A 115,343-nucleotide genomic window follows, 5' to 3' on the forward strand; every position below is an offset into this window, starting at 1 on the left:
GCCGGCCTTCAGGCAAAGCATCCCTGCTCGATCGGCTGGGCGGGCAACATCATCTCGCTCGCCACGCCCGGCTCCGTGCATGAGGCTTTGACCCGAGCGGTTATCGGCGCCTTTCCGCCGGCGCCGACTGAGCCGAAAGCCAAGAAGGCAAACCCTCGCAAGGCGGCGGCGTAGACTGGCGGAAATGGTTCGGCATCTGGGTGAGGTGGGGTTTCGAACCCGATGCATTCTGGAAGCAGACGCCAGCCAGCTTCGCCGCCGCCGTGCAGGGGCGAGTGGAAGCGGCGGAAGAGGCGATTGAGGAATCCTACTTCAATGCCTGGGCGACCGAGCGGTTTGCCCGCGAGAAGAAGCTAAAGGCCTTCCAGCACTACGCGGCCGACCTGAAGCCGAAGCGACCGAAAACTCCCAAGGAACTGCTGACCATGTTCAAGGGGTTCGGGGACAAGGTGCGGATCAAGCGGGCGGCGTCAGCGCCTTCGAAAAGCTGACGCTCGCGCCCAGTTCGCTCTTGTCGATCAGGGGACCGGTGAACTTCGAATAGTCGTCGCCGATCGCAGGCCGCACCGCTTCGGGCTGCACATCGGTTATGCCCGCGCTGACGCTCAGTTCGTAAGGCGCCTTGGGCCCGGCAAAGAGGCGTAGCGGTTCGAACGCGAACCGGCCGTTACGCACTAGCCCGTGTGATTGGGCCATGTTCGGCGCGCCCTTTGATCGGAGCGTCACCATCAACTCAACGCCATCGGGCAGATTGGTTGTGCCGGTGACGATGACCTGGTCGCCGCGGTAGCGTTCCGCCGTTTCCAAGGCGAGAACCTGCGGACCCTCGACGCTCTGGCTCGCGGCCGGCGCTGGCGCCGCCGTCGGCTGGTCGCCGCCCTTGCCGCACTGGCTGACGGTAGCAGCGACAAGCGCAATCACGATCAGCGTTCCGCAGCCGGTCAGCGGCCAGCGGAAGCCGAAGCGGCGACCGCAATTCGGGCAGACCTTCGCTTCGTCTGGGATCTGCTGCGCGCAGCTCGGGCACTTCTTCATGGCCGGCGAATCTAAGAGGCGCCGAGCAAGATCGCAATGAGGTGCGCATGGCAACCAGTGGCGGTTTGATCGGGGCGCTGCGCGTCACGCTGGGGCTCGACAGCGCCAATTTCGAGGCGGGGACGAAGCGCGCGCGGCAGGAAGCCGCCGCCGCATCGAAGGACATTCAGGCGAAGCTGGCGGGCATCTCTGCCGGTCTGAAGGGATTGGCGACTGGCGCGGTGGCCGCCGCGTTCATCGGGGCTTCGCAGCGCGCTCTTGATTACGCGTCATCGCTCGGCGAGGTTGCAGCGCAGCTCGGCGTCTCGACCAAGGAACTGCAAGAGTTTCGCTATGCCGCCACGCAAACCGGCGTCGAGCAGGATCAGATGGACAAGGGGCTGCAGAAGCTCACGAAGACCATCGGTGAAGCGCACGCCGGCACGAAGGCTGCGGCGCAGGTATTCCGCGACCTCAACGTCAGTATCTATGACGGACAAGGCAACGTCGTCTCGGCTGGCGTTGTTATCGTTCGTTTGGCTGACGCCCTATCTGCGATCAAGGATCCAGCCACCCGCGCAAAGCGCGAGGTCGAGCTTTTCAGCAAGGTGGGCCAGGAACTCGAGCCGCTCCTGAAGGAGGGCAGCGGCGCCATCGAAGAGATGGCGCAGCGTGCGCAGAAGCTGGGCCTAGTTCTCAGCGATGATCTCATCGGCAACGCCGACGAGGCGGCCGACAAGCTGTCGGAGATGAAGCAGGTCCTCGAACTGCGGTTCGCCGCGATCGTGGCCGAGAATACCGATGGCATCATGAAGCTAGCCGACGCAATCGGGTGGGCGACGGAGAAGGCGCTCGTGTTCTTCTCGACGATGAAGGGCGTCGAGCGGATCAAGCGGGATGAGGGCTTCTGGCGGGGGTTTACGTCCGGGCCTGCCGAGCAGGCGGAAGCGGCGGACCCCGTGCGCTACGTGTCAATGCGAACGCGGGCAGCGACACAGGCGACCGAGCGGCGGCGAGCGGCCGAACTGCGCGATCCGAGCAAGAAGGGTTGGGCCTATCGCCAAGCGCGCCGTGATGAGCTGGAGGCCGGCCGCTTGCTTGAGGCTGCGCGGAAAGACCCGGACTTTCAGGCCCGTCTCGCCGCATCGCAGGCGGGGCCGACCGCCCCGTCGGTGGGGGAGCTTCCCGAGGTCAAGGACGACAAAAAGAAGAAGGGCAGTTCGGGCCCGACCGATGCCGATCGCGCCCGCAACCGCGCTGAAGAACTGGATGCGCTCAACGATGAATATCTGGGGCTTCAGATCCAGTTGGCGAACAACGCCGATGAGCGGGCCCGGCTGGAGCATATCCGCTTGGCGAACGGTCGCGAGGCCTACAACGCCGAGATCGACGAGAAGGTAAAGAAGAAGGAACTGTCCCCGCTCGCCGCAGAGGAATTGAAGCTGCGGAACGAGCAGGTCGACGATCTTCGGGCGGGCGTCACCAATCGCGAATACGATGAGGCGATGGACCGGCAGTCACTGGCCGCGAAGCAGGCCAGCCTCCAGAACGAAAACGACATCCTGCGGTCACAGGCATCTCTCGCGGACACGGCCAAAGAGCGCCGGGCGATCGAACTGAAGCTGCTCGAAAATCAATATGAGATGGAGCGCGTCCAGCTTGAGGCCATCAAGAACTCCGTGTCGGCTAGCGACGCCGAGAAGGCGCTCGCGCAGCAGCGGCTGGATATGCTGGGGCAGCTCAAGGCGAACGATGTCGAGCGCGTGACCCGCGACACCGCCGGCCCCGGCGAATCCTATCTGGATGAGCTGACCAAGTCCGCCGCGGAGGCGAACGAGGAACTGGAAGAGATTGGCGTCGGCGGTCTGAAGACCCTCAACGACGGGCTGGCGGATGCGATCATCGGCGCCGGCTCGGTGACGAAGGCCTTCAAGAACATGTCGAACCAGATCATCGGCGAGCTTGCCCGCATTGCGGTCCAACAGGCGATCATCAAGCCGCTGGCTCAAGCGCTGTTCGGTTCGGGCGAATCGTCTGGCGGAGGCGGGGGCATCTTCGGCTCGTTGCTGAGCGCGGGCAGTTCGCTCGCCGGCCTGTTCGGTGGAGCCCCGACGGCCAACCAAACCGGTATCGTGTTCCAAGGGTACAAGCCCGGCTATGGCCCTGGCACCTTCGGCGGCGGGCCGAACCCCGATGGCTCGATCAGCCTGACCTCCCTGCCGCGTTTTGCGAAGGGCGGCGCGGGCGTGATCAGCGGGCTTTCGGGCATCGATCGTAACATCCTGTCGCTGAACGGATCGCCGATCGCGCGCGTGGGCAAGGGTGAACTGCTGTCGGTGGCGCCAGCGAACGACGGCGGCGGCCGGATCGCCCAAGTCGTGCCATCGCCCTATTTCGACGTGATCGTCGATCGCCGTGCGACCAGTGTTGCTGCGCCCATTGGCCTGCGAGCGGCGACCGCAGGTTCGCAGGGCGCGCAGATCGCGGCGGCGCGCAAGCAGTCGAGGGTTCTTCCGTGATCGATCTCCCGACGGACATCGGCGGCGTTCAGGCGACACCGCGCCTGCTGGATTTCGGCGGCTTTCTAGAGCCTTCGCTCGGCGGCGAGGTCCAGCGCCTCAACCGTCTTGGGAGCCGGTTCGCGCTGTCGGTGACGCTGCCGCCGCTCGAAAGCGACCGCGAGGGGCGCATCTGGGTCTCGCGCCTTCTGCGGGGCAAGACGGAGGGCGCGCGCTGGGAATACCCGCTGCTCGATTTCGACCCGGGCAACCCCGGTTCGTTCGTCGTCAACGGCGCCGGCCAAGCCGGCAAGCAGTTGGCGGTTCGTGGCGGCACGTCGCGCTATGCCTTCAAGGAAGGGCAGCCGCTTTCGATCTTCATCGGCGGGCGCCACTACCTCCATTTCGTCGACAGCCAGGTCATCGCCACCGCGAGCGGCACCGCCACGATCATGATTACGCCAATGCTGCGCGTCCCGCCGGCGGATGGCGATGCGCTGCATGTCGCCCGGCCGATGATCGAAGGTCTCCTTATGGGGGACGAGACCCAGTGGCAGATCTCGGCCGACCGGCTCCTTGCCATTGCATTCGAAATTCATGAGCGCCGCTGATGTTCGCCAGTCCCTTTCTTACGATCACCGGACTGATGGAGATCGCGCTCCCCGGCGGACGCTTCATCCGGCTGTGCGACGGCGGGTTCGTTTACTGGGGGCCGACGCTCTACGAATCCCTCGATCCCGATTTCGGCGCCATCGAGGCGGCGGAAACGTTCGAGGAAAAGGTCGGCGATGAGGCGCCGGGCGGGAAGGTAACCTTTCTTCCGACCTCTACCGCTGCCGCGGTCGATCTATCTCGACCGGAGTATCAGGGCGCCCGCATGCGCTTTTGGCTGGCCGAGGTCGATCCGAACAGCGGGCAGATTGTTGGGACGCCAGAACAGACGGCAGACCTTGCGATCGACACCACCACGCTGAAGCTGTCGAAGGGCGAACGAAAGCTCGATGTCGAGTTCGTCTCGTCGGCCGAGCGCCTGTTCCTGATCTACAAGGGCAACGCGTTGAACGACCGGTTTCATCAAGCGTGCTATCCGGGCGAGCTGGGCATGGCGAACGCAACGGGCGTTCCGCGATCGACGGCGTGGGGCGTGGAGTCGCCCGAATGAAGGGCGACTTGCTGCGGCGGCAGGAGGCCACCCAGGCAACGCTCGATCGCTTCAAATCGAAGGCAATGGTCTGGGGGCGCACCGACTGCATTGCGATCGGCCGCTGGCACTTGGTGCAACTGGGCTACGTGCCGCCGCCGTTGCCGCGCTACCGTTCGCTTCTTGGTGCGCGCCGAGCCGCGGCGAAAGTGGGCGGCATCGAGGCGCTGCTCGATAGCCTCCTTGAGCGCATCCCGCCCGCATCGATGTTGCTTGGCGATCTGGCGCTGATGGAAGGTGACGGCATGGACGCGCTGACGATCTGTGTCGGCGCCAAGGTTTGGGGCTGGCATCAAGACAGCGATCGGCCGGCCGCGATGACCCCGCTCGCTCTCAAAGGCGCTTGGCGGGTCTAGCCGATCAGACGCAGAGCTGGAGGTCGTCGCTGACCTTCTTGAAGCGGGCGCCCTTCGCCGCATAGGCGGTGAGGGCGCGTTCAGATCCGCGATCCTCGATGTCTGCCGCATACATCGTCAGGACGTTGAAATCCTGCATCGTGAGGGTGACCGAAGTCCCGTTCGGCCGCGGCGTGCTGGCCACCGCTCCATTCTGCTTTGACCACTGGTCAGCAACGCAGGCGGCAATCTCGTTCACGGCCTTGGTCGACGACAGCGAGGCAATCGGCGCCCGAGCGCGCAGATCGCTGGCAGTGACGGCGCAGCCAGAAAGCATGACGGCGAGCAGGCAGATGGACCGATGCATGTTTGCTCCGAGAAAGGTCGGTTGATCGTATGTCGAAGACGCTGCGGACGGTAGCCCTGATCGCTGGCGCTGTCGCCTTGGTGGCGACGGGCGTCGGTGCGGCCGGTGGTGGTGCGGCGTTCGCCAGCACCTTCGGCGCCACAACCGCCACGGTTGCCTCGGTCGCGTCCGCCGTGGCAACGGCCGCCTCTCTCGGCGCAACGCTGCTGGCGAAAAAGCCCGGCGTACTCGGCAGCGTGAACAACATCACGATCAGCGCCAATGGTCCGATCCCCTACAGCATGGGCCGCAGCTATGTTGCCGGTTCGCAGATGTATGATGTCGGCTACGGCCAAAAATCGAACGGTGTGAAGAACCCCTATCGCGCGCTGGTGCTGATCTGGTCTGCAACGACTGCGCACGCGCTTGAAGACTTCCTCGTCGATTGGCAGCCGGTCGCCTTCGCCGGTACCGCGGCGATCGGCTATTACAGCGATTTCCTGTTCCTCTCGAAACAGATCGGCCTCCGACCGGAGCCGGCGGCGCTTGCGGGCCGATACACGCCGATCCCGGATTGGGGCCCGCAGCACAAGCTGTCGGGCTATGCCGCCGGCCTCATCAACATGCGCTTCGACAAGAAGGGCAAGCGGTGGGCGTCAGGCGTCCCGCCGATGGGCATGGTCGGCCGCTGGTCGAAAAGCTACGACCCGCGCAAGGACGGCACCTTTCCCGGAGGTAGCGGCGCGCATCGCTGGGCAGACGAAGAGACGTTCGAATATGACCCGAGCGTCGGTCTCAACGCGCTGGCCTATGCACGCGGGCGCTTCGCGCTGAACGGTGTTCAGGTCGTGGGCTGCGGCTTTCCTCAAGATAGCATCGATTGGCCGAGCTGGCTGGCGTGGATCAATGTCTGCCAGGCGAACGGCTGGGAGGCGTCGGGCACTGTCTACGACGGGCCCGGCCTGTCGCGTTGGGAAAACCTCAAGCGCATCTGCCAGGCGGGCGCGGCTTTGCCCTGCTTCTCGGGCGGGAAACTCGCGGTGCGCTTTCAGGCGCCCAAGGTCGCGCTTGATACCATCACGGCCGACGACTTGGCGGACGGCGAACTGGTCGCCCCAGCGATGCCGACCTACCGCGGCCGGATCAACTCAATCGTTCCCCTCTATCGCAGCGAACAAAACAAGTGGGAGTTCGTCCAATCGACCGCCGTCACCGATGCCGGATATGTCGCGCTCGATGGCGAACCAAAGGAGGAAGAGCTCAAGCTGGAGCTGGTCGCCGACAAGGATCAGGCGGCCCAGATCGGCGCCTACGAACTGGTCAACCGCCGCGAGATCAGCGGCATCACGCTGCCCTGCAAGCCGCGCCTATGGGAGTATCGGCTCGGCGAATGCCTTCATCTCGACATTCCCGAGCTCGGGCTCGACCTGCTCGGGACCATCGTCGCGGTTTCGAAGGACATCGGTTCAGCGATCACCACGCTGACCTTCGACACGGAGACCAACGCCAAACACGCCTTCGCGCTGGGTCAGACCGGCACCGCGCCGCCGCCGCCGACGCTGACGCCGCATGGCGACAGCGACGACGTGATCTGGAACAACGACGGCAACGAAGTCGACAATCCCGTCCCGGCCGAATGGACGGTCACGACCAAACTCGCATTCGACAGCACCGGCACGCTCCGGGCCTCGATCGCGTTCGACGGCGAGCCGGGTGATCAGAACGTCGCGGCAGTGACATTCGACTATCGGGCAGTCGGAGCGACCGCCTGGACGACATCGGCAACGGTGGCCGCACAATCACCAACGCGGCATGAGATCCTCGGGCTCGATCCCGATGCCGCCTATGAGATCGGCATCCGCTATCGCGGTAGCGGGGCGGGCGCAGACGAAAGCTCGCGGCTAGTGCTTGGCCCCTACACCTTCAACAGCGCTTCGCTTGCACCGGCGCCAGCGACGCTGCTGACCGCCACCGGCGGCACCGGTTCCGCCGCGATCGGCTGGCGCAACCCGGTCTCGTCGAACTTCGGCCACTGCCGGCTATATCGCGGCACGACGACGGTCTTTGCTGACGCCACCGAGATCGCTGGCCCATTGGTGGGCGGGCTCGGCCAAGTCATGGCGGTGACCGACACGGTCGCAGCCGGCTCCTATCGATATTGGGTTCGAGCGTTCAGCGATGCCGGCGTACCGGCCGCGGCAACCGGTCCCGCCAGCGCAACGGTGGCATGATGAGCGTGCGTCTGAACGTCGTCGGCGGTGCCCTGATCAACGGCGCCCGGATCGAGCCGTATATGGCTCAGAAGGGCGACAGCGTTAAGGGCGACATTGGGCCATCCGGTTGGACGCCAGTGCTCGCGGGCGAGGCGGATGGCACGCGCACGCTGATCAAGGTGGTAGATTGGCTCGGCGGCCAAGGCGTGAAGCCACAGGTCGGGATGTATATCGGACCCGCCAACAGCGGCGGCTATGTCCAAGCCAAAGCGGACGCGTTCAACTTCAACGCCGCGAAGCGCGTCTTTGTCCTTGCGGCGGCCACGAACGCGCAGGGAGCGGCAAACTTCCTCTTCAACGCCGCGGCGGGCATCAATCCGTCCTTCACGCTACCCCCGATCGTCAAGGCGCTGCCGGCGACGACATCGGTTCTGTCCGGCCCGACGCGGACGGCGATCACGGCGGTCACCGCGACAGGCTGCACGGCCAACGTTCAGCAGCAGGCGATCCTCACGGGCGTCCTGTCTGCACTGGCTGGCGCCACGGCCAACATCCTCGTCATCGAAGCCTGAACCTTCACCATCGGAGAATGACATGGCGGCAATCGTCGAGCCGCTCGGAGCGGCGCGCAATCGTCCGTTCGGGGCGACCCTGTTGACTGACTATCTGGGCGACCCTCTGCCGATCACCGGCGCGACCGCGATCATGGAGGTTCGTCTTTATCCCGGCGCCGCCGGCGCGGCGCTCGCGTCTGACGCCGATGTCACGATGGTCGATGTCGGACAGATCGGCACGATGGTGGATCCCGCTGACGGCGTGTCGAAACCGCTGCGCCGGCTCAGGTTGGAGCCATCCATCCCGATGGAAGCTATCCGCGATCTGCCTGGACAGAATGCGCCAGAGGCGGGCGATCCGCAGTCCTTTTCCTACGAAGTTCTCATCGAATACGCCGACGGCCTCCGCGATCCGCTGTGGCTCGGCGAGTTCATTGTCGAAGCGGGGGTCGTTGCACCATGAACCAGATCAAGCGTGGCATCGTCGGCGGTTTGCGTGGGCCTGGTCTCACCGATGCGGACCAGATCAATCTTGATGCGAAGGTTGAGGAAGCGGCCGGCTATGCCGAGCAGGCGGGGGAGCAACTCGGGCTTGTCAACACGGCTCGCGCAAATGCGCTGACCCAGATCGGCACCTCGCGCGACATGGCGGTCACGGACCTGAACGCCATCGTTGCCGGCGCCAGCACCGAACTGGACACGAAGGTCAATTCCGCCAGCTCGTCGGTGGCCCTCGCCGCTGCGCAAGCCGAGGCGGCGCGTCAGGCGGCGGCCGAGATCAAGCCGGCCGGCGGCTCGATCCGCTTCCCTTATGACAACAATAGCCAGTTTCCGCTCCAGGAGTCGCGGCCGAACCTGTCGAACACGGGCGTTCGCGGGCTGCTGACGCAGAGCTTCGGCAGCCGGACCACGCCGATCCTGCGCTATGGCGTCGACTGCTGCCATTATCGGGCGCTGGAGAAGGACGATCGCGTCTACCCTGCAGTCGAGATGTTGCTCGAAGGCGCGACCACGCTCACGCAGGGTACGGGTCAGGGCTGGTCGCTCGTCTATTTCACTGCGGGCTATGGTAGCAGCGATGCGACCCGCCGGCAGGCGCGGCGCTTCCGCTTCTACGCCAACGCGGGCGCAGGCGGCGGCGGCTCCATCACGGTCTGGAGCCGGCTGGTTCCGATGTCGTGGCGGCGTATCGGTGTCGCAGTGCACCGCGCAAGTGGCGTTTTCCGCATCGATGTCCACAGCCTCGATACAGACGAGATCCTGACCGGCACCGGCACTGACAATGCGGCATTCGCTGCCGAGTTGAGCGCCACCAACAATGCGCTGCTGATCAGCGCGATGGGGCCGAGCGGCAGTGTCCCGAGCAAGTTCGCGATCGGCGGCACTATCTTCAACGACGTGACCAGCGCCACGCTGTCTCAGCCGTTGACGCAGTCGTTCTCTATGATGGCGCACGGCCTGTCCTTCTATGCCGAGGAAGCCGTGACGAATGCCGATCTGCTGGCGATCCACCGCGGCGCGCATCCGACGACCGTGATCACGCCGTCGACCATCAAATGGCTGCGGCGCTTCACCAGCGACCCGACATCCTTCGTCCGCGATCCGCTCTGCGTCGGCGACACCTCGGCGCCGTGCGAAGGTGTTGGTCGGTGGGCTGCCGGCTCCGACCTGTTCCGCAAGGGAACGGGCACGGCGACGGTCGCGCCGGCCCCCCGCAACCGGTACGTCTATGGGCTGCGGCCCGGTCAGCAGGCGTTCCGCATCAAGCTGTCGGGGCGTTGCTGGCCGACCGAAGACAGCACCGTCAGCGTTCGCTTCCGCGACGCCTCGGGTGTCGTGGTGCGCGACTGGACGGCGGTTGCGACGGTGCAGGTGGCGGGTAGCTGGACCGGCTATTCGTCCAAGGTGAACGGCACCGGCGGCACGACCGGCACCTATGCCCTGATCATCACCGGCAACGGCACCGGCGCCGCGGGGCGATTCGTCGTCAATAGCGGCGGGGTGACGGCGATCTATGTCGACAATCCCGGCAGCGGCTACACGTCGATCAATCTCGACTTCTCCAATGCGCCCGGCCTGACCGGCGCAAGCGCGGTTGCCACGTTGGCGCCGGCGGACACGTCGAACTGGTCGGGTGCGCTGGACTGCCCGAAGCACAGTGACTGGCTGTTCCGCGAGGTCCGCCTGGTCGGCAAGTCGGGGGCGACCAGCGTTACCTATAGTGACTGCTCGCAGTTCGCGGTCGGCTATAAGTGGGCGCTGATCGGTCAGTCGCAGGTATCTAACGGCCTCAGCGCGGCGACGCTGGAAGTCCAGTATAAGGGCGTGCCGGCGAACTTCGTTCGCAATGGTGCGAATGCCTGGACGGCAAACATCCCGCCGTTTCCCGAGGTCGAGCCGCTCGGCCTTCGGATCGGCGCCGATCAATACAAGTCGCTGGCGCTTGAACTGAACCGCTGGGTTGACGCGCCTTTCGAGGTGGTCGTCGCGGCGCAGGGCGGCACCGGGCCCGCCGACCTGATGGAGAACCAATACATCCTGCAGAACGCCTCTGGGATGTGGGACCAGATGGTCGACCTGATCGAACTCGGCGGCAAGGAGGATTACTCCGGCGTCCTGATGGGCTGGCATACCGACCTGACCGACGAGGGCGGGCGGTTCGGCCAGACTATGCTGGAAGGCTTCTGGCTGGGGCGCGGGCCTTATGCCTACGGGCCGGCCGATCACTTCTTCGGCCGCGCGACTTTCGCCGGCACGACGATGACAGTGGCCTCCGCGCGTCGCGGCACGCTCACGGTCGGCACGACCATCCGCATCATGTACGATGTCGTCGGCTCAAAGCAGACCGCGATCGACACGAAGATCACCGCGCTCGGCACAGGCGCGGGCGGGGTCGGTACCTACACGCTGTCTGCTGCGGTGCCGGGCGGCGATCCCGCGACCGAGGTGGGCATCATCGGTCTGCACGAGCAGGCTGGCACCGATGCGATCGTGATGGGCTACATTACCGCCGGCAACACTGACTATCTGCATATCACCTCGATCGTGTCGGGAACGCCCGGTCTGGGCGATCGTCCGCTCGTTACTGGCGGATCAACGCAGACCGACGGCACGACCTTCCTGAAACAGGTGAATACGTCCGGCATTCCGGCCGGCGTCATCGCCTCCTATATCGTCTCGGACGCGAGCGTCGCGATCGGCTCGTCTGCAACCCCTGTGCAGTTCAGGCTCGTGAAGGGCACGGCGCGGCCCATCCTCTCGATCATGGATGCATTCGGGAAGGGGACGCCGATCTTCTACATGCCGCCCACGCGCCACAACATCCCGACTGTGGTCAGCACCGCGTTCGACTATGATGCCACCTCGACCATGCCCTACATCGAGGGCGTGCGGCAGGGCGGCGTCGGAGCCGCTCGCGACAGCGGCACGCTCTGGGCAAAGAGCCGCGGCTATCCGGTCGGCGTCCACTCGCTCGATTACACGCAGCCAGACGCCTACCACCCTGACAATACCGCCACGGGCAAGGTCCGCGTGGGTCGGCATTTCGCTCTCAGCCTCGCGAAGGGGCAGGGTCTGGCGCAGATCGGCCAGCCGGCAGTCATCGGCACGTCGGGCCGCTTCACCGATGGCACGCGGACCAGGTTCCGCTTTCAGATCGATTGCCCCAATTTCGGCCGGCTGCGGTCGGGCGACGGCCTCGGCAATGTCACGCCGTGCGTCGAGCTCTCGCGTGACAATGGCGCCACTTGGTCGCGCAGCAAACACACCGCGGCGGTGAACCCGACGACTGGCGGCACGCTGCCGGGCGACATGGTCGAGGTGACGATCTCGGATGCGCTCTATCGGGTCGCCGGCCTGCGCTTCCGCGTCCTCGCAGGCGGACCCTTTGCATGGGGCGTCGACAACTCGCCGAACACCGTTAGCACACCCGAGGCGGAAGCGAACGACGCTGCGATCAACAAGATGCTCTATGAAGAGATCGACGTGATCACGGACCTTCCCGGCCTGTGCGTTGCTCCTTCGCAAAGCGTCTACACGGTGGCCGACGCGTGACGACTCCCGCGCTGATCGCGCCAGCGGTGTCGTCCTATCCACCCAGCTTCGCCGGGGATCCGGTGACGTTCGGCTGGGCGCTGTTCAGCCTGATCACGATCACAAGCCTCAGCACCGCGATCATCCTCGAGGTGATTCGCCGGTGGTGGGGCAGCGGCGTGACGATCAACGAGCCGCTTGGGATTGTAATGGCCGGGCTGGTCAGCCTGCTCGCGACCATCTGGCTGGGCGCGATCGGCGATGTGGCGTTCTTGCTTGCGTGGGGCGAGGTCGCCCCCGACACCATGGCGCGGATCCTCGACTTTGATAGGATGTGCGACGCATCGACCTCGCCCGCGTTCGGCGTGTTCTGTTTCCTGCTGATTCGCGGCCAGTATCTGGTTCACTTCCAGCTCACGTCCCCGACTGCGCTGCAGGGCGACCTTTGGCCAACATGGCCGATGGTCCGCCGGCAGATGCTTTCGATCGCCGTGCTGCTGTTCATCGCGGTGGGGGTGACGCTGAGCAAATGAACAAGGCCGATCCCGTGATTGTGGCCGCGCCGGCGATCGGCCCCGCAGTCGTCACCCTCTTTGGCGAACAGATCCCGTTGATGGCGCTGTCGCTATCTCTCGCCGGCCTGGTGCTCGCCCGCATGGTCGCGCCGCAGCCGCGCGTAGCGACCACCCGCGCACGCGGCGTCGCGCTGACCGTGCTGCTGTGCGTGATCGACTTCGCGGCGGTGATCACGCTTCAACCTGGTGCCGGCATGGCGGTGGCGGCCGGCGTGGGGCTTGGCTTCTCCGGCATGCTCGCGGTGCAGTTCTTCGGCGATCGGATCCGCGACATCCTGCAGGCGGCGTTCGGCCGCGCGAGTTCTAAGGAATAGACCTAAAAAGTTGGCGGCTGAGGCAAGGCCCCAGCCGCCAAGTGAAAGTGGCGCAAGCCACTTCGGGTCGCCCTGTCGGAATAAACGACAATCAGGCGCCCGAATATGATCTCGATCACACTGCCGACACAGTCGAGCAACTTCGTCTGCCGCTGACCGATAGCGGGCGGCTCCTATGCCGCCTCGCGCCGCTGCTGCCCTAACCAATGGAGCGCTTGATGACGACGCCTGCCTACATGGACCCGAAGAAAATCCACTCGCTGACGATCCACTGCGCCGCGACGCCCGAGGGCCGCGACGTGAAGGCCGCGACCATTTCCCAATGGGATATCGCGAAGTTTGGCCAGGTCAGCTACCACATCGTCGTCGAGCTTGATGGCAGCGCGGTGCGCACGCTGGCCGACGATCGCCGCGGCGCGCACGTCGGCGGCAAGAACACCGGCAACATCGGTATCTGCTACGTCGGCGGCGTCGACGCCCAGAACAAGAAGCCGAAGGACACGCGCACCGAAGCGCAGAAAGCGACGTTGCGCCGCCTCGTCGCCGAATATCGCCAGCGCTACCCCGGTATCGTGCTGCGTGGTCATCGCGACTGGCCGGGCGTGGCGAAGGCCTGCCCCAGCTTCGACGTGGCGAGCGCGCTGTGATCGCCTTCCTCATGCGGCTGGGGCTTTCGCAGCGCCTGGCGGGCGTCGCTGTCTGGATCATCGCCGTGGCGCTGCTGCTCCTCGCCATTTGGTGGCTGCGCACCAGCGCCTACAGCGCGGGCGTCAGCGATACGGACGCCAAGTGGAAGGCGGCCAGCGAAGAGGTCGAGAAGCAGGCCGAGGTCGCCACCGCGGTGGCGGACAGCGCCGCCGAGGTGCGCGTGGTCGAACACGTCCAGCAGGTCGAGAAGGAAAAGGAGAAGATCGATGAAGCGGTTCGCGAAGGCAGCAGCCCTCTCGATGTGCTTTTCGGCGGCAACGGCATGTAGCGGCCGACCGGCATTCCAGCCGGTCAAGCCGCCGGCCGAGCGCCTGGTCTGCGAGACGCGCGGCGTGCGGCCGGCCCTGCCACCCGAATATGCAATTGACTGGTCGACGGTGACTACGGTCGAGCAGGCTCGGGCCGAGCATCAGCGCTACGTCGCCTCGATCCGCACGCGCGAGGGCGTGGTCGCGGGCTACGTGCTGAAGGTTGAGGATAAGCTGTTCATTTGCGCCAACAATGCGCAGTGGCTGCGCGAGTTCTTTGGAGCATTGCCGGATTGAAAGTGCCCAGCAGGCGCTGTTTAGATGAACCGTTCCTCGCATCGGGTGCACACAAGATAATCTCCCGGCCCGAGTTTTATCTCGCCGGTAACCCCTATGCGCACTGCATCGCCCGTGCGGTCGTTCACCTCAAACACGACCGAGCCACGAGCCCCGCAATCGTGAACCCGTTCAACGGGCAAAGTGCGCGTATCAGACTTCATTCGCAGCCAACCCCATCGCCGTCGCGATCAAGATGCGAGCCATAGCCTGGGTCGCCCCGTCGTACCGGCGCCGCGCCCGCGGCACGCGCTGCCGAGCAATTCGCAAACGCGCGCCCGCCGCTGGACCTTGCGCCGCTGCTGGCACCGAGCAGCGTCTGCGGCCGTGCCGATGCCCCACCGCCGCGATGACAGTGATAGCCGCCGTTCTTCCTGTCGTTGTGGCAGCCCTCGGCGTTGAGCCCGCCACCATGGGCCAGAGCCGGCGCGGCAATCGCCGCAGCCACGATGAACATCACGAATCGCATATGATCCCCCCCCGTATTCCCCACGCCGATCAGTATCCGCGAGGATAGGAGTGTCGACTCCTGATCAGTCCGTTTTGGCGGAGATCGGCGCGGCGTCGGGCTCCGGCTTCGGCTCCGCCGCCTTTTTTCATTTCGCTTCCGTGATGGCGGTCACGCGCGATCCCCGCTTGCGCAAGTAGGTCGCCGGCAGCCGCCTTCTTTGAGCAGAGGCGGTTAGGCTCGGCGGTGTTCCCACGGCGCCGCCGAGCCGCCCCCGGGCAGCGCTTGCAGTTAGCGCAGCGTTAATCTCCGATCCAATACAAGCATACCCATCCGGCGCCGGTTCTGGTCGGGCGTCGGATCGTGCTCAAGTGACTGGCGGCGGAGGTCCCCACACTCCGCCGCCGTTTTGGGCGGACGGTGGGGAATGCGGCAGGCTGCTGACACCACGCTCCACATATGGCAGATGCTCCACATCCGCCATGCGGACCCCCTGCATGGTCGGCTAGCCCCGGCGCGATGAACCCCAAGAACGCCGCGCCGGGGCGCTCCACCTAAAAGCTTGGATCCGAGCATAGCCGTTTCAGCCGATTTTCGGCGGAGGATTGGCGGAATTGCGCCGCTTTCCATCGGATCCGAAGAGGCGGCTGGGCGCAGGCTCGGCCGCCTTTTTGCTTTTCGGCTCCAGCGATGTAGCATATCTGCGAACGCCACGAGGCACGGATGGATCAGGGCTACACCTTTCGCATCAGCGACAGCTACACGCCTAGCACGATCCCTATGGATCGGCTGGCGCAGTACATCAGCGCGCTCGCCAGACTATTAGGCGAGAGCGGCAGCGTGCATCTGGGTCCGATTACAGAAGGCTCGGTGAAGGTTCGGGCGATGATCGACGAGCCGGCGCAGCCGAAGGTGCAAGAGCGCGTGCGAGGCGTTCGGATCGGTGCGCCCGCAGTTGATGCGCTGAAGGCCTACAACGACCTCGACGAAATGCTTCGCGAAGACAACGCATCCGGCACTCTTGCCGACGGCGACGACGAGGTGCCGCACAGCGCTATAATTATCGAGTTTCCGGGAAAGAACCGCCCCAAACCGGTTACTTATGGCCCTTTTAAACAGCGTGGGTCACTGGACGGCGTCGTCTATCGTATAGGCGGTGCGGACGATACGAAGCATGTTGCGATCAAAGACGGCGATCGAGATTATTCAAGGCTAGAAGCAGATGAAGCAACTGCGGTTCGGTTGAGCCGCCACCTGTTTCGGGAAACGGTTCGATTGCATGGTGAGGGCACGTGGCTGCGTCATGGCAATGGCACCTGGGAACTCAAAAAGTTTAAGATCCGCGATTTCGATGTTCTGAGCGACGAGCCTTTGGACGATGTGATTGCGAGATTGCGAGCGGTGGGCGGTTTTCCGGGGGAAGACATCGTTCAGCGGCTGCTTGAGGACCGCGCGGAAGGGGACGCGCATTGAAAGTTGCCATCGATGCGAGCGTCCTCGTCTATCTCTTAGATGAGGACGCGCCACCTCCCCGCGCGGAGGAAGGGCGGCAGCTGGTCGCTAGGTGCGCTGACCGAATGCGGTTCTTCATCGCTAGCCTTCAGCGGTCGCGGTCCACTATCATCGTGCCGACCCCGGCCCTCACTGAGATCTTAGCGCGAGCCACCGCCGATCGCTCGTCCGAGTGGCTGCGCATCATCGAAACCACGAAGTACATCCGCGTCAGTCCCTTCGATGAGCTCGCGGCCATCGAGTGCGCTCTTCTTGCACAGGCGCGAATCGTCGGCGTTTCGAAGGCACAGAAGGAGACGCGTCGGAAGGCGAAATTTGATGAGCAAATTCTCGCGATCAGCATCGTTGAGCGGGCCGACCTTCTACTGACGGATGACGGTGGCCTGCGGTCGCTGGCGAGCCAATACCTTGAGGTGAAAGGCATTGGCGACTTGGATCTTCCGCCGGTTGATCCGCAAACGAATTTCTTCGCCGATATCGAACGCAAGATCGACCTCGACGCACCCGATGACCTTTGACATGCCGCCGCAATAATCGATGCCGACCCCGGAAGACATCCGAGGAACGCTTGTGCAGATGATCGTCGGCGCGGCCGGCGGCGACGAAGCGGCTTGGCGCGCCGCGATCGGTGAGGTCGAAGCGCTGCCGTTGGTGTTCCACCCGACATGCAACTGGCGCGTCAATCCTCGCGGTACGAAGCGGGAGCGCGAGGTGATCGAGGCGGCGGTGAAGCTGCTGCGCGAGGCGCATCCCTACGTGAACTGACGCAGCCTAGACCGCTGGCGCGTCCCTGATCGCCCGCACTTTCATCGCAATGGCCCGCCAGGTCGCGACGCCGGGCGCATCCTCGATCAAGGCCAGCAGCCCCACGCGCTCGGCAATGAACTGGTCGCAGTCGCAGCGCTGAACCATCCGGCTGGCGACGGCGAGGATCTCCCAATCGGTGAGAGGCGTCGGCGGCAGCGGGTCTAGAGGATCCAGCATGCCGCCCTGCTATGACCGGCTTCCTGCAGTTTCCACATTATAATGTGCAACTTACGTCAAGCGCTCCGGAACCGGCTCCAGGCGCTGCTCTGCTCGATTGACATCGTGTTCGGTGATCTCGCGCTCGGTCGGCACCCGCCACCCGTCGGTGTCCCGGATCAGACGGGTGCCGCATCGGACGCAGCCAGTCCAGTAGTCCTGCCCATCATGACGCGCGCCGCCTCGGTCGGCCTTGTGGCCGAACAGCTTACATCTCAATGCCATGCTGCGATTCCCATCTCGACCAGAGGTCGACCTACGGCCCGCGCAAGCGATGTCACGTTAAAAATCTGCAACTTAGCTTGCGGGTAGGCGGCGCTTTTCATTACGCCGCCATCCCCTGACCTTCGCCGTCGTCGACCCGGCGGGGCTGCTGGAAATTTACATTGTCTGCGCTGATGCGCCAGATGATTCGAGCGCTTCGGCGATCGGGCGCCCGAAGTAGCGTTGCAGCGCAGCCAACTCGTCGGCCGGTAGCCGGTTCAGCGTGCCGCGGCGAGCGCGATCGGCGAGGTATCCATCCGGCCGCCCGAGCATGCGCGAGAGGCTGGCATAGGTCTCGCCTTCCGTCTCGATCAGTTCGGCGAGCGGCAGCGGGGCGATCAGTGCAGCCCGGCGGGCTCGTCCTCCAGCTTCTCGATATGCATCAGGCAGTCGGCGATCGAGATCCACAGCGCGACGTTCTCGTGCTGTCCCGCCTCCGAAGCTGCCTTGGCCATTGCGACGACGTGACACGCCGTCCGTTCGCCGTTCAGTTCGAGAAGCCCAGCCGCCATCTGCCAGATTTCCTCGCGGGAATAGCCGCTCTGCGCGACCATGTGGGGGTGCAACCCGTCCATCCAGATCCTCGTGCATCGTCAGTAACAGAGCCATTCGATCTCGGCGGCATCTAGCGCCTCGAACATGTCAGCTTCGGCGCCAACCTCGGACAGGCGCTTGCGCACCGCCTCGGGGTCGCCTGCCTTCGGGAACGACCGATCAGCCTTCGCTGCCTTGCCGAGCACGCCGATCCAATCGTCGCGTCTCTCCTGACGCAGCAACCAGGCGCCGAACGGGGTCGACGGCATGGGCCGGGCGGGCGCGTTCATTGGAGGTGCAGCGACCGTATCAGGCGACAGGATTTCACCTGTCTCCGGATCGAATGGCACGGCTTCAACGAGGCCTGACGGAATGCCGTAGACCATCATCTGCAACTGCTCGCGCTCGACTTTCTGGGCTCTCATGGTCGTTCACCTATTGCCGACTCGATGATTGGCTACATACCATGTTCCGTATTTGTTCTCCAATGGGTCGAGTCGAAAGCATGGGATGGAACGATTTTAGCCTGCCAGCCTGTGGCGAGTTCTATGACAACGAAGACGGCTCCAGTCGGCAGGAAGAGCTTCGCTCGCTGGAGCCGGGTGACGTGCTGGCGCTGGTGCGCGAGCCTGAGAACGCGCACGACCGTATGGCTGTGGCTATTTTCACTGCGCGCGGCATCCGGGTCGGATATCTGCGGCGGGATCGAGCGGTATGGATTGGCAGCAAGATCGACCGCGGCTTTCCGGTCAACGCGATCGTTCAGCGAGTGAAGGGCATCGACCTGGCCGGTGCGACGCTCGGCCTCGTCATGCGCGTGAACATGGAGGGTGACCTGCCGGAGCTACCGGAGGGGCGCGCGGACGTGGTATGGGAAGACGCCGCATAGGGAGCCTCACGAGCGCGCCGGCAGGGTACATTTTTACTCCATGGTATGATCCATGGTATGTCGAGGAAGATGCCGGAAAATTCCGTTATTTTTCAGCGTGGGTGGCATGATTATTCGGCGGGCTCCCGCTCCGCCACGGACCATTCCACACGGGTCCACAAGAGACCGCTGGTCTCGACTTTTTTCTCCTGAATACCGACACTTAGCAGACCGGTTCGGCCTCGGCCGTCCGTGCCCGTCCATGCCCATCCAACGAATCGGAGGGGCGAAAACGAGGTACGCGCGGTCGAAAAACGAGGTATTTTTGGAGACCGAACCATGCTTACCGATGCCAGGGTGCGCACGGCCAAGCCGCGCCCCAAAGCCTATAAACTCGCAGACGCCAACCGCCTCTTCCTGATGGTCACCCCCAGCGGCGGCAAACTCTGGCGCTGGAATTACGAGTATGACGGCAAAAGCAAGACGATGGCCTTCGGCGCCTACCCCCTCGTCTCGCTCGCTGATGCACGTACGAAGCGAGACGAGGCCTACGCGATTCTGTGTGAAGGCCATGATCCTGTCGTCGTGAAGAAGCTGAAGAAAGAAGCAAATCTCGAGGCCGGGCGTCAGACCCTCGAGCGGGTGGCTCGAGAGTGGTATGAAAACGCCAAGGCTCAATGGGCGACGATCCACGCCCACGACGTCATCCGCAGCCTGGAGCGCGATGTCTTTCCGGCGATCGGTGCCCTGCCGATTGCGCAACTCACGCCGCCCCTGATCCTCGGCGTGCTGCGAGAGATCGAGGCACGCGGCGCCATCGAGACCGCAAAGCGCGTGCGGCAGCGCATCTCGGCCGTGTTCGTCTATGCGATCGCCCAGGGGGTCGCGACGAGCGACCCTGCCGAAAAGCTTGGCGCCGTGCTCAAGCCGCTGCGCAAGGGCCGGCAGCCGGCGATCACTGAGATCGCACCGCTGCGTAAAATGATCCTGGCGGCCGAGGAGGACAATGCGCGGCCGATCACACGGCTTGGCCTCAGGATGCTCGCGCTCACGGCCGTAAGGCCGAGCGAGCTTCGCGGTGCGGAGTGGGCCGAGTTCGAGGACCTGGATGGCAAGCTGCCACTCTGGCGCATCCCGTCGGCTCGGATGAAGGGAGACCTCGAACGGAAGGAGGAGGCGGGTGGCGACCACCTCGTGCCTCTCACGCCGCAGGCTATCGCTGTACTGAGGGCAATCTGGCCGCTGACCGGTGGCGGACCGCTGGTCTTCCCCAGCAACCGCCATGCGCACCGGCCCATCAGTGAAAATGCGATCGGCTATCTGCTGAACCGGGCCGGCTATCACGGGCATCACGTGCCGCACGGTTTCCGGGCGGCCTTCTCCACGATCATGAATGAATGGGCGGAGCGGCACGGCGATCCTCATGATCGCAAGGTGATCGACCTGATGCTCGCGCATGTCCCAAAAGATAAGGTTGAGGGCGCCTACAACCGGGCTGCATATATGCCGCGTCGACGGGAACTCGCGATAATCTGGGCCGATATGCTCAGCGAAGGCCTGCCCGATCCCGTGGCTTTGGTCGATCGGCCCGTCAAGGATATCGGCGTGCGCTCACGCCGGCGCTTGCCGACGCCTGTCGAACCAGACTTCCGTTTTCCGCTTCAGCGGCGTGCAGCCCGATCGTCATCGCTGGACAATTGGTAACGTATATGTTACCGGGGAGAGCGTAGGTTGATCGTTCAGGACTATATTCGCGAGGACGGCTCAAGCCCGTTCCGATCATGGTTCGACGATCTCGATTCCCAGGCTTCGGCCAAGGTGGCGACCGCCATCGTACGGCTGGAGCTGGGCAATTTGTCGAACGTCAAATGGATCGGCGGCGGGCTCGGGGAATATCGCATCGATTGGGGGCCGGGCTATCGGCTCTATCTCGCCCGCGACGGGGATGAGCTTATCATCCTGTTCGTGGGCGGGACCAAGAAACGGCAACAGTCCGACATCGAACGAGCGGGCGTACACTGCTGGGCGAGTACAAGGCCCGCAGGGCGGCGGCGAGCAAAGACAGGAAGTGACGAAATGGCGCTGACCCGTGATTTCAAGGAAACGGTGAAGGAGCGCGCCGCGCGCGATCCCGCCTTCGCCAAGGCCATGCTCGATGAGGCAGCCACCGCCTTTCTCAATGGGGAACCGCACGTGGCAAGGCTGATCCTCCGCGATCTCGTCAATGCTTCCGTCGGCTTCGAGGAACTGGCGACCGAGACCAACCGCCCGAGCAAGAGCCTGCACCGGATGCTGTCGGAGAAGGGCAACCCGAGCATGGACAATCTCGCTGCAATCTTCGGCGCGGTACGCAAGCGACTGGGTGTCGCTTTCGAAGCGCACGCTGTCGAAGCGGCATAACGGCCGCAGGGAACCTAGGCGGGTGGTAGGCCTCCGGCCATTCAGCACAAAAACCTGATAGCCGCGCGACGCGAAAACCGGACACCCGCCGATCGGCCTACTTCATATCCTGCAGGCATTTTGGCCGAACTTTCCCGGGGCTTGCTTCTCTTCGATGCTGCATTAGTCTGATCTCGCACCGCTTTTTGGCGGTGCCGAGGCGTGAGAGCCTCGCATGGGATGATTTACCCGCCTTCGTGCGGCCGGGTGGCCGACGCGCATGTCCAAGCCGTTCGCGGCCAAAGGCGTCGGCGCGTGTTCTCATGCGCGTTCTCAACACCCGGCTTCCGGCCGGCATCGCCTCGGATGACGAGGCGAGCCAGGCATGGAAGATGGACTGATCAGATTTCGTCGCGAACGCGGCCCTGTCGGCATCGGGCGAGGGCAGGCTCGATGCGCCTGATCACCGACGCCCTGAAATCCTTGTCCCCTCCGCGGGTTGCCGAGGGCGATCCCCTTCCACCCGACGATCGTGTCGCCGTGGGATCGGTCCTGGCGCTCGAAGACCTGTATCGAACGCAGGGGCCGGGCTTGCGTCGCTACTTCGCGCGACGCGCCCACGGCCAGGATGTCGATGACCTGATGCAGGAGAGCTTTGCCAGGCTCGCCGACGCGGCAAACGCGCCTGACAGGGCGATTGGGCAACCGGAAGCCTATTTGAACCGGATTGCCACGAACCTGCTCCGCAACCGCGCGCGATCGGCCCTGCAGCGCTCGCTTGCCCAGCATGTCCCGGTCGATGAGGAATCTCTGGCCGGGCCTGACCTGACCGCGGCCATCGAGGCCCGCGACATCTTGGATCGGCTCCAGAACGCGCTGTTACGACTTAAGCCGAAGACACGCGACATCTTCCTTGCCCATCGCGTCGACGGTCACAGCTATAACGAGATCGCCAAGCAAACCGGATTGAGCATAAAAGGCGTCGAGTGGCATATGACAAAGGCAATCGCCCATCTCGACCGCATGCTGAGGTCCCGTTGACCCCCGACACCGGCAGGGAATCCGGCACGGATGAGGCCGTGCGTGAGGAAGCGATTGCCTGGCTCGGCCGCCTGCGCGCGCCTGACGGCACCGAACAGCACGCCACGTTCGAGGATTGGTACGCGGCCGATCCGCGCCATGCCGACATATACGACGAGGTTCTCGCCAATTGGGAGCGCATGGCCCTGGCAGGCCGAACACCGATCGGTGAAGCATCGAGACGGCAGACCACGACATCCCGTGCTCCACGCTGGCCGAGGATGACCGTTGCCGCAGCGGCCGCGATAGTCCTGGTCGTGCTTTCAGGTGTTGGACTGCATCGCTTCGGCATGATCGGAACCAGCCAGCCGGCCCTGACCGAAGTCGCAAGCCGGACGGGCGAGATTCGGACGGTCACGCTACCGGATGGGTCTCGCGTCACGCTCGATACCGACACGCTGCTCGAAATCGCCTACACGACCGGCGAGCGCCGGCTGACGCTCGAGCGGGGCCGTGCCCGGTTTGATGTGGCCCATGACCCGGCGCGTCCGTTTATCGTCATGGCCGGAAGCGGGACGGTCATCGCCCATGGCACGCTCTTCGACGTCGAACGGCGGGGGCCGCGCGTCCTGGTGTCGCTGCTGCGGGGGTCGGTTGAGGTCACGGGTTTATCAGCCGGTACGAACGGGCCAACCAGCAAAGGGCGTTTCCTCCAGCCTGGCCAGCGGCTGGCGATCGAGGGCCAGGCCGCGCCAGGTTCGCCCGCGGCGCTCAGCGCCACCGATACCCGCTGGACGTCGGGGATGCTCTCGTTCGACGACACGCCCTTTGCCGAAGTCGCGGCGGCTGCCAATCGCTACAATAGCGTAAAGATCGTTCTTGCCGATCCCGCGCTTGGCGCGCTGCGGTTCAGCGGCACCTTCACCGCGCGCGATCCCCTCGGCCTGGCCCGAATGGCGGCCGCCATGTTCGATCTCTCCCTGTCTCGCGACGATGAGGGCAACATTCTGCTCGGGCGGCCGTCGGCGCCCTCAAAATAATCCCAGGGTAAACCAGCGCTGCGTTGTCGAGGTCCCCAAGCGATGCCGTGTCCGTGCGTCGCAGGGGGAACTTGCAATGGGAATATTGCGTGACGCGTTGGTTGCCGCCTCGATCTCGACAAGCATGGCGGCTCTTGTTCTAGGAACAGCCCCCGCCGTGGCCGGTCAGGTCGAGCGGAACACCTATCACCTCCCGGCGCAGCCGCTCGCGGCGTCGCTGCGCGCGGTCGCCATCGCGTCCGGGCGCAGCATCGCGGCGCCCGCGGACCTTGTGCGCGACAAGCGCGCGCCGCCGCTGGATGGCGACTTCTCGGCGGAGGAGGCCGTCGCGGCGCTTCTTGCCGGGTCGGGGCTCCGCCAGCGCGCGATCGGAAGCAGCCTGGTCATCGAGCGGATGCCCGTCGCGCAGGCAGCTGCTTCCGGGCCGACCGATGCCGACATCGTCGTGACCGGCAGCCGGATTCGTGGGGCCCCGGTCGCATCGCCGGTCATCCGACTGGATCAGGAGACGATGCGCGACGCCGGGCAGACAAGCCTCGCCGACGTCGCGCGCAGCATCCCGCAGAGCTTTGGCGGTGGCCAGAATCCCGGGGTCGGCGCCAATGTCGGCAGCGCCAACGGAATCAATGTCGGCGGGGCGGCGACGATCAACCTGCGCGGACTGGGCAGCGACGCCACGCTTACCCTGCTCAATGGCCACCGTCTCGCCTATAACGGGTCGCGACAGGGCATCGACGTGTCGGCCATCCCGCTGGGCGCGGTCGATCGGCTGGAGATCGTCGCCGACGGCGCCTCGGCGCTCTACGGTTCGGACGCCGTCGCGGGCGTCGCCAACATCATCCTGCGTCGCGACTATGACGGAGTGCGGGTCGAGGCCGAAGGCGGCCTGGCGACCGAGGGCGGCTATTCGCGCCAGCGCTATGGCCTGACGGCGGGCACGCGCTGGCAATCGGGCGGGATCATCGCTTCCTACGAGTTTGCCCGCAGCACCGACCTGTTGTCCGACGAACGAAGCTTTGCGCGCACGCGGCCCGGGGTGATCATCTTTCCGCCGCTCGAGCGGCACGCGATCGTGCTGTCCGGCCATCAGGCGCTGACCGATACGCTGACCTTCGAGGCCGACCTCCTGTTCAACCGGCGCAAGACGGAGATCGGTTTTCCCGACAATCCGGCAGGCGACCTCTCGGTCAGCCGTACCGAACAACCCTCGACGAGCCGATCCTTCGCGGTGGCCCCCGCGCTCAAGCTCGACTTGGCCGGGAGCTGGCGGATCGCGCTGTCGGGCGTCTATGGCAACGAGCGCGTCTTTTCCCGCGCGAACAACTTCGTCGGTCAGGCGCTGATCCGGTCGACCCCACTCTGCTACTGCAACGACGGCAAGTCGGCCGAGCTGGCGGCCGATGGCAACCTGTTCGCGTTGCCAGGCGGAATGGCGCGGATCGCAATCGGTGCCGGCTATCGCACCAACGCGCTCAATGCCGACCGCGGCCCGGGGAACGTCGCCAATGTCCGCCGGTCGCAGGACAGTTATTACGGCTATGGCGAGCTCAGCCTTCCCCTCGTTTCGCCCGACATGGAAATCCCCGCGATCGAGCGACTCAACCTCAGCGCCGCGCTGCGCTATGAACGCTATCCCGGCGTCGACGATGTCGCGACGCCCAAGATCGGGCTCATCTATGCCCCGGCCTCATGGATCGATCTGAAGGCGAGCTGGGGCCGGTCGTTCCGCGCGCCGACCCTGCTCCAGCAATATCAGGTGCCCGCCGTCATCCTCTATCCGGTCCGCACGCTGGGCGGTTCGGGCTATGCGGCGGGCGCGACCGCGCTCATCATATCGGGTGGAAATCCCGCGCTCCAGCCGGAGCGGGCGAGCACCTGGAGCGCCTCGATCGATCTCCATCCGGCCGCGCTGGAGGGCGCCCGCCTGCAACTCGGTTATTTCCGCATCCGCTATTCCGACCGGATCGTCACCCCGATCTCGCCGACCGCCCAGTCGCTGAGCAACCCGGCCTATGCGGGACTCGTCACGCTCGATCCCGGATCGGCGGCGGCCGCCGCCGTCATCGCCAGTTCGCCCCAATTCATCAATTCCTTGGGGACCGCAGTCAATCCGGCGACGGTGGTTGCGATCGTCGACAACCGCAACCGCAACGCCGGGCGCCAGTCGATCCACGGCGTCGACATCCTCGCCGACTACCGCTTCCGGCTGGGCGACGGCGAACTGACCGCGATGCTCAACGCAAGCTATCTCCACATCGACCAGCAGCTCGGCGCGGGGCAGCCCGTCCTCGCGCGGAGCGGGCTGCTGTTCACCCCGCCCGACTGGCGCGGGCGCGCCGGTCTGACCTGGACCGGAGGACCGCTGACGCTCAACGGGACGGTAAGCTATATCGACGGCGTCGACGACAGCCGGACCGCCTCGACCGTGCGGGTCCATGGCATGACCACCCTCGATCTCACGGCCCGCTACCGGTTCGAGCGTGCCAGCGGCCCGCTGCGGGGCGTCGAACTTACCTTGTCTGCGCTGAACGCCTTCGACGACCGGCCTGCCGCGATCGCCAGCAACTCCTACATCGACAGCACCTATGACTCGACCAATTATTCGCCGCTCGGTCGCGTCATCAGCTTCGGAATCGCCAAGTCATGGTAAGGCGCATCCCATCCTTCGCGCGCCGAACGCGCGTGCCGTGCCGCATTGCGTTCGTGCTGTTGCCGCTGGCGGCGGCTGCCTCGCCGGCGGTGGCAGCGCCCTGCAGCGATCTTCTCCCATCCGTCGCGAAACCGGTCGCGAAGCCGCGCCCGATCACCGCCGACGATCTGCTACGGCTGCGCGACATCGGACAGCCCGATGGTTCGATGGTCCGCCAACCGACTCCACTCTCGGTGTCGCCGGACGGCAAGCAGGCTGCCTTCATCCTGACGCGCGCCGATCCGGCGACCAACAGCTATTGTCGCGGCGTCGTGGTCGTGCGGCTCGATGGTCCGGCCGAGCCGAAGCTGCTCGACACGGGCGGCGAACTGATCGTTGCCCAGACCGCCGGGCGCGGCTCCATGATCCCCGTGGGCATCGCGGCGCCCGTGGTGCCACGCTGGTCCCCCGATGGCCGCTGGATTGCCTATCTGCGCCGGGACCGGGCACGAACGCGCTTGTGGCGGGTGGCCGCCGCCGGCGGCACGGCCGCGCCGGTCGGACCCGACGCCGTCGATATCGACGCCTTCGCCTGGTCGGCCGATGGACGCCGGCTCCTCATCGCCAGGCGGCCAGCGGTGCGGGCGGTCGAGGCGGGGGTGGATGCCGAAGCACTCGGCGGCTGGCTCTACGATGCCCGGATATTGCCCAACATGGGCGCCCGGCCGCTGCTGCCCGCGGGCCTCGCCGTCGAGACGGATGCCATCGACCTGCAGGATGGAACGATCCGGCCGGCGGACGCTTGGGACAGGGACCAACTGGATGCGGGGCGCGCGGACGATCCGCTTCTCGCGGCGCAGGCGACCGGCGGACGCCGCGCCTGGACCAAACGCGAGGGCGAGGCGCCGATGAGCCCGCTTCGCCTCTTCGCCGACAACGGCCGCGATGGACCGGTCGCCTGCACAGCCGCGGCATGTGACGGGGGCCTGCTCGGACTGTGGTGGGATGCATCAGGCGAAGAACTGCGCTTCCTGCGGCGAGAGGGCTGGGCGAAGGAAACCATGGCGTTCTATCGCTGGAGGCCTGGCAAGGGCATGCCGCGGCCGATCCTTCGTACCGGAGACGTCCTGATCGGCTGCGTTCCGGCTGGCGCCGACCTGCTCTGCCTGCGCGAGAACGCGCTGACGCCGCGCCATCTGGTTCGCATCGACCTTGCGACGGGCCAATCCCGACTGGTCTATGATCCCAATCCCGAGTTTGCCGGCATTACGCTTGGCACGGTCGAGCGTCTGCGCTGGCGTAACGATCGCGGCCTTGAGGCCTGGGGCGACCTGGTCCTTCCCGCCAACCACCGGCCCGGCGAGCAGCTGCCGCTCATCGTGGTGCAATATCATAGCGATGGATTCCTGCGCGGCGGAACCGGGGACGAATATCCGATTCAGCTCTTCGCGGCGCACGGCTTCGCTGTGCTCAGCGTCGAACGGGCCGCATTCGTTGCCGAGAGCGTGGCCGGCGTGAAGACATGGGACGATTTCAACGCGGCAAACATGAAGGACTGGGCGGAGCGCCGCAGCCTGCTGTCATCCCTGCTTACCGGCGTCGGCATGGCGATCGCCCGGGGCGACGTCGATCCGAAACGGATCGGCATCACCGGTCTCAGCGACGGTGCCTCGACCGCCCGCTTCGCGCTCATCAACAGCCGAATCTTCGCCGCGGCGGCGATCAGCAGCTGCTGCATGGATCCGAAGACGGTGATGACCCAGGCCGGCATCGCCTTCGCCGATATGCAGCGAAGGATGGGCGCGCCGCCGGCGACGGGCGACGCCAGCACCTATTGGCGTCCCTATTCGCTGGCGCTGAACGCAGACCACATCGATACACCGCTGCTTATGCAGCTCGCCGACGAGGAATATCTGCTCGGCCTGGAGACGTTCACCGCGCTGCGCGAGAAGGACAAGCCCGTCGAGATGCACATCTTCCCCGGCGAGCATCACATGAAATGGCAGCCAGCGCATCGTCGTGCGATCTACGAGCGAAATCTCGACTGGTTTGCCTTCTGGCTGCAGTGGCACGAGGATCCGGATCCGGCCAAGGCAGCGCAATATCGGCGATGGGAAGCGATGCGCGCGAAGCGCGTCGCCCGCGCAGCGCCCTGACCCGAACGGAGATTGCATCATGCTGCGCTTCGACTCGCCCAGCTCCGCGCCCACGCTTCGACGTCCGCGAGCCGCAGCAGGCGTCCGAAGTCGGCGGGCGCCATCGGCCCGGCCGCGTCCCACGCCCGCTCGACGGCGGCGGCATCGATGATGCCCTGCCGGGCGAGCAGGCCGCCGAGCAGCATTTCGCGCAACGCCGCGCCGTGCCGTTCGCAGATTTCGCCGAGGAACCCGTCGGGCGAACCCTTCGAGCGGCGGCCGGCGATCTTCTCGGGCAGGACCGCCGCGAAGGCCCGACGCGCGACGGCGCGGTTGCGCCCGTCCGCGAACCAGCACCAGCTCGGCACGCGCAGACAGGTCTCCACCAGCGGCTGCCCGAGCAGCGGTGCAACCGTCGGAAGATCGGCCTGAGGATCGGTGCCCTGGAGAAAACTGTCCGCATAGGCGAGCAGCTTGATGTGCGCTGCCTTGCCGGGGAGCGCTCCTCGCGGCGCCACCAGCCAGGCATGCGGTGCTGCGGACCCCGCCGCAGCGCGCGCAGTTCCGCTGAGAAACAGATGGTCGGGCGCGGTCGGGCTGCTGCGGCGCCAGGACCAGGTCCTGCCGACTGCCGCCCGGATCACCGCGAACAGGCTCGCCGGCGCGAGGCGGCTGATTTCGGCTGCAGTGGCGAGGAAGGCGCGACCGGGACCGCCAGTCAGCAATCGGTCCGCGGCCGGCGCCGCTGACTGCAACGCGCAGAATATGTTGTCGCCGCCGCCGCCGGTGAAGATCGCGTCGGCGCCAGCGGCCACCGCGGCCTCTCGCGCGAGCCGCGTCGATTCCTGCTCGAACATCCGCCCGGCGGGACGGGGCAAGCGTGCCGAAGGCGAGCGTGCCGGGTCGATCCGCGCCACGTCGCGCAGCGCCTCGTGGAGCGGCAGGCCAACGGCGCGTGCCATCAACCGGCCATAGTCGCGCTCATCCCCGACGGCATCGCGCGTCACCAGCGTCAGAAGGCTGAGCGGCCGCTTCCGTTCTGCGAGACAGGTGGCGACGATCGAGGAATCGAGGCCGCCGGAGAGCATGAGCAGGACATGCTCGAACTGGGACGCGCGCGCTGCCACGCAGGCGCGCACGCTGCGCCGGACCATCTCCCCGGCCTCGCCTTCGGTCAGAGCGGTCGAACGCGCAACGAAGTCCCAGGGGGACCACAGCCGGTCGATGTGGATACCAACCGCATCGGCACGAAGGCGCTCGCCGCCCTGGACGGCGCTGACACCATCAAGGCACGTCTCGGCGGTGCGCAGGTCACGCCAGGCGAGCTCGCGCGCGACGGCTTCCCAACACAGGGAGGGGCGAAGCACGCCCGCGTCGATCATCAGCCCGACATCCGACGCGACGACCGTCGCATCGCCCAGTGTCATGCGATAGCATGGCAGCTCGCCGAACGGTGCGCGCACGACATCAACGCTGCCCCCCTCGCCGGCGAGGAGCGCGACATAGCCGCCCCAATAGGTCTCGATGAGATGCCGCCCGCGCGTGCCCTTGATCCTGCGCTGCTCTTCGTCAGGCAGCCGGTCGACGCGGGCCGGATAGCGACGGTCGAACAGCGTGCCCAGAATGACGCCATGCTCGAGCTTGACAGCCGGGCCACCGCTGAACGCGACGACAAGCCGTCCATAATCGCAGACCCGCATCGGGCCGCGCAGCGCTGCGAGGCGAGCCACGATCCGGTCCCTCAGTTCGAGGCGTTCTCCCGCCTCGCCGATCAGAGCCAGGTATCGGATCGCCATCAGAGGACCAGGATCGGCGTGTAGCTTCGTACCTGGTCGACCCGGTCGCTAACCAGCCGCGGCCCCTGCTGGACCCAGCAATGCGCGGCAAAGGGCCGAAGCCGGACGCCGATCACGAGCTCGGCACCGACGCCGAGCGATGCCAGCCGGCGCATGATTGCGATTGAGCGGGCGAGGCACTGGTCGTGCGACCGCATCAAGCGGGCGCTCAGGTCGAACGCGGCCGCGACTTCCGGCAGGCGATCGAATGCGCCGGTGACGGCGGGCTCCTGTTCCCCGGGGGCCCTGACCCAATCTAGGGCGGAGGCAAGCCCGGTCCAGCGCAAGGCGAATCGCGCGCGCGCCAGCCCGCAGCACGCGCCAAGCAGCGAATGCATGGCAACACTAGGACGGTCGAGATCGAGCAGGCTCTCGCTCGCGGCGGCAGGCGCGGGACAGGCGCGTGGCGCGAACGGTGCGCGATCGACCAGGATTCCGCGCTCGAGCAGGCGTGCTGTCGGCGGATCATCTTTGTCGACGGGAAGTTCGGCCATCGCACGGCGGAATGCCCTCTCCGCCGACGCGCCGAGGCCGAAATAGCGATCGGCGCGGATATCGAGGAAGATCAGGCGGTCGCCCACTTCACAGAAGCTGACGCCGGAACGAAGACCTGTCGTCATGGTGGGTGCCCCTGGCGACGAGCGGCGCGCGGCGCACTGCCGCGCGCCGACCCAGTCAGTCGTCGGTGAGGCCCGTCTGGTCCTGGCCGAGGAATTCATCGGCGGGCTGGCCGCCGGGACCCATCGTCTCGACGCTGGCGGTGCCGAGTTCGATCACGTCGTCGTTGCGTTCCATGATGCACTCCTTCTGTCATGCTGCGAGATGCAGCCCTGGCAGTTTATGGAGTGGGGCTGGCTATCCGAACTTTATACGGATTCTATATCGAGATTGTTTGACAACCGGCGCGGTCATGGCCGTCACGCAGCCCGGTACACCGCGCGGACGATGTCCGCTGCCGCGCGGCGGCGCCGGCGATGATAGCTCGTGCTGAGCCGGCGAAGCGTGTCGCGCTCCCGCCTTGCGGCGGCGGATGCTATCGCTGCCAGCTCTTCCTGGACGCCACCGAGCACATGCGGCTCGACGGAGCGGGCCGCATGGAGGCGCGCATTGAGGCGATCGACGGCGCGTTGATGCTCGCCATTCGCCGATCGTCGGGCGATCGCCAGGAAAATCTCGCCAGCGCGATCGGCAATCGATCTGGCCTCCGGCGTGGCCGGCAACAGGATGGTCGTGTCGGCCCGTGACCAGGCGTGAACGGAGAGCGTAAGCAGCTCCGCAGACCAGTCGTAGAGATCCTTCAGCGCCGGTTCGTCGAGGGCGGGAATGTGGAAGCCGCCGCCGGTACGCGTCTCGACCAGCCCTTCGCCGGTCAGCAGGTGGAGCGCGTCGCGGACCGGCGTCACGCTGGACGACAGCGGCGCCGCCAGCACCGCCGGATCGAGCCGGTCGCCCGGCCGGAATTCGCGACCCATGATGCGGCGCTTCAGTGCCTCATGGACACGCTCGGCGGTCGGACCCGAGTTCATCGCACCGCTCGCCGGTCGTCGACATGGGCGTCGACCAATGCCTGCTGGTCCGGACGCAGCGCATCGACCGCACCCAGCGGCTCGCCGGCATGGTCCCCGAGCAGGACGGATGGGCACTGGCCTTCATAATTGCCGAGATTGGGGCGGTGCTGGCGATAGCCGACCAGCGCCGCCAGTTCCGGCGGGAAGGTTCGTGCGACCGCTGGCGGATAGGCGAGCCATTGGTTTTCGTAGGGCTTGAGCCAGCCGAGCGAGTAGCCGACCACCAGTCCGCGCCTTACTGTGCCGGTGACGTTCGCGCCCGCGCCGTGCAGGGTCGAGCCGAGCAGGACGAGCGCCGCGCCGGGTGCCATCTCTGCGGCGAACGACACCTCTTCGCATTCGGCTTCGAGCGCCTTCGCGCCATGGCTGCGCGGCCAGACCAGGGTCGCGCCGTTGTCCGCGGTAAAATGGTTCAGCGGCCACATCACGTTGACCAGATATTCGATCTCACCCACCGGCCCGCGCCACATGTCCTGGTCGCGATGGGGCAATTGAGCCGGAGCGCCGGGATGCACGGCGATCGCCTGGGTCGTGTTGAGCTGGAAGCTGTCGCACCAGGGCGACAGCACCGTCTCGACGACGCCGAGGATCAGGTGATGCTGGACCAGGGCCGCGGCGTGGGGCGAACGCACGAGCAGACGTCCGAACCGCTTGGTCGTCGTGCCGTAGAAACCGCCCTGGCCGAACGGGGTGCGCGCGAAAACGCCGGCGAGGTCGTCATCGAGCGCGTTGATCGTCCCGGCCGGCAATGCGTCGGGGATGATGCAATAGCCCTGCGCCGTTAGATCGGCAGCGTGGCGAGCGATTGTGCCGGAAAGGTCGATCGTGTCGATCATGCTCAATCTCTCCGCGCGTCAGGCCGCTATGCGTCGGTCGACGCGCGGCGCGGCAGCCGTGGCCCGCCCGGACTCGAGCAGGCCCGGTGTTTCCGGCGTGATTTCGATGCGGAGCGCCGCCAGCATCGTGCCGTCGATGATGCGCGGCAGCCCGAGCGGCATGCAGCACCAGCCAAAGGCGAGGATCTGCTGGAACCAGCCCATCTCGGCGATAGCGCTATACGCGGTGATACCCGCCGCCAGCGCATGGTCGACCAGCGCGGACACCAGCGTGTCGCGCACCTGGCGCCGCTCGCGGGCGTTCAGCCGGCGGTCGAGGCAGAAGCGCGTGATCTCGAACGTGCCAGCATCGCGGGGCGGAGCCTCCTCGCACAGCCCCGAATAGAAACTGTCGAGGATGTGCGGCCGCGTCGTCGGCAGCAGTCGCGCCGATCCGAGATGGGTGCCATCCGGCTCGGCGAGGATGAGGTAGGTGGCGTGGACATCGTCGAACTGGTCGACCTCATAGCGGCCGTCGAGGACGGGGACGTCCCATTTGAGCAGATCGACGAAGACGGATTTGCGCGCGGCGAACATCGAACGCAGGACGGCGTCCGATTCCGGGTGCGCGGTGGATTGGACAACATGCAGCATGGGTCTCGCTCCTTGACCGTGATCGGCCAAGGATCGCCCTGCCGCGGGTCAGCCCGCTATTCCGGAAAAGGGTGATATCGGCGGCGAAAGATATCGGAGAAGGTCAGCGTTCCGTCGAAGAGCGTCAGGATTACCAGATATGTCCGCTTGCTCACGCCGTAGCGCTCGCAGGCCTGCTTGATATGGCGGGCGACCGTCTCCTCGCCGATGCCCAGGATGTGGCTGATCTCCCAGTCGCTCTTCCCGCGCGCGACCCAGAGCACGCAGTCGCGCTGGCGGTCGGTCAGGATCGGGCGCGGCGGCGTCTGCAGGCCTGCGCGCATCGCCCAGAGCCGCCGCGCGCCTTCGAACGCGAACATCCCCGCCAGTTGCGCCAGCGGCAGCATCTCGTACGGCATCGGCCGGCCCGCCTCGTTCGCGAACGAGCAGGAGCCGCGCGCCTCGCCCGGCACATGCGCCGGCACCGTGAAGCCGTCGCCGATGCCCTGGTTGCGACCCAGCGCCAGCACGCGGTGGTCTTCGCGGGTCATCGGGATCATCTCGGACATCCGCGACCAGGGAAAGCCGACGCTGGTCATATGGCTCGCGCGGTGGACCGGATCGGACACGCCGAGCGCATTGCGGTCATAATAATCGGCCCAGTGCGCCGGATAATTGTGGAGGCGGATGGCGGTGCCGCTCGCCGCGACGATGTCGACATGATGCGTCAGCGCGAAATATTGGAAGCCGAGCTGGTCCGTCACCGCCGCCATCGCGGCGGTGAGATCACCCGCATTCGCGGCGGCCTCGACGAGCCGCATGAACTGCGTCGCCATGCTGTGCATGCGCATAGGGCAAAGCCGCGACCCCGGGCGGTGTCTCAAGCCACCGGCAATCCCTGGGCCGCCCTTTCCCGGTCCCTTGGGCCGCGCGGCGGTTTCTCAAGCCGTCACCCGGCGAGCCATGTCATGAAACTGACATATCATGTTGCGTTGCAACACGAAACTTGCCTGTCGGCGAACCGCTGCAATCGCGCGCCGGGGCGTTTCGTGGAGCGTTCCGGCGAAGATGCGCGCGCTGCGGCAAGCCGGAGACGGAACTGCGGGTGAACAGGCACGGATCCCGCTGCCCGGCGTTCGACTGGCGCGACCCGGCGCCCTATGGTGCCTTGCGTGGCATCGATCGAGCGGGGCTGATGTGGGAATGGCTGCGCCGCGATCCCGGCTATGTCGGCTGGTACACGCGGGCCAGCACCGCCACGCGCGGGGCCTGCGCTGCCCTGCCCTGGGGGCTGCACTTTCGCGGAGCATCCCGACCTCCCGGCCCCGGAGGCGCGGCTCATCTGGCATGCCGATTTCGATCCCGGGACGCTTGGCGTTATTGCCATACCGGCCGACCCGGCCGACCCTGACAGTATTCGCATCGATCGAATCGCGCCCTGGCTCACCATCGCAGTCGACGATTGGGGGCGCGAGCATGCGGTACTGTCGGATGGCTGGCATCATGTCCGGCTGGACATCGAGGAAGGCCGGTTGGAGGGACAGGAAGCGGTTCTGCTCCAGTATCGGCTGCACGGGCTTGCTTCGGCGGAGGCGCGACTGCTGCCCCTGCGCCGGTTCCTCAACCTGTGCCGGCATCGGCGGTTCGCGCGATCGCTCTTTCCCCGTGATCCCCGCATCGACCGCGGGATCGCAATGCTGCGCGTCCATGACGCGACTGGCCAGGGCGCGAGCCAGCGTGAGATCGCTGCGATCCTGTTCGGGGACCAGCGGGTGGCGCGCGATTGGGTCGGGGAATCGGATTCGCTGCGTTCGAGGGTCCGCCGGCTGGTGCGCGAGGCTGGGGCGATGGCGCGCGGCGGCTATCGTCAGTTGATGCGCCGGGGCCGTTAAGCGCCAGGTATGAACTTGCTGACGGCGAATCGGCGCGAATGATCGCCGTGGCACGACCTCAACCTGTCGGCGTCGGACAAGGATTTTACCCGCTCGGAATGATCGCCGGCAATGTGGGTGAAAGTTTTTGTCATCGCCATGATGCATGGCTGGAAACCAGTGACTATTCGGCTAGTCTGGGTCATTCCGCATTCACGCGCGCGCGTCAGGAGCGATCTTGGTGAGACGCTGTATTCAAGCGGTCGGAATTTACTGCCTTATGGGCATCGGGGAGCGTCATGGGCCGGGGGAAGTCTTGAACAGCGAACAAGCGCTTAAACTGATGGAGTCACTTGCGGCCGAGGGAAAGATTGTACGAGTCAGTTCGGCGGATCGGACAACCAAGGCTATCATCTTCCGTACTCTCGCGGGGAGACACTTCGCAATTGAGGTCAACGACGTAAAGTCGCGCGGCTACGCCGAGCAAACCAAGATCGTGTTTGAGGCCGCTCCGTCCGGGTCGGTCCTGAACTGGCAGAATGCCGAAAGCATCATCGGTGTCACTACGAGTGATCGCCAGTTCAAGAACTCTGCCTACACGCTGAAGGGCGCCAATCTCGAACCAGGCAAGCAAATGTCGGCCTTCGTCGCCGACGAGGCGACGCTTGCCCAGTTGATCGAATGGTACTCCTCTGCCGAATCCTCCCGGCAGAACGTCCGTGAACTCAGGCGCGCGGCCGTCGAGGCGGCGATGGACCTGTACGACAAACTGGGAGCCGAAGGCTTCGCCAATGAATATCCGCAATTCCAGGAATCACGGCAATATTGGGTGCGGCCATCCCGCCCAAGGGCGTTCCCGCGCTATCCGAGCAAGCCTATCGCCGCGATTGCGGCTGGCGTTCATTCGCTGGGGGGTGGCTGGTCAAAGCGCGAAACGGCGGGCTCGCTTCTCCACAATACCGGTTACATCATCGTGGATGCGGATGGTGCGCCCGAACCCGTGCCTTCGGATCAATACCCGCATCTCATTAACGGCGCAGAACGAATCCGCGCCTGCGCGCTAACGAACTACATTGCGCCCGCGCGTGATCGCGGTGACGCCGAGGTTACGATCATTGCCGGGAAGCTGCACGACGAAATCGGCATGGCCCGGGCATGGGCAAATGTTTGCCAGGCGCTGCGGGGTTCCAAGTTCCAGGAATATGCCGCGGTCGCTGCACCCCGGCAAAGCGGTCCGGACGCCAGCACCACGACAGCCTTCACGTATCATCTCGATCAGCGAGCAACGAACATGCCCCAGCCTTCGCAGTCAGCCACGAACCAGATTCTTTACGGCCCGCCGGGCACCGGCAAGACGTTTGAAACGGCTGCCGAGGCGGTTCGCCTATGCCTGGGCCTCGCTGATACCGATCCACTATTTGCGGAAGACCGGCGTAGCGACCTGATGACGGAATACCGGCGGCTCGCCGATGCGGGGCGAATCGAGTTCATCACCTTCCACCAGTCTTATTCCTATGAGGACTTTGTCGAAGGACTGCGCCCGACGACCGACACCGCCGACATGCTCATGGAACAGCAAGATCCGGCAAGCCCCGCGCCGGCGTCCGCCGGCTTCAGGTTGCGCAGTGAAGACGGGATTTTCAAGCGCATCTGCGAGCGCGCCCGACTGGACCGGGGCGACAATCAGGGTGGCGGAAGGCTGGAGCGGCAGCGGCCCGTCTTCAAGATTGCGTTGGGCCGCAGGGGCATCGAAGAGGATCGGATAGCCCAGGGGCTGAACGACAACCTCATTCACCTGGGCTGGGGCGGAGACATTGACTGGTCCGACGAGCGTTTCGACAGCTTCGAGGAAATCCGCCGCGAATGGAACGAGAAGAAGGATGCCGAGGCGTCCGGCAAGGATCCCAATATCGAGATGACCTACTCTTTTAGGTCCTCGATGCAGCTTGGCGACTATGTCGTCCTGTCCGATGGAAGGGACACCTTCCGCGCATTCGGGCGGGTCGTCGGGGAGTATTATTACGACGCGGCCGCGCCATATCATCCCCACCGCCGGAAGGTTGCATGGATCTGGCGGAGTCCCGAAGGCGCCGACCGCGATGTCTTTTACGCCAGCTATTTCCGGCGCCATTCGGTGTATCAGCTTCGTCCCGCGACGATCGACTGGGATGGTCTTGAATCCGTCGTCTTGGGCGCGGATACGTCGCGACCGGCCTCGGATGCCAGGCCGCATGTCCTCGTGATCGACGAGATCAATCGCGCGAACATCTCCAAGGTCTTTGGTGAACTGATCACGTTGCTCGAACCGGACAAGCGGCTGGGCGCGCTCAACGCCCTCAAGGTAAGACTACCCTATTCCGGCGCGATTTTCGGCGTACCGGCCAATCTGCACATCGTCGGCACCATGAACACGGCCGATCGGTCAATCGCGCTCCTCGATACCGCACTCAGGCGCCGGTTCGAATTTCGCGAGCTGATGCCACGGGCGGAACTCCTCGGGACGGTGGGCGGCATCGACCTCGCCGCGCTGCTTTCGACGATCAATGCCCGGATCGAGTATCTGTTCGATCGCGAACACCAGATCGGGCACGCCTACTTCATCGGCTGCGCGTCGCGCGAGGACGTCGAGAATGTGATGCGCCATAAGGTGATCCCGCTCCTCGCCGAATATTTCTACGAGGACTGGGGCAAGGTGGCAGCGGTCCTTGGTGATGCCGACGAGAGCGAAGGCGATCACCACGGTGGCTTCCTCGATCGCAGGAAGCTGGCGGCTCCCCGCGGCATGGGCAGCGAAGGCGATGCGTCGGCCCGGTTCCGCTGGACGGTGCGGGACGAGTTCGTTTTTTCAGGTCTTCTTCGGGGATGATCCGCCGAACGATCCTCGAATGGGAGACGATCGACTATGGCGAGGACGCCGACAATCTCCAGACAATTCCGGTACGCGCGGCCGATCGCATCGCCGCCATAGCCGCAGCATCGCCCCTGTCGGGGCGGGGCGGTGGCGGCGTGATCGAGCACGGTCGCAAGGCGCTGCGCGCCAGGGGCGTGGTAGGCGTTATTGCCGCTGACGGATGCGCGCTGGAGATCTTGCCCAAGATCGACTTTCCGGGCGAACCGGCGGAAAACGCGACCGGCAACATCCGGCGACGCCTCGTCCACATGCTGGCCGTGGCGCTCGACATCAAGATCGACGCCGGCCAGGTAACGGCGCTGGACTGGCAGCGGGAGACCCTGCTCGAAATATTGATCCGGCTGTTCTCCGAAAAACTTGTCGACGCCGTTCGGCAAGGAATGCCACGACGCTATGTGGGGCATGAGACAGACTTGGCCGCCCTGCGCGGACGCCTGGATGTAACGCGGCAATTCACGGTCCTCGCCGCCAATCCGTCGCGCCTCGCATGCCGTTATGATGCGCTGTCGCCGGACATTGCGCTCAACCGGATCATGAAGGCGGTCGTGACGCGGCTTGCCCGGATTGCGCGGTCGACCGACAATCAGCGCAGGCTGCGTGAACTGGCGTTCGTCTATGCCGACATTACCGACATCCCGGTCCCGGCGTTGCGCTGGGACGATGTCGTGCTAGACCGCACCAATGCGCGCTGGCGGGAGTTGCTGAACCTGGCGAGATTGCTCCTTGGAGAGCGATTCCAGACGACGTCCTCCGGGGGAAGTAGCGGATTTTCGCTATTGTTCGAGATGAACACGCTGTTCGAGGAATATGTCGCGCGAACGATTGCCCGGGCGCTGGCCGGCCAGCAGCTTCGGGTCGTAAGCCAGGGCGGGAGGCTCTATTGTCTCGAAACCACCGCTGGCGGCCTGTTCCAGACCAAGCCCGACATCCTGATCAAGGATGGTACCAGCGTCATCCAGGTCATCGACACGAAATGGAAGCGGATATCCCCGCGGATCGACGACAAGAAGCAGGGCGTCGCCCAGGCCGATGTCTATCAGATGATGGCCTACGGGCGACTCTACGATTGCTCGCGACTGACCCTCCTATACCCGCATCATCTTGGACTCGCCGGCGTGGAAGGCGTGCAAGCTTCTCATCGTGTGAGGGGTAGTGACCATTGGCTGGAAACCGCCACTGTGGACGTTGCGGTGGCTGATGGGATCGGGGCAAGGTTGCGCAGCTTCGTTGGCCCTGTCGTACAGCCGGCACTCGCCGTGATCTGAGACGCGTGCCGTGTGGCGGCAGGGCAGGCGCCTCGCGCCGGTGAAGCGGCGCGACCGCGCTCTACGGCTCGAAGCCAGGCTTCTCGCCTCCGAGCCCCGTGGCCGGGTCTCGGCCTGGCGGTAACGATCGGCTGGCGCGGTCAGCGGTGCTGACCTGATGGCGCGGGGCTGAGGACGCACACTGCCGGACTGCTGCGCAGCCGGGCACGGTGCGGCGACCGATGGCGGCCCCGCAGGCACTCCGGCCTCTCGATCGGGCGGTGCGCCCGGTTTCGCGAGACCGGTCGACAAGTGCCGCCCTGACCTCGCGAAGCCCGGCCCTGCACCGCTCATCCGCCCGCGCCGGCCGGGGAGCCATCCCTTTGCTGGCGGCGGCTTCGCCGCCGGAAAGTGCTGCGGTCGCCGCTCGCGCGGCGGCGCTGTCTGTGGCCTCTCCCGGTGGCGCGGGAGTGGGCGGCGCTCCCTGCTAGGCCCGCTCGCGCCCCCGGCAAGCCGGGCTGCGCCCGGCTCCTTCACCTTCGTTGCGGCCCTTCGGGTGCCGGGGGCGCTTGGCGCGGGCCTTTCCGGTCGCATCTTGCCGCCCACCCCCGCTTCCGGGGGAGGCCATGGTGGTTTTGGGGCGGTGCAGGAGGTGAACGATGCCTGTCTCCCCGAACGTCCGCGCGCGCGGCAAGCGTGGCAAGCACAAGGCGGCCAGTGCCGCTTGCCGGCCCGCAGCCGCCCGGACCAGTCCCGAGCCGAGCCGCGCGAACCTTTATGACGAGGTGACGGCGCGGATCATCACCGAACTTGAGGCGGGGCGCGTGCCGTGGGTGCAGCCTTGGGGGCGTCCCGGCGGAACCGCGCCCGGACTGCCGCGCAACGCGCTGACCGCGCGCCATTACTCCGGCGTCAATGTGCTGATCCTGTGGGGCGCGGTCATCGAGCATGGCTATCCCTCGCAGGGCTGGCTGACCTTCAAACAGGCGCTTGAGGCGGGTGGCTGCGTGCGTAAGGGCGAGCGCGGTACCGCCGTCGTCTACGCCGACCGCTTCACCCCTGAGGCCGAGAAGGCGCGCGCCATCGAAACCGGCGGCGACGCAAAGACCATTCCCTTCCTCAAGCGTTTTACCGTGTTCAACGTCGCGCAGTGTGAGGGATTGCGCCCCGGACTTGCGTCTGAACCCGTGCCGCTGCCCGAACGCCAGATCGTGCCGATTGCCGAGGAAGTGATCGCGGCGAGCGGCATCGAGTTCCGCGTCGGCGGCAACCGCGCCTTTTATGTGCCCGCGCAGGACTATGTGCAGGTGCCCCCGCAGCCGGCCTTTTTCGAGCAGATCAATTATTACCGGACCTGCCTGCACGAACTTTGTCACGGCACCGGCCACAAGTCGCGGCTGAACCGGAACCTCGTCAACAGCTTCGGATCGAAGGATTATGCCCGCGAGGAATTGATTGCCGAAATGGGTTCGGCCTTTCTCTGCGCGGCCCTTGGCATCGTCCCGACCGTCCGCCACGCCGATTATCTCGGCAACTGGCTGGAGGTGCTGCGCGAGGATAACCGCGCGATCTTCCGCGCGGCGAGCGCCGCCAGCAAAGCCGCCGAGTGGCTGCTGGCGCGGCATGCCGAAGCCCGAGCCGAGTCTGCCCGAGACGACACCAGCGATCGGAGGGCGACGACGCCCAAGGTTCCGGCGATGCGCAGCATCGACGGAATGGCGGAGGAGGGGGCATGATCCTGCTCACCCCCGAGCTCCACGCGGCACTGCGCGTGAACGCCGACCGCTCCGCCGCAAGCGATCATGATCCCGTGCCGGTGGTCAAATTCTTCTCGCCCATGGGCGCGGCGACGTGGCTCGCGACCGAGCTTTACGTCGACGGCGACACGCTGTTCGGATTGGCGGACCTTGGGTTCGGCTGTCCCGAGCTTGGCTGTTTCAGCCTGTCCGAACTGGCGAGCATGCGGCTGCCCTTCGGCTTGCGAATAGAGCGCGATATCGGCTTTTCGACCACCGTCAGCCTGTCAGTCTGGGCCGACACCGCGCGCCGGGCCGGTTCGATCAGCCAAGCCCAATCCATCATCTGGCGCATCGAGTCCGCGCCGGTCCCCGAGCTTCCGACCGATCCCGAAGGCGGGAACGGCGGATGACGCGCGGCGCGTAACGCCGCTTCGTAAGCCGGTCCGCCCACCCGGAAAGATCGACGGACCGGCACTCACAAGGAGAAGACCCATGAAACTCGATTTTATCCCGCTCGACAAGCTGGTCGTGAGCAAGGCCAACATGCGTTACGGCAAAAAGGCCCCGGACGTGTCCGATATCCTGCCGACCGTCCGCAGCCGTGGCGTCATCCAGCCGGTCATCGTTCGCCCGAACTGCGCGCCCGATGGCTATGAGATCGTCGCCGGAAGCCGCCGCTTCCACGCCGCGAAGATCGTCGCCGCGGAACGGCGCGCGGCGGGCGACACGACACCCGAGCCCCAAGACTCCATGCTTCCGTGCGCGATCCTCGATGAGGGCGACGATGCCGCCGCCATCGAGGCGTCGATGATCGAGAACATGGCGCGGCTCGACCCCGACGAAGTGGCGCAATGGGAGAATTTTACCCGCCTCGTCCGCGAGGGCCGCAAGGTTGAGGACATCGCCGCGACCTTTGGATTGCCCGACCTCACCGTCAAGCGGGTGCTGGCGCTCGGCAATCTGCTCCCCGCGATCCGCGACCTTTACCGCAAGGAACGGATCGACGCGGCGACCGTGCGTCATCTGACGATGGCGTCCAAGAGCCAGCAAAAGGCATGGCTGGTGCTGGCCGACGACGAAAATGCCTATCTGCCGACCGGCCATCAGTTGAAATCATGGCTGTTCGGCGGGCAGTCGATCCCGGTGAAACATGCGCTGTTCGACGTGGAGGCGAGCGGGCTTGCGACCATCGCCGACCTGTTCGGCGAGGACCGTTATGTCGCCGATGCCGATGCCTTCTGGACGGCGCAGAATGCCGCAATCGAGGCGCGCCGCGCGGCCTATGTCGAACAGGGCTGGGCCGACGCGATCATCGTGCCGCCGTCCGATCATTTCTCGACATGGGAATATGAGAAGGCGGGCAAGCGCAAGGGCGGGCGCGTCTATATCGACGTGCGCGCCACCGGCGAGGTGATCGTCCATGAAGGCTATGTCTCCGGCAAGGAAGCCCGCCGGATCGCCAAGGCCGAGGGGTCGGAGAACGGGACCGGCCAGAAGGTGGCGCGGCCCGAGGTGACATCGACCATGCAGACCTATGTCGATCTGCATCGCCATGCCGCCGTCCGCGCCGCGCTGACCGGCCATCCGGCCATCGCGCTACGCTTGATGGTGGCCCATGCCATCGGCGGTTCGCACCTCTGGCGCGTCACGCCCGAGCCGCAATCCACCCGCAACGACGCCGTGCGGGACAGCCTCGACAACAGCCAAGCCGAAGCGGATTTCGACGAGCGCCGGCGCGCGGTGCTGGCGGTTCTCGGCTTCTCTGCCGAGGAACCGGCCGTGACCGGGGGTAATGGCGACGACTATGGCGTCGTCGGCATCTTCCATCGGCTGCTCGACCTTCCCGATGCGGTCGTTATGGAGGTGATCGCCATCGTCATGGGCGAAACGCTGGCGTCAGGCAGCGCCGCCGTCGAGGCGGTGGGCATGGAGATCGGCGTCGATATGGCTCGCTGCTGGCAGGTCGACGACGCCTTTTTCTCGGCTGTCCGCGACCGGGAAGTGCTGACCCGGATCGTCGCCGAGGTGGCGGGCGAAACCGTCGCCAGCGCCAATGCTGGCGAGAAGACCAAGACCCTGAAACGCATCGTCCGCGACCATCTCGACGGCACCAACGGACGCGACCGGCGCGAGAATTGGGTCCCGCGCTGGATGGCGTTCCCGCCCTCCGCCTATACGGCACGCGGCGGCGTCGGCACGGTTGCGGCCCATGCCAAGGCGCAGGCCGCGCGCCAAATCGAGCGGCTCCGCCCAAGCGACGACGAGCCGGACCCGAGCGCGCCGGGCGGAGCCGCTCGAGGCTCCGGCGATGCGATTGCATCGCCGGAAAGCGGCGGAGGGGCTGTCATGGCCCTGCCGGACGACGAGGCCGACCGCCTTGCTGCTTGATCGATGAAAGCCGGGCGGCATCATGCCGCCCGGCCGATGTGCGCCCGAACCTTCAAATCCGACCGCGCGCCCTCGCCCTGACGGGCTCGGGCGCGCGGTATTGTTTGTGGTTGCCACCATGCACGCTCCGGCCCACGGAAGGCAAAAAGGAAGCTGCGATGACGGTACTTGATGATGTCGAACGGTTTGTTTCGCGGCTCTCGCCCGAGCCGGTCTGCGACGACTGCATCACCCAAAAACTGGGGCTGTCCGTCCGCCAGCATGCCAATCACAAGACGCGCGAGCTTGCCGGATCGAACGGTTTCGAGCGGCGCAAGGATCCCTGCAGCCTGTGCGGCGTCACCAAGCTGGTGATTCGCCGACACTGATCCATCCGTCCGCCGAACGCAACGCCGGGCGCGAGCGCACCAATCCGGCTTGCGCTGCGAGCGTGGCCACCAGCGCGCCGCACCGGTTGCCGCCAGGACGGAAGCGACATCGCGACCGGCCAGCCTCGCCCGCGAGACCGTGCGGTTATGGCTGCGCCCGGCCCGAATGACGGTGACGGTCCGGCCATCGAACAGCGTCCGGGCACGCGCGGTCGCGGACCGTCCCAGTGTGATCTCGGTCCTGCATCTCGCCTGTCCCGCATGTGTTTCCGGCACGTCGATCCCGGCGATGCGAGCGCCAAGCCGCTCTCCAGGCGGAAGGTATCCCCATCGACAACATCGCCGACGCACCCCTGACCCGGCGGCGCTGCGGCAATCAGCAGGGTGCGGCGCAGCCGGTCAGCAGGCAGAGGGCGATCATCAACATGTCGCTGGCCTCTATCGCCTTTCGCACCCGGACCCGATCCCTGCCCGTCGTCACCTGCCACGCCGACGGCGACTTTGGCGGTGTCGGCGTGTGTGCTTTGGGTCGCCGATCCGATAGCGGGGTGGTGCGTCCGCGCTGTCCTTGCCTGATCCCTCGCGCGGGATGCACCGGCGGCATGGTCGTGGTCGTTGCTGCCGTGTCCCGCACCGTTTCCGGCTCCTCGGGCGCATGACCTGGGACGGCCGCAGTCCCGCGAAACCATCGCCGTGCGGCTTATTTCCCCGCCCGCGCCCACCCCACGCGGCATGCCGCGTGGGGACCCCGAGCTTGCGGGCTCCTCGCGGTCGCTGCGCTTCAAATAAGCCCTCCGGCTCCGGTCCTCCGCTCTCGCTCCGGCCTGCCGGTTCGCAGGCCCGCTGTGACCGTCCCTCCGGTCCGCCCATCGCCCGGAAACGGTTCGGGGCGACTTTTCAGGAGACGAACAATGCCAGCAATCGGATATGTCACCCGCGACGGAAACGGCTTCAAGGGCCAGCTCAAGACGCTCTCGATCCGCACCGACATCGAGATCATTCCCAACACCGGCAAGTCCGGCGACACCCAGCCCGATTACCGTGTGTCGGCGGCCGGCGTCGAGGTCGGGGCCGGATGGATCCGGCGCGGCGAAATGAGCGGCAAGGACTATGTGTCGCTATCGCTCGCCGCGCCCGAATTCGGCCCGCGCCGGCTCTACGCCAATCTCGGCCGCGCCGCCGGGCAGGACGACGACCACGCCTTCGCGATCATCTGGAACCCGGCCGATTGAGCGGACCGCCCCGCGCCCGCCAAGGGCGCGGGGCATGAAGCGGTGCGCCGGATTTGCCATAGCTCGCGAGGGACTCTGCAGGCGGGGGCGTCTGCACCGTCCGCTTTCCGTCGCACGGACGAAAGCCCGTGCCACCCGGTTCAACCCACACCGCTTCATTCGAGATCATGCCTCAGGAGCCCGGCCGACTGAACCCGGCGCCCCGCGTCCCGCAAGGGCGCGGGGCATCGCCACCGGCCCGAAACGAGGGGGGTCGGAATCGCATGGTTCGATTTGCGACCCTGCCGAAGACGGCCGGATCGATCCAATCCGCGCTCATCAGCCGGCGCAAGATGCACCGGCGCGGATGGACCCGGAATCATGGACGACACCGCCGAACGCGCGCAGGCCGCGCGCGAGACCTGCCCCTTCCTCACCGCCAAGCAGGCGGCCTTTCATCTCGGCCTCGCCTACTCGACGCTGAAGCGCCTGCGCCAAGCGGGAAGGGGGCCGAAATGCCGCCTGCATGGCCGCACCTGGCGCTATCATATCGACGATATCGAAGCGTGGTCGGCAGCCCGCGCGCGGGGAGGCGACCGTGGTTGAGCGCCGCGACCTGCCGCTTTTCGCCTGGGGCAACGCGCTGCGCGCCGCCCGCGCACGCCGCACAAGACTGCGCCGCCGCGCCGCGCTGCTGGGCGCCGGCATCGCCTGCCTCGGCCTCACGATCGCGCTGCCACCTCTGCCCCGGCTGGTCTGGAACGCCAGTGCCAGCGCGCCGATCGGCCTCTATGCCGTGTCGCCCGGCGCGGCGCTCGAACGCGGCGACATGGTGATCGCCTGGCCGCCGGTCGAGGCACGGCACCTGGCCGCGCGCCGTCGCTATCTGCCAAGCAACGTGCCGCTGGTGAAGCGCGTCGCCGGTATTGCCGGAGACACGATCTGCGCGGCGGATCGCATGGTGACGGTGAACGGCCGACCGGTTGCGGTGCGCCGCGCCGTCGATGCGGCGGGCCGTCCGCTGCCAGCCTGGCAGGGATGCGTCCGGCTCGGACCGGGCATGGTCTTCCTGCTCATGGCCGAGACCCCGGACTCGTTCGACGGCCGCTATTTCGGGCCGACGCTGGCGCAGCATGTCATCGGCAAGGCGACCCCGCTGTGGCTGCGCTGAGGGTTTTCGCGGTTACCGTCGCGCTGCTTGCGGCAACACCCGCCGCCGCCGATCCACGCAGAACCGATCCGGTATCCCGCTGGCACGCCGAGATCGCCGAGGCGTCCGCCCGGTTCGGCGTACCGGGCGCCTGGATCGAGCGAGTAATGCGCGCCGAAAGCGGTGGTCATACCATGCTTGACGGGCGACCGATCACCAGCCGAGCAGGCGCGATGGGCCTGATGCAATTGATGCCGGCGACCTGGGCGGCGATGCGCGCGGCGCACGGGCTAGGCGGCAATCCGCATGATCCGCACGACAATATTCTCGCAGGCACGGCCTATCTGCGCGCGATGTATGACCGCTTCGGCTATCCCGGATTGTTCGCCGCCTATAATGCCGGCCCCGGCCGTTATGCCGCCCATCTCGCATCAGGCCGCGCGCTGCCGACCGAGACGCGCGCCTATCTCGCGCAGGTGTCGGGCACGCCTTCGGGTCCATTGCAATCCCTTCCCCAGCGGTCGCCACCAGCATTGTTCGTCGCGCTTCGGACCAGCAACGTATCCGCCGATCCATCGCCATCGCGCGCGCCGGATGAACCGCCCGATGCCCTGTTCGCGGTTCGCGCCCCCCGCTGATCCAGCATATCCGGTAGCCGCAAACGGGACCGGCTGAGAGGGCAGGGCGCGACGGCACAGGTTGGAGGGGCTCGTCTCGGCAAGGCCCAGCATGACGGGCGCCGAAGCGGCTGTGCAAGGCCGGCGGTCCCTCCAATTTTGCCGCGAACCGGAGCCTGCTCACGCAGGCGAGTCTGTTTGTTTTCAGCGCAACAAAATCGGTTCCTCCGCCGCCGCTGCGCGGCGCTTCCGGCTTCGCCTCCAGCGGCCCTGACAGCCGCTCCGCCACCCGTCTTCGGAGGTCTGTCCTCAATGAGGAGGATTTCAAGCGAAGGAGGCGATCATGACCATGTTTCAGTCCATCGGTGCGGCGTCGGACCGCGTGGTGGCGACGCTCGTGGCGGGGCTCGAAATCGAGTTCGGACGGGGCGCTGGCGAGGCGCTGGCGCAGCGGTTCCTGGAGGCCGAGGAGAGTGATTTCCTCTGGGATGCGAGGGCGTCGGAGCGTTGGCTCGGGGCGTATCAAGCACGAGACGAAGAGGATTTCGAACTCGATCGGGTGGCGATTATCGGGCGGCTGGATGGTCGCTGGTTCGTCGCGGTGAGCATCGTCGATGGCGATGGCAACCCGCATGGATTGATGGGGCGGCGCAGCTTCAGGAGCGAACGCCAGGCACGCGAAGCGTTTGCGGCGACGCATTGATCGGGGCACCGGAAACGCCGGGACAGGGTGCCGGACAGGCATCGTGTCCCGGCTTCTTTTTGCCTCGGCTCGGGCGAAATGGACGGGCAACAGGATAGCGGAAATAGGCGGCAGGAGCGGTTCAGACGGGAGGGCGGCGTAAGGCAAGATAAAGCTATGGCACTGGCGTTTCATAAGCCTTTGTCTGCACATCGTTTTTTGGACCCGTGACCGGCACCGGCCTCCCGGCACCAGTGCCGTCCCGTCCGCATAGGGCGGCATTCCGCCATGTTCGCCGGCACCGGTTTTCAGGGGGACCGCTGGGCTTCATGCTTGCCATTCCACGCCCCCGGAATCAGGATAATGGCCGACGACGACAGTTTTGAACCGCGCCTCGGGCGCCAGCGCCAGCAGGGCGGCAAGCGCGCCCGGCGCTATCTCGGCCGTGTCCTGGCCGCCGCCAATCTTGCGCGTGGTAGCGCGGCTACGCCAGGCCTTGCGCGGGGAGCGTTCTCGGGCACCCGGATCGGGCGCGGCGCGGGTGTCGGGCGGATGCTCGCCAGCCGCGGCGGACATGCGGCGTCGAACGGCCGCCGCGTCATCGTCAAGGCAAGCATCGTCAAGCTGGCCGGCAAGGGCGCGTCGGCCGCTGCCGCGCACCTGCGCTATCTCCAGCGTGATGGCACGACGCGCGAGGGCGAACGCGGCACACTCTACGGGCGCGATACCGATACCGTCGACGGCAAGGCGTTCGGCGAGCGCGGGTCTGGTGATCGCCACCTGTTCCGCTTCATCGTTTCGCCCGAGGACGGGGATCAATATGACGATCTGAAACCGCTCACCCGCCGGCTGATGGCGCGCATGGAAGAGGATCTCGGGACCAGGCTCGACTGGGTCGCTGTCGACCATTTCAACACCGGCCATCCGCACACCCATATCGTCGTGCGCGGGAAGGATGATCGTGGCGCCGATCTGGTCATCGCCCGCGACTATATGACGACCGGTATCCGCGAGCGCGCCGCCGAGCTGGTGGACCTCGACCTGGGGCCGCGCACCCACCGCGAAATCGCGCAGATGCTACGCGCCGAAGTCGAGCAGGAGCGCCTGACCTCGATCGATAGGGCCTTGCTCAAGGGGGCGGACACCGAGCGAGTAGTGGCGACCAACGGTCACGACGCCTTCGACCACACGCTGCGCGCCGGCCGGCTGGCGAAGCTGTCGCGCATGGGCCTGGCCGAGCCGCTCGGCGCGGGCCGCTTCCGGCTCGCGCCCGACCTCGCCGATACACTCCGCGCATTGGGCGAACGTGGCGACATCATCCGCGCGATGCAGCGCGAATTTTCGCGCGCCGCGATTGCCCGGGCGCCGGCCGACCAGGCGATCTACGACCCGGCCGCGCCCGATGCCCGCCCGCTGGTCGGCCGTGTGCTGGCGCACGGGCTCGCCGACGAGCACGCTGATCGCCATTATCTGATCGTCGACGGCGTGGACGGGCGCAGCCATTATGTGGCGATCGGCAAGCCCGCCCTGAGCTTCTCCGAAGGGGGCACGGAAACCGACGTCAGCCTGCCGCGTGGTGCGATTGTGCGGATCGCCCCCCTTAGCCCGACAGTGCGGGAGGTGGATCGGACCATCGCCGAGGTCGCCGCTGCCAATGATGGACGATACGATGTGGACGCCCATCTTCGCCACGATCCGACCGCCACTCAGGCCTTTGCCGAAACCCATGTCAGGCGGCTGGAGGCCATGCGACGGACAACGGGTACCGTCGAGCGCGAGCCGTCGGGCCGCTGGATCATCGCACCCGACCATCTCGATCGTGTGGCGGCCCATGAGGCGGCGAGGCTGCTGGATCGTCCGGTTGCAATCACCATGCTGTCGGCACAGCCGCTCGATCGGCTGGTCGATGCCGACGCCGCGACCTGGATAGATCGGGAACTGGTATCGGGCTCGCAGGAGCCAACCCGCAATGCCGGGTTCGGCCACGATCTGCGCGACGCCCAGGCGCGTCGGCGACAGTGGCTGGTAACGCAGGGATTTGCCGAGGAGACGGGCGGCGGCACGACGTTTCCGAGCGGCATGATCGCGGCGCTGCAGCGGCGCGAGCTGCTACGGGTCGGGGGACAGCTCGTTGATGAGATGAAAATGCCATTCCGGGAGGCTGCCGAGGGCGCCCGGATCGAGGGCGTCTACCGCCGCTCGGTTGATCTCGTCAGCGGGCGCTTCGCGCTGGTTGAGCGATCCCGTGATTTCACGCTCGTGCCGTGGCGTCCGGTACTGGAGCGGCAGGTCGGCAAATCGGTCTCGGGATTGATGCGCGGCGACGGCATCAGCTGGTCGATCGGGCGCGGTCGGAGTGGGCCGAGCATTTCCTGAATCTGCTGGTCACCTGGCGGAAGTTTTTTTGGGCAGGATGAATCGACTTCCCGGATTGGCCGGCGAGCTAGCACCACAGACCACCCCACGGTTTGACATGCGCCCACCACTCGACGGGTGTCAGGATGCGGAGCGGCAGCTGGGGCAGCTGGCCCCGCTTGTTGATGATGGTGCTCCTGTCACTCGTGCAGAAGACATCGCAGCCCAAGCCGATCGCGTTACCGAGGAGCTCGCGGTCCGCACGATCTGGCAAGGAGGCTACGAGCGGTGCATCGGCGAGCCGGCGACCGAAATCGGCCGCGAAGGCGCTGTCCTCGCTCTGGGTGTCGACGACCTCGAAGGCGTAATCGAGCAGATCCTCGCGCACCGATGCGTTTCGCGTCCTGGAAATCTCATCGATCGTCTTTGCCGAAACCACCAGGTCCCAGTGGGCCCTGGTCCCAATCTGAAACACATGCATCAATGCCTCCGTGTCCCACGCTGACGTTGTATCGAGCGATTCAGGAAGGGGCTCCTGCTCGAAGATATGGGGTGCGCGCTTGACGAGTAGATTGACGATGTTCGTGTCGAGAAACACGCGTCGCGGGATGCTCTCGAAAGGATATCTCGTGCAGTCGGCGCTGTGGTGTTGCTGGTCGCGATAAAGTACCCACCGCCCGCGTGCCTGATCCCAATGTTCTAACCCCACGACTGCACCCTAACCCTCGTCATGATTGGTCCTTCCTCACTGATCAAATTAACGCTTCAGTTGGGCTTCAATCTCGCGCGCAGCGTTGATGACGTCGACGAAGGTGGGAACTGGGCCGAAGATCATTCCGCTCATACTGTCATAGTCGCGTTCAAGCGCATGCAGCATACCCTCAGCCGGAGCGGGAGAAAAATTGCCGGCAATTGCATTGTTGAGATCGAAATCCGGACGGTTGAAGAACATTCGCGCATGACGCGCGCAATCGATCCCTAATGCTATGTCCGAAAGTGCCTCTCGACCAACCGGCGAGCCGAGCAGGCGATAGACATCGTAATAGTGGCGGGTAATGCGCTGCCCTTCCTGTCGAACGACCCCGCGACGATCATACCAGTGCCGCATCCCGTGCAGGATCACGATCTTGTCCCAGAAAGTGCGGGCCGCGGCGACGGTGGTGATATTGTCGATGACGAAGCTCTCGTCACCCATGTCTTGTGCGACATAAGGGACGATCCGCGCCGGCGCATGCGGATCGAGCGCCGACTTCGCTCCGGACTCGATACGGACCGCAGGAAGTACGTAGTCGTTGGTCTCGACAGTGACGCTTGGATACCAGAGCAGGAGGGTTTGCCCATCCGGATCATTGGGATCGGATACCAGCCGAGCATTCGCCGAGATTTTGGCGGCGGCGAGCGTTCCGGCCAGGATATCCGACAGCTCCCGCGCCAGCGTATCGTTGATATAGGTACTGCAGCTTTCTCGGATGGACTCAAGCTGGCGAACTCTGGCTTTGCCGCTCATCGCTTCGAGTACATCGACGGAGGCTGCCTCGCCTAAATCATCGCGGAAGACGGTAATATCGATGTCTTCCGAGAAGCGGGATATGAGCCCGTAGGCTTTCGACAGCGAGGTGCCTCCCTTGAACAGCAGCCGTGGATGACCGGCAGGCAAATCGTTGAACAGGGCGTCCAAAGTCCAACAGACCCAGAAGTCCTTCTCGACGTTGCGCTCGCTTGTGCCGAGGCGCCGTCCGGTGTCGGCGAACAATCCGCGCCGGTCCTCGGCTGGAGCCGCCAGCACACTAGCGAATGCGGGGTTCATGAGGGTGCCTTCGTCGATCCGCCGCGATCGGTATTTTTCTGACCTGTGGGTGCGCCGGCGGGCGCGACGGACGTGCTGCTCAGCTTCTGCCCTCCCCTCTTCGATGTCGGGAGCTTCGGCGAAGTCGACCGTTTCACCGGTCGACCGAGCGGCAGGGCCAGTGTGGGATCGGCGCTTTCAAGCAAGTCACGCAGATAGGACTGCATCCAGATAGGGAGCGTTGGCAAACCATCGCGGAGATCATCACGGATCAATTGCCCTCGTGCCGGGTCGCTGAGAAGGCTGTGGAGGCGTGTCGTCACATCCCCATCCTGGTGCGAGTTGATGATGTCTTGAAGCCAGTGCAGTGCCTGAACGATCCGCATGGCTGGCCGTCCAGCCCAAAAGAGCCGGCTCGGCGCGGCCTGTTTGAATGTGATTTTCTGATTGCCTAGCTGGATCGGGCGCAGCCGGGCATCGCTTTGGACTACGACCTGCCCCGGAACAGCCGTCGTCAGCCCCAGATCGTTCGCCGCCGTCATGCCATCGACAACGAGCCGGGCCTGATCGCGCCGGCCTACCGCGTCAACGACCGCCCGGGTCTCAGGCGTGCTGCTTCGACCGGTCAGACTGTTGAAGCGCGGCAAATAGTAGAGTCCTCGATCGAGGCGATCCAGCTCCTGGGTCTTCACCAATCGCTGGAGTGCCTTGTCGATCCCAGCGCGCGGCCCGAGATCGAGAAAATCCACCGGCGTCCACACTGCGCCGGGGACGGTGGCGATGCGGTCGAGAATCTGTGGTTTGAGATCGAGTGAAGGACCACGCATGACACATTCCTCTTTGTCCGAAAAATGCGGTATCTTTCGGACAAATGCAACTCCCTCTTTACGTTGTCCGAAAGATACGGTAAGTTTCGGACAAACGCGTATCGGGAGGAAGATCGTGATCCGCTCTATTCACCCCTTCCCGGCGCGCATGGCGCCTGAACTGGCCCTCGAAAAACTGAAAGAACTGGCTTCGCCGGGCATCGTACTTGACCCGATGGCGGGCTCGGGCACGGTTTTGCGTCAGGCGACCGATCTCGGCCATCAGGCGGTCGGATTCGACATGGATCCTCTGGCGGTCCTCATGACCCGCGTCTGGACCACGGCTGTGGACGATAAGCTCGTGGTCGATCTGGCCGAGCGCGTAAACAAGCGGGTCGACGCGCTTGCCGCGTCAGACGCCGCTCTGCCCTGGATAGACAATGATCCTGAAACGAAGGCTTTTGTCGATTTCTGGTTTGCTGATCCCCAAAAGAGCGAACTGCGCCGAATCGCCTGTGTTCTTGATCAGCTCGTCGCGGAGCTTTCCAGCCCCGATGAGCATTTGGCGATTGATCTTCTGAAGATCGCGCTCAGCCGTCTCATCATCACCAAGGACAAAGGCGCCTCGCTCGCGCGGGACGTCTCCCATAGCCGCCCACACAAGATCGCCGACGCGAATGACTTCGAGGTCAGGCCGATGTTCGACCGGTCGATCAAGGCTGTGCGCAAGCGCCTGAGCGAAGCGCCGCCTCCAGGCGGTGCAGCGATCGGGCTGGGCGACGCGCGCATCCTGACGTCGGTTGCGGACTCAAGCGTCGACGCGGTCCTCACATCGCCGCCGTACCTTAATGCGATCGACTACATGCGCGGGCACCGCCTGTCGCTGATCTGGCTTGGCCATCGCCTTGGCGATTTGCGGACGATCCGCTCCAACAGCATCGGTGCCGAGCGCGCACCGGATCAGGTGGACGAGGCCGTCGAGCTGGCAGCCATGCGCACCGCCATGGGCGAGATCGATCAGCTCCCTAACAAATTCGGTTCCATGATTGCCCGCTACGTCCAGGATATTCGCCGTATGATCGGCGAAATCGCGCGCGTGCTGAAACAGGGCGCGCGCGCGACCTTCGTGGTTGGCAATTCCTGTCTGCGCGACGTATTCATCAAGAACTCGGCAGCGGTTGCGACGGCAGCCCAGTTCGCCGGATTGACGTTGATCAGCGAGACCGAGCGCCCCTTGCCGATGCGCAGCCGTTATCTGCCAATGACAAGCGAACCACTCGGCAAGCGCATGCGCACCGAAACAATCCTCTCCTTCGCCCGCGCGTGACCGTCACGCCGCCAGCGGGTCGTTGAGGTTCTGGATGAACTGCAGGCTCCCCTTGTATTTGTAGAACAGCTTCGCCCGCCCAGCGGCGTTGAAGAAGATCTTCACATGGTGAACGGCGGTCGGAAATTTCTTCGGCTCAAGCTGGCTCTTGCCCATAAACCCCTTGTCGCGAGAGATCGCGGCCTGATTGGCGTCGGCCGATCCAGCAATGGACGAAGCAGTATGGATCGCCAGCGTGCCGCCGCCACCAGCGGTCACCGCTGTAATATATTCGATCAGAAATTGCGGCAGGGCGTCGTTGCCGAGCTGCGCGCGAAGCGCATCCAAGGTGGCGACGCTCGTCTGATTGGCGAGAACGATCGTGTCCAGCTCGTCCGTATAGTCGAACATGCCGAACGACATCTCGCCTTTGTCGAGCGCGACAGTTGCCTTGTCGATGCTGGGATCGGACGCGACCGATACGCGGCTGTCGCCGATCCACACCGGCGATCCCAGTTCGCTCTTGACCGTCGCGAGCGCAAGCCGGTGAAAAACGAAGCATCGGTGCCAGTCGGCATAAAGCTGAGTCGGGATCGTCAGCTCGAAATGCTCGAGATAAGCGCCACGCGCACCGAACATGCGCGCGCGCTGAATATAGGTATCCTGTTGCAGCTTGTGCTGCACGTTGCGGGTGAAGAACATCGACAGCAGGTTCGGAAAGGTGACGCCGCGCGAAACGATATTGCCGCCGATGATAATCGTGAACGGTGAGGAAGGCTCGGTGGCGCTATCGCCCGCCGCCTTCCGGTCGCGCTCGCTGTTCAGCACCACCAGGCTGGTGCGCGAGGCATTCTCGACAACATAGCCGGTGAGCTCATCGGGATCGGCCGCCGGATAAAGCTGCTGGGCTGTCGCATAGACGCTTGTGACAAGCGTTTCGAAGTCTGTGCTATCGGCTTCCGTCAAGGCATGCACCGCTTCCTCGATGGTGATGCGGTCGGCTTCATGATCGAGCTTCTTGCCGCTCGTGTGTACGAGCATCGTGTAGTTCTTCTCTTCGTCGTTCACGACGACGTTGAGATATGCGGCGGCGACGAGGAAGCGGACGAGCGCGTCCCTGGCCTCCTGGGGATTTCCACCCTGCTGAAGATAGGTGAGGCGATAAGGCACCTTCTTGTCCAGCGGGAAGAAGACGTCCTGCCCTGTATATTTTGCATGCGGCGGGAAGCTCACCCACTTTTCGGTGTCGTTCTTGAACGTGTTGTTGAGGTCGAGCCGCGCGGGTGTCGCGGTAACGCCAATGTAGAAGCCATCGCTGCCGATGAGCTGGCCTACGAGATCGTTGATGGTCGTCTTCGTGCCCTGGTTCACCTTGGAGTTCGGTGTGGCATAATCCGCTTCGTCGTCGATCACGACGACCTTGCCCATGTCCTTCAGTCGTTCGATCAGCTTCTCGAGGTCGCGCGCGTTCTTCTTGCAGAAAACGACCAGTTCGGCCGGCTTTTGGCCGTTGGCCGTCTGCAGCAATTCGGAGGAATTACGCGGGGCCGGGGCCAGGGCGGATGCCTTGAAGCGACGCAAGTTCTGCGTCAGCAGGTCGACGCTGTCGTTCATGAGATGGACAATGATCTTGTGCCCGTCGTCGAGCAGTTTCGCCGTCAGGCAGATCATCATCTCGGTCTTGCCGCTCTGCGGCTCGCCATAAATGACGAGGGCCGACGTGCTGGCCATCGCTAAATTGGCGATCGCGCCGCTGACCGCGGTCTCGATGCTTGTCGTGGGGATATCCGCGGTCTGCAAGCGTATCAGCTGCTTGGAATATCGACCATTGAGTTTGGCCTTGGCCTTGAATTTCGCGAGATCGAGTACATGCGTCACAATCATAACCCCCAAACGAAAACGATATTGATATATAGGAACAGATGACTAGAAATTAATCGCGCTTGAAATGGCGACTCCGCCATCGCACTGCTGAACCAATAGTTTTCTATCTTGGCTCTAGAACCACAGTTCGTCCATTTTAGGAACCGGACAATATTGGGACGCTCTTTGACTCAATAAGCGGTGATGGAGGCATATTTGGCCTCCAAGGCAGCCCGAGCGTCCTCCCATGCCGAATGAAGCTGTCCGAGCGAACAACGAACTCGTTCAAACATCGTTCTTTGGCCTGAGAGGCGAAAGAGAACCTCTTGCTCCATCGCATAGGCCATTGATTGGGTAGGCCAGTGTGTGCTCAGTACCGCTATCCATCGCCGTTCAAGCAACTCGACCGGGACGTGCTGATTTACCCTTGCGAGCCTTTCGTCGATGTCACCGGCAAAGCCAATCTTCCATAGGTCGGAGCCTTCGAACGCAAAGGCATAGGTCCATGCGGGTTCGTCGTCCCTAAATATCTGGCCCTCCCATGAACAGGGTCGCGGGCCCGTGGTCGGGCCGACCTCCCTATGTCCCGGGCGTTTTGTGCCTGTCTCAATATTGATGGACGTGCCTGCGAGCTTCTGAGCGGCTTTTTCTTCTCGCCGGCGGCGATTCTCACGGATGATCCGACGGGCGTCATCGGCTGAGAGATGAGGTGCTGCTGCCAGGTCGATCAGCACCCATAGGCCGTCAACGCTGGTTAGAACCCCGCCGTCCGCAAGTTCCTGCCGCGCGAAGCGCACTTCCCGCTGGAAGTGTTGCTCCGGAGTTACGCCATCCGGAGTAACTTGGTCACGCCGCTGCGTGTTCGTACTAAGCCATGCATAGACGGCCGCGGGGCTTGATGAGCCCCCATGGGCACCTAATGCTTTCACTACGGCCAGCATATAATGAACGCGGATCGACGGAATTTTGGCGAATTCAGACATAATCAGCTTTCCAGCCTCAGTTTCGCCGTTGAAGAATGGATCTGCGTCATGATCGGGCGGCGCATATGCGCGAGGCTAACGACCGCCTGTCCAGGCTGCAGCGACGCGAGCGAGCGCCACATGCTCTGATCGATGGCGGGGATGGTCCGCCGCAGCCTGCCGACGACGCTCTCGTCCTGTATTTTATGCAGGATCCAATTGTTGATTAGCGCCAACACTTCATCGGGTAGATTTTGCGGCAGCTGCGTGACGAATGTCAGGCCCAGCCAACGCTTGCGCCCCCGTTTCGCGATGCGCGCGACCTGTTCATAGAGCGTCGGCATCTGCCGGATCCGGGCGGTCGACAGGAATTCGTGTGCTTCCTCGATGATGAGGTTGACCGGCGTTGGCGTCTGCCCCTTGGCTGTTGCCAGTTCATAAGCGCGTTCTTGCTCAGTCTGCAACTGTCGCAGCACCTGCGCGATCGCGAGGTTTCGCAGCACCGGACTGTCCAAGTCAGAAAGGTCGATGATGTTGACCCGACCAGGCTGAAGCATTGCCGGCACATCGAGCTGGTCGGCATCGGCACGATCGAAAATCTTCAGCCGGTGCATGCGCCAGAGCAGACCAGACACCTTCATCCAGCTCGACGGAACTTTCTCGAGTTCGGTCTGATTCACGATCTCTTCGAGCTTGGTCCGCGCGTCACTCCGTTTGCGCAGCAAATCGCTGGCCCAAAAGGTGACCTCACCCTTTTTGAGGTTCGCGATGCAGGCGGAAACGACATCGATCAGCACCGCTAGTGGATTGATCGGAACGGAAGAGTCCGTTTTGTGGATTCCGCTGAGCGCGACATTGTGCGACGAGTCGGTATGCGTAGTGGTATCACCTTCGTCGTCACGGCACCGGATCGGGCGCGGCTTGAAGCTCTCGTTTCGGCCCGTGGGTCGCCCCAGAAGCATGTATGGCGCGCGCGGATCGTCCTTTTGACGGATGATGGGCTGGGCACCGTTGCGATCATGGCGCAGACGGGCAAGTCGAAAACGTGCGTGTGGCGCTGGCAGGAGCGGTACATGGCCGAAGGTGTCGATGGCCTGCTCCGCGACAAAACCCGCCCCCCTGGCATCGCGCCGCTCGAGACGACGCTCGTCGACAAGGTTGTGGCGTTGACGCTCGAGGCGCCGGCTCAGGAGGCGACGCACTGGACGGTGCGCGCGATGGCCAAGGCGGCGGGCATCGCAGCGTCCTCGGTCGTGAAGATCTGGCACGACCACGGCCTCGCGCCGCATCGCTGGCGCAGCTTCAAGCTGTCCAACGACAAGGCGTTTGCCGAGAAGCTGCACGACGTGGTCGGCCTCTACGTCTCGCCGCCGGCGCACGCGATCGTGCTGTCGGTGGACGAGAAGAGCCAGATCCAGGCGCTCGACCGCACACAGCCGGGGTTGCCACTCAAGCGCGGCCGGGGGGCGACCATGACGCATGATTATAAGCGCAACGGGACGACCACGTTGTTCGCGGCGCTGAACGTCCTCGACGGCTCGGTGATCGGGCGCAACATGCAGCGGCATCGGCACCAGGAGTTCATCCGCTTCCTGAACGCGGTCGAGGCCGAACTGCCGTCAGACAAGGCCGTCCACGTCATCCTTGACAACTACGCCACCCACAAACAGCCGAAGGTTCGCGCCTGGCTCGCCCGGCATCCGCGCTGGACTTTCCACTTTGTGCCTACGTCGTGTTCCTGGTTGAACGCCGTCGAGGGCTTCTTCGCCAAGCTGACCCGCCGGCGCCTGAAGAACGGCGTCTTCTGCTCCGTCGTCGATCTCCAGGCCGCCATCAACCGCTTCATCAAAGAGCATAATCAGGAACCCAGGCCGTTTGTATGGAAGGCTGATCCCGATCACATTATCGCTGCCGTCAGGCGCGGGCACCAAACGTTGGAATCAATCCACTAGGGTCAGGTGAGGATAGCCCGACTCCATTTCGTCCCAATCCAGCGCCTGCCGTTCTGACTCGGCATCCTTCTTGATCGGAAAGACATTGATGTCGCCCAGCAGACGTCGACCGATGTCATAGGCCGCGAGGAACCGTCCTTGCTGTGCGTCATTCATCCCGAGAATCTCGATCGCTGTCCATGGCGAAAGCACACTGAAATCAAGCGTGAACTCGGTGTGGGACGGGTGGTCGGGATTGCTCGGTTCCCGGCCGACGAGCGTCAGTACATGGGTGTCGGGCACACCCTTGATCGGAAGACCCTGAGCCTTGGCGAGGGCTAACATATCAGCGTCCGCAGTCACCTCATGCATCGTGGTGTATTCGCCCTCCGTGTCGAGCAGGATGACCGCCGCGCCCTCCGCCGCGATACCTGCGGCATAGTTAGTGATCGTCGTGGATTTTCCGCCGCCCGTAGTGCCGAGGACCCCTGTATGACGATATAGCACCGACTTCTTGTGAACAGGGATCGGCACATCGACTGTTTCGTGGCCCATGACGCGGCCGATGGCGAAGTCACCCTCCAAACCGAGGATTGAGGACATCTCCGCATCATCGACGAGGAATACCGGTGAGTTCGGGATCGGCCTGCGATTGGCAGGCCCAATGCGGCCCCCTCTTTCTTCCCCGAGCAACTGCAGTTGGAGTCGCCCGTGGTGACCCGGCATTCCGATCGCGCCGTTGACCGCCGAGATCACCATCGCGGTGGAGTCGGCGCTTATGCCATCGGGATCGTAGAAGGGCCCAGCTGAAACGGTCCCGACATAGCGACGACCGTCAGGATGGCTTTCGACGCGAAGGAGCGCCTGAGACGTCACGTCCAGTATCTTATCAGGCGGCATCACGACCGTCACCGAACCATCCGATGAGCCTGATGTATCGTATAGCGTGCGCCCGAAGGATCCATCGTAAATGGGGGGAAGCTTTTTCTGGCCGCCGGCTTTCTCCGACGTCTCGATCAGATTCCGTACCGCTGTCCTGCTCGCGGACGCAGGATCAATCATCTCGGATGTACTACCGACCCTTCCACCATTGTCTCGGCTCGCTTTTGACATTCGACTCTCCTGAACGGGTGAGGCGCGGATCACGCGCGGTATTGGGACATGACCGCCGCCGCCGGCTTGAAGATCGCGTCGGATGGGAACATCTCGCGGCAAATGCCACCGGCAAGATCGAGCAACATCGGAAAGCCACGCGCTTCGACCAGTATCGCATCTGCCATCGCGACGATGGCAGCTTCGCTCGCATGATCGGCGTGCGCATAGAAGACCTGGCTCGAGGAGTGAGGCGACACGCGAAAGACGCCGGCGACGAGCTTCCCGCTGGCGTCCGCCTGAAAGCTTTCGAGCATGCGCTTGGCGTTCTGGAAGAGAACCGTTCCATAATGACCCTGTGTGATCACGCCGTCCATGTAGGTGTCGAGATCATCGACAATCGCATATTCGAGGGGCAGCAGTGCATCGCCGATAGTTTGAAGCAGGTGGTTGTTCGATCCGCGCGGGACATAGACAAAGCGCTTGTGGTCAAGCAGCAGCTCGCGAAACAGTGGGATCGACAATTCTATCAGTTCGGGCATGCCTGCGCCGGTGAGCAACTCCTTGGGCAATGGATGGCCGTGGCCCATCCGCCAGGGTGCCTCAGCTTTGCGCGCCATGACTGCTAATTCCGCGTTAGCCATCAGCCCGCGGCGCAGCATGTCAGACACGCCCGCGTCGTCGGCATCCTCGGCAGCTTTGCGCTGGGCCAGCAAAGCGAGCGTCCGGTCAAGCGCGGTCCGGCCTGAGACCCTGACGTCCTTCTGAAATACCCGATGGCCCCAGGTGCCATGGTCGCCCAGATAGGTTGCGAGTGCGATGGCTGTCTGAAAGATCGTCATCGGCAGCGTCTGATGAACGACCGAGGCGCCATCGACCGCCTGGACGTGGCCGCTGAAGAGTAGGTGCTGCTGCACCGTGCGCAACTCGCCGAGTTCGACTTCGTGCACTCCAGCATCACGAGGCGCACCGTCGCGGCGGGCGATCAGGGGGAACGCCTGCTCTCGAATTTCACGGCGAGCCTCCATTTCCCTGACCTGCGCCGCAATGATTTCCCCCTGAAGCCGTTCAAACTGCTCCGCCATACGGTGGGCGGGATCCCAATTATTGATATCGAGCGTATCCTCGATGCGCTCGCCGGTCGCGTCTGCATAGCTCCGCCCGGCCGCCGACCCCGCCGTGCGCGGCGACGGTTTCGCTACATTTTGGTCAACAGTTCGGTCAGCCACGCAGCACTCCCTTCACTCCTACATATGCCGCTCACGCTCCATCTCGGACGCCGCCTTGCGAAGCTGTTCGACAAGCGACGGCCAACTGCGGCCGATCGCATTGACAATGCGTGGCGCATGACGATCAGCGTCGCTCGCCGATAATCCGAAGGCTTCGATCAAGGTCATGGTCACCGCCTGGCGGCCGACACCGTTGCCGCGCTCGATCGTGCGCGCGATGACGATGCCGATCGGGGCGAGTGCGAGGAACGCAGCTTCATCAGCTTCATATTCCATGATCTCAGCGGCCGCGGTCAGTGGCACGCCATCATCGCGTTCCATCACGTCAGTAAAGGCGCCAAGCGGACAGCCTGTTAGGATGCCCGCAAGTCGTTCCTGAGCCATTGGCGCACGCACACCATCAAGGACATCGACGATCCCAGGGCCCAGGCGCGCGATCGCGAGTTCGCGCCGGGTCAGATAATGTCCGGCGAAGTGGGCCAGCTCGTGCGCCAGGGCGAACCGCACAAGGGCAGCATCATCTTCGTCAAGGAAGATCATCCCGCATCCCCGATGAGCGACAAGGCATCCGCGCAACCGCCGGTTCCGCAGCGGCGCGGGTGCACGACCAGTCGCGACCGCGAGCGTCTCGGCGATGTCGGCGGTGGTGAGGTTGGCCCGGATGACAATCGAAACGGGCAATGTCAGTGGCGCGCTCTCGGCGAGATCGCGCGGAAAACCGGAGCCGACAAGATCGGCTCCGGCTGTCATTCGCGCTGCGACCGTGGCAGCGTCAAACGCCATCAATCGATATCCTCTTTCCCCTCATCCGCATCGAGCGCGGCCATCAGCATTTCGCCGTCGTCATTAGCAGTCGCGAATGCCGCCGCGCTTTCTGCGAAGCGTAGCATATTGACGAGCGCGAGCGGATTCACGCCCAGCGACGTGGCCAGTTCCATGGCCGCTTGCGCCATTCCAGCACCTGCCGGCCGCGGCGTAACCGCGAGCCGCCACAGCTGGTTATCGTCGCACCGCAGCTCGGTGATAGCCGCCCGACCGGGATTGGCACGTTCCCAGGTCGCCAAGGCGCTGCCAATGAAATCGGACCTACTACGAGCCGCTTGGGCCATCGCACGCCCCAAACGCTCTGTTTCCGCCGGATTTCCACCCATCACCGTATCCATATTACTCATGCGCCCATCCTTTCACCAATGCGGCGGACTCGACCCCTAATGCGTTCCACACGCTTCCCCGCCTCGCTCAATCCGTTCTCATCGACCGACAGCCCAAGCGCCTTCGCGTACACGGACAGCGAATCTTCACCGGTAGCCATGAGGCTAAACACCTCGGCGTCCCCAGGGCCTTTGATCAGTTTGTCACCGAATCGTTCGTGGATTCTGCTCCATTCGAGCCGGCGCAGCATCGCGCCCTCGTCTTTATCTATCGCCTCGGCGTCAGCGTTCGCATCGTCGCCTGCCGCATATTCGCCTTCGTGCCTGGTCCGGCGAGTCTGCGCGCGGCGGAGCGTCTTCGCCTTGCCCTTCGCGATGGCGGCGAGATAGGTCGTCAGCTCTGCGCGCTGAGGGTTATAGCCGCTGGGCGCGTCCAGATATTTGAATAGCGCGTCGAAGCAGGTTTCCTCCACATCCTGGCGATCATGGAGCCCGGCCACGTCACGAGTCACGATCGCAATCAAGGGCGCGATGACCAATTCGACGATTTTGGAGGCAGCACGCAGATCACCGGCCAGCAACTGGCCGTGCAGCGTCAACAATTCTTTTTGATTCGACATATCGTGCCCTCTTCATCGTCCGATCGACCCGACTCCTCGACCGAGACCATCAATCTTGTCCGACCCAGCATATCTGCCGCAGGAAGACCGTTCTGGACACTGGCGAGAAATTTTTCTCGATCCCGATAGAGGGCGCGTCAAATCAGACAGCCAGCAGGCGAGCCTATGGGTGTTGGGGCGCGATCTGCGCGTTGAGGGACCAGTACCCGTATCCCCTTTCTCCTGATTTGCGCCGCGGCGGCAGCTCAAGCGTATGCTTCCCTATTTAAGCGAAAGCCAGTTTGCTTAACAGGGCGCGGAAAAACCCTCCTTGAGGCGCGGTGATCGCCGGGCTCGAAGGGTTTATCGGGCAACGGTTTGGGGAAGTCGGCATCAGGTGGCAATCGTTGGCTGCCAGAACCCGCCGTGTGGCGGATTCCTCGCATAGCTACGCCCTCGCCATCAGTTTTGGCAGACGAACCAGATTGTACGCCGCAGCGGTCAGCGTGAAGTTCCATCCTACGCGGTCCTGCCCTCGATGCCGGGTCTTGCGCAGGTTTCCGCTGGTCTTGGCCCAGCCAAAGACCTCTTCGATCCGTTTCCTGATCCGCATCGAAACGGCGTAGCCAGGGTGCCGGGTGGTGCGTCTATCGATAGCGGATCGCCTGTTGGCATTGTTCTGGGCGACGTGCGGGGTAACGCCAATGTCGCGTAAGGCGGCGACGAATCCGGCTGTATCGTAGGCTTTGTCCGCCGCCAGCGTGATGCGATGGCGCCCTTTCATGCGGGAAAGCATGGTCAGCGCGGCCTCCCGTTCGGCCGTGCCCGTGGCGTGAGTGAGCGTCGCATCGACGACGAGGCCATGCCGGTTCTCCATCAGGACGTGGGCCATGTGGCACAGCCTCGCGGCTTGGCCGCGTGCCTTCTTGAACAGGCGGGCGTCAGGATCGGTGGTGGAGGCGTGGGTGGCGTTGGTTCGCTTCTCGCCATGGAAATCGCGTTCGGCGTTCCGCCCCTTGGCCTTTGCCTGTCCGCTCTGACCGGTGCCCGAAGCGCTGTCGTCGTCGTCACCGCCCGAAGCCTCGCCGTCCTTGGGCTTGAAGCTCTTCATGCTGGCCCACGCTTCGATCAGGGTGCCATCCACCGAGAAGTGGTCGTCTGACAGGAGCGCCTGCACACGAGACTGCCCTACGATCGCGGACAGGAACCTGGCGGCGATGTCCCCGGCCAGCAGCCTCTCCCGGTTCTTGGTGAAGACCGTCACATCCCAGATCGGCGCATCCATCGCCAGGCCGACGAACCAGCGGAAAAGCAGGTTATAATCCATCTGCTCCATGAGCTGGCGTTCCGAGCGGATCGTATAGAAAGCCTGCAGGAGCAATGCGCGCAGCAACTTCTCGGGCGCGATCGATGGCCGGCCAATGCGCGAATACATCGCATCGAAATCAGCGGACATCACCTCGAGAGCTTCGTCGACGATCGCGCGAATCGCCCGAAGTGGATGGTTCGCCGGGACCCGGGCTTCGCAGCTCACGTAGGAAAACAGGCCTTCGCTCCGGTAATCGCCGCCGCGCATCTCAAATCCTCCAACCTCAGCCGAAGGCGTATGAATCACCTCAAGGAGCTCAACGAAAGCGCCTTTTTCCGCAGCCTGCTAAATAAGGAACTGACGAAGGTAAGCCGGCTTAAACAGCGGCCGCGCCAAGGCTCGAAGTCAATCTTTCCCAAAACCGGGTCGGCAGCATATTTCTGCAGCAGCACATAGAAGGCTTGCTAAGAGCCCACTTACCCACGAGAATCCGTTTCGTGAAAAGCGAAATAGACCATCTGCCCTCGGTCCAGCAAGGTGAGCTGGACCTGGTGAAGCAACTACTGATGGGCGAGTTCGCCGAGGCGACGGGGCGCGCGAACCAGCCGTGGAAGAAGAACGGCCGCATCCTTAAGGTCATCCTGTTCGGCAGCTATGCGCGGGACGATTGGGTCGATGAACCCGAGAATGGCTACCAGTCCGACTACGATCTGCTGATCATCGTCAGCCATCCCGATCTCACCGACATCGCCGACTACTGGTACGTCGCCGAGGACAAGATCCTGCGCGATACCGCGATCACGCGGCCAGTGAATATCATCGTCCATACCCTGCAGGAGGTGAACCAGGCGCTGAGCCGGGGCGAATATTTCTGGGTCGATATCGCTCGCGACGGGATCGTTCTCTACGAATTGCCAGGGAGTGCGCTTGCCACGCCGCAGCCGCTGACGGCGGCCGATGCCTATGAGATGGCGTCCACCTACTTCCAAGACTGGCTGGCCAAAATCGACAGCGGAATCAAACTGGCATCATTCGCACTCCAGGAAGGCGAATTGAAAGACGCGGCTTTCCTGCTCCATCAAGTAACGGAGCGGGCCTATATCTGCTACCTTCTCGTCCGCACTCTCTATTTCCCGCGCTCACACAACATCAAATTCCTGCGTTCGCTCGCCGAGGACAGCGAACCCCGCCTGATCGAGGCATGGCCCCGCGCGACCCGGATTGACCGCCGCCGCTTCGAGCTGCTGAAGCGCGCGTATGTCGAGGCCCGCTATTCGGCCAGCTACGAGATCGGCAATGACGACCTCGCCGCGCTTTCGCAGTCGGTCCGCGCTCTCCGCGATATCGTCGAGACTGTTTCGCGCGAACGCGTCGAAACGCTCCGGACAGACGCCGGCCTCTAACCGCCGGACGACGCCTGCCGGATAGGTTCCGGTTCCACCATTCGGCCAAAGCAGGCCGACGCGAGCCCATCAGCACCCATCAGCCCCGTTCCGTTTTTCGAGCATGTCACCGAGTCTGAATCCGCCCCAGCCGATCCTGTTCGGCGGGCGGGAGCCTCGACGTGACACCCACCAAATTGCTCATCGGCCAGATCCTTGTCGTCTTCGCGATCGTCATCGCGGGGGTGTGGGCCGCGACACAGTGGGCAGCGGCAATGCTGGCCTATCAGCCCGAACTGGGGTTGCCGTGGTTCCGGCTTGGCAATGTGCCGGTCTATCATCCCTGGGCGCTGTTCGGCTGGTGGTATCACTATGATGCCTATGCCCCGATCGTCTTCGACAAGGCGGGCATGCTCGCTGGCGCCAGCGGTTTCGTCGGCTGCGCGGCGGCGATCTTCGGCTCGCTGTGGCGCGCGCGCCAGTCGAGCAACGTCACCACCTATGGTTCCGCCCGCTGGGCAAGCCCCCGCGAGATCGAGCGCGCCGGGCTGCATCGCGATGCGGGCGTCATGCTTGGCACGCTCGGCGGGCGCTATCTGCGCCATGACGGCCCCGAGCACATCATGGCGTTCGCGCCAACGCGATCGGGCAAGGGCGTGGGCCTTGTCGTGCCCACCTTGCTGTCCTGGACCGGCTCGACCGTCGTCCACGATATCAAGGGAGAGAACTGGACGCTGACCGCCGGATGGCGCGCGCGGTTCTCGCACTGCCTGCTCTTCAATCCCACCGACGCCGCGTCGGCGCATTACAATCCGCTGCTCGAAGTCCGGCGCGGCATCGACGAGGTGCGCGACGTCCAGAACATCGCCGATATCCTGGTCGATCCCGAGGGCGCGCTCGAACGCCGCAACCATTGGGAGAAAACCAGCCACTCGCTGCTGGTCGGGGCGATCCTCCAAATCCTCTACGCCGAGGAGGAGAAGACGCTGGCGCGGGTCGCTAGCTTCCTGTCCGATCCCCAGCGCAGCTTCGTCGCCACGCTCCAGCGGATGATGACCACCAATCATCTCGGCGACGACAAGAATCCCAGGGTCCATCCCGTCGTCGCCTCCGCCGCGCGCGAACTGCTCAACAAGAGCGAGAACGAGCGTTCGGGCGTGCTGTCGACGGCCATGTCCTTCCTCGGCCTCTATCGCGATCCGACCGTGGCCGAGGTTACCTCGCGCTGCGACTGGCGAATTGCCGACCTGATCGAGGCCGAGCGCCCCTTGTCGCTCTACCTCGTCATCCCGCCATCGGACATCAGCCGCACCAAGCCGCTGATCCGCCTTGTGCTCAACCAGATCGGCCGCCGCCTGACCGAGCGACTCGACCAGCCCGGAACATCCTCGCGCCGGCATCAGTTCCTGATGATGCTCGACGAGTTCCCGGCATTGGGCCGCCTCGACTTCTTCGAAACCAGCCTCGCCTTCATGGCCGGCTACGGCATCCGCGCCTTCCTGATCGCCCAAAGCCTCAACCAGATCGAGAAGGCCTATGGCGAACACAACGCCATCCTCGACAATTGCCATGTCCGCGTCGCCTTCGCGACCAATGACGAGCGCACCGCCAAGCGCATTTCCGACGCGCTCGGCACCGCGACCGAGCAACGCGCCATGCGCAACTATGCCGGCCACCGGCTCGCGCCCTGGCTCGCGCACGTCATGGTCAGCCGCCAGGAGACCGCCCGCCAGCTCCTGACGCCGGGCGAGGTCATGCAGCTTTCCCCCGACGAAGAACTTGTGCTCGTCTCCGGGCTCGCGCCGATCCGGGCGTTCAAGCTGCGCTACTTCCGCGATCCCAACTTCGCGACGCGCGTCGCGCCCGCGCCGGTGCTGGCGTCAGGCCAATATGTCGATCGGCCGAAGTCGCGCGGCGACGACTGGTCCAACCAGGTGCGCGGCACCGATGACCGGCTGCACCAGGCGGAGGACGCCGCAGGCGGCGAGGACGATGGCGGTATGCAGCAGCAGCGCCATCCCGGCCTTCCCGAACAGGTTTCCAAGGCGACCGACGCCGCCGAAACGCGCGATCCCCAGATCGTGCCCGACGACGACGATGTCGCCGCCGACAAGCGCGCCATGGACCAGGCGCAAGGGCAAAACGCCGTCGTCCGGGGTCATGCCATCAACGAGGGCGCGAAGCGCGACCTCATACCGGATTTCTGAGGCCGCGATGAAGATCCGCCAGAACCTCTATATCGACCGCGAACTCAGCGATGCGCTGGAAGCGCTCGCCGCCGGTCCGCGCGGCAACAAGAGCCACCTCGTCAACGATGCGCTGAAAGACTGGCTGGCGCGCCGCGGGACAAAGGAAATCGACGATCTCCTAAAGGTTCGCCTCGACCGTCTGACCCGCGAGCTCGCGGGCGCGCGGCGCGACATCGATGTGCTGCTGGAGAGCCTGTCGCTGTTCGTCCGCTACCAGCTGATGGTGACGGCGCCGTTGCCCGAAGCCGATGCCGCTGCCCGCGCCATCGGTCGCGACCGGTTCGAGGCGTTCGTCGCGCAGGTCGGCCGCCACCTCGCCGGTGGCAGGCGGACGCTTGTTCCCCCTGAGGCCGATGGAGACGCATCATGATGCCGTCTCGCACCGACAGCGTTTCGACAGAGCGCCGCCATGCCATGCTGCGCACCGCGATGGGGCCGGCAATTGCCGCCGCACTCAGCGACCCGCGCGTCATCGAGATCATGGTCAATCCCGACGGCGCGCTGCGTGTCGATATCCTCGGCGAAGGCCGTGTCGATACCGACGTGACGCTCGATGCGCCCCAAGTCGAACGGATCATCCGGCTGGTGGCGTCCCATGTCCGGTCCGAGGTGCATGGCGACAAGCCCATCGTGTCGGCCGAACTGCCGCCGCTCGGGCATGGCGCCGGCGAGCGGTTTGAGGGAATCCTTCCGCCGGTTTCAACTGCGCCGTGCTTCTCGATCCGCAAACCCGCGGCCCGCATCTACACGCTGATGGACTATGTGACCGACGGCATCATGTCGGCGGAGGCCGCGCGCCTCCTGTCGCTCGCTGTCGTCGACCGCCGCAACATCCTCGTCGCTGGCGGGACCAGTTCGGGCAAGACAACGCTCGCCAACGCGCTGCTTGCCGAGATGGCCCATCTCGACGAACGGGTGATCCTGATCGAGGACACCCGCGAGCTGCAATCCCCGGCGCGCGACACGGTCGCCCTCAGGACCCGGCCAAGCTCATCCGACAAGAACACCGCCGTCACCATGGGTGATCTCGTGCGCTCGACGCTGCGGCTTCGGCCCGATCGCATCATCGTCGGCGAGGTTCGCGGCGGCGAAGCGCTGGACATGCTCAAGGCCTGGAACACCGGTCATCCCGGGGGAATCGCGACCGTCCATGCCAATAGCGCTGCCTCCGCACTCTACCGGATCGAGCAGCTCATCCAGGAAGCCGTGGTCACCGTGCCGCGCCGCCTGGTCGCCGAGGCCATCGACATGATCGTGTTCATCGCCGGGCGCGGCACCGCGCGGCGCGTCGAGACGATCGCCCGCGTCGCCGGGCTCGACCCCGACGGTGGCTACGCCGTCGTCGATCTCACCCCGACCCTGACCCCTGACTTGCAAGGAGACTGACATGAACATTTTTCGCATTCCCCGCCGCGACGGCTTTTTCGCCACCGGGCTGATGCTCGGCCTGTCGATCACCATGACCAGCCGCGCATACGCCAGCGGTTCGGGCATGCCCTGGGAAGAGCCGCTCCAGCAAGTGCTGGAATCGGTCCAGGGACCGGTCGCCAAGATCGTCGCGGTGCTGATCATCATTTCCACGGGGCTCGCGCTCGCATTCGGCGAGACCTCCGGCGGCTTCCGCAAGCTCATACAGATCGTCTTCGGCCTGTCGATTGCGTTCGCCGCTTCGAGCTTCTTCCTGTCCTTCTTCAGCTTCGGCGGCGGGGCGCTCGTCGCGTGAGCCACATCGACAACGGTCATGTTGCTGGCTTCGAGGTGCCGATCCACGCCAGCCTGGGGCAAACCATCCTGCTCGGCGGGGCGCCCCGCGGCATCGCGATCATCAACGGCACGGTCGCGGCGGCGGTCGGGCTGGGCTTGCAGCAATGGCCGGTCGGGATCGCGATCTGGGCCATCGGCCACACCATCGCTGTGTTCGCTGCCCGCGGCGACCCGGACTTCGTGCCCGTGCTGCTTCGCCATCTGCGCCAGAAAGGATATCTGGCATGCTGAACCTCGCGGAATACCGGTCGCGTGCCGATCGGCTCGCCGACCATCTGCCATGGGCCGCGCTGGTCGCACCCGGCGTCGTCCTCAACAAGGACGGCAGTTTCCAGCGCAGCTTCGCCTTTCGCGGCCCCGATCTCGAAAGCGCGACCGAGGCGGAACTGGTGTCGGCCTGCGCGCGGGCGAACAATGTCCTCAAGCGCCTCGGCTCGGGCTGGGCCTTGTTCTTCGAGGCCGAGCGGCGCGAAGCGCTCGGTTATCCCGAGAGCGTCTTTCCCGATGCAGCGTCGTGGCTGGTCGAGCAGGAGCGGCGTGCCGGGTTCGAGGCCGAGGGCGAGCATTTCGAGAGCCGCTTTCACGGCACGCTGGTCTGGTTGCCACCCGCCGACAGCACCGACGCGGCGGGACGAACACTGGTCGAACGGCCTGACGACGCGAAGGGGCGGGACTGGCACGCCAGCCTGGCGGGCTTCATCGCCGAGACCGATCGCGTGCTCGATCTCCTGTCGGGCTTCATGCCTGAGGTGCGCCCCTTGAGCGACGCAGAGACGCTGACCCATCTCCACGGCACGATTTCCAGCCGGCAGCACCCGGTCGCCGTGCCGGAAACGCCGATCTATCTCGATGCGCTGCTCGCCGACACGTCGCTGGTGGGCGGGCTGGAGCCGAGGCTTGGCGACCGCCATCTGCGCACGCTGACCGTACTGGGATTTCCCAACCTCAGCCGGCCCGGCATCCTCGACGCGCTCAACCATCAGGATTTCGGCTACCGCTGGGTCACGCGCTTCATCGCGCTCGACAAGACCGACGCGACCAAGGTGCTGACCAGGATCCGGCGGCAATGGTTCAACAAGCGCAAGTCGATCACCGCGCTGCTGCGCGAGGTGATGTACAACCAGCCGGTCCAGTTGCTCGACACCGACGCCGACAACAAGGTGGTCGATGCCGATCTCGCGCTGCAGGCGCTTGGCGGCGATCATGTCGCTTTCGGCTATCTGACGACGACGATCACGGTGTCGGACGCCGACCGTGATCGTGCCGAAGACAAGGTCCGCGCCGTCGAGCGGATCGTCAACGGCCTCGGATTTACTGCCAAGCGCGAAGGCGTCAACGCGGTCGAAGCGTGGCTGTCGTCGCTGCCCGGCCAGGTCTACGTGAATGTGCGCCAGCCGCTGGTCCATACCCTCAACCTCGCCCATCTCATGCCGCTGTCGTCGGTCTGGGCAGGACCGACGGAAAACCGGCATCTCGGCGGGCCGCCACTGCTCTGCGCGCAGACCAGCGGATCGACACCGTTCCGCCTTTCGACCCATGTCGGCGATGTCGGACACATGCTCGTCGTCGGCCCGACTGGTGCTGGCAAGTCGGTGCTGCTGGCGCTGATCGCGCTGCAGTTCCGGCGCTATACCGGCTCCCAGCTCTATATCTTCGACAAGGGCTATTCGGCGCGCGCGGCGGTGCTGGCAATGGGCGGTGCCCATCATGCCCTCGGCCTAGGCACGGACAACGGCGAGACGCTGGCGTTCCAGCCGCTGCGCCGGATCGATGATTCGAGCGAGCGGAGCTGGGCGGCGGAATGGATCGCGGCACTGCTGGCGCACGAGAAGGTCATGGTGACCCCCGAGGTGAAGGACGCCGTCTGGTCGGCGCTGGGCAGTCTCGCATCGGCGCCCCCGGAGGAGCGCACGCTGACCGGCCTCGCCATGCTGCTCCAATCGAATGCGCTGCGCACCGCACTCACCGCCTACACGCTCGACGGCGCCTATGGCCGCCTGCTCGACGCGGCCGAGCAGCATCTCGCGCTCGCCGACGTCCAGTGCTTCGAGACCGAGTCGCTGATGGGACAAGCCGGCGTCGTCGCGCCGGTGCTGACCTATCTGTTCCACCGGCTCGAGGAGCGCTTCGACGGACGGCCGACCTTGCTGGTGCTCGACGAGGCCTGGATCTTCCTTGACCATCCGCTCTTCGCCGCCCGCATCCGCGAATGGCTTAAAGTCCTGCGCAAGAAGAATGTCGCGGTGCTGTTCGCAACGCAGAGCCTAGCGGACATCGCCGACAGCAGTATCGCGCCGGCCATCATCGAAAGCTGCCCGCAGCGCATACTGCTGCCCAACGACCGGGCTATCGAGCCGCAGTCGCGCGCCGCCTATGAGCGGTTCGGCCTGAACTCCGCCCAAATCGAGCTGGTCAGCCGCGCCACCCCCAAGCGGCATTATTATCTGCAATCCGCACGCGGCAACCGCCTGTTCGAACTCGGCCTCGGCCCGATTGCGCTGGCGCTGTGCGGCGCCTCCGATCCCGCGACCCAGGCGCGCATCGACGCGCTGCTGACCGAGTACGGCGCGCAGGATTTCGCGGCCCGCTTCCTTGAAGGGGCCGGTCTTGACTGGGCCGCCGGCCTCCTCGCCGATTTCCCCGCCCCCCAAGCCAAGGAGTAACATGTGATGCGTATCCCGATCCGTAAATATCTGTTGGCGACCGCGCTCGGCGCCGGCGCCATCGGCTCGCTGGCCTGCGCACTGATCGAGCCAAGCGCGCCCGCCCATGCGCAGTTCACCGTGTTCGATCCGAGCAATTACAGCCAGAACCTGCTCACTGCCGCGCGAACCCTCCAACAGGTCAACAACCAGATCCGCTCGCTGCAGAACGAGGCCCAGAGCCTGATCAACCAGGCGAAGAATCTCACCACGATCGGCTTTCCCGAAATCCAGGCGATCACGCAAACGCTCCAGCAGATCGACCAGTTGATGGGTCAGGCGCAGGGCATCCAGTTTCGTGTCGAGGATCTCGACCAGCAATTCCGCCAGCTCTTTCCCCAGAGCTTCAACCAGGCGATGACCATGAACGGCCATGTTGTCGCCGCGCGGACGCGGCTCGACACCGAGATGACGGCCTACAGGCAGACGATGGGCGTGCAGGCGCAGGTCGCCGAGAATGTCCAGGCTGACGCGCAGACCCTGAACAGCATCGTATCGCGGAGCCAGAGCGCCGAGGGCGCGCTGCAAGCGCAACAGGCGACCAACCAGTTGCTCGCGCTGACCGCCAAGCAGCAGTTCCAGATCCAGAACCTGATGGCGGCACAATACCGGGCGCAGACGATCGAGCAGGCTCGCCGCGCGCAGGCCGAGATCGACGCACGCGCCGCGACCACCAAATTCCTCGGTTCCGGCTCGGCCTACAGCCAATTGCCTCCTGGCCAATAGGCCCGAGCCGGTGCGCGGGCAGCGGCGAATTCGCCTCTTCGCCGCTGCCGCCGCGGGGTTCGATTGCGCTCCCCAGATCGGACCCCGCGGCTTCATTCACAGGATTTTCCCATGAACGACCTGAACGTCATCGATCGGTTCCTGCAGACCTTCATCCGCTACATCGACAGCGGGTTCGGGCTGCTGGGCGGCGACGTCGCCTTCCTGACGACGACCCTGATCGGCATCGACATCACGCTCGCCGGCTTGTTCTGGGCGATGGGCGGCGAGCAGGACGTGATCGGCCGCTTCATCAAGAAGATCCTCTATATCGGCGCGTTCGCGTTCATCCTGAACCGCTTCTCGACGCTCGCCGACATCATCTTCCGCTCCTTTGCGGCGGCCGGCCTGACTGCCGGCGGCGGCACGCTCTCGGCGGATGATCTGCTGAAACCCGGTCGTCTCGCCGGCACCGGCTTCTCGGCGGCATGGCCTATGCTCGACCAGGTCTCGAAGCTGATGGGCTTCACCAGCTTCTTCGACAATTTCCTGACCATCATCGTGCTGCTGTTCGCATGGGCGATCGTGATCATCGCCTTCTTCATCCTCGCCGTGCAGATGTTCGTGTGCATCGTCGAGTTCAAGCTGACGACGCTCGCCGGTTTCGTGCTGGTGCCGTTCGCGCTCTGGAACCGGACCAGCTTCCTCGCGGAGCGCGTGCTCGGCAATGTGTTGAGTTCCGGCATCAAGGTCATGGTGCTCGCCGTCATCGTCGGCATCGGCTCGAATTTTTTCAGCGAGTTCACGACCGCGCTCCAGGGCCAGGAACCCGACATCGGCCAGGCCATGAGCCTTGTGCTGGCATCGCTCACGCTGTTCGGCCTCGGGATCTTCGGTCCCGGCATCGCCTCGGGCCTCGTCGCGGGCGCTCCGCAACTGGGCGCAGGTGCGGCGGTCGGCACGACCATTGGCGCGGCCGGTGTCGTCGCGCTTGGCGGCGGCGCTGCGATGGGCGCGGTCCGTGCGTTTGGCGGGGCCGCGCTCGGTGCGATCCGGGCCGGCACGACCATGGGTTCGGCGGCTTCTGCCTCCTACCAGCTCGGCCAGACCGCGGCCGGATCTTCGAGCCTCGGCGCCGGCATCGGCGGCATGGCGCGGGCGGCGGGGAACGCCGTTCGCCAGAAAGCGTCGGCGACGCTGGGATTGGGTGAGGCCGCCGAGCGCGGGCGCGACGCCGCTTGGGGCCTGCTCAACGGCGGGGCCGGTTCGACAGCGTCATCTTCGAATGCCGTCGCCGATGCGGCGCCGTCCTGGGCACGCTCGCTGCGTCGCCAGCAGGACGCCCGTCACCACCGCGATGTCGCGCTTCAGACACTGAAGGAAGGCGATCGCGGCGGCGCTTCTGCCACCCCCGACATCAAGGAAAGGGAAGATTGAGCCATGATTTTCATATCCCATGCTCTTTAAGCGCGCCGTCCAGCGCTACGCGCAGACACCCCAACCGGAGACGCCCTATCAACGCGCCGGCCAGGTCTGGGACGACCGCATCGGGTCGGCCCGCGTCCAGGCCCGCAACTGGCGGTTGATGGCATTCGGCACGCTGTCGCTGTCGACCGCCATGTCGGGCGCACTCATCTGGCAGTCGCTGCAGAGCCGGGTCACGCCCTATGTCGTCGAGGTCGATCGCCTGGGCGAGGCACGGGCCGTGACCGAGGTCGAAGTCGGCTACCGCCCCACCGATCCCCAGATCGCCTGGCATCTGGCAAAGTTCGTCGAGAATGTCCGCGGCGTCTCGCTCGATCCCGTGCTGATGCGCCGTAACTGGCTCTCGGCCTTTGCCTTTACCACGACGCGCGGAAGCCAGTTTCTCAGCGATTATGCGCGGGCGGCGGATCCGTTTGCCGGGATCGGCCAGCGCACCGTTTCGGTCCAGGTGACCAGCGTCATCCGTGCATCGGATCGCTCCTTCCAGGTGAAGTGGACCGAGACCGCCTATGAGCGCGGGAGCGCGGCAGGCTCCTCCCACTGGACCGGCATCCTGACGATTCAGATGAAGCCGCCGGTATCCGCCGACACGCTCCGGAAGAACCCGCTTGGCATCTACATCGACGCGATCGACTGGAGCCGCGAACTCGAGCCTGCGGGGTCGACTGCGCCTACGCGCACCGCGCCGCCGCCCAGCGACGTGCCGCTCGGCTCGCCGCTCGACCCGAACCTTGCCGTTTCACCGACCGTCAATCCGGAGACTCAGCCATGACGAGAACGCTCGCAATCGCCGCGCTGCTGACGCCTTGCCTGATCCTTGCCGACACCAGCGCGGGGGCTACTTCGCCACGCGATAGTTCCAAGCGCGCTTCTACGCCGATTGTCGGCGCCGACGGCGCGCGGACGATAGAACCCGTCGCGCAGGGCTTCATCAACGCCGTGCAGGTCTATCCGTTCGCCGACGGCGCCATCTATCATGTCATCACCGCACCCGAGCGAGTGACCGATATCGCCTTGCAACCGGGTGAGACGCTGGTCGCCGTGGCCAGTGGCGACACGGCGCGCTGGGTGATCGGCGATACCATCAGCGGGTCGGCCACGGAACGGCGGACGCATGTGCTCGTCAAACCGTTCAGTGCCGGCCTGGCGACCAACCTCGTCATTACTACCGACCGGCGGACCTATCACCTCAACCTGACCAGCAGGACGAAGTCGGCGATGGCCGCGCTTTCGTGGACTTATCCGCAGGACGCGCTGATCGCCTTGAAGCGCACGGCCGCGGCCGCCGAGGCGGCGGCACCGGTGGCGGCCGGGGTCGAGGTCGAGCAGCTTCATTTCAACTATGCCGTGTCGGGCGATCGACCCGCCTGGCGGCCGCTCCGCGCGTTCGACGATGGGCGCCAGACCTTCATCGAGTTTCCGGCGACGCTGGCGGTCGGCGAAGCGCCACCAATTTTTCTGGTGGACGGGAAGGGCGAGGCTCAACTCGTCAACTACCGCGTAAAGGGTCGCTTCTATGTCGTGGATCGCATCTTCGACGTCGCTGAACTTCGCCTCGGCACGAAGCACCAACAGATTGTCCAGATCCGCCGGGTGGCGGAAGGTGCGCCCAAGCGGAGGGGATCATGACCGCCGAGGCAGCATCCCCGCCGGCACCCGAAGCCCCAGCCATCCCGGCCAAGGTGGATCCGGAAACGCTGGCGCTGCGCGCGCAGCCCGCGCCGGCGATCCGCTTCAAGCGAGGGGCGATTGTGGGAATCGCGGCGCTTGGCTCCGTCAGCCTGATGGCGACGGCCTGGGTAGCCCTGCGGCCGTCCGCATTGCACATCGCTGGACAAGCCGATGACCCGCCGGTTGCGGCAAAGGCGCCCGCCGACACCCTCGATCGTCTGCCGGACAGCTATGGTGACGTACCGAAGCTCGGGCCACCTTTGCCGGGCGACCTCGGCCGGCCGATCCTCGAGCATCAGCGCGCTCTGGGTATCGGGCCGAAGGGCGGTGAAGCGGCGCGTACTGACCAGGCAGCGGTGATCGAACGGGATCGAAGGGCTGCAGAACTGAAGGCAGCACGTGAGTCGGGGGTGCTGGTACAATCGGGCAATCGCACCGATCCGGGCCGCCTTGCCGATGCGACGCCATCCATGCCATCCGTCCCGGTCCCCGACGCGTCGCGGCTCGCGATCGATCCCGATCGTGACCCCAATGCCCAACAGCGCAAGACTGATTTCGTCGCTGCGCGCGACACCGGCGGCGATGTCAACGCGCATCGGCTGAGCCCGCCGGCGTCGCCGAACATGCTGTCCGCGGGCAGTGTCATCTCCGCCAGCCTGATCACCGGGCTCAGGTCCGACCTGCCCGGTCTGGTCACTGCCCAGGTAACGGAGCGGGTCTTTGACAGTGCGACGGGCAGCATCCTCCTCATTCCGCAGGGCGCGCGGCTGATCGGCAGCTACGATAGTGTCGTCGCCTTCGGGCAGAAGCGTGCGCTGGTCGTGTGGCAGCGGATCATCTTGCCCGATGGCAGTTCGATCCGGCTCGACAACGTGCCTGCAACGGACCCGTCCGGTTATGCCGGGCTCGCGGACAAAGTGGATTTCCACACCTGGACACTGCTCAAGGGCGTCGCGATCTCGACGTTGCTCGGCGTGGGGGCGAACGTGACCTTCTCCGGGGAGAGCGATCTCGTCCAGGCGATACGGGAATCGACGCAGCAGAACGTGTCGCGCGCCGGCGACCAGATCACGTCCCGCAACCTGCAAATCCAGCCGACCATCACGATAAGGCCTGGCGCGCCAGTCCGGTTGGTTGTGCATCGCGATCTCATCCTGGCTCGCTGGACGGAATAGGAGGAATTCATGCCAGAATTGAAACTGGGCAGATTGCCCGACAGGACTCCGGTCAAGCTGGCGATCACCGTCACGCCCGATCTTCACCTTATGCTGCAGCAATATGCCGCACTCTATGCCGAAGCCTACGGCCGCGAAGAATCCGTCACCGAACTCATTCCTGCGATGCTGGCGGCTTTCCTCGAGAGCGATCGCAGTTTCGTTCGCAGCCGCTCCACCGGAAAATGAGCGCCGAGATTGAGATTCCGGATCGTTTCGTCAAGCTCGACGAGGTCAAGCGCCGCGTCGGTCTCGGCAAGTCGATGATCTATCGGCTGATCCAGGAAGGGAAGTTCCCCGCGCCTTACAAGCTGTCGCCGTTCGCGTCGCGGTGGAGCGACCGGGAGATCGTCGCCTGGGTCAATGATGTGAAGGACGGCTTCGAGGGGAAGAAGCGGAAGGTCTGACCGCCGAGTTCGAAGTGGTCTGCTTCGGAAAAACTGATCCAATTCCCATGCCCCCGCAGAGCTCTCTTCAGAATTGGACCAGTTCTTCCAAGGCAGATCAGTTTCCTGTTCGGGCTATAGAGGGAAATCGGCGGCCTTCGGCGGCCAGCCGTTCGTAAAATCGACCATTCTGGCCAGAACGCGGGCCACGCCCGATGATGATGAGCACTACATCTAAGCTGTAGCGCTACGATAGCAGCCAAACATGCCTTCACCTACGGGCAAGTGCTCAGCCTCGCAGTACAACACACCCGTAGAGAGCCGCCCGATTGTAATCGAAGTTCTGCGGAGTCCGACATGGCCCGCAGCGGCCACGTCGAGGATCATTTTGGATAGAAGCCGCTTCCCGGCCAACTGATCGAATCCTCCCCGGTTTCCATCCGGCCGGAAAGCCGGCGCAAGAACGACGAGCCATCGGACGATTCGAGCGCGACGTCATACCAGCCGCCGGTCGCACCGACAGGAATCGTCCACGTCGCACCGCGCGGCGGCACCATCACGCTTGTCTCCTTCGTTCCGCCGAGCAGATCGCGGCAGCGCAGAGCGATCGTTCCGCTGCTGGCATTGACGAGATCGATCACGAGTCCGTCGCGGCCGGCATCGCGGCAGTACAGCGAAAGCGGAGCCGTTGCGCCGCCTCGCAGCTCACGAAACCAGCGGTTGGGGCCGCGGACTTGCAGACGATACCCCCGCTCGCGCAACCGCCAGGTGCCGCTGAGCGCCTTTCCTGGCTCGACCGTATAATGGTGCGGCAGCGCGTCCAGATCATCAAGATCGTGCACCTGATAAACCAGCCCCGTCTTGCCAGCATTGCCGAAGCGCAGCCGTAGCAGGTCGCCTTCGATCGCCTCCTCGATCACCGGCGCATAGGGCAGCGCCCGCGAGGGACGCGTACCCGGCTCCTGACCAGGCAGCGCGCCCTGCGCGGGCGGCAGCGGCTTTGGCAGCTTCAGGGCGGCCGCCACCCGCGCGACGGCATCGCTGGTGTCGGGAAGCGCCACGCGTCCCGCCTCGTGCCGCGAGAAGTCGAAGGCCGATGTGAGGTCGCCGCATACGGCACGGCGCCAGGGCGTGATATTGGGCTCCTCAACGCCAAACCGCGTCTCGATGAAGCGGATCACGGAGGTGTGGTCGAAGATTTGCGAGTTCACCCAGCCACCTGTGCTCCATGGCGAGATCACCGTCATCGGCACGCGCACACTGAGGCCATAGGGCAGCTTGTCGCTATGGATGTCGTCGGTGGCGTCGACGGTCGAAGCGCCGCCGCGGCTGCCGTCCGGGTTGAAGCCCGGCGGCGAAGGCGGCGTCACATGGTCGAAAAAACCGTCATTCTCGTCGAAGGTGAGGAACATCACCGTCTTCGACCAGACCTCCGGGTTGGCGGTGAGCGCGTCGAGCACGCGGGCGGTGAAGTTGGCGCCCTCGATCGGGCTCGATCCTTCGGGATGCTCGCTGTCCGACTGCGGACAGGCGATCCACACGACCTGCGGCAGCCGGTCGGCGAGCACATCGGCGCGCAGGTCGTGGAGCGTCCAGCGCGACATCGCCTTGTCGTGGAGCGGCTCGCCCGGCTTGGCGTCGTTATAAGCCTGGAAGGCGACGGCGGGATTGGTGAGCCCCCAGAAATTGTCTTTTGGGTCCTGATAGACCTTCCAGCGGATTCCGGCTTCCTCGAGCCGCTCGGGATAGGTCCTGTAGCGATAGCGCGGGCCCTTGCCGTAGTTGGCGAGCACGGCAGGATCGATCTTGTGGTGCTTGGCGGCCTCCGCCATTTCAGGCGTCAGCTGGATGCCGGAATCGAGCGCGACGCCCGAGCTATTCGCAACCACAGGGCCGCCGCCGGTCCCCCGCGGATCGTTGCCGCCGGCCCAGATAAACAGACGATTGGGATTGGTCTGGCCATGGACGGAGCAATGATAGGCGTCGCAGATCGTGAACGCCTCGGCCAGCGCGAATTGGAACGGGATGTCCTCGCGCCGGTAATGCCCCATGGTAAGCTCGGTCTTATGGGGGATCCAGCCGTCCCACCGCCCCTGGCGCGAGGCACCGTTGGCATCCTCCCAGCCGTGCGGCAGGTCGGCCACCTTGAGCGCGGCGGTCGCCTTGGTGTCGAGATGGAAAGGCAGGATCGTCCGCCCCGCCCTGTCGCGTTGCTCCCAGACCAGCCGACCGCCGGGCAGCGGCACCGGATGCGGGTCGGCAAAGCCCTGCACACCGCGCAGGGTGCCGTAATAATGGTCGAACGAGCGGTTCTCCTGCATCAGGATGACGATGTGTTCGACATCCTTGATCGTGCCAGTGCGGCGGTTGGCTGGAATCGCGAGCGCTCGGGCGATGCTGGGGGGCAGCAGCGAGCCTGCTGCTGCAGCACCCGCCGCCCGAAGGAAGCGGCGGCGGCCGGGCTGAGTGGGAGTCATGCCTGTGGCTCCCTTCAGAAGTCGTAATTGAAGCGGATGCCGGCGATGCGCGGCTCGCCGCGGATCGCGGTCGGCAGACCGAAGGATTTTCCAGTGTTGCCGAGGTCGAGAAGGTAATCCCTGTCGAACAGGTTGTTCACATAGGCCTCGACACGCCAGCCCCGCTCGGGACTGGTCAGCCCGAGGCCGATATTGGTGAGGCCATAGCCGCCCTGCGATTCGTAAGGCAGATTGTCGGCATTGAAGAAGGTCCTGGACTGATAGAATTGGGTCAGTCGTGCGGTGACGCTCAGCATTTCGGTGACCGGTCGCTCATAGGCCAGGCCGAGCGAGGCCTTGTGCTCGGGCGACAGGCGGAAGCGGTTGCCCGAAAGGTCTCGGCCAGTCGAGTCGAAGAACAGCGTGTAGCCCGCATCGGTATAGGCATAGCTGGTGATCAGGTTGAGGCCGGGGATCACCCCGCCGCGCAGCGAGGCCTCGAAGCCCTTGCCCTCCGCTTTGCCGGCATTGGTGAGGCTGCCGAGGATGGTGCTGGGATCGCGCACCTGCAGATTGGTATAGTCATATTTGAAGAAGGTCAGGTCGGCGTTCATCGGACCGAACTTCCACTTGATGCCGGCTTCGTAGTTCATCACCTCCTCGGGCTGGACGATGTTGAAGGTGGCGAGCGAGATGGCGGACCGGCTCCAGGTGGCGTCGACCACGCCGGAGCGCAGACCGCGCGCAACGCCGGCATAGATGTTGAGGTCCGGCAGGATCTTGAACGAGACCGCGGCACGCGGCGTCCAGAAGCTGAACTTGTTGTTCCTGCTCACGAACACGCCGTTCGAGTTGCCGAAAAGGCCGAAGGGTAGCGCGATCGGCGCAACGTCGTCGAACGACCGGCGGATCGCGGCGGCATCGGTGGTCGCGTCGTCATGGGTGTAGCGCAGGCCGGCGTCGATCGTCAGCCGGTCGAAGAAGGTCTTTGAGACGTTGACATAGGCCGACAGGCTGGTGCGGTCGTTGTTCCGCATCTGGGCGTTGTAGTTCATCGACGTCACCGGCCGGCCGCCCAGGCTGGTGGTGGCGGTGACCGGCCGCGTGGGCGCGGTGATGATCGGGAAGCTGCCGAGCATATACTGCTCGTTCAGCCCGAGCGCGATCGTGTCCTCCACCTTCTCGTGGAACCAGCTGCCGCCGCCGACGACCGTGAAGCTCGGATCGGGCTGCCAGCTGAGGCGCAGCTCCTCGCTATACTGTTTCTGCAGCGTGAACTGGTTGCCGATGATATAAGCATAGCCGGTGCCATCGCCGTCCCAGCGCTCGGCCGCCTTGACGCGGCGGAACCCGGTGAAGGAGCGCAGGGAGAGCGCGTCGGACAGCTCGATGCGGTTGTCCCAGGTCAGGCCCCAGGCGGTGCGGTCGATCCCCGCGTCCGGCCGGTCCTGCGCGGCCGGAGTGAAAGGGCTCACGTCGCCGCCGGCCGGCGCCACCACGATCGACTTGAACTGCGTCGCGGGCGGGTGATCCTCCTGATAGGTGAAGATCAGGTCCGAGGTGATCTGCTCGGTCGGCGTGAAGCGAATCGTGCCGCGGCCGTAGAAAGTGTCGATGCCGTTGAGCGTGCCGTCCGGGATGGCGAGGTTGCGGACGACGCCGTCGCGCTTCTTGAAGCGCACCGCCGCGCGTACCGCCAGCTTCTGATCGACCAGCGGCGCGTTGACGATGCCGGTGACGTTGAACAGGTCGTACTCGCCGACCTCCGCCGAGACCGAGCCCGAGAATTCGTTGGTCGGTCGTCGGGTTTCGATCGCGAGCACGCCGATCACCGAGCCGCGCCCGAACAGCGTGCCCTGCGGGCCGCGGATCACCTGGATGTTGTCGATGTCGAGCAGCTCGGAGATCGCGCCAGCCTGACGGCTGTTGTCGATGCCGTCGACGAAGATCGAAATGCTGGGCTCGGACACCGGGCTGGAATCGTCCTGCGTCAAGCCACGCAGGTTGAAGCCCGAGCGCTGGACGCTCTGCTCCTGGATCAACAGGCCAGGGGTATAGAGCGAAAGCTCGCCCATGCCCTGTATGCGGAAGGTGTCGAGCAGTTCGCCTGACAGCTGTGTCACCGGTACCGGCACGTCGACCAACCGCTGCTCGCGCTGCTGTGCGGTGACGACGATCTCGCCATCATCTTCCGGCTGAACTTCGCCGCTCGGCGTATCACTCTCGACGCTGGCGGTCTGCGCATGGGCGGCGGCAGTGCCGAACAAAAGTCCAGCGGCGGCGGCGCTGCACAACAGAACGGTATTCCTCGATAGCGACTTCATGATTGGCTCCCCTGCTCGGTTGAGGGGATAGTTAGAGAACAAATGTACAGTTTTTGTGACAGCCGCGAACGAAAGTGCAGATTCCTCGCGCCCTCAAGCCGTGCACGCGAATTCCTATTTTTTACAGGCTTATGTGATGCGAGGCGCGCCCAGCCGGAAAGATGCGAGCGCGTGAGAGCGGCGATCCGAACAGATGTTCAGCCTATCTCGAGCAGGCGGGCGGCAGCGATTCGGGCCTGCGACTCGAGGTCGTAGAGGTCCTCCGAGTCGCTGATCGCTGCAGCGGTGAGAAACGCAGCCGAGGACCACAAAGCGTGCGATGCCGCCCGGGTGCGGGTGATGCCGCCCGGCTCGCCTCGGCCGAGACTCGCATGCGTGATCGTGCCGCGCTGGCGCCGCATCGCGATGCCGAGCGGCTCGATCGCGCTGCTTCGCGCTGCGGCCAGCGAAATTTCCGCCATGCCGCGGCTGCGCAGCCCTTCGACGCCGGAGGGCTGCGAGCGGCTCCGGATGCGCTCGATCATCGCTGCCGCCTGCGGCGGCTTGCCGGCATTGCGCCTAAAGCCGGCGTTGACCTTCTCGAACACGCGTAGGACGCCGGCGAAGGCGAGTTCTGTCACCGATTTGAAGTGATAGGTGGTGAGCGCGAGCGATACCCCGGCGCGTTCGGCGACTGCACGGTTGGTGACCGCGGCCAGGCCTTCCTCCTCGATGACCGAGGCGGCTGCATCGACGATGCGTGCGCGGCTCTCTGCGCCCCGCCCGCCCTTGCTGTCGGACTCACGGGCGCCGCCGGTTTCGGGATCGGCGAAGAAGCGCGCGGCCAGCGCCGTGATCCCCGGCGCCGCCTCGGCGCTGCCTAGCCCGGCGACGCGTGCGACAGCCTCGACGAAACCAGCGCGCGCGAGCAGCCGATAAGCTGCCGAGCCATGGCAGCTCACTGCGAAGCTGCTCTCCGAGAGCAGGTGCAGGCCCAGGATGTCGAACGCCAGCGGATCGGCGCCGAACAGGCGGGCGAAACCGCGGAACGCATCGCGCCGCGCACGCAACCAGGTGCGGCAGGTCTCGGCGAAGCGCGGATTGGCAGCAGCCGATAGCCACAATTCGATCAGCACCAGCATGTCGGTGCGTCGGTCGCCGCATGCCTCCTCACACAGCGTCCAGAGAAACGGACCGGCCAGCGCCGGCTCGATCGCCATTGCCTCCGCCTCCGCCTCCAGCGTGGCAAGCCGCGCCCGGTCGCGCGCGGCCACCTGCGCGAAGCATTCGGCGATCAGCCCATCCTTGTTGCCGAATAGATAGGCGATGCTCGTCACGCTGGCGCCGCAGCGCGCCGCGACGTCGCGCAGCGTGGCGCCCCGGACGCCGCCGGCTGCCACCAGCGCAATTGCCTCCTCGACAACACGCTGGCGGCTGGAATCCTCATCGGAAGCGGGCGAAGATATCGTCGAAGCCATGGGACTTGTTAAGGGCGTCATCGGCCGGCCGCCAGCGGTCCGTCAGGCGATCGCCGCGCGTCCGGCGAGCGGCGGCGCAGCTTCCGGTGTGGAACGCATCAAGATCGCGAGGCCCAGCAGGCCCGCCAGGCAGGTGGGCAGCACATAGATCAGCCGGATCGCGGTGACGGCGGCCTCGCCCGCCGGAGCACCCGGCACGAAGCCCGCCTGCGCCAACAGCCACAGCGCCGCTCCGATGCCGAGCGCCGCAGCAAGCTTCAGCGTGACGTTGAACATCGCATAATAGCTGCCCGACTTGCGCTCGCCGCTGGTCTCCGCGTCGCGGCCCGAGACATCGGCGACCAGTGCACGCAGCAGCATATAGTCGGCGCCCCACGAGAAATTACGAACGATCAGGAACAGCACGAGCGGCATCACCTGGCCGACAGGTAGCAGCAACGCGACCGGCGACAGGACGGCATGCCAGGCGAACACCGCGGCGAGTGCGCCCCGCTTGCCGATCCGCCGGCTTACCGCCGCCCAGACCGGCACCGACACCAGGGCTACCAGCGCCTGGATCAGCATCAGCGCGCTTGCGGCGCGGCCGAGGCCCAATCCCTGTTCGACGAAGAATATGAAGGTGCCGGCACTGGCGGCGTCGGCAAGGCCGATCAGGCCGTAGAGGATCAGGATGGTCAGCAGCGTCCGATCGCGCAGCATCGCCCAAAACTGGCGCAGCGGATTGGCGACCCGGCGCGCAGCGGCACGGTCGACCGGCGGCTCGGGAATGAAGCGAAGCACCAGCGCCACCGACACGGGGCTGAGCAGGATCAGCACCCATCCCATCGCCCCGATCTGCGCGGCGCGGCCGGCGCGGCCGAAGGATTCGAGGATCGTGGGCAGCAGCAGGATGAACGGCATGCCTGCGGCGGCGAACCACACTTTGGCGCCCATGATCCGCGTGCGCTCGTGATAGTCGCCGGAGACTTCCAGTCCCCAGCCGCCGTGCGGTACCATCAGCATCGTATAGCCGAGATGCATCACCACGCACCATGACGCCAACGTCCAAATGTCGATGCCGGGCGCCGCGAAGAAGGTCTGCCACGTGCCGAGCAGGATCAGCGGCACGCTGGCGATCATCCAGGGGCGGCGCAGCCCCCACGGCGTGGCGAAGCGGTCACTCGCCCAGCCCACCAGCGGGTCGGCGACCATGTCGAACAGCCGGATCCACATCATCAGCGCCGCCACCACGGCGAGCTGCAGCCCCAATGTCTCCGAGAAGAACACCGGCAGAAACACGCGCCAGGGCAGTTCCAGCGCCTGAAAGACCAGTACCGGCGACGAGAAGATGGCGAGCCGAACCATGTTCAGCCGCCCGGCACCAGCCTGGGACATGCGCAACCTCCCACGAGTGTACAGAATGCGATTCTACGCTGCTGTTGAGGCATATCCGCTCCCATCATGACATTCGGATGACAGTATTGAACAAATGTACAGGACGTGGAAAGAGCGGATCGGCCACGGGAGAATCGCCATGCTCATCGCTCAGATCACCGACACGCATGTCGTCGCCCCCGGCACGCGCGCCTATCAGGACCAGAACGGCCTTGGACGAGACCGTCGGCAGCCGGGGCGAAGCGCGAAGCGAGCGGCGGCTTGAGCGCTTAGCAGAGCGCATGGATCACCAGCAGGCATTGCAGCAGGCTATCGCTGCCCCGCTGCCGGAACGGCAGCTGGGCCTCGATCTGATCTAATCAAGGCGATGCGTTTCAAGATGTGGCCCGGTCGCTCGCGCTGCTTCCGAGAGTTAAACAAAAAGCGGGAGGGGCACACGGCTCTTGCCGTATCCCCTCGCCGCAGCCGCGAATGCGACCGTACCCGTCTATGAGGCCACGTAACCGAGGGCGCCCTCATAGGTGTACCCATTGTTCGCACCTTCGGCGTAATTTATCGTGATCAGATGATCCTTGAGGTTTCCGCCTTTATAGAAGCGGTACAGGGGCATCAATCCGGCAGAGGGTGAAGACGAGGCAAACCCGAGAACACCTTCTTGGCTGAAACCTTCACAATTTGCCTGCGTCGAGACAAAGTGATCAGCGATAGACGCATTGTAGCACCTGTAGAGCGCATGTCGCCCTGTTCCGCCGCCGCCAAAAGCGTGGAAGCCCGTTGTCTCGAATCCCCAACCATCTCCGGCTGCTTCAGAGTAAGACCGTGTCATGAAATGGCGCGAAGACTTGGTGAACCGATATACCGGCACCATATCGCTTACAGGTGCGCCGGGATAAGCGTTCATCGCGGCGATCACCTCATCTACGGTACCGACCGCGATCGGACACGAATAGTCATAAGTCGATCCGGCAGTGATGTTGTACTCGTTGTACACACAGGACCATTTTGCGGTCGGTGTGGATCCTCCGAACAGAACATAGGCATAGTAGGATTGCCGATTAGGCTCATTGCGGGGGATGGCGTTGGACATCACCCCCATGGCATGCGCACCGTTCGGCCGCGACACGATGATCGGCGTATTGGTGGATTGACCGCTTCCCGTGGCCGTGAGTTTCGTCAAAGTGCGCGTATTCCGGTCATAGGTCAGAAACGTATTGAACGTTGCCGGGAGGTAGCCGGTGAGCGCCTCGACGCTGGCAGATGTTCTGTTTTCGGGCACGACGAACCGCGTATTCATCACCAGCACATTCGGTGCTGCGGCGCCGTAGAAGCTTGTGGTCCGGCCGATCGAGAAGTTGGACAGAACCGTGCTGTTCTGCGCGGTCGAAACCGACGTAAACGGGCTGCAGGGTCGTCCGTAGTTCTCGCCCGGAGCAAGCCAGAATGCAGGACGGGTCTGGGTCGTCAGAACCCCTCCCATATTCGATATAGATGTCAGGACGCTCGAGCTGGTCGGAAGCGTCCCGTCCGCGTTGCTGCCTGCCTCATTGGGATTGTAACACTCTCCCAGATTGTCCACTTGGATCGCGGATTGAATCTGGCGGCCATGATCGGCGATATCGACGTATTCCACCCCCCGGAAGGTTAGCGACTCAATGGCGCCGGCAAACCGATCCGTCGAGGCGGCAACTCTGATCGTTCCGCCGTTGGCGGCCCCACTGATCGCCAGGTTACCGGCGTTGGCTGGTCCCGAGATCAATCCGCTGGTGAGGACGGCACAGATCCCGATCATCAATGGCTTGTAATAAGGATTGGCTTTATTGGAGAAACGACGCGTGGCTTTCGTGGATTTTCCCATGAGATATTCACCCTAACCAGATCCGGCGGATCTGCCGGTGAGATGTGACTAGCGTTCGTATCGACATTTTGAATCGGGGGCGCTAGTGGATTGATTCCAACGTTTGGTGCCCGCGCCTGACGGCAGCGATAATGTGATCGGGATCAGCCTTCCATACAAACGGCCTGGGTTCCTGATTATGCTCTTTGATGAAGCGGTTGATGGCGGCCTGGAGATCGACGACGGAGCAGAAGACGCCGTTCTTCAGGCGCCGGCGGGTCAGCTTGGCGAAGAAGCCCTCGACGGCGTTCAACCAGGAACACGACGTAGGCACAAAGTGGAAAGTCCAGCGCGGATGCCGGGCGAGCCAGGCGCGAACCTTCGGCTGTTTGTGGGTGGCGTAGTTGTCAAGGATGACGTGGACGGCCTTGTCTGACGGCAGTTCGGCCTCGACCGCGTTCAGGAAGCGGATGAACTCCTGGTGCCGATGCCGCTGCATGTTGCGCCCGATCACCGAGCCGTCGAGGACGTTCAGCGCCGCGAACAACGTGGTCGTCCCGTTGCGCTTATAATCATGCGTCATGGTCGCCCCCCGGCCGCGCTTGAGTGGCAACCCCGGCTGTGTGCGGTCGAGCGCCTGGATCTGGCTCTTCTCGTCCACCGACAGCACGATCGCGTGCGCCGGCGGCGAGACGTAGAGGCCGACCACGTCGTGCAGCTTCTCGGCAAACGCCTTGTCGTTGGACAGCTTGAAGCTGCGCCAGCGATGCGGCGCGAGGCCGTGGTCGTGCCAGATCTTCACGACCGAGGACGCTGCGATGCCCGCCGCCTTGGCCATCGCGCGCACCGTCCAGTGCGTCGCCTCCTGAGCCGGCGCCTCGAGCGTCAACGCCACAACCTTGTCGACGAGCGTCGTCTCGAGCGGCGCGATGCCAGGGGGGCGGGTTTTGTCGCGGAGCAGGCCATCGACACCTTCGGCCATGTACCGCTCCTGCCAGCGCCACACGCACGTTTTCGACTTGCCCGTCTGCGCCATGATCGCAACGGTGCCCAGCCCATCATCCGTCAAAAGGACGATCCGCGCGCGCCATACATGCTTCTGGGGCGACCCACGGGCCGAAACGAGAGCTTCAAGCCGCGCCCGATCCGGTGCCGTGACGACGAAGGTGATACCACTACGCATACCGACTCGTCGCACAATGTCGCGCTCAGCGGAATCCACAAAACGGACTCTTCCGTTCCGATCAATCCACTAGGTACCCGGATCTCTTGGCAATGGTCGGGCAATACGTTGTTCTTTGCCGCATTAGAATTATCAACGGCACACCGATTTCGTCATTGATATCTTGATACAAGAAAATTGCATAATGATGGAAATATAATATATTACGGTTTATACGAAAAAAGGGCCGTATTAACAAATTATTTAAAATCTAAATACAGAAGGAAAATATATGACAACTTGGATTTTTTTTGCTTTTGTGATGGTAATAATTTTCCTGCGGCAGCAGCTATATTGCAAACCTCTTCTGATCAGTTTGAATATGATGCGCTTGGGCGTCTCGTGCGCACGCAGAGGGGCCAGGGGGCTCTGACAAAATATGATTACGACAAGGCAGACAATCGTGCCCGAGTTCAGGTGGAGAAGCAATTCGACATCAGTTGGTTCGCTACGTCTTTGCCGTACGCGACCGGATTTGCTGAACCTTGGGGCGGATGGGCTGCGAATGTTACATATCCGATAGCTTACATGACCTATGGGCCGTACGTGGCGTCCGTACCAGTTGGACAAAGGAACGCAGTTTGGCGGATGATGATTGACATCAACAACACGTCTCTTGAGGATGAGGTGGTAGGTATCGATATTTGCGATGCCACTGCGGATGAGATCATCACGGTCAACGCGATAAGGCGTAAAGGTTTCGTTTCATATTTTTCTTATCAAGTTTTCGAGAAAACATTTGTTCTTGAATCTGAGCGATATGGACATTCGATCGAATTTCGTACGCTGTTTCGGAAGGCGGCATATGTAAATGTTGAGCGTATAGGATAGTATCCATCCGCCGAGGGCCGCGGCTGATGAATGATCAGGCGGCGATAGCGTTGGGTTGGTGGCGCCAGTTCCAAGGCAGCAGTTCATTGAGACTCCGGACCGGGTGGCTGGCGATGCGGGCGAGGACGTCGGTGAGCCAGGCCTGCGGGTCGACATCGTTGAGGCGGGCGGTCTGGATCAGGGTGTAGAGGATGGCGGCGCGCTGACCGCCGCGGTCCGAACCGCAAAACAGCCATGCCTTCCGCCCGAGCGGCATCGCCCGTTCATTCTGCCATGTCGGGGAAGCGCGGGAAGTTCACTATCTGTGGCATCCCTACGTCGGGCAAAAAGTCACCGTACGGCGGGTGGAAGAGCGAGCGACAGGCTGCTTCCTGAAGGCAGAAGGGCCATCTGGCATTGTCGTTTCGATGCCGCGCTGGATGGTGGATCCCATCGCCTGCGCTAAGATGACAATCGGTTCGCCCCAAGTTGATATCGCGGCACTGTGCGAACTGAACACGCTGGTCACTGCGGTGGCTGCTTCATCAAACTCCCAACGCGATGATGGAGTCGCATGGGAGGAAGTCGATGAACAAACACGACGCGCCCGCGCCGACCTCGGGCCGACAGATGAGCCTGATATTCGAGCCCCGCAGGGTGGACGGAATGAGCAAGGCGGAGCGCACGAAGGCTGTAATCCTGCTTGCCCAAATCCTGATGCAGGCAGCCGGCCTTGTCGTCGAGGAGCTCGGCGATGACCGGAGCTGACCTGATCCCGGCGCAGCTGCTGAAGCGCAAGGCCGTCGTCTATGTGCGCCAATCGACACAATCCCAGGTCACGACCAATCTGGAAAGTCAGCGGCGGCAATATGACCTCGTCGACATTGCGCGTCAGCACGGGTTCAGCGACATCGAAGTCATCGACGATGATCTCGGACGATCCGCGAGCGGGACAGTTGCGCGGCCAGGCTTCGATCGCCTCGTAGCATGGCTATGCGCGGGCAAGGTAGGCGCGGTTTTGTGCCTCGATGCGTCGAGGCTCGCGCGAAATGGCCGCGACTGACACCATCTGCTGGAACTGTGCGGGCTCGTCGAGGCCCGCGTCATCGATCATGATGGCGTGTACAATCCTTGCCAGCCCAATGACCGCCTGCTCTTGGGTATGAAAGGCAGCATCAGCGAGTTCGAGCTCGGGGTTCTCAGGACGCGGATGCTCGACGCCGCTAGGTCGAAGGCGCGTCGGGGCGAACTGCGCTTGTCGGTCCCGTTCGGCTACGTCTGGCATCGCGAAGCAGGGTTGGGACTCGATCCTGATCTGCGCCTGCAGGAGGTGATCCGGCTCATCTTCAGGCGCTTCGGAGAGCTGGGCAGCGCCCGCCAAGTCTTGTTGTCGATGAAGGCCGATCAGATCCACTTCCCCCGCCCCTCAGACGAGGGCCGCATGACCGGCTTTGTATGGCTGCCGATCCGCTATCGCAATGTGATCTCAGTGCTCAAGAACCCCTTCTACGCCGGCGTTTACGTTTACGGGAAAAGCGAGAAGCGGACCGCCATTGTCGATGGGCGAGCGCGGCGAAGTTACGGTCACGGCAAGCCGGTCGGCACGTGGGAGGTGTTCATCAAAGAGCATCACGAGGGGTACGTCAGCTGGGACGAATACGAGCGAAATCAGAAACAGCTGGCCCTCAACGCCTATGGCCGTGTCGACGGCGTCAAATCCGGCCGCGGAGGCCGGGCGCTACTCGCCGGCATCATGACGTGTCGAAGGTGCGGACGGCGGCTGACGGTCACCTACACCGGAAATCCGCAAAGCCGACCGGTGTACCGCTGTGACAAACCCAACCTGATGATGGGCTTGCCCCGGTGCATGACCTTCGGCGGTCCACGGGTGGATGCAGCGGTTGCGCGCGAACTGCTGCGGTCGGTAGAACCTTTAGCGATCGAGGCCGCGTTCGAGGCGGAGCGGATGCACCGGGAACGACAAGATGATCAACGGCAGATCCTCGACCTGGAACTCCAGCAGGCACGCTACGAGGCGAACTTGGCCGAGCGTCGCTACGCAGCCTGCGATCCCGACAATCGGCTGATCGCCGCGCAGCTGGAGAAAAACTGGGAAATCGCCTTACGGCGCGTCCGCGATCTGGAGGCGATCGTGTCCCACCGGGTGGTGTAGGTTCGCCGGCGTTGTGACGGCGATCTCCGGCGAGGCCGGATTGATCAGGCAGCCACGGCGGGCATGCTGACGAGAGGGTTATCGCTGAACGGAGCGACGCTTTCCAGCGTCATGTACCGGGCGCGCTGTACAGCCCACTCGTCGTTCTGTTCGAGCAGGATGGCACCGACAAGGCGAGTGATGGCGTCCTCGTTCGGGAAGATGCCGACGACGTTGGTGCGCCGCTTGATCTCGCCGTTGAGCCGCTCGATGGGATTGGTCGAGTGCAGCTTGGCGCGATGCTGCGGCGGGAAAGTCATGTAGGCGAGCACGTCCTGCTCAGTGTCATCCATGAAGGTGGCGAGCTTGGGCACGGTTGGCCGCAGTTGGTCGGCGACCTTGCGCCACTGGACGCTGGCGGCTTCGGCGGTCTCCTGGGCGAAGGCGGTGGCGATGAACGCCGACACCACTCGGCGCCCGCTCTTGCCGGCATGGGCCAGGGCGTTGCGGGCGAAGTGGACGCGGCAGCGTTGCCAGGTCGCGTTGAACAGCTTGGAGACCGACGCCTTGATGCCCTCGTGGGCATCGGAGACGACGAGCTTGACGCCACGCAGGCCGCGTCGCGCAAGGCTGCGCAGGAAGGCCGTCCAGAACACCTCGGCTTCGGACGAGCCGATCGCCATGCCAAGGACTTCGCGCCGGCCGTCGCCGTTGACACCGACCGCGATGATCACCGCGACCGAGACGATCCGCCCGGCCTGACGGACCTTGAGATAGGTGGCGTCGATCCAGAGATAGGGCCAGTCGCCCTCGATCGGCCGGTCGAGGAAGGCCTTCACCCGATCGTCGATCTCTTCGCACAGCCGGCTGACCTGGCTCCTGGAGATGCCGCTCATCCCCATCGCTTTCACCAGATCGTCGACCGAGCGCGTCGAGATCCCTCCGCCTGCTTTCCAACGATGCTACGCATCGCCGGAACCTTGGCAGGCTCCGCCCTGGATATAGGCTTCCTGGATCACCGCGGTCAGCGCCTTCTCGGCCATCCGTCGCGGCTCGAGGAAGCCGGGGAAATAGCTGCCCTTGCGCAGCTTGGGGATGCGCAGCTCGACGGTGCCGGCGCGGGTCTCCCAATCGCGCTCGCGGTAGCCGTTGCGTTGGGCGAGACGTTCCGTGCTCTTCTCGCCATAGCCGGCACCTGTCAGCCCGCTTACCTCCAGATCCATCAGCCGCTGGGCCGCAAAGCCGATCATCTCGCGCAGGAAGTCGGCATCCGCGCTCTTCCCCAGCAGCGCCTGAACGTTCATCTTGTCGTCGGTCATCGGGATCTCCGTCGGTTCGAGTGTCGCAACCCAAACCTATCCGAAGATCACCGATGGCCACCCGCAAAGCTGACCGGCTGCTACAGCGCTGTTCGCAAGCGCGCAGCCGGTCAGCTTTGCTACCGACGAGCTACACCACCACCCGGGACACGATCCTGGAGGCCCGTCAGCCCACGGAAAACTTATCGACCATCGAGGTCGATACAGACGCGTTCGCCAACATGGCGGAAAACCTGTCAGCGGCCTGGAACGCACCCGACGTGACGATGCGTGCCCGCCAGCAAATGCTGCGCGCGTTGATCGCCGACATCATCGTGGACGTCGACGATGAGGTGCGTGACGTCGTGCTCACGCTCCATTGGCGAGGCGGCCAGCACTCCGAACTGCGTGTTCGCAAGCCGCAAGCGGGCGAGCATGGATGCGCGACCGCCGAGGATGCTCTGGCGGTAATGCGCAACATGGCTGGTCGTTGGTCCGACGAACATATTGCCGCCTCGCTCAACCGAATGGGCTTGCCAACCGGCCAGGGTAAAGCCTGGACGGCGCACCGGGTCTACTCTGTTCGCCGCGTGCGAGGGATCGATGCCTACCGGTCTGCGGTGAAAGACGGCGAATGGTTGACGATGACCGAAGCGGCAGCCGCGCTAGGCGTGACGAACCACGTGATACGACGCCTCGTCAAAACCGGCGTGCTTCCGGCTGACCAGGTGGTTCGTGGCGCGCCGTATCAGATCCGCTCGGCTGACTTGACCACGGCGGCTGTCAAATCTGCGGCGGCCCGGAAAGGCCACCCGTGTCGCGACAGTGACGCGAGCATGCTTCCAATGTTGACAAGCACTTGATGAAGGGCTGCACAGTGAAACACGCTTCGGCACGCAGCGGACCGACCGCTCGACTGTGTTGGAATCCAGCTCGACGCGGCCATCGTCGAGGAACAGCGTCAGCCCGGCCCAGCGGGTCAGCGCGTAACGGATCGCATCGGCGAGCTTGCTCTTGGCGCTGACCTGACGGAGCCGTGCCGCGAGGTAAATGTGCAGGTCATCGACGATGACGCGGGCCCGTTCGGCGCGCACGGCGCGGCGCTGCTTCGCCGAGGAGCCGCGAACCTCGTCCTCGATCGCGTAGAGCATGGCGATCCGGCGTAGCACCTCGGCCGCGACCGGCGAACTCTCGGCCAGTTCGTAGAACTTGCGCCGCACGTGCGCCCAGCAGAAGGCGAGGCTCACTTGCTGCCGGCGCCTGGCCAGGGCGGCATAGCCGCCAAAGCCGTCGACCTGCAGGATGCCGGCGAAGTCACCGAGATGGGCCTCGGCCCGCTCACCCTTGCGGTCAGCGGCGTAGACATAGGCAACCATAGGCGGATCTTCGCTGCCCCATGGTCGATCGTCCCTGGCATAGGCCCAGAGCTGGCCGGTCTTGGTCCGACCACGCCCGGGATCGAGCACTGGCGCCGTGGTCTCATCGGCGAACAGCCGCTCGGATCGTCGCAATCGCTCTAGGATCTGATCGCGCAAGGGGCGCAAGTACCAGGCTGCCCGGCCGACCCAATCCGCCAGGGTGGACCGGTCAAGCTGGATACCTTGGCGGGCGTAGATCTGGGCTTGGCGGTACAGCGGCAGGTGATCGGCGTACTTGGCGACCAGGACCTGTGCGATCAGCGCCTCGGTGGGGATACCACCCTCGACGATCCGCGCCGGCGCCGGTGCCTGGACAATCGCGCCCTCGCACGAGCGGCAGCCATAGCGCGGGCGGCGCGTGACCAGCACGCGGAAGGTGGTCGGCACGACGTCGAGCCGTTCAGCCACGTCCTCGCCGATCTGGTGGAGCGCGCCGCCACAGCAGGGGCAGGCCTTATCTTCGACATCGACGACCTGCTCGATCCGCTCGAGATGGGGCGGCAGCGAACCGCGGTTGGCCTTGCGCGGGCGATCCGCAGATGCCCGGCTCGCCTTGTCCACGGCGTGCTGGGCCTGGGCCAAGGCCGTCTCGACTTCCTCCAGAGCAAGCTCGAACTGATCGGGATCGAGCTGCTCGGACCGGCGGCCGAACCGGTGCCGCTGCAGGGCCTCAATGATCGCCTTCAGGCGTTCAACCTCGGCCTGGAAAACCTTCAGTGCATCGAGCTCGCGGGCCTGCTCGAGGACGAGCGCACGGAGCGCTTCGACATCGTTGGGAAGGTCCGCTTCCATGGGCATGGAAGCAGTGAATCAGGAGCAGAACATCCCGTCAACCAGCAATCTGCGGCGCAATCGGGCGGCGTCCGCCGTGCACACGGCGCCAGTCCAGCCCCTCAAGCAAGGCGCCCAACTGCGCCGCCGTCAGCCGCATCACGCCATCCTGGATTGCCGGCCACTTGAACCCGCCGGACTCCAGCCTCTTGGCCATCAGGCACAACCCGGTGCCGTCCCACCAGACGAGCTTGATCCGATCGCTGCGCTTAGCCCGGAACACGTAGATCACGCCGGAATAGGGATCACCGCCGTACTCGACACCTACCAACGCAGCCAGCGCATCTGGGCCTTTGCGGAAGTCCACCGGGCGCGTGGCGACCATCACCTTCGCACCTGATCCGGGTCCGATCATCGGGTGGCCCGGAGCGCTTCGATCACCGCGGCAATCACCCCGGCGTCGGCACCGTGGCTGATCTTCACCGCTACGCCGTCGATCTCCAGTTCCACGGCGCTCGCCTTCGAGCGCCGCCGCTGCTTCGGCCGCTGGATCGCTGCCCCAGGCTCCTCTGCCGAGCCAACATCGACCACGGCGGGCACGAATGCCGGCACACCCGCACCCTGGCTCTCCATCTGCTTGCGGAGCTGCCGGCGCCAGGTGAACAGCTGCGACGGGCTCATGCCATGGCGCCGCGCGACCGAGCAGACCGTCTCCTGCCCGGAGAAGCTCTCGGCCACGATCGATGCCTTCACATCCGGCGGCCAATCCCGACGGCGCCCCGCGCCGGTGAACACTTCGAAGCGCGTTACCCGGCTAGTGCCAGCATCATCACATGACATCGTCATAGCACCAGCGCCCTCCACCCAATCAGGGCGCGGAAACTCGGCGCTGTGCTTCAGCGCCGCAAGGTGGGGTCGCGGACCCGCTTACGGCAATACGACCAGATGGTAACGCCGGCCTTGAGCGCCGCTTCGGACAGGAGATCGAGATAGAGCGCATAGTCTCCATCCTCGAAGAAGGTCTGCTCGCGACGATTGCCGCGCTGGGTGACGTGATGCGGAATCCCGGGAAGGGCGAGTCGGGGAAGGCGAGCCATTGAGCCAGCGTGGCCAAAATGGATGTCTTAATTAGGGGGATTATGCACGCATCACCGTAATTCAATTCGTAATTAAATTCAAATTAGCCCAAGAATGCCAAGCTTTACTTACTAACTACAATTTCAGAGCTTTCATCTATTTGCGATGGACGCAAGGATGACATTATTATAAGATTTGGCGTATTCTTCCATTTTCATTTTTTGAACGGCACAGATCTCGCGTTGCGATTTCTGTGGATGATCTTCAATATATTTATAGCCAGATAATGATATTCTCGTTCCAAGTTCGATTGAATCGCTGCCGTTTTTGATATTGCCCATACGGATTTGATAAACAAGGTCGTTATACATCTTATCCGACGGTATAGCGAAACCTTCAACGTCGCTAGGAGTCGCTATTAGTTTCATAACTCCTTTACGATAATCTAACGCGGCGTCTTCCGCGGGGATGTTGTTCCCAGACAGCAAGTCCAACTCACGACCGTGAGCGTCAACGTATATGACAGGGCAATCCTTATCGTCTTCTAATCGCGACGACACGTCTGCTTGGTCAGAGCATGCGACAAAAAAAATCAAAAAACCAATGGCACCAAATTGAGCGCTTCGCTTTATGTCAATTTTTCTTAAAGGTATCATGATATGGCTTCCATATAGCTTCGTCTAAGTAAGATTTTCGAGGAGAAATGCCAAGTTCTTTTCTAATTGGGTTCTCAACGTAACGAACATTGTCTCCCGTAGTATTGGGCACGAGGTCTTTCAAGATCCGATCCTGATAAGATTTTGACAAGGTCTTGAAAACATCTAGGGCCGGTGGATTGACGTTTATTGCCCTAACCGGATCTCTATATCCCAAGACGGAGTGCCCTAATTCATGAGCAAGCGCTATAGTATTGCGGTTCAATACACTTGTATCGGAAGAGAATATATTAATTTCTCCGATTTGTCGAAAATTATATAAAATAGGACTGCCTTTTCCGGCAATCGCTGCGCTTCCACCAGTGGGACTGAGAACAATCTTTTGGTGATAATCTTGATATGCCATATTCAGTATGATGCGCTTACCGACGTTTGTTGTCATTAATTTGTTAAGCGCATCGGATAAATCCTTCTCGGCTTGCGGGCGCAAGGGATTATCTCGAAGATTCTCTGCTATTTCGACGTCAAAATACTTGTCAATTAGAGATTTAAAATCTTTGGTCCTGATGGACTTTTCTACCTCGTCAATTCGTGCATTTGCCGGCACAAAAATGCGCTCTAGCAACCCACCATCATAGGGAATATCGACCGTCCTGGCTACGTCGTGAGGGCCAAGTGCGCTGCTAGGGGCAAGACCCATTGGCCCAACTTCAGTGCCCAAAGGCGTCAAGCTTTGCCTCAATTCACTGTCAGACGCTCCAAACTCCAAGAGGCGTCTAATAACGGTTTTTAACGTGGCGTCCTTCTCATCCCAGCCGTTCTCTTTGATAATTTTAGAGGCTTTGGCTGCAATCAGCGAGTCTTCAACTGCGTTGGCTACCAATCCGCCAATCGTGTTTCCAACGATGCTGGGTAAGGAACTGATGATTGTATCGCCGAAGCTTCGGCCTAAAATTAGCGAGGTTGCTGCGGCTCCGGCGACGCCCCCAACAGCGCCGGAGATGTAAGACGTGCCCCCAACTATTGCATTTACACCGCCACCGAGGCCCGAGGCAACAATTCCTCCCCAGTCAAACCCATTCTGAAGGCCGGTGGCGACGCTGACACCTTGAGAAATCGCGCTCGTAATTACGCCTCTTGCGAGGCCGCTCGTAAAGCCCGAGCGGCCCAAAAATGCACCAACCTTTCCGAACGTCGTTATAGCTCCGCCCGTCTTCAGCCCCTCGGCGACGGCGTTGCCCCATCCTTGGATGCCTCCGCCAACCGCGCCGGCAACAGCTGCTAACCCTACATTTTTCCAGTTGAAGCTATCTTGAATCCCTGCTGCGATGCCCACGCCCTGACTGACGATGCTGGCTGCAGCACCGGTCAACGCGCCCCCAATGATCCCACCCCCGATCGCTGCGGCCGATGCGGCAGCACTGCCGGCTACGGCTCCTCCAGCAAGGAATGTTTGCACGCCACCAATTATCGCAGGCCCAGCGATCGCAGCAACTGCGACTGACACGGCCACCAAAAGTATGGCGCCGAAAGTGCCGCAGCCTTTCTTCTTAGGCTGCTTTGGCGCAACCGGGTCGCTGGGCGAGTTGTCGCCGATGGCCTCATTGGGGTCATAGACCTTGAAGGTCGATGCGTTGTTCTTGGCGTTGACCACCTTGTCGGGGATCTTGAGCGTCTGGCCCGCGACGAGCGTCTCCGAACCGAAGAGTCCGTTGGCGTCGGCAATGACGTACCAGAGGCTGGCATCCCCCCATGTCGCCTGGGCTATGCTGGCAAGCGTATCGCCAGTGTTGACGACATACGTCGTCGCGGCATCGTTCGAATTGTAGCCGTTGATTGCCTCATAATTATCGGCGAAAGATGAATAGGCAGAGCCCGAACTCGCGCCGTTACGGAACGCCCCGTAGCCTGGGGTTGCAAGATGGTCGGTCACCGACGCGGCATAATCGACATTGTCGATGCCGTTGTTCGAGATGTGCCCCATTTGCTTGCCGCCGAAGAAGTAGCGCACGTCGCGTGGGTCGCCGTTGTTGGTAGCAGCGTCATTTTCGTCGCGATTGATGATCGCGCCGTTTATGTCGGTGATGAAGGACACCGTTCGCGAACGCCCATCGATGATGCTGGCGGAGCGGATGCTCCCGGCTGTCGAGTAGTTGAACGTCGTGCTCCACGGCGCATTGCCGACATTCCCGGTGTCGCTGTCGTAGACGATGGTCTTTTGCAGCGGACCGTCCCACCATTCATAGGTGTAGGTGGTCGAATTGTCAGGCAGCGCACTATCGCTGCCGTTCTTCGCTGCGTCGGTCGTGGTGAAAGTCAGGTTGCCCACGGCGTCGTAGTCGTTGTTGACGATCGACAGGTAGGTGCCGTCGCCGCGAACCGTCGTCGTGCGCTGAACGGTAATCTGCGATGCCGCGTTGTATGTCGTTTCCTGCGAATAATTCGCGCCTTCGCTATATGCGGTAATCCGCCCCATCGCATCGCGCGTGTAGGTGGCAAGGACTGGGCCGGCCGTCGTCGGTGCGCCGCCATCGACCACGGTCGAGCCATAGGGCGCTTGATACACCGCCTCGCCGCGCCGAACAGCGGCGAGATATCCATCTGCCGTGTATTGATAATCTTCCCGGCTGTGAGTGATGGTGCTGACATAGATTTCATTCGTCGGCGGATCGTAGGGGGAAGGGTGATAATCGGGGTCGGGGATATATTGGGCAGAGATCTTCGTGAAGATCATTGCGGTGCGCTTGCCCGCCTTGTCGTAAAAGATGTCGCGCCCCTCAGTGCCGCGCCCGATCGCGCCATTCACCAGTTCGCCCTGGGAGGTTGTGACCCGGTTCATCGAATCATACAGGTACCAGTATGTCCGAGGCGGCAGCCCAGACACGGCGTCGCCCTGATCGTTTAGAGGCCGATATGTTGTCGTGGTTGATCGAACATTGCCGACCGCATCATATTTCCAAGTCACAGAGGCAGCCGGGATGTTTACGCCATTGGCGGTACCGCCTGAATCAGACCAAGAAGTCATCCGCCCGAGCGCATCGTAGTTCGCTGTAGCGTTACGGTATTGATAGCCAAAATCGGTGGTGAAGGTCTCGCTCTTGAGGTTTCCTACCTGATCATAGGTGTAGGACGTAGAGCCCTTTCCGTCGTTGAATTCGTGCTTCAACAGGCCGGTATTATAGTACTGAAATTGGGCCCCGGCATCATCCCAGCCGCCGCTCGTTTTCTGCCCCGCAAAATTATAGTAGTTGTTATATTGGCGACCGCCGAAGTCCCTATAGCCTTTTTCCCAGCCAAAGTAATTTGTGCGATCGATGCGGTTCTTCGAGAGCATGTTCGTGGTGGTCTTGACCCAGCCGCCCAATACGCCGATCGACGGGAAATTCATCCCGACATCCCAATAATAGGAATAGGTGGTGAGTTCTCCACCCATCGCCCGGGTCGCGACCACACGCCCGAGCGCGTCATAGGTCGTCACCGTCTGATTGGTGTTGTTGCCGGAAGGCGGCGCGAAAGGGTTCGTGTAGGTCGGAAAGAACATCGAGTTCCAGGTCGCGATCCGCTGCCCAAGGCCGTCATAGCGATATTGGTCGATCAGCTGGAGGTCGCCTGATGTGTTGCCGATCTCGTTCGCGGGCCGCAATGCGTAGACGACCTGGACCAACCGGCTCATCGCATCATAGCCGTATAGTGTCGTCATGCTCGCTTCGTTGATCGAAACACGCTTGTCGCCGAACACATCATATTTGTTTTCGACGATGCCGCTATCGGCATGGAACTCCTTGAGGACAAGGGCGTCTCCGCCGGTGGCGCCACCGCCATGTCCGGTGCCCGCCAGCAGCAAGCGCGTGTTCCAGAAGCCATTCGCGTCCTGAATGCCGATCAGGCGACCGGACACATCGTAAGCGTAGCGTTCGATCGGATTGCCTTGACCGCTGACACCGTTGGCGCTGGTCACCTCGACCTGGGGACTGGTCTTGCGCGTCAAACGACCAAGCGCGTTATACTCGAACGTCGTAGACCGATTGAGGGCATCGGTCTCCCGCACCACCTCTCCGAATGCGTTGTACGCCCGGCTTCGTGTCAGATTGTAGAGTGTCGAAGTGGCGTTGATCTGGCGCGCCGGTTCTCTCGTCGCTGTCGACATGCCGCGCTTGTCATAGAGCTCGATCGTGGTGATGGCGCCGGCGATGTTGCTGGTTCCCAGGCCGGCATCGATCGACTGCGCAGCGCTTTCCTGGGAAACATCCATCAGGGAAACCGTCGTGGAGATCAGGCTGAGCGTCTGATTGCCATTCTTGTCGTGGAGGAATATGCGCGTGACGCCATCGTCCGTCCGGCTGCGCCACAGCCGGCCGGCCGCGTCATAGTCGAATACCTCCTGCAATCGACCGCCGGTATTTACGGGCGCATCAGTGACACTGATCCCGATACCGCGGTCGGTCATTTCATCGAAGCTGTTATAGCGCATCCAGGTCGCTGCAAGCTCTGTCCCGCCCGCGATGAAGTCGCCAGAAGCCGTGGCTCGGGTGCCGACCGCCTGGGTGATCAGGCGGCCTCCGGCGTCGTAGCGGTAGCCAATGCCTTCGTAGACATTGGCGCTGCCATCGCCGCGCTGACGGGTGTAGCTTTCGCGCGTCACCCGACCCATCGCGTCATAGGCGTAAGACCGAGTGAAATTCGCAGCGTCGGTCATCGATGTCATTCGACCGGCGCGGTCATAGACATATTTGGTGACCCGCACGTCCCAGTAGCCGGCGGAACTGACCTCCGTGCGGGTGAGGTCGTTACGGCCGTTATAGGCGTAGGTTGTGGTGGGCCTCACGCTTGTGCCGGTGTAATCTGCGAAGGCCGCTCCCTTTTCCTGCGTGAGACGCCCGATCGCGTCATAGACATAGTCGGTCCGGTCGCCGTTGGCTTCGGTCTTGCTCGTTACCTGACCCAGGCCATTATAGGTATAGGTGATCGTGGCATCCACAACTGCATTGGAGATTGCGCCGGTCCCGCCGACTGTCGAACGAACGACATTCTTGCGCGTCTCGGTCAGCCGCCGTCCGTTCCTGTCATAGGTGAAGGTGGTGATCCGCGGCGCATCGAGCACGGCTGCCGACTGCGGGCCGCGGACGAACGAAGGGAGAGCCGCGATACCAAGAGGTGACAGGCTGACCGAGGGCTGGATGATGTTGAACGATCCGGTGCCGGCGCCAGCACTTGTCATGTAGACTTCGAAGCGTGCGCTGATCGTGCCGGGGGGGGCAGTAACCGTTCCCGACATCACAGTGTTGTACGCTTGCGGTCCGTTGAGGCTGGCGATGTCGACACGCGTGCCGTTGCCGAACGCATCTTGCCACCAGATGGTGAGCGTCAGGCTGCCGACGGCGCCGAGCCCTTCCACTCCGGTACGGACATGGAATTGCTCCCCGCCGGTGGCCGGCCACCATTTGTCGGTGGCCAGCGACATCGTCTGTCCTGGCCCCGTTGCGTTGAAGTCTGCCCTGAGATAATTGGTCGCGCCAACGCTGCCGGTGTGCAGTTGGCCAATCAGTGTGATGGCGCCAGACTGGCCTGCATTGACCCAGCCTGCGGGCCCATTAGCCAAGCCGCTATTTTCGATCCTGTTGACGTCGGCGGGAGCGCGCGTGACCATCGGCTCGGTAAGCTGCAGACTGCCGATGCCGGCTCCCGACGTCGTCGTATAGACCTCAAAGCGAGCAGACGCCGCGGTCGGTGGCACCGTGATGGTGCCGGACAGGATGGTACCATAGGGAATCGGGCTCCCCCACCGTCCATCGATCGTGGCACTGCCGGCACCAAGGCCATTGGCGTCCACCCACCAGACGACCAGCTTCGTCCAGACTGCTGGGCCGGTGACCTCGACGCCGGCCCGGACGGAAAGTCTTTCGCCACCGGTGACGGAGAAGGAATTGGCCCAATCTGTCGCGATTGAAACTGTCTGCTCCGGACCGGTCGCATTGAAGTCGATCTTCAGGTTCTGCTTGCCATTGTCCGAATTTCGGGCCGGCCCCGACGTGACGATGTTGGCCGTGTCCGCGCCGATCGTCCAGCCAGCGGCTTGGCCTTCGAACCTGCTATACCCGATGCGGTTCGGCGCGAGGCCGTTCACCGACGCGGGCAAGGTCGTCAGGTTCAGAGCATGCGAAGACCGCTCCTCGCGCAGCACGTTTCCGTCGGAATCGAGGGTGTAGTAAGTGACATAATTTTCTTGGTCGACCTGAGCAATTCGGCGGCCAAGCCTGTCGTAGTAGGAGGTGACGCTGGCGCCGTTGGGATCCGTCACCTTGGTGACGTTGCCGAGCTTGTCATAGGTGTATGACGTGGTGAGCGACTGTTTTTGTTGGCTCACGTTAAACGCGCCAGAGCCGGGATTTATTGTGCTCCATGAGCCAACCAAGACGCCGCCGCCGCTTCCCGCCACGGTGCGGTCCTTGAGGCGATTGGCATAGTCGTAATTGAACTGCGTTTCGCGATAGGTGGTGGGCGGGTCGGCGTATGGGCTGCCGATGTCTTCGGGCACGGGCACTGCGCCGTCGTGCACGCGTTCGGTCTTGACGTTGCCATTGCCGTCATAGGTCCAGGTCGTCAGCGTGCCGCTGTACTGGGTACCCGTGATGGTCGTTGCGCGGAGTTGGGCGGTGCGGCGCCCGAGTTCGTCATAATAGAAGTCGGTGTTGGCGCCTGAGGCATCGAGGCTGCGGACAAGGTTGCCGCGGGCGTCATAGGTGAGGCGCTCCACGAAGATCTGCTGATTCTGGCCGGCAGGGGAGGTGAGGAGCCCGTCATAGAGCACCGCGACCTGGTTGGTGATCTTGCTCTCGGTCAGTCGGTCCAGTTCGTCATACTTATATTCCGTGGTGCGAGAGTCGGTCTGGACTTGCTGGCTGTTCACGACATTGGACAGCTCGACCTTGCGGATCCGATTACCGCGCCGGTCATAGCTGTAATCGTTGACAATTTCTGTAACGAGAACGGCCCCATCCGGGGTTGTGTGGCTAGCCGGTAGCGTCTCGGATATCAGCCGCCCCATCTTGTCGTATCTGTAAGTGAAGGTTGCGACAGACATGCCGTCCTGGTCACTGAGTTTGTTTCGCAGCCACTCGCGGTCGCCAAACGCATTGTAGCCATAGAGTTCGTAATGGCCCTCGGCATCTGTGCTTTTCTGGACGCGATCCAGCTTGTCATAGTCGAAGTCGGTGGTTGCATCAGAGCCGCTGCTGTTGACCGGAACGGGCGGCGTATCGAGGCTCGGTGTGACAGCGATCCGCGCCTCGAAACGCGTCACCTTGTCGACGTTGCTGAAGGCGTCATAGGTCGTCCGCGTCACATAGCCTTCGGCATCGACCGTCAGAATATTGCGGCCGAGCTTGTCGACATAGCTGTAGCTGAGGCCGCCGGCGGCATCGGTGGTCTTCACATTGCCGCGTGCGCTGTAATCATAGCGCGTCACCAGGTTGTTGGCGGCATTGTCATCCACCGGCACCGAAACGGACTTCAGGCGATCGAGCTGGTCATATTCCCGGACGGTCGTCTTGCCGTTGCGATCCGTCTCCGACTTCAGGCGTCCAAACGCATCATATGTGAAGCTCTGCTGTAATTGCTTGTCGACGATGCCGAACGCATCGTACCTGGTCTCCGTCCGGCCGAGCGCGTCATAGGTCCATTTCGTGACGATACCTGCGAAGGAGCTGGTGTCCAGGCGACCCAGCGCATCATAGGTATAGCCGGTCGTCGCGGCGCGGCCCGTGCCCGCGGCACGGGTTTCGGACTCGACCTGGCCGAGCGCATCATAGCTGCGGGTCGTCGTCACGGCGTCGGGTGTGCCAAAGGCGACGGTCACCGAGGTCGTGCGCCCGAGCGCATCAAGCTGCATGACGGTGCGCACATTGCCTCGGTCTACGGTCTCGATCAGGCGCCCAGCGGAATCATAGATGAACTTGTCGATGCGGGCGTCATCGGGCAACGTCGTTCCGATGGTGGACGCGATCGTTGCAATCGTGCTTGCATCGTCAATCGCATAAGTCGCGGGGTAGGCGACCTTTTCCTCGACCTGTCGCATCTTGTTGTAGCGATACTCGGTGACATATCCCATTGCGTCGACACTGTAGACGAGCTGCCCGGCGGCATCATGGAAGGTGCGGCTCACACGGTTCGCCGCATTGCCGGCGTTCGCTGCGCTCCATGTCGCCATGTCCGCATGCGTCGGGTCGCTGCCCGAACCGTAGAGCGCGGCGAAGGCGACCTGCTGCGATCGATTGCCCTGCGCGTCATAGGCGAAGGCGGTCACGCGGTTGCCGCTGTCGATTCCGAACGTAAGGCGACCCAGCGCATCGTAGACCGAGCGTTCGATCCGGGTGTTCGGCAGGCTCGCAAGCAAATTCACCTGCCCGGTCAGATAGGCGAGATCGTAGCGCGCGTTCACATTCGGATTGGTGTCCGCAGCGACAGCGCCATCATACGAGGTCGTGCGCACGAGATTGCCCGCCGCATCATAGCCGAACTGCGTCAGGCGCATGAGTGCATCGAGCGTGAAGCGCAGCTGGCCTTTGCCATCATAGGCATAGCGGGTGGTCTGGTCGGCGGTGGCGCTCACCGTCGGCAGGGTCAATGCCATCTGCAGCGGCGTGGTGCCGCTGAGCGCGATGCGGTTGGCGTAAGCCGTGGTCGCGATCAGCCGGCCTTCGGCATCATGGCGATAGCTGGTGACACCGCCAAGGGCATCGACGGTTGCGATCCGGTTGCCGGCCTTGTCGTAGACGTTGCGGGTGACATTCCCCAGCGCGTCGGTCGTCGCGACGAGATTGCCCCGCCGGTCATAGGTGTAGACGGTGAGGTGGTCGAGCGCATCCTGCGTCTCGCTCACCCGCCCGGCATCGTCATATCGGGTGAGGGTCGTGCTATTGGCGGCATCTGTGACCGACCTGCGTTCGCCATACCCGTTATATTCATAGAATGTGGTGAGATTCTTGCCGGCCGCCACGGCGTCCACCACGGTCTGCGTCAGCAGCCCGCGACGATTGTAGGTGAAGTTGGTCTGGATCGTCGTCGGTGACGTGGTGTCGCGGGGAGCGATCTGCGAGGCGATCTCGCCGAAGGCGTTGTAGGTCGTCGTCGTGACATAGCCGAGCGCGTCGGTCTTGGTCGTCGCGCGACCCAGCTTGTCGCGGACATAGGAGATGGTCGCATCGCGCGTCGCATCGGCGGCCACGGTCGGCACGATACCGGGGCCCGAGGCGGTCACGCGATTGGCATAGCGCGTGACCGATTCGACATCGCCGCTGAACATATAGGTCGTCCGGGTCGCATAGCCTTCGGCGTCGACCTCCCAGATCAGGCGATTGAGCGCATCATAGGCATAGGTGGTAACCTCCGCGCGCTGGCCCTGCTTGCGGATGACGTTACCGAAGCCGTCATAGACGAACGATGTCGCGGCGCTTGCCACCAGACCCGGCTCGAGGACCGACAGCACGCGTCCGAGCTGATCATAGGTGTAGGTGGTGACGGCACCGGTTCCGTCGGTGCGTGTGAGCATGTTGCCCATGCCGTCATAGGCATAGCTCGTCACCGACGCTTCGGGCTGGCCGTAGGCCGACGTTTCGTTCGCGAGCCTGCCCGCCGCGTCATAGGCGTAGTGAAGCGTGGCGGCATCGCCGGTACCGTCCGCAACGATACGATCGGTAATACGGTCTTGCGCGTCGTAGAGATAGCGGGTGACGGTGCCGATCCCGTCCGTACTGGTCGACAGGCGCCCGACCGGATCGTAGGAAAAGCTTTCCGCTCGTGCTGCCGACGCGCCGATGAGCGATGCGACATCCCCGGTCGTCGCATTGTCATCGATGGCGAAGGGAGAGGCGTAGCGCTTCCTGAGGGTCACCCTGTCCTCAGCATCATAGCCAATCTCAGTGACGTAGCCCTCGCTGTCGATCTCATAGGCGACGCGGCCTGCCAGATCGTAGATGTAGCGGGTCTCGCGATCCACGGCCGCGTTGTAGTTCGTGCCGACCCACGTCAGCATGCTCGCATGGTCTTGTGGGCTGGTGATCGTTCTGGCGACCGAGAACGCCGTGACCTTCGTCAGCCGCCCCAGCGCATCATAGCTGTTCCTGGTGACGCCGCCCTGGGCATCGATCGAGAAGCCGACGCGGCCGGCCTCGTCAAAGACCGTCCAGCTCCAGCGGGTGGTCGCATTGTCGGAGGTCGTGAACCCGGCGACCTGGGCCGCGACATAGCTGTTCCCGTAGGACGCGCTCGCGGCAATCGATTTGGCATAGTCGATCTTGCCGATAAGGTTGCCTGCGCCGTCGTAAAGATACGATGTCGGCCGCAGATTGGTGTCAAGTTCATAGGTCAGCCATCCGCGCCCGTCATAGGTGAAATACCGATGACGTGCGGCACTGCCGCTTGTCGCTGCCACCAATTCGTCGAGCGTGCCGGTGCTGCGCAGGTTCGTATCGGCAATCAGGCCGGAATAGGCGATCGTCTCGACGACTTCGCCGGCGGCGTTGAAGATGGTCCGAGTGAGATAGCCGGCGCCGTCGAGCGTGCCCTCCTGACGGCCGTCCTCATCGTAGAAGACCCGACTGATATTGTCCTTTGCATGGGCGACAACGTTCAGCATCACGGTCGGTGTCGTGACCTTGAAGCTGGCGACCAGCGGTGCCCGCGTATTGTAGTACCCGGTCGTCCTGATCAGGTTTGAGCGGCCATCATAGTCGAAGCTGGTGACATTGCCCCCGCCGTCGATGACCTGGACCAGGCGATCGGCCCGGTCGTAAATCCGCCATTCCCAGGTCGCTCCCGCGTCATTCAACGGGTCGACGGGCCGGATCGTCGACAGGTCGCTGATACCCTCAGCGGTTGCAAGCGCGGTCAGTTGTGTCTGGTTAAGCCGCTGCGAATAGCCGATCGTCGCCACCAGCCGGCCGGCAGCATCGTAGCGATACTCGGTGAATCCGCCATCGCCCGACACGTCGGCGATCTTGCGGTCGAGGGCATCATAGAGATGATAGGTCTTCCGCCCGCTGGCGTCGGATGCCGTCCGCAGCCGGCCGAGCGTGTCATAGCGATATTCGGCGGTCGCCGTGGGATGTCCGGAGCCCGATTCCTGGAGGCTGATCAGTTGGCCAGCCCGGTTGTAGGTGGCGGTCTGTACCATTCCGCTGGCGAATGTCGTGACCGTGCGGTTGAGCGCATCGTCATGGACGATCGTGGTGGTCGCATTGTTGAGGTCGTGCGAACTGGCCAGCCTGCCCAGTCCATCATAGGTGAATGTCTCGCTGTTCGAAATGCCGTCGCTACGCCGCGACAGCAGGTTTCCGAACTGATCATAGCTGTAGTACAGTCGCGAATAGGCGCCGGTAGGCGCTCCGGTGTCGGATGCGCTTGCCCGCTTCGTGGACTGAGTGATGTTTCCGCGAAAATCGAAGGCGAAGGTTTCGCGTTCGATTGTGCTCAGATTGGTGATGGCGGCCTTCCAGGCAAGCAGGGTCGCTTCGGTCGGGCTGACGCCGGTTCCGAGCGCGGACACGTCATAACCATTGTCCGGATAGGCAATGGTGGCGGTTTGCTGCCCGAAGCTGTTGTAGATGAACTCGGTGACATTGCCCTCGGCCGAGATCGCGAAGACGAGGTGGTTCTCGCCGTCGTAGACATAACGCGTCGTGACCGGTCCTGCGGGCGCGATCACCGTCGCATCGTCCTCGTCGGCTGCGGTATAGCGCGTCTCGGTCAGCACCTCGTTCTTCGCGCCATAGGTGCGGGTGATCGTGTTGCCGGCATCATCACGCTGGAGCGTCAAATTGCCGTTGGTATCGTACTGGTAGGTGGTGGCCTTGCCGCCACCGTCGGTCATCTTCGTGACGTTGCCGCCTGCGTCATAGACATAGGCGATGGACCGGACCGCCCCCCCGGGCTGTGCCGGCGGCATCTCGATCTTCGTCAACTGGTTGTCGGCGTTGAAGCTCAGCTTGGTGACCTGCTGGAGGCCGTCCGTGATCGTCGTGACGCCCGACGCATAGCTGAACGAGACGGTGTTTGTGATCGTACCGGTCAGATATTGCGTATAGGACGCGACCTTCGTCTTGTCAGCGGTGTAGGTGATGTCGATCGTGGCCCCGCCGCTTTCGGAAATGCGGGTGATCCGCCGGCTATAGTCATTCGCCCCAGGGCCATCGTCATAGGTGTAGGTCGTCGTGACGACCTCCCCATCAGAGATCGAGTTGTCGAGCGGCGTGAGGTCCGTGATTATCGTCTTGAGGCGGTTCTGCGCATCATAGGTGTAATGGGTCCGCGTCATCGCGGTTTTCGTCGGGACCGAACTGTCACTTCTGTAGTAGGTGACCAGTTGCGTAATGTTCGAGCCGGACCACACCAGTTCAGTGTAGTCGCTATCGGCCGTCGTGACCCTCGTCAGCTGGCCAGCCGCGTTATAGGTGTAGGTGAGGGTGTTGCCATCCGTATCTCGGGTGGCCGTGACATTTCCTCCCTTGGTCATGTCGTAGGTCTCGGTGGTTTGGGTCGGACCATCTGTCCACGTCCAGACGCCGCTGACCTGGCGGATCGTATCGAAGGCGCCCGCGCCTGCCTTGCTGACATAGGCGTTGGCCCCCGAATCCCAACCGTAGACCGAGCTCGATCCGTCCCAGTCGAAGCGCGTGACCGTATTGGCGGTGCTGTCCACCACGATCCGCCGCTGCGCGCTCATCATCCAGTTGTCGCCGTTGTCGTCGGTCATGCCGCCGAGGCTGTTGTAGGTGCGCGCCAGGACGTTGTCCGGGCCGCGACCGATCAGGATTTCGTCTTTACGCTGGATCACCAGGTTCCCGGTTGCCGCGTTGATCGTGACGTTCTCGCCCATCCGGCCCGTCGCCGCATCGCCCAGCATGCCGCGCGAGCCAAGCACGAACCCCGATCCACGCTCCAGCCCCAGGCCGGACCCCGTCACGATCGCCACCATCCGATAACCCCCCGATCAAACGCCCAAGGGCAGCACCGCAGCCCCCTCAAGCTGTTGATCGGAAGATCGTGGAATCCGTTTAGCTCTTTTTTTTCGAGCTTATATTTTTTGCAAGGGCGCCAGGGAGAATACCCACGACTTGCGGGACGCAGTTTGTCGGTCTAGCGATCGGCGACTCTCCACATGGGCTCGGGCATGACCACGCAAACGGCCGAAGATCCAAAATCTCGCCTTCAACGCCTGCTCGGCTTCCTCGACGTCGATCCGCACAATGAGCGGTTGCTTGCGGATACGGCGACCGCAGCCTTCGACGCTGGCGAGCTTGAAACCGCGAACCAGCTCATCGGGCGGTTCAACAGCTTGGGGACTGACGATCCGGCGATGCGCAATCTGGGGGCGCTGGTCGCTCTGCGCACGGGCCGCCATGACGAGGCCGCCGAGACGTTCGAGACGCTTCTGGCCGATATGCCGACCGATGCTGTTCTCCGGTTCAATCTCGCATGGGCGAAGGCGCTGATCGGCGACCATGAGGCCGTCGTCACGCTGGTCGACGAAGATGTCGTCGCGTCCGCTCCGCGTGCCGCTGCGCTCAAGGTCGAGGCCCTGCACCATCTCGACAGGCTGGAAGAGGCGATTACGGTCGGGCAGACCTATGCCGTCATCGTGCCGGCGGATGCCGATCTCGCGGCGGCGATCGCCACAGTGGCAATGGATAATGACGATCTCGAACTCGCGGAGCGCTTCGCGGCCCGCGCCGGCGGAAGCCCGGTCGGCCTGGCGGCACAAGGCGCGCTTGCGCTGGGCGCCCATGATCCGTCGGCGGCGATCGGCCTCTTCGACAGGGCACTCGACCGTCGGGCGACATTGCCGCGTGCACAGGTCGGGAAGGGGCTCGCCCTGCTCTCGCTCGACCGGCCAGCGGACGCGGCGCGCTGGCTCGACCAGGGCGCGGCGGCGTTCGAGGACCATCTCGGCTCATGGATCGCGGCGGGGTGGGCGCATTTCATCGCCGGCGACGCAAAGACCGCGCGCGCGCGGTTCGATCATGCGCTCCTGCTGGACGAAACCTTCGCCGAGAGCCATGGCGCGCTGGCAGTGCTCGATATGACGGAGGGACAGGCGGAGCTCGCACGCAAACGTGCCGATATCGCTCTACGATTGGACCGGACATGCCTGTCGGCGGCCTTGGCCAAAAGCATGCTCGCGGCTCATGCTGGCGATCCGGATGCCGCAACCGCGATCCGGAACAAGGCGCTCAATCATCCGGCCGGTCCTGGCGGAGAAACATTGGCCGACGCGATCGCCCGCATGGGATTGCGGCGCCGATAGTTGTCGCGGTGCCAGTCTGGTCAGACGCAGGCTAACGTTCACCCCGTACGTCGTAGGCGACGCGACCGAGCAGGGCAGCGCCATTCTCGTCCCTCTCCAGCGAAACCGTCACGCGGTCGACCAGCTCCTGGAACCGGGCATCGTTGACCAGATCCGCACCGAAGTGTTCGACCAGTATATTCTGAACGAGTGCCCGACGGAATTGGCGCTCATCCCCCCCGGCGACCGGTGCCAGTGGGACCAGGCCATCGGCGCGCGTACCTGCCGGCGCCTTCCTGCTCGACGTCGATGTCCGGCTGCGGTCTTGCAGCCGCTGACGCAGAACCTGGATCAGCCGATCCGCATTGGAAACGGGGTCCATGGCTAGTGCCTCGTCTGGCGACTGGCAAAGCTCCGGAGCAGTTGCTGTGTCGCCGACATCGCATCGGCGGGGTCGCTGCCAGCCAGCGCGGCGCGACTTTCGTCGATGAGCATCTGCATGTCGCGATTGATCAGGGGCAACGCATCATTCAGGGCGATCCCGGCCTCCAGCCGCTCGATCGCGCCGGGCAAGTCATCGTTCGCGAGGCGTACCAGACCGTCTGAAAGCGGCTGAAAGGGGTTGTCGGTTGGAAGGTCGCGCAGCGGATCGAGCGTTGCGGCAGCGGCGTCACCCTTGCCCGAGCTCAGCTGGAGCAGTCCGAGTTGAAAGCGCGCGATATGATAGTCCGGCGCAATCAGGACGGCATAGCTCATCGCGGCCTCGCCCGCGGCATATTCCCGCTGCGCTGCGAGCAGCGACCCCTTCAGGAAATGGAGTCGCGGGTCCGCGGGGTGGAGGCGGATCAGGCGATCCGCCTCGTCGATTCCGTCCGTGTCACTGGCGGTTGCGAGCGCGACCAGCCGCGAGATGGCGTCATCGGAGCAGAGGGGCGGGCGATTGTCCTGGGTCATTGATTGTCCTGATCGGTGCGTATGATCGACGCGGAGTGGCAGTAGCATGAAATGCGCGCAGGCGTTCATCGCATCAGGCTGAACTGGCGGGCTGCGAGCAGCCGCTTGCGAAGCCGCGACAGGGCGGCGCGATGGATCTGCGAAATGCGTCCTGTGCTCAGGCCCAGAAGCGTACCGATCATCTCGAATGTGAGACCATCATGATAGTGCTTCCGGATGATCGCCTGCTCGCGACCCTCGAGCGATCCAACTTCAGTGGCCAGGCGGCTGACCAGATCCTTCCATGCGGCACTTTCATACGCGTTGGGTCGATGGTCGGGCGTCGCGTCGTCGGCGACCAGACCGGTCTCTTCGAGCATGAAGCTAAGCGCCGTGCCGATCGCGAGTTCGGCCAGGGCGGCCATCGCCTCCGCGGCGGACATCCGCCCGGCGGGGGCGGCGATGGCGAGCGACCGAAGCCGCTCCTTCTCGACGCGCCGGTTGAACGCAAGCTGTTCCCGCCGCTCGCTGAGGTGCGCAAGCCCGTCGACAACGCTGCCCGCGACACGCGGCGCGGCGAAACTCTCGAACGGCACGCCGCGTCGTGGATCGAAACGATCGATGGCCTCGAGCAGCCCGGCGGAGGCGAGCTGTTCGAGATCGGCGAGTTCGATGTCGCTCGACCGATCGAGGAAATGGCGCCGGGCGATCGCCCGCGCGAACGGAAGATAGGCATCGAAGATCTCGAGCCGAAGATCAGCGCCATGATCACGGCCGTAATGCGCCCAGAGCTCGCTGCGCCGGTCGATCGACGGGGTCGATGTCCGGGGCTGCGGCGTCACCTGAAGCTGCCGATCAATCCCTGAACTACCAGGCCCCAGCCGTCGATCAGGACGAACATGAGAACCTTAATCGGTAGTGACAGGGTGGACGGCGGCACCATGAGCATGCCCAGCGAGAGCAATATGCTCGATACCACGAGGTCGATGAGCAGGAAGGGAAGGAGGATGAGAAAGCCAATGTTGAACGCAACGCGCAGCTCGTTGAGCATGTAGGCGGTGGTCAATTGCATGAGCCCGACCTGTTCGACCCGATCTGGCAGCGGCTGGCGCGAGATGCTGTAGACCGTCGCGATGTCCTTGTCCCTGACCTGGCGCAGCATGAAGCCGCGCAACGGGTCCGATCCCTCCTTGAGGGCATGTTCGACCGAAATGCGGCCGTCGAGATAGGGACTCACCGCGCGTTCCTGCACGACCGTCAAGGTGGGAAGCATGGAAAAGCCGGTCAGCAACAGGGCAAGGCTGACGAGCACCTGGTTCGGCGGCGTTTCTGGCATGCCGAACGCGTGACGGATCATCGAGAGGACGATGACGATCCGGACGAACGAGGTCATGCAGACGAGGACGGCGGGCACCAGCGCCAGCAACGATAACAGGACGGTGATGCGAACGATATCGGTCGAGCCGGCAACCGGAAGCGCCGCTGGCAGCTTGGCGGACACCGGGGCCGCAGCAAGCAGGCAGGCCGCCCCCATCGCGACGATCGGAAGAACAAGCCGCCTCATGCGGGTGAGGCTTCGGACCCGGCATCCGGTGTCGATCCCGGCGCCAAAACCCAAGCGCCCTGCGGGCCCGTCAGGATCAGCAGTTCCCGCGCATCGTGCCGCACCAGCGCCAGGCTGCTCGTCGGCGTAAGGCGGATCGTCTCGATCAGCTGTAGCCGGCGCTGCGCCGGCCTGAGGAGGATCTGGCCGCCACCGCCCATTCTGGCGCGCAGCGCGAGAGCGGCGACAATTGCGATCACGACACACACCAGCAGCGCGCCGACGACGCGCCACGCCGAGATGCCGGGCTCGTCGGCAATGATCGGTCGCGCGGCCGCCGCGTCCGCGGCGATCAAGGCCAGGGTAAGCGGGCCCAGCCTTCTGACGATGTAAGAAAGAAGCGTCATCCCTGCGGGGCGATCTCGTCGATGCGGACTCCGAACCGATCCTCGACGGCAACGATCGTGCCGCGGGCAATGACCTGGTCGTTGAGGAGAAGGTCGATCGGCTCGTTCATCTGGCGATCGAGCGTGACGACATCTCCACGTTTCAGGGCGAGAAGCGCGCCGAGCGTCATTTCGACCTCGCCGAGGCGGGCGATAACACTCACGCCGACATCTTTCAGCGCAGGTGAATCTAGGCGCAGGGGTGCCGATGCCGGTGTTGGGGCGGAAGTGGACTTGGTCTGTATGGAAGGCGTCATGATCTGCCGTTCAATCGATAATTTTGATGCTGATGCCGGTTTCGGCGGCTGAGCTGTCGAGCAACTGACCGCCGAGCCAGCGCGTGCCTGCGACGCACAGGTCGACCGGTTCGGTGACCGCGCGGTCGAGGACAAGCACATCACCTTCGACCAGGTTTGCGAATTCGCCGATCTGCAGTCGAGCGACGCCGAGGGTGACGGCGATGGCGACGCGCTCGGGCGCAACAGCCTGTCCGATCGGCTCCAGGCGAGACCGACGGCGTGGCGGTGCCATTCCCGTTCGAGCGAGCTCGATCAGCAGAACCCGCGGGAATGATAGCTGGATCAGCGCGCTGCCCGACTTCGCATCGGTGATATTGATTGTCACCAAGCCATCGCGATCGGCAGCTGCTGGGACATCACCTGCAACGACGCGCTCAAGCGTCTCCGCAAGATCACCGATCACGCGGTCCTCGAACGCCGCCACCAGAGCATCGGCGTTCGAACCACCGAATTCCCAGCCTCCCGGCAGCATCAGCGCGGCAGCCGCGATCTCGCCAGCGTGCCTGGCGGACGGCACAACGTCGATGCCGTTTTTCGTCCGACGCGCGTGACCGGGAGCGGCCGCAACGGCACGGGCCTGTCGCCCGGGCCAAGCCAGCTGCCAGCGTCCGGTGGCGACCCAGCGAGCGGACCAGTCTTCGATCGCCTGATGCATTGTGTCGCGCACGACGGGCCGGTCGTCGGGCTCGAACGGCAACCAGGATCGAACCGCAGCGGTCACCCTTGGCCCCGTATTCCAAAAAGCTGCTGGATCATGTCGTTCGCGACGCTGACCACCTGCGACGAAGCCTGGAAGCCACGCTGGATCAGGATAAGGTCGCCGAACTCCTGCGAAAGATCGACATTCGAGGCCTCGATCTGGCGCGAAGCGAGCTTGCCGATGCCGGGTTCGCCGCTCTTCCGCAGCTCGATCGCGGTCGTCCCGCGTTGTTCGAACAAGGCATCCCCGACGCGTTCAAGCTGTTGCGGATCACGGATGGAAGCGATCGCCACGGCGCCGAGCAATTCGGTCTTCTCGTTCGAGTAGCTCAGCTTGATCCTGCCGTCCTCGACAGTGACCGTCGTCAATTGGCCGATGCCGCTGCCGTCCGCGGAGGCGAGCTTGACGCTCGAGGTGGCGCCCGAATTGTAGGATTGAAGCCCGCTGAGATCGAGGGCGATCGACAGTGGCGCCGCACCTGGAGGCTCGTCGGCGATTGTCAGGGTCGATGTGCTGGTGTCGATGTCACCGTTGATGAAGCGGATGGTCTTCTCTTCCCCTACCGCAGCTAGGGCCTGGTCGGTGACGGTCACCTTCCATTCGACGAAATTGCCGCTGACGGTCCCACGCTCGAATTTGACGGTCCAGCTTTGCGTACCACCGCTGCTGTCGTGAACCGCAATATTTGAAACCGACACGGGCGTCGTCGCTGATCCGACGTCCGACGACAGATTGCCCTGCAGCTTGATCGTTGTCGTTGCGACGGGTGCGCTCGCCCGCTTCGCATCGATGTTCAGGCTTTTCGCCTCGCCAGCGGCGTCGAGCACGCCGAGATGATAACCGGTGCCCACCTGCGATATATCGCCTTGTTCATCGACAGTGAACTGTCCGGTGCGACCATAATAGGTCTTGTCACCGTCCAGCAGGACAAGAAAACCGCCCCCGTCAATCGCCAGGTCAAGATCTCCGTCGGACTGGCGCAGGTCACCCTGTCCGAAATCGATGCGGGGATCGGCGAACCGTACGCCGCTGCCGAATTGGGTGCTGGGAACCGCTTCGGACGATTGCAGGCCGTTTCCATTATAATTGA

109 protein-coding genes and 2 pseudogenes (2 of these 111 cut by a window edge) are annotated in these 115,343 nt (G+C 64.0%); 61 read left to right on the forward strand and 50 right to left on the reverse strand.

The genetic code is table 11. The features are described 5' to 3' along the window. Together NX02_RS18590 and NX02_RS18595 are read left to right on the forward strand one after the other, a co-directional pair. Positions 1-174, forward strand: partial view of a hypothetical protein gene (locus NX02_RS18590; RefSeq protein ID WP_025293703.1) — the 3' end only. The gene continues 189 nt to the left of window position 1, outside the view; only the last 174 of its 363 coding nucleotides appear in the window; its start codon lies beyond the left edge, outside the window; the stop codon is at positions 172-174. Positions 175-200: 26 nt separating this feature from the next. Continuing rightward, positions 201-491 carry a hypothetical protein gene (locus NX02_RS18595; RefSeq protein WP_025293704.1) on the forward strand — a complete coding sequence of 97 codons (291 nt, stop codon included), beginning with the start codon at positions 201-203 and terminating at the stop codon, positions 489-491. Here NX02_RS18595 and NX02_RS18600 read toward each other — a convergent pair. Continuing rightward, entirely contained in the window at positions 457-1,035 is a 579-nt protein-coding gene (locus tag NX02_RS18600; RefSeq protein ID WP_025293705.1) for a zinc-ribbon domain-containing protein, read from the reverse strand. The genes NX02_RS18595 and NX02_RS18600 overlap by 35 nt on opposite strands. A gap of 47 nt (positions 1,036-1,082) precedes the next feature. Here NX02_RS18600 and NX02_RS18605 point away from each other — a divergent pair, with 47 nt between their 5' ends. Genes NX02_RS18605 through NX02_RS18620 form a run of 4 tightly spaced genes read left to right on the forward strand, consistent with a single transcriptional unit; the run spans position 1,083 to position 5,069 of the window. Next, positions 1,083-3,533, forward strand: a complete 2,451-nt coding sequence (locus NX02_RS18605; RefSeq protein ID WP_025293706.1) for a hypothetical protein — start codon at positions 1,083-1,085, stop codon at positions 3,531-3,533. Further along, on the forward strand, positions 3,530-4,123 hold the full coding sequence (locus NX02_RS18610; protein ID WP_025293707.1) for a hypothetical protein: 594 nt from the start codon (positions 3,530-3,532) through the stop codon (positions 4,121-4,123). Before NX02_RS18605 ends, NX02_RS18610 begins: the two co-directional genes overlap by 4 nt. Positions 4,124-4,158: 35 nt before the next feature. Next, the gene (locus NX02_RS18615) at positions 4,159-4,674 is read left to right on the forward strand and encodes a hypothetical protein (RefSeq protein ID WP_158014074.1); all 516 of its coding nucleotides are present in this window, start codon (positions 4,159-4,161) and stop codon (positions 4,672-4,674) included. Next, positions 4,671-5,069, forward strand: a complete 399-nt coding sequence (locus NX02_RS18620) for a DUF6950 family protein (RefSeq protein WP_025293709.1) — start codon at positions 4,671-4,673, stop codon at positions 5,067-5,069. Before NX02_RS18615 ends, NX02_RS18620 begins: the two co-directional genes overlap by 4 nt. A 4-nt stretch (positions 5,070-5,073) precedes the next feature. On the opposite strand, the gene NX02_RS18625 is transcribed toward NX02_RS18620, so the two are convergent. After that, complete coding sequence (locus NX02_RS18625) at positions 5,074-5,415, reverse strand: hypothetical protein (protein WP_025293710.1); 342 nt, start codon at positions 5,413-5,415, stop codon at positions 5,074-5,076. A gap of 29 nt (positions 5,416-5,444) precedes the next feature. On the opposite strand from NX02_RS18625, the gene NX02_RS18630 reads away from it, so the two are divergent. The 9 genes from NX02_RS18630 (at position 5,445) to NX02_RS18670 (ending at position 14,335) form a co-directional block, all read left to right on the forward strand. Then, entirely contained in the window at positions 5,445-7,625 is a 2,181-nt protein-coding gene (locus tag NX02_RS18630; protein ID WP_025293711.1) for a phage tail protein, read from the forward strand. Beyond that, on the forward strand, positions 7,622-8,179 hold the full coding sequence (locus tag NX02_RS18635; protein WP_158014075.1) for a hypothetical protein: 558 nt from the start codon (positions 7,622-7,624) through the stop codon (positions 8,177-8,179). Before NX02_RS18630 ends, NX02_RS18635 begins: the two co-directional genes overlap by 4 nt. Before the next feature lie 22 nt (positions 8,180-8,201). Further along, positions 8,202-8,624 carry a hypothetical protein gene (locus NX02_RS18640; RefSeq protein WP_025293713.1) on the forward strand — a complete coding sequence of 141 codons (423 nt, stop codon included), beginning with the start codon at positions 8,202-8,204 and terminating at the stop codon, positions 8,622-8,624. Continuing rightward, the gene (locus tag NX02_RS18645; protein WP_025293714.1) at positions 8,621-12,214 is read left to right on the forward strand and encodes a hypothetical protein; all 3,594 of its coding nucleotides are present in this window, start codon (positions 8,621-8,623) and stop codon (positions 12,212-12,214) included. Before NX02_RS18640 ends, NX02_RS18645 begins: the two co-directional genes overlap by 4 nt. Next, positions 12,211-12,726 (forward strand): hypothetical protein, encoded by a 516-nt coding sequence (locus NX02_RS18650; RefSeq protein ID WP_025293715.1) that lies wholly within the window; start codon positions 12,211-12,213, stop codon positions 12,724-12,726. Before NX02_RS18645 ends, NX02_RS18650 begins: the two co-directional genes overlap by 4 nt. Further along, positions 12,723-13,082 carry a hypothetical protein gene (locus tag NX02_RS18655; protein ID WP_025293716.1) on the forward strand — a complete coding sequence of 120 codons (360 nt, stop codon included), beginning with the start codon at positions 12,723-12,725 and terminating at the stop codon, positions 13,080-13,082. The genes NX02_RS18650 and NX02_RS18655 overlap by 4 nt, the downstream gene beginning before the upstream one ends. A 218-nt stretch (positions 13,083-13,300) precedes the next feature. After that, positions 13,301-13,729, forward strand: a complete 429-nt coding sequence (locus NX02_RS18660; RefSeq protein WP_025293717.1) for an N-acetylmuramoyl-L-alanine amidase — start codon at positions 13,301-13,303, stop codon at positions 13,727-13,729. Next, complete coding sequence (locus tag NX02_RS18665; RefSeq protein ID WP_025293718.1) at positions 13,726-14,058, forward strand: hypothetical protein; 333 nt, start codon at positions 13,726-13,728, stop codon at positions 14,056-14,058. Before NX02_RS18660 ends, NX02_RS18665 begins: the two co-directional genes overlap by 4 nt. After that, positions 13,997-14,335 (forward strand): hypothetical protein, encoded by a 339-nt coding sequence (locus NX02_RS18670; protein ID WP_158014077.1) that lies wholly within the window; start codon positions 13,997-13,999, stop codon positions 14,333-14,335. Before NX02_RS18665 ends, NX02_RS18670 begins: the two co-directional genes overlap by 62 nt. 199 nt (positions 14,336-14,534) lie before the next feature. Here NX02_RS18670 and NX02_RS18675 read toward each other — a convergent pair whose 3' ends face one another. Then, the gene (locus NX02_RS18675) at positions 14,535-14,843 is read right to left on the reverse strand and encodes an excalibur calcium-binding domain-containing protein (protein ID WP_158014078.1); all 309 of its coding nucleotides are present in this window, start codon (positions 14,841-14,843) and stop codon (positions 14,535-14,537) included. A gap of 702 nt (positions 14,844-15,545) precedes the next feature. Here NX02_RS18675 and NX02_RS18680 point away from each other — a divergent pair. The 3 genes from NX02_RS18680 to NX02_RS18690 are packed head-to-tail and all read left to right on the forward strand — an operon-like array spanning position 15,546 to position 17,099. Further along, positions 15,546-16,295, forward strand: coding sequence for a hypothetical protein (locus NX02_RS18680; protein ID WP_025293721.1), 750 nt, complete (start codon positions 15,546-15,548; stop codon positions 16,293-16,295). After that, positions 16,292-16,852, forward strand: coding sequence for a type II toxin-antitoxin system VapC family toxin (locus NX02_RS18685; RefSeq protein ID WP_025293722.1), 561 nt, complete (start codon positions 16,292-16,294; stop codon positions 16,850-16,852). Before NX02_RS18680 ends, NX02_RS18685 begins: the two co-directional genes overlap by 4 nt. A gap of 58 nt (positions 16,853-16,910) precedes the next feature. After that, positions 16,911-17,099 carry a hypothetical protein gene (locus tag NX02_RS18690; RefSeq protein ID WP_053000676.1) on the forward strand — a complete coding sequence of 63 codons (189 nt, stop codon included), beginning with the start codon at positions 16,911-16,913 and terminating at the stop codon, positions 17,097-17,099. Positions 17,100-17,105: 6 nt separating this feature from the next. On the opposite strand, the gene NX02_RS18695 is transcribed toward NX02_RS18690, so the two are convergent. From NX02_RS18695 to NX02_RS33635, 5 genes are all read right to left on the reverse strand, one after another. After that, positions 17,106-17,318 carry a hypothetical protein gene (locus tag NX02_RS18695; protein ID WP_025293724.1) on the reverse strand — a complete coding sequence of 71 codons (213 nt, stop codon included), beginning with the start codon at positions 17,316-17,318 and terminating at the stop codon, positions 17,106-17,108. A 51-nt stretch (positions 17,319-17,369) separates the two neighbouring features. Continuing rightward, positions 17,370-17,582, reverse strand: coding sequence for a DUF1660 family phage protein (locus NX02_RS18700; RefSeq protein WP_025293725.1), 213 nt, complete (start codon positions 17,580-17,582; stop codon positions 17,370-17,372). A gap of 156 nt (positions 17,583-17,738) precedes the next feature. Further along, the gene (locus NX02_RS33015) at positions 17,739-18,029 is read right to left on the reverse strand and encodes a hypothetical protein (protein ID WP_162232702.1); all 291 of its coding nucleotides are present in this window, start codon (positions 18,027-18,029) and stop codon (positions 17,739-17,741) included. Then, a complete protein-coding gene (locus NX02_RS18705) occupies positions 17,960-18,196 on the reverse strand; it encodes a hypothetical protein (protein WP_025293726.1) in 237 nt (78 codons plus the stop codon). Before NX02_RS18705 ends, NX02_RS33015 begins: the two co-directional genes overlap by 70 nt. An 18-nt stretch (positions 18,197-18,214) precedes the next feature. After that, on the reverse strand, positions 18,215-18,580 hold the full coding sequence (locus tag NX02_RS33635) for a hypothetical protein (protein ID WP_025293727.1): 366 nt from the start codon (positions 18,578-18,580) through the stop codon (positions 18,215-18,217). Between the two features lie 80 nt (positions 18,581-18,660). Here NX02_RS33635 and NX02_RS18715 point away from each other — a divergent pair, with 80 nt between their 5' ends. From NX02_RS18715 to NX02_RS18750, 7 genes are all read left to right on the forward strand, one after another. Next, positions 18,661-19,044, forward strand: coding sequence for an HIRAN domain-containing protein (locus tag NX02_RS18715; RefSeq protein WP_025293728.1), 384 nt, complete (start codon positions 18,661-18,663; stop codon positions 19,042-19,044). Between the two features lie 318 nt (positions 19,045-19,362). Next, the gene (locus NX02_RS18720) at positions 19,363-20,727 is read left to right on the forward strand and encodes a tyrosine-type recombinase/integrase (RefSeq protein ID WP_025293729.1); all 1,365 of its coding nucleotides are present in this window, start codon (positions 19,363-19,365) and stop codon (positions 20,725-20,727) included. A gap of 114 nt (positions 20,728-20,841) precedes the next feature. Beyond that, the gene (locus NX02_RS33640) at positions 20,842-21,423 is read left to right on the forward strand and encodes a type II toxin-antitoxin system RelE/ParE family toxin (RefSeq protein ID WP_245648640.1); all 582 of its coding nucleotides are present in this window, start codon (positions 20,842-20,844) and stop codon (positions 21,421-21,423) included. Positions 21,424-21,855: 432 nt separating this feature from the next. After that, on the forward strand, positions 21,856-22,443 hold the full coding sequence (locus NX02_RS18735; RefSeq protein ID WP_025293730.1) for an RNA polymerase sigma factor: 588 nt from the start codon (positions 21,856-21,858) through the stop codon (positions 22,441-22,443). Next, positions 22,440-23,462 carry a FecR family protein gene (locus tag NX02_RS18740; RefSeq protein ID WP_025293731.1) on the forward strand — a complete coding sequence of 341 codons (1,023 nt, stop codon included), beginning with the start codon at positions 22,440-22,442 and terminating at the stop codon, positions 23,460-23,462. Before NX02_RS18735 ends, NX02_RS18740 begins: the two co-directional genes overlap by 4 nt. A gap of 157 nt (positions 23,463-23,619) precedes the next feature. Next, positions 23,620-26,112 carry a TonB-dependent receptor plug domain-containing protein gene (locus NX02_RS18745; protein ID WP_245648641.1) on the forward strand — a complete coding sequence of 831 codons (2,493 nt, stop codon included), beginning with the start codon at positions 23,620-23,622 and terminating at the stop codon, positions 26,110-26,112. After that, complete coding sequence (locus NX02_RS18750) at positions 26,106-28,247, forward strand: Atxe2 family lasso peptide isopeptidase (protein WP_084717924.1); 2,142 nt, start codon at positions 26,106-26,108, stop codon at positions 28,245-28,247. The genes NX02_RS18745 and NX02_RS18750 overlap by 7 nt, the downstream gene beginning before the upstream one ends. Before the next feature lie 17 nt (positions 28,248-28,264). Here the strand turns inward: NX02_RS18750 and NX02_RS18755 are convergent, their stop codons facing one another. The 7 genes from NX02_RS18755 to NX02_RS18780 all read right to left on the reverse strand — a co-directional run bounded on the left by NX02_RS18755 (position 28,265) and on the right by NX02_RS18780 (position 33,913). Further along, on the reverse strand, positions 28,265-30,022 hold the full coding sequence (locus NX02_RS18755; protein WP_025293734.1) for an asparagine synthase-related protein: 1,758 nt from the start codon (positions 30,020-30,022) through the stop codon (positions 28,265-28,267). After that, complete coding sequence (locus tag NX02_RS30855; RefSeq protein WP_158014079.1) at positions 30,022-30,681, reverse strand: lasso peptide biosynthesis B2 protein; 660 nt, start codon at positions 30,679-30,681, stop codon at positions 30,022-30,024. Before NX02_RS30855 ends, NX02_RS18755 begins: the two co-directional genes overlap by 1 nt. 55 nt (positions 30,682-30,736) lie before the next feature. Next, positions 30,737-30,856 carry a benenodin family lasso peptide gene (locus NX02_RS32590; protein ID WP_158014080.1) on the reverse strand — a complete coding sequence of 40 codons (120 nt, stop codon included), beginning with the start codon at positions 30,854-30,856 and terminating at the stop codon, positions 30,737-30,739. Positions 30,857-30,978: 122 nt separating this feature from the next. Beyond that, on the reverse strand, positions 30,979-31,587 hold the full coding sequence (locus NX02_RS30860) for a GntR family transcriptional regulator (RefSeq protein WP_025293736.1): 609 nt from the start codon (positions 31,585-31,587) through the stop codon (positions 30,979-30,981). Beyond that, complete coding sequence (locus tag NX02_RS18770; RefSeq protein ID WP_025293737.1) at positions 31,584-32,465, reverse strand: phytanoyl-CoA dioxygenase family protein; 882 nt, start codon at positions 32,463-32,465, stop codon at positions 31,584-31,586. The genes NX02_RS30860 and NX02_RS18770 overlap by 4 nt, the downstream gene beginning before the upstream one ends. Before the next feature lie 18 nt (positions 32,466-32,483). Next, entirely contained in the window at positions 32,484-33,098 is a 615-nt protein-coding gene (locus NX02_RS18775; RefSeq protein WP_025293738.1) for an acyl-homoserine-lactone synthase, read from the reverse strand. Positions 33,099-33,154: 56 nt separating this feature from the next. Continuing rightward, the gene (locus tag NX02_RS18780; RefSeq protein WP_053000770.1) at positions 33,155-33,913 is read right to left on the reverse strand and encodes a LuxR family transcriptional regulator; all 759 of its coding nucleotides are present in this window, start codon (positions 33,911-33,913) and stop codon (positions 33,155-33,157) included. A 359-nt stretch (positions 33,914-34,272) separates the two neighbouring features. On the opposite strand from NX02_RS18780, the gene NX02_RS34100 reads away from it, so the two are divergent. The 14 genes from NX02_RS34100 (at position 34,273) to rlxS (ending at position 49,634) form a co-directional block, all read left to right on the forward strand. Continuing rightward, entirely contained in the window at positions 34,273-34,488 is a 216-nt protein-coding gene (locus NX02_RS34100) for a transcriptional regulator domain-containing protein (protein WP_425424048.1), read from the forward strand. A gap of 121 nt (positions 34,489-34,609) precedes the next feature. Next, the gene (locus NX02_RS34105; protein ID WP_425424013.1) at positions 34,610-34,969 is read left to right on the forward strand and encodes a DNA -binding domain-containing protein; all 360 of its coding nucleotides are present in this window, start codon (positions 34,610-34,612) and stop codon (positions 34,967-34,969) included. A 295-nt stretch (positions 34,970-35,264) separates the two neighbouring features. Then, positions 35,265-37,814, forward strand: a complete 2,550-nt coding sequence (locus NX02_RS18790; protein WP_158014081.1) for an AAA family ATPase — start codon at positions 35,265-35,267, stop codon at positions 37,812-37,814. Continuing rightward, on the forward strand, positions 37,811-39,124 hold the full coding sequence (locus NX02_RS18795; RefSeq protein WP_025293742.1) for an McrC family protein: 1,314 nt from the start codon (positions 37,811-37,813) through the stop codon (positions 39,122-39,124). Before NX02_RS18790 ends, NX02_RS18795 begins: the two co-directional genes overlap by 4 nt. Positions 39,125-39,762: 638 nt before the next feature. Next, positions 39,763-40,839, forward strand: a complete 1,077-nt coding sequence (locus NX02_RS18800) for an ArdC family protein (protein ID WP_025293743.1) — start codon at positions 39,763-39,765, stop codon at positions 40,837-40,839. Beyond that, positions 40,836-41,252, forward strand: coding sequence for a DUF2958 domain-containing protein (locus NX02_RS18805; protein ID WP_025293744.1), 417 nt, complete (start codon positions 40,836-40,838; stop codon positions 41,250-41,252). The genes NX02_RS18800 and NX02_RS18805 overlap by 4 nt, the downstream gene beginning before the upstream one ends. An 82-nt stretch (positions 41,253-41,334) precedes the next feature. Next, on the forward strand, positions 41,335-43,230 hold the full coding sequence (locus NX02_RS18810) for a ParB/RepB/Spo0J family partition protein (RefSeq protein WP_025293745.1): 1,896 nt from the start codon (positions 41,335-41,337) through the stop codon (positions 43,228-43,230). Between the two features lie 158 nt (positions 43,231-43,388). Next, on the forward strand, positions 43,389-43,598 hold the full coding sequence (locus tag NX02_RS18815) for a hypothetical protein (RefSeq protein ID WP_025293746.1): 210 nt from the start codon (positions 43,389-43,391) through the stop codon (positions 43,596-43,598). Positions 43,599-44,509: 911 nt separating this feature from the next. Beyond that, complete coding sequence (locus NX02_RS18820; RefSeq protein WP_025293747.1) at positions 44,510-44,830, forward strand: DUF736 domain-containing protein; 321 nt, start codon at positions 44,510-44,512, stop codon at positions 44,828-44,830. 360 nt (positions 44,831-45,190) lie between these two features. Next, positions 45,191-45,415, forward strand: coding sequence for a helix-turn-helix transcriptional regulator (locus NX02_RS18825; protein ID WP_025293748.1), 225 nt, complete (start codon positions 45,191-45,193; stop codon positions 45,413-45,415). Continuing rightward, complete coding sequence (locus tag NX02_RS33645; RefSeq protein WP_025293749.1) at positions 45,408-45,980, forward strand: S26 family signal peptidase; 573 nt, start codon at positions 45,408-45,410, stop codon at positions 45,978-45,980. The genes NX02_RS18825 and NX02_RS33645 overlap by 8 nt, the downstream gene beginning before the upstream one ends. Further along, a complete protein-coding gene (locus tag NX02_RS18835; RefSeq protein WP_025293750.1) occupies positions 45,968-46,597 on the forward strand; it encodes a lytic transglycosylase domain-containing protein in 630 nt (209 codons plus the stop codon). The genes NX02_RS33645 and NX02_RS18835 overlap by 13 nt, the downstream gene beginning before the upstream one ends. 322 nt (positions 46,598-46,919) lie before the next feature. Continuing rightward, the gene (locus NX02_RS18840; protein ID WP_025293751.1) at positions 46,920-47,279 is read left to right on the forward strand and encodes a hypothetical protein; all 360 of its coding nucleotides are present in this window, start codon (positions 46,920-46,922) and stop codon (positions 47,277-47,279) included. A gap of 342 nt (positions 47,280-47,621) precedes the next feature. Further along, positions 47,622-49,634, forward strand: coding sequence for a relaxase/mobilization nuclease RlxS (gene rlxS, locus NX02_RS18845; RefSeq protein ID WP_025293752.1), 2,013 nt, complete (start codon positions 47,622-47,624; stop codon positions 49,632-49,634). Positions 49,635-49,701: 67 nt separating this feature from the next. Here rlxS and NX02_RS18850 read toward each other — a convergent pair whose 3' ends face one another. The 3 genes from NX02_RS18850 to NX02_RS31675 all read right to left on the reverse strand — a co-directional run bounded on the left by NX02_RS18850 (position 49,702) and on the right by NX02_RS31675 (position 52,226). Further along, positions 49,702-50,211, reverse strand: coding sequence for a hypothetical protein (locus tag NX02_RS18850; protein WP_025293753.1), 510 nt, complete (start codon positions 50,209-50,211; stop codon positions 49,702-49,704). A gap of 159 nt (positions 50,212-50,370) precedes the next feature. Next, the gene (locus tag NX02_RS18855) at positions 50,371-51,420 is read right to left on the reverse strand and encodes a nucleotidyl transferase AbiEii/AbiGii toxin family protein (RefSeq protein ID WP_025293754.1); all 1,050 of its coding nucleotides are present in this window, start codon (positions 51,418-51,420) and stop codon (positions 50,371-50,373) included. Beyond that, on the reverse strand, positions 51,417-52,226 hold the full coding sequence (locus NX02_RS31675) for a DUF6088 family protein (RefSeq protein WP_084717934.1): 810 nt from the start codon (positions 52,224-52,226) through the stop codon (positions 51,417-51,419). Before NX02_RS31675 ends, NX02_RS18855 begins: the two co-directional genes overlap by 4 nt. 115 nt (positions 52,227-52,341) lie before the next feature. On the opposite strand from NX02_RS31675, the gene NX02_RS18865 reads away from it, so the two are divergent. Next, the gene (locus tag NX02_RS18865; protein WP_025293756.1) at positions 52,342-53,532 is read left to right on the forward strand and encodes a class I SAM-dependent methyltransferase; all 1,191 of its coding nucleotides are present in this window, start codon (positions 52,342-52,344) and stop codon (positions 53,530-53,532) included. 3 nt (positions 53,533-53,535) lie between these two features. Here NX02_RS18865 and NX02_RS18870 read toward each other — a convergent pair whose 3' ends face one another. From NX02_RS18870 to NX02_RS18875, 3 genes are all read right to left on the reverse strand, one after another. Then, positions 53,536-55,389 carry a Z1 domain-containing protein gene (locus NX02_RS18870; protein ID WP_025293757.1) on the reverse strand — a complete coding sequence of 618 codons (1,854 nt, stop codon included), beginning with the start codon at positions 55,387-55,389 and terminating at the stop codon, positions 53,536-53,538. Between the two features lie 176 nt (positions 55,390-55,565). After that, positions 55,566-56,357: a hypothetical protein gene (locus NX02_RS32595; protein ID WP_158014082.1), complete on the reverse strand. Its 792-nt coding sequence runs from the start codon at positions 56,355-56,357 to the stop codon at positions 55,566-55,568. 2 nt (positions 56,358-56,359) lie between these two features. Further along, positions 56,360-57,133, reverse strand: coding sequence for an ATP-binding protein (locus NX02_RS18875; protein WP_053000677.1), 774 nt, complete (start codon positions 57,131-57,133; stop codon positions 56,360-56,362). Positions 57,134-57,208: 75 nt separating this feature from the next. On the opposite strand from NX02_RS18875, the gene NX02_RS18880 reads away from it, so the two are divergent. Further along, positions 57,209-58,288 carry an IS630 family transposase gene (locus NX02_RS18880; protein WP_025290714.1) on the forward strand — a complete coding sequence of 360 codons (1,080 nt, stop codon included), beginning with the start codon at positions 57,209-57,211 and terminating at the stop codon, positions 58,286-58,288. On the opposite strand, the gene NX02_RS18885 is transcribed toward NX02_RS18880, so the two are convergent. The 6 genes from NX02_RS18885 to NX02_RS18910 all read right to left on the reverse strand — a co-directional run bounded on the left by NX02_RS18885 (position 58,277) and on the right by NX02_RS18910 (position 63,914). Further along, positions 58,277-59,380, reverse strand: coding sequence for a helicase HerA domain-containing protein (locus NX02_RS18885; protein WP_084717936.1), 1,104 nt, complete (start codon positions 59,378-59,380; stop codon positions 58,277-58,279). The genes NX02_RS18880 and NX02_RS18885 overlap by 12 nt on opposite strands. Positions 59,381-59,409: 29 nt before the next feature. Further along, positions 59,410-60,588, reverse strand: a complete 1,179-nt coding sequence (locus NX02_RS18890; protein WP_158014084.1) for a hypothetical protein — start codon at positions 60,586-60,588, stop codon at positions 59,410-59,412. Between the two features lie 18 nt (positions 60,589-60,606). Next, positions 60,607-61,371, reverse strand: coding sequence for a hypothetical protein (locus tag NX02_RS18895; RefSeq protein ID WP_158014085.1), 765 nt, complete (start codon positions 61,369-61,371; stop codon positions 60,607-60,609). Beyond that, the gene (locus NX02_RS18900) at positions 61,371-61,760 is read right to left on the reverse strand and encodes a hypothetical protein (protein ID WP_158014086.1); all 390 of its coding nucleotides are present in this window, start codon (positions 61,758-61,760) and stop codon (positions 61,371-61,373) included. The genes NX02_RS18895 and NX02_RS18900 overlap by 1 nt, the downstream gene beginning before the upstream one ends. Next, a complete protein-coding gene (locus NX02_RS18905) occupies positions 61,757-62,359 on the reverse strand; it encodes an RNA polymerase sigma factor (RefSeq protein WP_025293762.1) in 603 nt (200 codons plus the stop codon). Before NX02_RS18905 ends, NX02_RS18900 begins: the two co-directional genes overlap by 4 nt. A 427-nt stretch (positions 62,360-62,786) precedes the next feature. Continuing rightward, the gene (locus NX02_RS18910) at positions 62,787-63,914 is read right to left on the reverse strand and encodes an IS5 family transposase (RefSeq protein ID WP_025293763.1); all 1,128 of its coding nucleotides are present in this window, start codon (positions 63,912-63,914) and stop codon (positions 62,787-62,789) included. Between the two features lie 299 nt (positions 63,915-64,213). On the opposite strand from NX02_RS18910, the gene NX02_RS18915 reads away from it, so the two are divergent. The 14 genes from NX02_RS18915 to NX02_RS18980 all read left to right on the forward strand — a co-directional run bounded on the left by NX02_RS18915 (position 64,214) and on the right by NX02_RS18980 (position 77,226). Then, the gene (locus NX02_RS18915) at positions 64,214-65,050 is read left to right on the forward strand and encodes a HEPN domain-containing protein (RefSeq protein WP_245648642.1); all 837 of its coding nucleotides are present in this window, start codon (positions 64,214-64,216) and stop codon (positions 65,048-65,050) included. A gap of 161 nt (positions 65,051-65,211) precedes the next feature. Then, a complete protein-coding gene (locus NX02_RS18920; protein ID WP_025293765.1) occupies positions 65,212-67,236 on the forward strand; it encodes a conjugal transfer protein TraG in 2,025 nt (674 codons plus the stop codon). A gap of 7 nt (positions 67,237-67,243) precedes the next feature. Further along, on the forward strand, positions 67,244-67,648 hold the full coding sequence (locus tag NX02_RS18925) for a hypothetical protein (protein ID WP_025293766.1): 405 nt from the start codon (positions 67,244-67,246) through the stop codon (positions 67,646-67,648). Next, positions 67,645-68,664 carry a P-type conjugative transfer ATPase TrbB gene (trbB, locus tag NX02_RS18930; protein WP_425424014.1) on the forward strand — a complete coding sequence of 340 codons (1,020 nt, stop codon included), beginning with the start codon at positions 67,645-67,647 and terminating at the stop codon, positions 68,662-68,664. Before NX02_RS18925 ends, trbB begins: the two co-directional genes overlap by 4 nt. Before the next feature lies 1 nt (position 68,665). After that, the gene (locus tag NX02_RS18935) at positions 68,666-69,001 is read left to right on the forward strand and encodes a TrbC/VirB2 family type IV secretion system protein (RefSeq protein WP_025293768.1); all 336 of its coding nucleotides are present in this window, start codon (positions 68,666-68,668) and stop codon (positions 68,999-69,001) included. Beyond that, positions 68,998-69,273, forward strand: coding sequence for a VirB3 family type IV secretion system protein (locus tag NX02_RS18940; protein WP_245648643.1), 276 nt, complete (start codon positions 68,998-69,000; stop codon positions 69,271-69,273). The genes NX02_RS18935 and NX02_RS18940 overlap by 4 nt, the downstream gene beginning before the upstream one ends. Continuing rightward, positions 69,267-71,705, forward strand: a complete 2,439-nt coding sequence (trbE, locus tag NX02_RS18945) for a conjugal transfer protein TrbE (RefSeq protein ID WP_025293770.1) — start codon at positions 69,267-69,269, stop codon at positions 71,703-71,705. The genes NX02_RS18940 and trbE overlap by 7 nt, the downstream gene beginning before the upstream one ends. Positions 71,706-71,711: 6 nt before the next feature. Further along, positions 71,712-72,470, forward strand: coding sequence for a P-type conjugative transfer protein TrbJ (gene trbJ, locus NX02_RS18950; protein ID WP_025293771.1), 759 nt, complete (start codon positions 71,712-71,714; stop codon positions 72,468-72,470). A 111-nt stretch (positions 72,471-72,581) separates the two neighbouring features. Next, positions 72,582-73,886: a P-type conjugative transfer protein TrbL gene (gene trbL, locus NX02_RS18955; protein WP_025293772.1), complete on the forward strand. Its 1,305-nt coding sequence runs from the start codon at positions 72,582-72,584 to the stop codon at positions 73,884-73,886. 19 nt (positions 73,887-73,905) lie between these two features. Continuing rightward, positions 73,906-74,706 carry a conjugal transfer protein TrbF gene (gene trbF, locus NX02_RS18960; RefSeq protein WP_025293773.1) on the forward strand — a complete coding sequence of 267 codons (801 nt, stop codon included), beginning with the start codon at positions 73,906-73,908 and terminating at the stop codon, positions 74,704-74,706. Further along, positions 74,703-75,563 carry a P-type conjugative transfer protein TrbG gene (gene trbG / locus NX02_RS18965; RefSeq protein ID WP_025293774.1) on the forward strand — a complete coding sequence of 287 codons (861 nt, stop codon included), beginning with the start codon at positions 74,703-74,705 and terminating at the stop codon, positions 75,561-75,563. Before trbF ends, trbG begins: the two co-directional genes overlap by 4 nt. Next, positions 75,560-76,780, forward strand: a complete 1,221-nt coding sequence (locus NX02_RS18970) for a TraB/TrbI/VirB10 family type IV secretion system protein (protein WP_025293775.1) — start codon at positions 75,560-75,562, stop codon at positions 76,778-76,780. The genes trbG and NX02_RS18970 overlap by 4 nt, the downstream gene beginning before the upstream one ends. Positions 76,781-76,789: 9 nt before the next feature. Next, positions 76,790-77,008, forward strand: coding sequence for a DUF2274 domain-containing protein (locus tag NX02_RS18975; protein ID WP_025293776.1), 219 nt, complete (start codon positions 76,790-76,792; stop codon positions 77,006-77,008). After that, complete coding sequence (locus NX02_RS18980; protein ID WP_025293777.1) at positions 77,005-77,226, forward strand: helix-turn-helix transcriptional regulator; 222 nt, start codon at positions 77,005-77,007, stop codon at positions 77,224-77,226. The genes NX02_RS18975 and NX02_RS18980 overlap by 4 nt, the downstream gene beginning before the upstream one ends. 362 nt (positions 77,227-77,588) lie before the next feature. On the opposite strand, the gene NX02_RS18985 is transcribed toward NX02_RS18980, so the two are convergent. The 4 genes from NX02_RS18985 to NX02_RS19000 form a co-directional block, all read right to left on the reverse strand. Beyond that, positions 77,589-79,682, reverse strand: coding sequence for a phosphocholine-specific phospholipase C (locus NX02_RS18985; protein ID WP_025293778.1), 2,094 nt, complete (start codon positions 79,680-79,682; stop codon positions 77,589-77,591). Positions 79,683-79,696: 14 nt separating this feature from the next. Then, positions 79,697-81,985, reverse strand: a complete 2,289-nt coding sequence (locus tag NX02_RS18990; RefSeq protein WP_084717938.1) for a TonB-dependent receptor — start codon at positions 81,983-81,985, stop codon at positions 79,697-79,699. Positions 81,986-82,182: 197 nt separating this feature from the next. Further along, positions 82,183-83,442, reverse strand: coding sequence for a TetR/AcrR family transcriptional regulator (locus tag NX02_RS30870; RefSeq protein ID WP_025293780.1), 1,260 nt, complete (start codon positions 83,440-83,442; stop codon positions 82,183-82,185). A 42-nt stretch (positions 83,443-83,484) separates the two neighbouring features. Next, positions 83,485-84,816 (reverse strand): MFS transporter, encoded by a 1,332-nt coding sequence (locus NX02_RS19000; RefSeq protein ID WP_025293781.1) that lies wholly within the window; start codon positions 84,814-84,816, stop codon positions 83,485-83,487. Between the two features lie 212 nt (positions 84,817-85,028). Between NX02_RS19000 and NX02_RS19005 the strand changes: the two genes are divergently transcribed. After that, on the forward strand, positions 85,029-85,175 hold the full coding sequence (locus NX02_RS19005) for a hypothetical protein (RefSeq protein WP_158014087.1): 147 nt from the start codon (positions 85,029-85,031) through the stop codon (positions 85,173-85,175). A gap of 128 nt (positions 85,176-85,303) precedes the next feature. Here the strand turns inward: NX02_RS19005 and NX02_RS19010 are convergent, their stop codons facing one another. Both NX02_RS19010 and NX02_RS19015 read right to left on the reverse strand, forming a co-directional pair. Beyond that, positions 85,304-86,671: a hypothetical protein gene (locus tag NX02_RS19010; RefSeq protein ID WP_158014088.1), complete on the reverse strand. Its 1,368-nt coding sequence runs from the start codon at positions 86,669-86,671 to the stop codon at positions 85,304-85,306. Between the two features lie 82 nt (positions 86,672-86,753). Continuing rightward, positions 86,754-87,833: an IS630 family transposase gene (locus NX02_RS19015; protein WP_025290714.1), complete on the reverse strand. Its 1,080-nt coding sequence runs from the start codon at positions 87,831-87,833 to the stop codon at positions 86,754-86,756. 279 nt (positions 87,834-88,112) lie between these two features. Here NX02_RS19015 and NX02_RS31680 point away from each other — a divergent pair, with 279 nt between their 5' ends. Further along, positions 88,113-88,703 carry an RHS repeat domain-containing protein gene (locus tag NX02_RS31680; RefSeq protein ID WP_158014089.1) on the forward strand — a complete coding sequence of 197 codons (591 nt, stop codon included), beginning with the start codon at positions 88,113-88,115 and terminating at the stop codon, positions 88,701-88,703. Between the two features lie 34 nt (positions 88,704-88,737). Here the strand turns inward: NX02_RS31680 and NX02_RS19020 are convergent. Beyond that, positions 88,738-88,965 (reverse strand): annotated as a pseudogene (locus tag NX02_RS19020) (transposase domain-containing protein); the annotation flags it as partial. Between the two features lie 305 nt (positions 88,966-89,270). On the opposite strand from NX02_RS19020, the gene NX02_RS19025 reads away from it, so the two are divergent. From NX02_RS19025 to NX02_RS19030, 3 genes are all read left to right on the forward strand, one after another. Next, positions 89,271-89,450 (forward strand): hypothetical protein, encoded by a 180-nt coding sequence (locus tag NX02_RS19025; protein WP_025293784.1) that lies wholly within the window; start codon positions 89,271-89,273, stop codon positions 89,448-89,450. Next, positions 89,437-89,745: a recombinase family protein gene (locus NX02_RS33650; RefSeq protein WP_245648644.1), complete on the forward strand. Its 309-nt coding sequence runs from the start codon at positions 89,437-89,439 to the stop codon at positions 89,743-89,745. The genes NX02_RS19025 and NX02_RS33650 overlap by 14 nt, the downstream gene beginning before the upstream one ends. Positions 89,746-89,844: 99 nt before the next feature. Further along, entirely contained in the window at positions 89,845-90,855 is a 1,011-nt protein-coding gene (locus NX02_RS19030) for a recombinase family protein (RefSeq protein WP_245648645.1), read from the forward strand. 44 nt (positions 90,856-90,899) lie between these two features. Here NX02_RS19030 and NX02_RS19035 read toward each other — a convergent pair. The 8 genes and pseudogenes from NX02_RS19035 to NX02_RS19065 all read right to left on the reverse strand — a co-directional run bounded on the left by NX02_RS19035 (position 90,900) and on the right by NX02_RS19065 (position 109,024). After that, positions 90,900-92,153: pseudogene (locus tag NX02_RS19035) on the reverse strand (IS256 family transposase). Between the two features lie 236 nt (positions 92,154-92,389). Beyond that, positions 92,390-92,638: a hypothetical protein gene (locus NX02_RS19040; RefSeq protein ID WP_039996685.1), complete on the reverse strand. Its 249-nt coding sequence runs from the start codon at positions 92,636-92,638 to the stop codon at positions 92,390-92,392. A gap of 159 nt (positions 92,639-92,797) precedes the next feature. Continuing rightward, positions 92,798-94,348, reverse strand: coding sequence for an IS66 family transposase (tnpC, locus tag NX02_RS19045; protein WP_342671269.1), 1,551 nt, complete (start codon positions 94,346-94,348; stop codon positions 92,798-92,800). A 31-nt stretch (positions 94,349-94,379) separates the two neighbouring features. After that, on the reverse strand, positions 94,380-94,706 hold the full coding sequence (gene tnpB / locus NX02_RS19050; RefSeq protein WP_245648858.1) for an IS66 family insertion sequence element accessory protein TnpB: 327 nt from the start codon (positions 94,704-94,706) through the stop codon (positions 94,380-94,382). Positions 94,707-94,732: 26 nt separating this feature from the next. Then, the gene (gene tnpA, locus NX02_RS19055; protein WP_025290615.1) at positions 94,733-95,167 is read right to left on the reverse strand and encodes an IS66-like element accessory protein TnpA; all 435 of its coding nucleotides are present in this window, start codon (positions 95,165-95,167) and stop codon (positions 94,733-94,735) included. A 50-nt stretch (positions 95,168-95,217) separates the two neighbouring features. Further along, the gene (locus NX02_RS19060) at positions 95,218-95,418 is read right to left on the reverse strand and encodes a hypothetical protein (protein WP_025293785.1); all 201 of its coding nucleotides are present in this window, start codon (positions 95,416-95,418) and stop codon (positions 95,218-95,220) included. 132 nt (positions 95,419-95,550) lie between these two features. Next, on the reverse strand, positions 95,551-96,054 hold the full coding sequence (locus NX02_RS32600; RefSeq protein WP_158014090.1) for a hypothetical protein: 504 nt from the start codon (positions 96,052-96,054) through the stop codon (positions 95,551-95,553). After that, positions 96,032-109,024: a DUF6531 domain-containing protein gene (locus tag NX02_RS19065; RefSeq protein ID WP_025293786.1), complete on the reverse strand. Its 12,993-nt coding sequence runs from the start codon at positions 109,022-109,024 to the stop codon at positions 96,032-96,034. The genes NX02_RS32600 and NX02_RS19065 overlap by 23 nt, the downstream gene beginning before the upstream one ends. Positions 109,025-109,219: 195 nt before the next feature. Between NX02_RS19065 and NX02_RS30875 the strand changes: the two genes are divergently transcribed. Next, positions 109,220-110,353, forward strand: coding sequence for a tetratricopeptide repeat protein (locus tag NX02_RS30875; RefSeq protein ID WP_162232703.1), 1,134 nt, complete (start codon positions 109,220-109,222; stop codon positions 110,351-110,353). A 31-nt stretch (positions 110,354-110,384) separates the two neighbouring features. Here the strand turns inward: NX02_RS30875 and NX02_RS19075 are convergent, their stop codons facing one another. The 8 genes in view from NX02_RS19075 to NX02_RS19110 are tightly spaced (at most 10 nt apart) and all read right to left on the reverse strand, a layout consistent with a single transcriptional unit that may run on beyond the window. Then, positions 110,385-110,714: a hypothetical protein gene (locus NX02_RS19075; RefSeq protein WP_025293788.1), complete on the reverse strand. Its 330-nt coding sequence runs from the start codon at positions 110,712-110,714 to the stop codon at positions 110,385-110,387. A 2-nt stretch (positions 110,715-110,716) separates the two neighbouring features. Further along, a complete protein-coding gene (locus tag NX02_RS19080) occupies positions 110,717-111,355 on the reverse strand; it encodes a tetratricopeptide repeat protein (RefSeq protein WP_158014091.1) in 639 nt (212 codons plus the stop codon). Continuing rightward, positions 111,352-112,107 (reverse strand): sigma-70 family RNA polymerase sigma factor, encoded by a 756-nt coding sequence (locus NX02_RS19085; protein WP_025293790.1) that lies wholly within the window; start codon positions 112,105-112,107, stop codon positions 111,352-111,354. Before NX02_RS19085 ends, NX02_RS19080 begins: the two co-directional genes overlap by 4 nt. Beyond that, on the reverse strand, positions 112,104-112,883 hold the full coding sequence (gene fliP / locus NX02_RS19090; RefSeq protein WP_245648647.1) for a flagellar type III secretion system pore protein FliP: 780 nt from the start codon (positions 112,881-112,883) through the stop codon (positions 112,104-112,106). The genes NX02_RS19085 and fliP overlap by 4 nt, the downstream gene beginning before the upstream one ends. After that, positions 112,826-113,215, reverse strand: a complete 390-nt coding sequence (locus NX02_RS19095) for a hypothetical protein (RefSeq protein ID WP_025293792.1) — start codon at positions 113,213-113,215, stop codon at positions 112,826-112,828. The genes fliP and NX02_RS19095 overlap by 58 nt, the downstream gene beginning before the upstream one ends. After that, positions 113,212-113,511, reverse strand: coding sequence for a FliM/FliN family flagellar motor switch protein (locus tag NX02_RS31690; RefSeq protein WP_025293793.1), 300 nt, complete (start codon positions 113,509-113,511; stop codon positions 113,212-113,214). Before NX02_RS31690 ends, NX02_RS19095 begins: the two co-directional genes overlap by 4 nt. Positions 113,512-113,521: 10 nt before the next feature. After that, positions 113,522-114,274, reverse strand: a complete 753-nt coding sequence (locus NX02_RS19105; RefSeq protein ID WP_047099820.1) for a flagellar motor switch protein FliM — start codon at positions 114,272-114,274, stop codon at positions 113,522-113,524. Further along, on the reverse strand, positions 114,271-115,343 hold the 3' portion of the coding sequence (locus NX02_RS19110) for a flagellar hook protein FlgE (protein WP_025293795.1). It continues 133 nt past the right edge of the window; the window shows 1,073 of its 1,206 coding nt (coding positions 134-1,206); the start codon falls outside the window, past its right edge; it ends in the stop codon at positions 114,271-114,273. The genes NX02_RS19105 and NX02_RS19110 overlap by 4 nt, the downstream gene beginning before the upstream one ends.

Source organism: Sphingomonas sanxanigenens DSM 19645 = NX02, from assembly GCF_000512205.2.
In the GTDB taxonomy this organism is placed as follows: Bacteria; Pseudomonadota; Alphaproteobacteria; order Sphingomonadales; family Sphingomonadaceae; genus Sphingomonas_D; species Sphingomonas_D sanxanigenens.

Coding starts and splice junctions, on each gene's coding strand:
- NX02_RS18880 (WP_025290714.1), top strand. CDS start 57,209: ATGCGTAGTGGTATCACCTTCGTCGTCACGGCACCGGATCGGGCGCGG.
- NX02_RS18985 (WP_025293778.1), bottom strand. CDS start 79,682: ATGACTCCCACTCAGCCCGGCCGCCGCCGCTTCCTTCGGGCGGCGGGT.
- NX02_RS32590 (WP_158014080.1), bottom strand. CDS start 30,856: ATGGAACGCAACGACGACGTGATCGAACTCGGCACCGCCAGCGTCGAG.
- NX02_RS32595 (WP_158014082.1), bottom strand. CDS start 56,357: ATGTCTGAATTCGCCAAAATTCCGTCGATCCGCGTTCATTATATGCTG.
- NX02_RS18810 (WP_025293745.1), top strand. CDS start 41,335: ATGAAACTCGATTTTATCCCGCTCGACAAGCTGGTCGTGAGCAAGGCC.
- NX02_RS18800 (WP_025293743.1), top strand. CDS start 39,763: ATGCCTGTCTCCCCGAACGTCCGCGCGCGCGGCAAGCGTGGCAAGCAC.
- NX02_RS19010 (WP_158014088.1), bottom strand. CDS start 86,671: ATGGGAAAATCCACGAAAGCCACGCGTCGTTTCTCCAATAAAGCCAAT.
- NX02_RS18640 (WP_025293713.1), top strand. CDS start 8,202: ATGGCGGCAATCGTCGAGCCGCTCGGAGCGGCGCGCAATCGTCCGTTC.
- NX02_RS18915 (WP_245648642.1), top strand. CDS start 64,214: ATGGGCGAGTTCGCCGAGGCGACGGGGCGCGCGAACCAGCCGTGGAAG.
- NX02_RS19075 (WP_025293788.1), bottom strand. CDS start 110,714: ATGGACCCCGTTTCCAATGCGGATCGGCTGATCCAGGTTCTGCGTCAG.
- NX02_RS18980 (WP_025293777.1), top strand. CDS start 77,005: ATGAGCGCCGAGATTGAGATTCCGGATCGTTTCGTCAAGCTCGACGAG.
- NX02_RS18840 (WP_025293751.1), top strand. CDS start 46,920: ATGACCATGTTTCAGTCCATCGGTGCGGCGTCGGACCGCGTGGTGGCG.
- trbL (WP_025293772.1), top strand. CDS start 72,582: ATGAACGACCTGAACGTCATCGATCGGTTCCTGCAGACCTTCATCCGC.
- NX02_RS19095 (WP_025293792.1), bottom strand. CDS start 113,215: ATGACGCTTCTTTCTTACATCGTCAGAAGGCTGGGCCCGCTTACCCTG.
- NX02_RS18910 (WP_025293763.1), bottom strand. CDS start 63,914: ATGCGCGGCGGCGATTACCGGAGCGAAGGCCTGTTTTCCTACGTGAGC.
- NX02_RS18885 (WP_084717936.1), bottom strand. CDS start 59,380: ATGTCAAAAGCGAGCCGAGACAATGGTGGAAGGGTCGGTAGTACATCC.
- NX02_RS19080 (WP_158014091.1), bottom strand. CDS start 111,355: ATGAACGCCTGCGCGCATTTCATGCTACTGCCACTCCGCGTCGATCAT.
- NX02_RS18735 (WP_025293730.1), top strand. CDS start 21,856: ATGCGCCTGATCACCGACGCCCTGAAATCCTTGTCCCCTCCGCGGGTT.
- NX02_RS18805 (WP_025293744.1), top strand. CDS start 40,836: ATGATCCTGCTCACCCCCGAGCTCCACGCGGCACTGCGCGTGAACGCC.
- NX02_RS18900 (WP_158014086.1), bottom strand. CDS start 61,760: ATGAGTAATATGGATACGGTGATGGGTGGAAATCCGGCGGAAACAGAG.
- tnpA (WP_025290615.1), bottom strand. CDS start 95,167: ATGACGATGTCATGTGATGATGCTGGCACTAGCCGGGTAACGCGCTTC.
- NX02_RS18825 (WP_025293748.1), top strand. CDS start 45,191: ATGGACGACACCGCCGAACGCGCGCAGGCCGCGCGCGAGACCTGCCCC.
- NX02_RS18970 (WP_025293775.1), top strand. CDS start 75,560: ATGACCGCCGAGGCAGCATCCCCGCCGGCACCCGAAGCCCCAGCCATC.
- NX02_RS18815 (WP_025293746.1), top strand. CDS start 43,389: ATGACGGTACTTGATGATGTCGAACGGTTTGTTTCGCGGCTCTCGCCC.
- NX02_RS18820 (WP_025293747.1), top strand. CDS start 44,510: ATGCCAGCAATCGGATATGTCACCCGCGACGGAAACGGCTTCAAGGGC.
- NX02_RS30855 (WP_158014079.1), bottom strand. CDS start 30,681: ATGACGACAGGTCTTCGTTCCGGCGTCAGCTTCTGTGAAGTGGGCGAC.
- NX02_RS19025 (WP_025293784.1), top strand. CDS start 89,271: ATGAACAAACACGACGCGCCCGCGCCGACCTCGGGCCGACAGATGAGC.
- NX02_RS18715 (WP_025293728.1), top strand. CDS start 18,661: ATGGGATGGAACGATTTTAGCCTGCCAGCCTGTGGCGAGTTCTATGAC.
- NX02_RS18675 (WP_158014078.1), bottom strand. CDS start 14,843: ATGCGATTCGTGATGTTCATCGTGGCTGCGGCGATTGCCGCGCCGGCT.
- NX02_RS18655 (WP_025293716.1), top strand. CDS start 12,723: ATGAACAAGGCCGATCCCGTGATTGTGGCCGCGCCGGCGATCGGCCCC.
- NX02_RS18645 (WP_025293714.1), top strand. CDS start 8,621: ATGAACCAGATCAAGCGTGGCATCGTCGGCGGTTTGCGTGGGCCTGGT.
- NX02_RS19065 (WP_025293786.1), bottom strand. CDS start 109,024: ATGGTGGCGATCGTGACGGGGTCCGGCCTGGGGCTGGAGCGTGGATCG.
- tnpC (WP_342671269.1), bottom strand. CDS start 94,348: ATGCCCATGGAAGCGGACCTTCCCAACGATGTCGAAGCGCTCCGTGCG.
- NX02_RS19060 (WP_025293785.1), bottom strand. CDS start 95,418: ATGGCTCGCCTTCCCCGACTCGCCCTTCCCGGGATTCCGCATCACGTC.
- NX02_RS34100 (WP_425424048.1), top strand. CDS start 34,273: ATGTGGGAATGGCTGCGCCGCGATCCCGGCTATGTCGGCTGGTACACG.
- NX02_RS30860 (WP_025293736.1), bottom strand. CDS start 31,587: ATGAACTCGGGTCCGACCGCCGAGCGTGTCCATGAGGCACTGAAGCGC.
- NX02_RS31675 (WP_084717934.1), bottom strand. CDS start 52,226: ATGCGTGGTCCTTCACTCGATCTCAAACCACAGATTCTCGACCGCATC.
- NX02_RS33650 (WP_245648644.1), top strand. CDS start 89,437: ATGACCGGAGCTGACCTGATCCCGGCGCAGCTGCTGAAGCGCAAGGCC.
- NX02_RS30875 (WP_162232703.1), top strand. CDS start 109,220: ATGACCACGCAAACGGCCGAAGATCCAAAATCTCGCCTTCAACGCCTG.
- NX02_RS18695 (WP_025293724.1), bottom strand. CDS start 17,318: ATGCTGGATCCTCTAGACCCGCTGCCGCCGACGCCTCTCACCGATTGG.
- NX02_RS18755 (WP_025293734.1), bottom strand. CDS start 30,022: ATGGCGATCCGATACCTGGCTCTGATCGGCGAGGCGGGAGAACGCCTC.
- NX02_RS18935 (WP_025293768.1), top strand. CDS start 68,666: ATGAACATTTTTCGCATTCCCCGCCGCGACGGCTTTTTCGCCACCGGG.
- NX02_RS18670 (WP_158014077.1), top strand. CDS start 13,997: ATGAAGCGGTTCGCGAAGGCAGCAGCCCTCTCGATGTGCTTTTCGGCG.
- tnpB (WP_245648858.1), bottom strand. CDS start 94,706: ATGGTCGCCACGCGCCCGGTGGACTTCCGCAAAGGCCCAGATGCGCTG.
- NX02_RS18895 (WP_158014085.1), bottom strand. CDS start 61,371: ATGGCGTTTGACGCTGCCACGGTCGCAGCGCGAATGACAGCCGGAGCC.
- rlxS (WP_025293752.1), top strand. CDS start 47,622: ATGGCCGACGACGACAGTTTTGAACCGCGCCTCGGGCGCCAGCGCCAG.
- NX02_RS18705 (WP_025293726.1), bottom strand. CDS start 18,196: ATGGACGGGTTGCACCCCCACATGGTCGCGCAGAGCGGCTATTCCCGC.
- NX02_RS18750 (WP_084717924.1), top strand. CDS start 26,106: ATGGTAAGGCGCATCCCATCCTTCGCGCGCCGAACGCGCGTGCCGTGC.
- NX02_RS19000 (WP_025293781.1), bottom strand. CDS start 84,816: ATGTCCCAGGCTGGTGCCGGGCGGCTGAACATGGTTCGGCTCGCCATC.
- NX02_RS18795 (WP_025293742.1), top strand. CDS start 37,811: ATGATCCGCCGAACGATCCTCGAATGGGAGACGATCGACTATGGCGAG.
- trbJ (WP_025293771.1), top strand. CDS start 71,712: ATGCGTATCCCGATCCGTAAATATCTGTTGGCGACCGCGCTCGGCGCC.
- NX02_RS18690 (WP_053000676.1), top strand. CDS start 16,911: ATGATCGTCGGCGCGGCCGGCGGCGACGAAGCGGCTTGGCGCGCCGCG.
- NX02_RS18925 (WP_025293766.1), top strand. CDS start 67,244: ATGAAGATCCGCCAGAACCTCTATATCGACCGCGAACTCAGCGATGCG.
- NX02_RS19030 (WP_245648645.1), top strand. CDS start 89,845: ATGAAAGGCAGCATCAGCGAGTTCGAGCTCGGGGTTCTCAGGACGCGG.
- NX02_RS30870 (WP_025293780.1), bottom strand. CDS start 83,442: ATGGCTTCGACGATATCTTCGCCCGCTTCCGATGAGGATTCCAGCCGC.
- NX02_RS18775 (WP_025293738.1), bottom strand. CDS start 33,098: ATGCTGCATGTTGTCCAATCCACCGCGCACCCGGAATCGGACGCCGTC.
- NX02_RS19040 (WP_039996685.1), bottom strand. CDS start 92,638: ATGTTCGTCGGACCAACGACCAGCCATGTTGCGCATTACCGCCAGAGC.
- NX02_RS18625 (WP_025293710.1), bottom strand. CDS start 5,415: ATGCATCGGTCCATCTGCCTGCTCGCCGTCATGCTTTCTGGCTGCGCC.
- NX02_RS18770 (WP_025293737.1), bottom strand. CDS start 32,465: ATGATCGACACGATCGACCTTTCCGGCACAATCGCTCGCCACGCTGCC.
- NX02_RS32600 (WP_158014090.1), bottom strand. CDS start 96,054: ATGATACCTTTAAGAAAAATTGACATAAAGCGAAGCGCTCAATTTGGT.
- trbG (WP_025293774.1), top strand. CDS start 74,703: ATGACGAGAACGCTCGCAATCGCCGCGCTGCTGACGCCTTGCCTGATC.
- NX02_RS18620 (WP_025293709.1), top strand. CDS start 4,671: ATGAAGGGCGACTTGCTGCGGCGGCAGGAGGCCACCCAGGCAACGCTC.
- NX02_RS18720 (WP_025293729.1), top strand. CDS start 19,363: ATGCTTACCGATGCCAGGGTGCGCACGGCCAAGCCGCGCCCCAAAGCC.
- NX02_RS18635 (WP_158014075.1), top strand. CDS start 7,622: ATGATGAGCGTGCGTCTGAACGTCGTCGGCGGTGCCCTGATCAACGGC.
- NX02_RS18700 (WP_025293725.1), bottom strand. CDS start 17,582: ATGGCATTGAGATGTAAGCTGTTCGGCCACAAGGCCGACCGAGGCGGC.
- NX02_RS18975 (WP_025293776.1), top strand. CDS start 76,790: ATGCCAGAATTGAAACTGGGCAGATTGCCCGACAGGACTCCGGTCAAG.
- NX02_RS18660 (WP_025293717.1), top strand. CDS start 13,301: ATGACGACGCCTGCCTACATGGACCCGAAGAAAATCCACTCGCTGACG.
- NX02_RS18680 (WP_025293721.1), top strand. CDS start 15,546: ATGGATCAGGGCTACACCTTTCGCATCAGCGACAGCTACACGCCTAGC.
- NX02_RS19015 (WP_025290714.1), bottom strand. CDS start 87,833: ATGCGTAGTGGTATCACCTTCGTCGTCACGGCACCGGATCGGGCGCGG.
- trbF (WP_025293773.1), top strand. CDS start 73,906: ATGCTCTTTAAGCGCGCCGTCCAGCGCTACGCGCAGACACCCCAACCG.
- NX02_RS18905 (WP_025293762.1), bottom strand. CDS start 62,359: ATGTCGAATCAAAAAGAATTGTTGACGCTGCACGGCCAGTTGCTGGCC.
- NX02_RS18780 (WP_053000770.1), bottom strand. CDS start 33,913: ATGGCGACGCAGTTCATGCGGCTCGTCGAGGCCGCCGCGAATGCGGGT.
- NX02_RS18630 (WP_025293711.1), top strand. CDS start 5,445: ATGTCGAAGACGCTGCGGACGGTAGCCCTGATCGCTGGCGCTGTCGCC.
- NX02_RS18600 (WP_025293705.1), bottom strand. CDS start 1,035: ATGAAGAAGTGCCCGAGCTGCGCGCAGCAGATCCCAGACGAAGCGAAG.
- trbB (WP_425424014.1), top strand. CDS start 67,645: ATGATGCCGTCTCGCACCGACAGCGTTTCGACAGAGCGCCGCCATGCC.
- NX02_RS18605 (WP_025293706.1), top strand. CDS start 1,083: ATGGCAACCAGTGGCGGTTTGATCGGGGCGCTGCGCGTCACGCTGGGG.
- NX02_RS18990 (WP_084717938.1), bottom strand. CDS start 81,985: ATGAAGTCGCTATCGAGGAATACCGTTCTGTTGTGCAGCGCCGCCGCC.
- trbE (WP_025293770.1), top strand. CDS start 69,267: ATGCTGAACCTCGCGGAATACCGGTCGCGTGCCGATCGGCTCGCCGAC.
- NX02_RS31690 (WP_025293793.1), bottom strand. CDS start 113,511: ATGACGCCTTCCATACAGACCAAGTCCACTTCCGCCCCAACACCGGCA.
- NX02_RS18855 (WP_025293754.1), bottom strand. CDS start 51,420: ATGAACCCCGCATTCGCTAGTGTGCTGGCGGCTCCAGCCGAGGACCGG.
- NX02_RS33635 (WP_025293727.1), bottom strand. CDS start 18,580: ATGAGAGCCCAGAAAGTCGAGCGCGAGCAGTTGCAGATGATGGTCTAC.
- NX02_RS18615 (WP_158014074.1), top strand. CDS start 4,159: ATGGAGATCGCGCTCCCCGGCGGACGCTTCATCCGGCTGTGCGACGGC.